Origin of the sequence: Luteolibacter algae (genome assembly GCF_042683045.1) — a bacterium.
Taxonomy (GTDB): Bacteria; Verrucomicrobiota; Verrucomicrobiia; order Verrucomicrobiales; family Akkermansiaceae; genus Luteolibacter; species Luteolibacter algae.
On the sequence record NZ_JBHUIT010000003.1, the window covers coordinates 230,686 to 346,028 of the forward strand.

Consider the following 115,343-nt stretch of genomic DNA (forward strand, 5'->3'; position numbering starts at 1 on the left):
TGCTGACTCCGAAGGAAGACCAAACTGTCATTTACCGGAATTTCATTGATGGGACCAGCGCACGTGCCATCGGTTTCGGTTTCCCGGGTGGCATCAACATCGCTTACTCCGCGGACCATCTCGCGCCGGAACTTATCTGGAAGGGCAAATTCATCAGTGCGGGCCGCCACTGGACCGCACGCGGCCAGGGCAATGAGCCACCGGCCGAGAAGCTGGTCAACCGTCTCACCAAGGAACGTTACTTGCCGAGCGAGGCGCGTTTCAAAGGATACACGCTCGATAAAAACGGTAACCCGACCTTTAATGTCGATCTCGATGGAGCCACTCTTTCAGACACCTGGAAACCGGGCGAAACCGGCACGATCATCCGCACCCTGGAGCTCAAAGGCGGCACCAGTGATCTGGTAATCCCATTGGGTAACCCTTCGCTCACCGGTATGGAGAACGTCACAGTCACCCCCGGAAAAACGGTAAGTGTCACCTACACACTCAAATAAACCGCCGCGGTAAACCTAACCTCTTACATTTCCCATTTTCATCTCAAAATTATGCGAGCAATTTCAATTTTAGCAGCCCTTTCCGTGAGCGCTTTCGCTCAGGAGGATCCCATGCAGGCGGAATACTACCACCGCCAGGAAATCCCTTTGCCAAAGGGCGAAGTCATGGAGATCTCCTCAATCGCACTCATGCCCGGAGAAAAAGTTGCCGTGGCTTCCCGCCGCGGCGATGTCTGGATCTGCAGTGGCGCTTACGGCGAGGATCTTTCAAAGGTCACTTGGCAAAAATTTGCCGAAGGCCTCCACGAGCCACTCGGGATGTTCTACAAGGACGGCTCCCTGTTTCTCACACAGCGCCCGGAATTCACCCGCCTCGAGGATACCGACGGTGATGGCAAAGCAGATGTGTTCGAGACGATCAACTCGGACTGGGGCATCAATGGCAACTATCACGAATATGCCTTCGGCAGCAAACCGGATAAAAATGGCGACGTATGGATCAATCTCTGCCTGACAGGCTCCGCCGCCGCGGAATCCGATTGGCGCGGCTGGACGGTCCGCATCACCCCGGAGGGAAAAATGATCCCCACCTGCTCCGGGATCCGTTCGCCCGGCGGCATTGGAATGAACGCCTCCGGCGACATGTTCTACACGGATAACCAAGGTCTCTGGAACGGTTCTTCCTCGCTGAAATGGCTCAAGCCCGGCTCATTCCAGGGCAATCCAACCGGGAACAAGTATCACAAGCTCGCCGGCCTACCCGCGCCGCCAGAGCCGGAAAGCGGCTCGCGCGTTCTCGCGGAGCGTTTGAAGCACCCGGAGTTCATCCCACCTGCTGTGGTTCTCCCGCACGCCATCGTTGGCAACTCCCCCACCGGTATCGCTGCCGATACTTCGGGTGGAAAATTCGGCCCCTGGAACGAGCAGCTCTACATTGGCGAGCAAACCAAATCCGAAGTGCAGCGTGTCTGCCTGGAAATGGTCAACGGTCTCTACCAGGGCGCGGTATTCCATTTTCTCAATGGTTTTGAGGCTGGCATCGTCCCCCTGCGTTTCGATGACGAAAAAGGAATCATCTTCGTAGGCGGCACGAACCGTGGCTGGGCGTCCAAAGGCTCCAAGCCATTTAGCTTCGAGCGCGTCCAATGGACTGGGAAAACTCCTTTCGAGATCCTCACCATGACCGCCAACCACGATGGCTTCACGCTCAACTTCACTGAGCCTGTGGATGAAAAATCAGCGTCGGATCCAGCCTCCTACACCATGGCGGCCTGGACATACATCCTGCAGAAAACCTACGGCTCCCCAGAGGTGGACAAGGCTACCCCGATCGTAAAATCCGCCACCGTTTCGGAGGACAAAAAATCGGTCAGACTCGAAATCGAAGGGCTCGTGCGCGGCCACGTCCACCACCTCGATGCAAAAGGCGTGAAATCCGCCAAAGGAAAGGGAATCTGGCATCCGAATGCCTATTACACGCTGAACGAAATCCCGGCCAAGTAATCACACACCGTAAGATCATCAGTTTCCGAATCTTTGTTTTCGGTTCACCAAAGGGAGAGGTTCGCGCCTCTCCCTTTTTTGTATTTCACCCAGATCGACAGCGGATTTCGAGCAGGCCTAAGGCTTTCTTACGAAAACTCCTTAAGAAAGGCATTCCCATAAATTCCATATCATGCAGAATGGTCTGTTATGAAAGCGAAACCCACTCCCGACCAGGAAATCAAAGCTTTCATGAAAGGCCTGAAAAAGAGAAACCCCGGTGAGACAGAGTTCCAACAAGCCGTTCATGAAGTCGTAGAAACGATCATCCCTTTTGTTTCCGAGAATACGAAATACCGGGATGCCTATATCCTGGAGCGGATGACGGAGCCGGACCGGATCATCACCTTCCGCGTCACCTGGGAGGATGACAATGGCCGGATCCACGCGGATCGGGCTTGGCGTGTGCAGTTCAATAATTCCATCGGCCCCTACAAAGGAGGTCTCCGCTTTCACCCATCGGTAACCCAAAGCGTCCTCAAGTTTCTCGGCTTTGAGCAGGTTTTGAAAAACAGCCTCACCGGTCTGCCAATGGGAGGTGCGAAAGGTGGATCGAATTTCAATCCCAAAGGGAAATCCGATCGCGAAGTCATGCGCTTCTGCCAGTCCATGATGATCGAGCTTCATCGCCACATCGGCGAGGACACGGATGTCCCGGCTGGCGATATTGGCGTGGGAGCCAGAGAGATCAGCTATCTTTTCGGACAATACAAGCGGTTGGAAAACCGTTTCGCCGGCATTCTCACGGGCAAGGGACTTTCTTTTGGAGGCAGTCTCGTTCGCAAAGAAGCGACGGGCTACGGCGCGGTTTATTTCATGAAGCACATGTTGGAACACGCCGGAGGTGAGATCCGTGGCAAAAGAGCAATCGTCTCCGGTTCCGGAAATGTCGCCTTGTATTGCATGGAAAAGCTCATCCAGCTCGGTGCGAAAGTCCTCACGGCCTCGGACTCCAGCGGCTTCATTCACGATCCCGATGGCATCACCCGCGAAAAACTCGATTGGCTGATTGACCTCAAAGAAGTCCGCCGCGGCCGTATCCAGGAATATGCCGAGCACTTCGGCTGCAAATTTGTCGCCGGAAAAACTCCCTGGGAAGTGCCCGCCGATCTCGCTTTTCCATGTGCTACGCAAAACGAGATCCACCTCGAAGACGCTGCCATCATGGTAAAAAATGGCGTCATGGCCATTGCCGAAGGAGCAAATATGCCCTGCACCGCAGAAGCCACCGAACATTTTCTCGAGGATGATGTTTTGTTCGGCCCGGCCAAGGCAGCGAACGCCGGGGGCGTGGCCGTCTCCGGCTTGGAACAAAGCCAGAACCAATTGCGGATCAGCTGGAGCCGCGAAGAAGTCGACCAGCGCCTCACCACCATCATGGAAGATATTCACACCAAGTGTGTGAAATACGGCACCCGCGAGGGCAGACCGGTGGACTACAAGAGCGGGGCCAATATCGCCGGGTTTGTAAAAGTGGCAGATGCCATGCTCGCATACGGCGTAGGCTGAGAATCCCTTACCATTACCTATTTATGAAAGCGTCCGACCACTTTGTGAAATGCCTCGAAGCCGAGGGGGTGGAATACATCTTCGGTATTCCGGGCGAGGAGAATCTCGATTTCCTCGATTCCCTCTCACGCTCCAGCATTCGTTTGATCCTTACCCGTCACGAGCAGGGAGCTGGATTTATGGCTGCCACCTACGGCAGGCTCACCGGAAAAACCGGGGTCTGCCTCTCCACACTTGGGCCCGGTGCGACCAATCTTGTCACAGCGGCTGCTTACGCACAGCTCGGCGGAATGCCGATGATGATGATCACTGGCCAGAAGCCCGTGAAAAAGAGCAAACAGGGCCGCTTTCAAATTCTTGATGTCGTGGAAATGATGAAACCCATTACCAAGTTCACTCACCAAATCGTCAGCGTGGATAATATTGCCTGCCGGGTCCGGGAGGCGATACGCCTCGCGGAAGAAGAGCGCCCCGGTGCGGTTCACCTGGAACTTCCCGAGGATATCGCCGGAGAAGAAATCACAGATTCCTCGCCGATTCCCGCCTCATCCGTGCGACGCCCGGTGGCCGAGGCGAAATCCATCGCCCTTGCGGTTCAGATGATTTCCGCGGCAAAACACCCGCTCCTCCTCGTTGCAGCAGGCGCCAACCGGAAGCTCACCAGCCGCATGCTTTGCGAGTTCGTGAAAAAAACCGGTATCCCTTTCATCTCCACACAGATGGGCAAAGGGGTGATCGATGAAAACTCAGAACTTTTTCTAGGTAACGCCGCCCTTTCCGATGGCGACTACCTCCACCGCGCGATCGAGCATGCGGACCTGATCGTAAACGTCGGTCACGATGTGATCGAGAAGCCTCCGTTCTTCATGCGTCCCGGCGATACACGCAAGGTGATCCATATCAATTTCTTTTCCGCAACGGTTGATCCGGTGTACTACCCGCAGGTCGAAGTCGTCGGTGATATTGCCAATAGTATCTGGCAAATCACGGAGCAGCTGCAGCCCGCCGCTCATTGGGATTTCCAGCGCTTCATGGCGATCAAACAGGCAGCTGATGCCCAGCGCATCGAAGGATTTGACGATCCCGCCTTCCCGATCAAACCGCAGCGTCTCGTCGCGGATGTCCGCCGGACTCTGGCTAAGGACGGAATGATCGCCCTCGACAATGGCGTTTATAAAATCTGGTTCGCACGCCACTACAATGCGGCCCTCCCCAATACCGTCTTGCTCGATAACGCACTTGCGACCATGGGTGCCGGACTTCCTTCCGCAATGGCGGCAAAGATTGTTCATCCGGAGCGCGATGTCATCGCCGTATGCGGCGACGGAGGCTTTATGATGAACTCCCAGGAGCTGGAAACCGCGGTCCGTCTCGGGTTGCACCTCACTGTGATTATTTTACGCGATGATTCCTACGGCATGATCCGCTGGAAACAGAAAAACATGTCACTCGCCGATTTCGGGCTGACCTTCGGCAACCCGGATTTTGTCCTCTACGCCCGGAGTTACGGAGCCCGGGGACATCGGATAGAATCTTCCGAAGCTCTCCTGCCTCTTTTACAGAAATGCAGGGACGAGCCCGGGGTCCATCTCATCGATCTGCCGGTGGATTACTCGGACAATGACCGGATTCTCAATCATGAAATTCGCGAGCGTTCGGCCGCCGTTTAGCCATTTCTCCAAAGTCTGCCCATCTTCCCCATGTCCCTGAAATCGCATTTCAAAACCCTGGTCCCCGGTGCTTCATCCAGCGCCGGCAGCCTGGAAGTCACCGCACCATTCGATGGATCCGTCATCGGCTCCGTCGAGCTCGCGGACGCGGCAGCGGTGGAACAAGCGCTGGATATAGCCGCCGCTTTGCATGCGGATGTTTCGCAACGGCTCCCCGCATGGCAACGGATCTCCATTTTGAAAAAAGCCGCCGGACTTCTGACCGAGCGAGCGGAAGATTTCGCTTTGGAATCGGCGCGCGAGGGTGGCAAACCATTGATCGATTCCCGTGCGGAGGTTTCCCGGGCGATTGATGGAATCCATTGCTGCATTGAAACAATCCGCACCCAGCATGGGGAGGAAATCCCGATGGGTCTCAACCCGGCTTCCGCTCACCGGTTGGCCTTTTCCTCGCACGAGCCGATCGGCCCGGTGCTCGCTTATTCCGCCTTCAACCACCCGATGAATTTGATCATTCATCAGGTTTTTCCGGCGATAGCCACTGGCTGCCCCGTCATCGTGAAGCCAGCATCGGACACTCCGCTTTCCTGTTTCAGATTGGTCGAGCTTTTGCATGAGGCAGGCCTGCCACCGGCATGGTGCCAGGCACTTGCCATAAAGGATCGCGGGCTGGCTACAGCTACGGTCGGAGATCGGCGCATCGCTTTCTTCACGTTTATCGGCAGCGGAAAAGTTGGCTGGATGTTGCGTTCGAAGCTGGCCCCGGGGACTCGCTGCGCACTTGAGCACGGTGGTGCCGCCCCGGTCATCATGGACGACACTGCCGATCTAAACCTTGCGGCTCCGCTATTGGCAAAGGGCGCATTCTACCACGCCGGCCAGGTCTGCGTATCCGTCCAGCGCATTTTCGCACCCTCTACCATGATCCGGGAACTGGCGGACAAACTTGCTGCGGAAGCTGCCAGGATGAAAGTGGGCGACCCCACCCTGGAGGAGGTCGCCATCGGCCCATTGATCCGGACCAAAGAACTGGAACGGGTCGAAAAATGGGTGGAGGAAGCGATCGCCGCCGGAGCTAAACTGCATTCCGGAGGAAAACGGTTTTCCTCAACCTGTTATGGCCCCACGATCCTGATCGATCCCCCGCCCGCATGCAGCGTGAGTTCGGAAGAAATTTTTGGCCCAGTCGTTTGCCTTTACAGCTACGAGGATCTGGAGGAGGCCATCGACAGGGCGAATCATGTCCCCTATTCCTTCCAAGCCTCCGTTTTCAGCCAAAACATGGATACGATTTTCCGCGCCTACCGGCGATTGAATGCGAAAACCGTGATGGTGAATGATCATACCGCTTTCCGCGTTGATTGGATGCCCTTCGCCGGCCTCCGGGAATCAGGGCTCGGCATCGGCGGTATCCCGCACACGATCAGTGACATGCAGATCGAGAAATCTCTCATCTTCCAGTCACCATCACTCTGAGACATTCCTGCGATACCGACTGTCCCCTTCATCCTCACACAGCTCCGCACAAGGAGGACAAGGCTGATATCCTGCCGATGAAACACCCGAAATTCTCGGTTTCACGCTGCAATTCCCTATCGCTTCCGGAAGGCGATAAGATGGCTCGCACCGGTTTTCCAAGGAACTGTACATGAAAGCATTTCATGCCCATAAAACACCTGCTCATTCAATGAAATCAAGCAATAGACATCACTAAATTTGTGTAAAAATTTCGTAACAATTGCGTTTTACCTTTGATTCCATGAAAATTTTGCACACTCTGTGCTCTTCGCAAGTGCATAACATCCGGTTTTCGCCACTAGATTTTTGATTTTTTTTACTCCTGATAAAAACCATGAAGCCTCACCTTTTTCCGCTCACCCTAGTTGCTGCATGTCTTTCAGCTCCTCTCGCCTATGGCCAGGCGGCCTCCACCCTTCATCCGGAAAAGGTGATCGGTAGTGAAAAGTGCGCCGATTGCCACGAAGAGGAAGTCAAAGCGTGGAAGCTTTCCGCCCACTTTCGCTCAGACAGCGTCCACCGGGATGCCAAGACCCGTGAGGAGGCCGAAAAAATCGCAAAGGCGATGGGGCTTGCCAATGCCAATGCGATGACCACCAGCCCGCTCTGCACGGAATGCCATTTCACCCGTCAGAAAACCGGCGGTGCCACGAAAACCATCGGTGGCGTGAGCTGTGAATCATGCCACGGCGGCGGACTCGATTTCTATGAAATCCACGGCGAAATCGAAAAAATCCCAAATCGCGACGAAAGGAAGCAACGCTCCAAGGCTGCCGGAATGCTCTACCCCGAGGACACCGCATTGGTCGGTGAAAATTGTTTCAACTGCCACATCATCCGTGATGAGAAGCTTGTCAATGTAGGCGGACACATCGCCCGCAGCGAAGGATTCAACCTCGTTTCCTGGTCGCAGGGAGAAGTCAGACACAATTTCTACACTCCGGATCATACACGCACGAAAGGCGAGAACCTTCCAACCACTCCCGAGCGCAAACGCAAGCTCTTCGTGGTGGGCATGCTCCTTGATCTGGAATACAGCCTGCGCGCGCTATCCAATGGAAAAACCGGCGGTGGTGCTTTCCGCAAGGCGATGGGCACCCGCGCCCACACCATCATCAACAAGGAACTCCCGGCAGTCTCCAAAATCCTTGGTGACGCAGCACCCGAGGAATTGAAGAAAGCGGCGGAGATCGCCTCCGCTGTAAAGCTCAGTGGCGATCCCAAACTTGTGGCTGCGGCTGCCGATGCACTGAAGGATCCTATCAAATCCCTTAGCGACAACCATGACGGCAGCGCCCTGGGCGCACTGGATTCGATCTTACCGAAAAAATCCAAAGGCACCGCATGGCAGCCGTAACTCTCCGGATTCCGAGTCACCTCTCCTCTCCCGCTCATGATCGCCACTCGCAGCAAACGACCGGGGATTTCCGATGAAGCAGTAAATCCCTAACTGCACTCACACCGATTATGCCTGCCGAAACCGAGCATTCCCTAGAGCGCCCTCAACGCTGGGATACTCCTTTCGATACCAAGATCTCCAGCCATACTGTGGCTCGTATTCTGGCAGGCACCACCGTGGGCGAAGAAGAGGAGATATTTTCCCGGATCCGGAATGTTCTCGCCCGTATCCGCACCGCACCGGTTTTCTCCGGCGTGGATCCGGAGCGCTTTCCACGTCATTTACCTCTTGATGGAATTCTCCTCAATGACTGCCGCCTGCTTCTCAAGGAACAGGACGAAATCATTGTCCGCGAGGGAGATTATGGAAACTCCGCATTCGTGGTGCTGCGGGGTTCCGTCCGCCTAATCGTCGATAACCTTCCCTCCAAATTATTGGGGCGGAACCAGACCGAAAAAAAAGGTCCTCTGGCGATGCTTCGCAAGGCTCTTACCCGAAGCAAAATCCCCGAAAAGCGAGTTCATCATAGCCGCCGTTTCGAGGAAAACGCTCGCAGGGAGGCAGCGCCCGGAATTTTTCTACAAGATGCGCCCCGCGTCCTGGAAGGTCGCAACACCATCGATATTCAGGCCGGTGAAATGTTCGGAGAGATCGCCGCTCTTGGCCGCAGCCCTCGGACAGCAACGGTGATCGCAGCGGAAAAGGGCACCGAGATTCTGGAAATCCGCTGGCAGGGATTGCGGGATCTGATGAACTTCGCACCGGCTTTCAAGGAACATGTCGAAGAAAGATTCCGCCGCTTCGGTCTCAGCTCGCTGCTGAAGAATCTGGATTTCATCAAACGCCTCAATCCCGCGGACGTCGCAGAGCTGGTCGCAGGCACCCGTTTCGAGCGCCACGGCCGTTTCGACTGGTATGGATCCTACCAGAAAATTCTCAGCGCCACGAGCGCCAGCGACCGCCTCCGCAATGAGCCGCTGATTATCCGGGAGTCCGAATACATCGATGGAATGGTGATCGTCCGGGGAGGATTCGTCCGCGTCAGCCGCCGCCACCACAAAGGCGAAACGACGGTTTCCTACCTCGGAAAAGGCCAGATCTACGGCCTCGGGGAGCTTTACCATAATCATCTCGAACCGGCCGATATCCTCCCCGCCCAGCACACTCTCCGGGCTATCGGATACGTCGATTTATTGGTGATTCCCACCCAGCTGGTGGAAAAGCTGATCATCCCGCACCTGACCCCGGAGGAAACCGCACTTCTGGCGCCGCCTGCGGAAAATAAAACCACGGAGAAAATCTCCACCAACTTCCTCGCGGAAAAAGCCAGCGATCGACTGGGCCCTGATATCATGGAATTTCTGATGGATAAGCGCACCATCAATGGCAGTGCGGCGATGCTTATCGATCTGGACCGGTGCACCCGCTGCGATGACTGCGTCCGCGCCTGCGCTTCGACGCACGATGGCAACCCGCGTTTCATCCGTTACGGAGACCGTGAAAACAGCATACAGGTCACGCAAGCCTGTCTGCATTGCCACGATCCCATCTGCATGATCCCCTGCCCGACGGGTGCGATCCATCGCGAGGCAAGCGGCGAAGTTGTCATCAACGATAACACCTGTATCGGCTGCTCGGCATGCGCGGATAATTGCCCTTACGACAATATTCAAATGGTCGATATCCGGGACGACGAGGGAATGCCCCAGTTCCCTGTCAGCACCGAAGCGGGCGGCAAGCGGGTCAACCTGACAGCCGCTGGTGTCATCAAACGCGCTACAAAATGCGATCTCTGCCATGATCAGCTTGCCGGCCCTGCCTGTGTCCGCGCCTGCCCGCATGATGCGCTTCAACGCTTTGATATGCAAAACATCAACTCCCTCGCTAAATGGCTATCCCGGTAAAAGCTCTGGCACGCAGACGCATGGGAAACACCGCTATCCTGCTGGCGGTGGGGTTCTGCGCTTTCGCATTGTGCTACCTTCTCGGCATTTCCCTCCGGCCCAGCGCATTTTACTCGGGCCTGGTCCTCATGGCCCTGGTGCTGGTGCTGACGTTTTTCAACGCCCGCAAGAAACTCCCCTTCCTCCCCCTGGTCAAGGCATCCCACTGGCTGCAGTTTCACATCTACGCCGGCCTGCTCTCCATCTTTCTGTATGGCATTCACACCAGCTTCCGGGTCCCTTCGGGAAAACTGGAGCTCGCTCTGGGCATCCTTTTCCTCGTTGTCTCCATCTCGGGGATTCTGGGGCTTTTCATCACCCGGATCCTTCCGAAAGTGATGGCTCGTTCCGGCGAGCCTCTCACCTTTGAAAAGATCTCCGCCTTCGAGGTCAGATTGCGCAAACAAGCGGAAGAGCTCATCCTCTCGGAAGAAACGAAAAATGGCACCTCCGCGCTGGGCGATGCTTACCTTCATCGTCTTTCCGCCTATTTCCGGCCCCGCTCGCCGTTCCGCTTTTTCTTGGGAAATCCGAATCGATTCCGCGCCAGGGCGCTCGACGAGCTGCGCGATATCGACCGTTACACCAGCGAGGAGGAGCGACCGGTCCTTGAGCGGATGAAAGAAATGATTGAGGCAAAACACAATCTGGACGTCCAGAAGTCCTGCCAGTTCTTCCTCCGCTGCTGGCTCTTCGTTCATATTCCCTTCACCTACAGCATGGTATGCGTGGCTCTCGTCCATGCCTGGGCCGCGTTCAATTACACCACTTCCCGCTGATGCCGGTTTCCTTCCAGTCCACCAAACACCGCCAATCCGTCTATAACCGGCCGGATCAACGCTGGCTGTGCGGAAACGCATGCAAGGACTGTCCCTGTTTCCTGGGGCCCGATCCCAAAGGCAAATGCCAGGCGGGGATCGGGTTCGAAGGTCGCGTCTCCGGGCAGTGCCTCCCTCGCCGCATCGGTGATAGATGGCTATGCACCCGCCAGGATACCCACGGTGGGGAGCCTTGCGAAAGCGGCCCGCTGCCCGATGGATCCTGCTGCATGAGCGTGCCGAAGTGCTTGCCCAAACGCTCGCTTCGCTCCAAGCGCGGCATTTTCACTATAGCAGTCACCCTCGCAACCATCGTCTGGTTGATCGCCATTCTCACACCGGATAACGACAAACTCTCCGATCCCATGGCGGGGCTCGATCCCGGCCAGCTTTCCACAAATCATTCGTTTCTGGAGAATCAATGCTTCCGCTGTCATAGCGATCAGGATCTTTCTCCGGCGGCCCTTACCGCCATGCATGGCGCGGCCACCCACCATCGCGCGATCAATGATGGAGAGCTATGCCTTTCCTGCCACGGAGAAATCGGCGGAGCCGGGAACAAATTCGCGTTTGCCCCACATACTTCGGATCAACTTCCCAGCCGCTCTGCCGCAAAGCCGCAAAAAAATGGCAAGTTGCTCCTCCTCGCCGCCTCCGCCCTGAGCAGCAAGCACCTTTCAGACGGCGGCCTGCATTGCGCGACCTGCCACCAGGAACACCACGGTGAAACGTCCGATATCGCCACCCTTTCCAACAAACAATGCCAGGTTTGTCACCAGGAACAGTTCGAGAGTTTTTCAGACGGCCACCCGGAGTTTTCCCAATCCAGTTACCCATACGATCGCCGCACCGGCATTCGCTTCGATCACAGGTCACACTATCAGACCCACTTCGCCGAGGAGCTGAAGGCCCATCCGGAAACGGTTCCCGAGGGGTATGATCCGGCAGCCCGCCACGCGGAAAGCACATCCTGCACCGCCTGTCACAGCAGCGGAAAATCCGGCGAGCCGATGTCTGTGAAACCCTTTGAAACTTCCTGCGCCGCTTGCCACGATGGCAATACCCGTGCCGGAGAACCGTTGGCGTTTCTCGCCTTCCCACCGCTCAACAAAAGCTTCCTTGATGAAAAACTCGCGCAGCTGGATCCTCCCAGATCGCTCGGCACCTGGATCGAGGAACCTGCGAATTCCTTCCCGTGGCCGACCTTGCAAATGCTTTCGCCCGAGGCCCGCGAGGCCTGGGAACGTCTCCGCTCCGCCGGGGTAAATCCTTTCGATCCGGCGTTGGAAGCCGAACTCGACGAGGCGGCGGTCCGCGATATCGAGACTCTTGCCTGGGCCGTGAAAGAACTCGCACGGGATCTCTCGCAGAATCAACCCCACGAGAATCCGTCCAACCTCATCGGCCAGGAAGAACTGACACACCGTCTCACGCAGGCGGGTTTCCCGGGCGCGGCGGAGCTGGTGAAGGGCATCCCCGCAAGTGCTTTCGATGCAATGCGCCAGGGCTTCAGTAAAAACGATTACATCACCTTGCTTGCCGAGGTTTCCGCAAAACGCTCCGGAAAATTCCCGGAAGCCATCCAACCTGCCGGGCCGGATATGGCGGAAAGCACCGAAACCCACCCTCCGGTTGAAAACTCCGAGGAAACTTTTGCCACCAGCGACGATGAGTTCGCGGGCGGCGAAGAAACTTTTGCCACTGGCGACGATGAGTTCGCTGGCGGTGAGGAAACTTTTGCCACCAGCGACGACGAGTTCGCGGGCGGCGAAGAAACTTTTGCCACTGGCGACGATGAGTTCGCTGGCGGCGAAGAAACTTTTGCCACCGGCGACGACGAGTTCGCGGGCGGCGAAGAAACTTTAGGCAATGACGATGAGTTCGCCAGTAGCGGGGAAGATCCAGCTGCGGCGGAACCGGAAGCGCCGAAAGAACTCGAAGCCATCGATCCGATCACGTGGGCCGCACGCGGTGGCTGGTATGAACAATACGGTGCCTTGTATTATCGGTCCACCGGCCACGCCGATCCATTGATCAGAAATTGGCTCGATAGCCTCGCCGCCAATGTGTCCTCGCCCCTCGCCTTGGCGCAGTTCAAAGAAGGTTTCGATTTCCTATCTGGCAGCGAATCCAAAGCCTCCGGAAGCTGCCTGAAATGCCATGCCGTGGATGAAATCCGTGATGAAAGCGGCAAGCTTGCAAGCGCCAGGATCAATTGGTTCAGCCAGGCGGAAGCCGAAGCGCGCCACTCCCTCACCCGCTACAATCACGCCACCCACCTTTTGCTCACCGACTGCAGAAGCTGTCACCAGACACAAACCGGCGGTGAAAGTTTCCTCACTTCCTTCCCGGAATCCGGCGATTGGGACGAAAGCGCCGATTGGTCCGCCAAAGCCGATCCGGCGGAGTATCTGAGCAATTTCAAACCGATCATCAAGCAAACCTGTGTCGAGTGCCACCAACCCGGCAAGGCCGGCGATGGCTGCATCCAATGCCACGTCTATCACAAGGACGCGACCCATTCAATTTCCCTGCCAGCTACGCAACATCCTCCAGCCGATTGAGCGATCCCACCCAGCCGCCACCAACGGCACGGCGTTCGTCATATCCCCAAGCTCCATTCTACTCATCTCCTTACCTCTCCTAATCTCATGAAACATTCCGTAAGCCCAGAACAGGGTCCTGATATTTTGAGACCAGCCACGAGTGCTTCCGCCAACCGGGCAATTTCGCTCCCACGCTTCGCGATTTTTTCACTCATTGTGGCCGCCAATCTTGCGCCGATACATGCCGAAGATGTGCCGGAGCCAACCAAACCGGAGGCTGAAGAAACCGCAGGTGAGATCGGAAAGTCTCCGGCAGCCGCGGAGCCAGCAAGCGGGGAAACGGTGGAAACGGTGGAAACGGTAGAGAAGCAAAAGGGTGCGACCGGAAATGCGATTCTTCCGCCCTCCGAAGGAGAGGCCATGAAAGAGGGTTTCGGAGACGAAGGATTTGGAGACGAGGGCTTCGGGGATGAAGGGTTTGGAGAGGAGGGGTTCGGCGCGGAAGAATTCGGAGAGGAGAGCTTTGGCGGCGGAGAGTTGCCGCCGGACACCGATATTTTCGCAGAGTTCGAGCCAGAGGAAGAAGACGAGAAGGAATCCAAAACCATCTACGCAAACGCGGCCGAAGCACACATCAGCTTCCTCGATCTTTTGGAGAGCGAAAAGCGTTTCCCTTCGGCCTCCGCCTGCGCCGCCTGCCATCCGGATCATTTCCGCGAATGGTCCGTATCCGCCCATGCCTACGCCCAGGTCAGCCCGGTTTTCAATGCGATGCAGGCCACACTTTTCAAGGCGACTTCCGGCACCAACGGGGATTTCTGCATCCGCTGTCACACCCAGGTAGGCATGCAGCGCGAGGAGCCGATCCTTACCAGTAACTTCAATCGCCATCCGGCATCCCTGGAAGGAATCACCTGCGTGGTCTGCCACCGCATCGATAAAAATTACGGCAAGGTCAGCGGCCGGACTTCCGTGGTAACCGGCGATGTTTTCGATCCCGTCTATGGCCCTAAGGGAAATGCGATCCTCAAGGAAATCCTGGAGAACGATACCACGCTCAAGACGGAAGAGGAAGGCACGGGCCAACGCAAGATCCACAATGATGCCAAAAAGTTCGATCCCATCGCGACCTCCGGCTTCTGCGGCACCTGCCATGACGTGAACCTTCTCAACGGCTTTCGTCTGGAGGAAGCTTTCACCCAGTTTAAAAACTCTCCCGCCAATGCGGACGGTGAAACCTGCCAGGACTGTCACATGGGCAAGGTGCCCGGCGCAAAAGTGGCCGATGGCGAGGCGAACTATCACACAGGTCCCGCCGCGCGAATCGGCGGGGATCTCTGGGCCACCGATCCGGAAGACGATGGCTACGGCAAGGCGACTCCCTCCCGCAAACGCACCAACCACATGTTCGCGGGGCCGGATTACTCGATCATCCACCCGGGGATTTTTCCTCACTCCAAGAATATCCGCGATCAGCTCTGGGATATGCAGAACCAGGAGCTCAAACCGAATGGCGATGTGGTCGTGAAAGAACGCGCCAGCCTCCGCCACGTGATTCATTTCAAATGGGAAGACGGTTGGGGTGATGTGAACAGCGATTTCGAGAAACGGGTCGCAAAAAATCCGAAAATCGGTGAGGCCCTGCCATGGCCGTGGAACGATCTGAAATACCGCACCGATTTCCGCTCCTCGCTCAACCAACAGTTCAGGCTGCTCAACGAGATCAATACCCAGCGCTATCAGGTGCTGCGCCGCGGCTACCAGCTCGGGGAATTCAAAGTCACCCGGAATGACCACAAAGCCCTAGAGTTCCAGGTGGAGGTCCGCAATGGAACCGATGGACACGGCGTGCCGACCGGCTTCGATGCCGAGCGCCTGGTTTTCCTAAATGTCGCAGTGAAAGATCGCTATGGCCGCAAGGTTTTTGAGTCCGGTGACCGGGATCCAAACGGAGATGTCCGCGATCTACACTCGGTCTTTGTCCATCACAACGCGGATAAAACCCATTCCTTCCTTGCCTCCTCTGACTGGAAGGCAAAGGCGCAACTCCCCCTTCTGGCGGAGGACAAAAAATGGAAAGTGGACAATCAGCTCTTCAGCCTCCAATCAAAATTTATCGTGCGCAACCGTTTCGGCGGGGAGCGGGAGCAAGTGCTCGCGGTGAATTATTCGGTCGATCCCCTACCATACATCCGCCCCGATACGTTTCCCGGTATCCTGCGCGCCCGTCCCGGCGGAGCCCGCAAGCACGCCGTGGGCCTGCCACCGAACGGGAGCCGCATCGCGGATTACAAAGTCCCTGCGAAAATGCTGACCGGCACGGGCCCCTACACAGTCGATATCCGTTTCATCACCCAGATGATTCCCGTGAATCTGATCCCGGAGATTTCCGGAGTCGGTTTCGATTACAATCTCTCCCCGATGGAAGTCGCGAAACGTGTGGTCCACGGCCATCGCATCAGCCCCTCAACGCGGGACTCGGACCGCCGTGGAGGCGCCCAGGTGCTTTGGGAAAAGACCATTCGCCTCGATGGAGAACGCACCTCGTGGAACCTTCATCCGACGGAGAAGGATATCATGGCCGTGCCGCCGGGCCCTTTCCCCTACAATCCCGAGTTCGATGCCGGGCAGCAGCAGGAAACCGCCATCATCGATATCGTGGAGCCGCCACTGCCGCTGGATGAACAAATCGATCCGAATTATAACCCGGACGATTTCAAGGAGGAGGACTTCGGCGGCGAAGACTTCAGCGAAGGCGAATTTGGTGAAGAAAACTTCGGCGAATGAAGCCACGCCCCAGAACTACGCATCCATTTTTTCCGATGAAGAATCAATATCTCAAGCAAACCACTGGCAATCTGACCGGCAGCCTTTTGCTGATGGCGGCACTTTCCCAGCCTAGCTCCGCGGAGGCCCTCCCCGGCGAGCTGCTGCTCAGTGATGAAGCCGTGCCGTGGCAGGAAATCGGCAAGGACTTCCCGAAGCGCCCCGCACCTGTTACCGAAACGATCGAAGATCTCGTCTTTGAGTCCAACCGGGAGCGCAAGGCCATCATCGCCAAGCAGAACGAAACCGGCGAGGACCTTGATCCACCGAAGCGGAAAACCATTTTCGGATCGAATCCTTTCCTCAACTCCGGTTCCATTTTTCCTGGTTTTGAAACTCCCACCGGAGCCGTGTGGCAGCCAACGGTGGTCATCTACGGCACTTATCGGACAGCGCTCCAGCACTTCGACAACGGCCTGACCAACAGCACGGAGTGGGCGAACCGCCTGGATCTTTTCACCAATATCTACCTCACTCCCACGGAGCGCATTCTCTTCAGCATTCGCCCGTTGGATAACGGCGGGAATTTTACCTCCTACCGTTTCGATGATCCCAGCGGCTACAACGACAGCCTGAACGGCCGTATCCGCAGCCTCTACTTCGAAGGGGATTTCGGCGAGCTATTCCCCAATCTTGACCCGCACGACACAAAAAATCTGGACTACGGCTTTGCCGTTGGCCGCATGCCGCTCAATTTCCAGGACGGGATCATGATCAACGATTCCGTCGATGCCTTCGGAGTCACCCGCGCCTCGATGTTCAATTTCGGTGCCTCCGCCTCCCGCCTGACAGCCCTGGTGGCGTGGAACGAGATCCACCGTGGCAACAACATCGAGGATCCGGATGCCTCGCTCTTCGGCCTTTTCTATGCCGCGGATTATTCGAAAAGCACCTACGAGGTGGACCTCGCCTACGTTAATGGCAGTAATTCCACCGGCGGTGACGGGTTGTATTTCGGAATCGGCCAGACCCGCCGCTTCGGAAAATACAATTCCACGCTCCGCGCGAACCTTTCCTACGCGATGGATGATGAAACCGCAGCCATCGATACCGGTGCGCTGCTGTTCTCACAGATTTCACGCACGATGGATTACAACTTCGATATCGCCTATATCAACTCCTTCGTCGGCATCGGGAACTACACTTCCGCAGCCCGCGATCCATCCGTCGGTGGCCCGATCGGTGGCATCAACGGGCTATTGTTCGGCGCCGTTGGGCTGGGTAGATACGGCAGCGCGATCTCAAACCGGAGCAATGATGCCGTAGGCGCTTCCATCGGCTATCAGCATTTCCTCGACGGACAGTATAGCAAGCGGCAGATCGTTGCGGAAATCGGTGGCCGCATCTCCACGGATGGCAATTCCCGCTCCGGCGGCGGCATCGGCCTGAGCTACCAGCACGCGCTCGACCAGCATTCCATTATCCGTCTCGATAGCTTCCTTGCCGCCTACGATGATGGCGAGACCGGCACCGGTCTCCGCTGTGAATACAGCTTCCAGTTTTAAGAAAATTCCATGAATCCACTAGAAATCACCGCCTGGGCAATATTGGCAGCCGGAGCTCTCGGCCTCGCCTTTATCGCATTCCGACAGCTTGCCACTTTCCGCCGGGACGGAGATATCTTCCGTGGCGAAATCGCATTGCTGGGCGAGCAGCTGGCATCGATCCGCGCCACCCGCTCCCTTTCGGAAAAAAGCTCAGCCCCGTGGAACGGCGTGCGCAAGTTCCAGGTCACCCGCAAGGTGCCGGAAAAAGGAGACATCTATTCCTACTATCTTTCCCCGCATGACGGAAAGCTCCCGCTGCCGTCCTTTCTGCCGGGCCAGTTCCTTACCTTCCAGCTGCAGATCAATGGAAAATCCGTCACCCGTTGCTACAGCCTGTCGGATTCGCCACATCCCGATTATTACCGTGTGAGCATCAAGCGCTGCCTCGCTCCGCGCGATCAGCCGGATCTTCCTCCCGGGCTCGCATCCTCCCACTTCCACGATGTCATCGCGGAAGGTGATATCCTCGATGTCCGTGCTCCAAACGGTGGTTTCTCCATCGATCCCTCCGAGGGCAGCCCGATCGTTCTGTCCGGCTCCGGAGTCGGGCTCACCCCGGTGCTCAGCATGATGAACGCCCTCGTCGCCGCCAAGTCACGCCGCAAGACATGGTTCTTCTACGGAGTGAGAAACGGGTCCGAAAACATGATCGCAGATACCGTCAAGCAATGGCGGGAGCTCAACCAACCGAATTTTCACATCCACATCTGTTACAGCAACCCCGGCCCGGACGATATCCTGGGAAAAGACTACGATCATAGGAGCAGGGTCGGGGTGGATCTGTTCAAGCAGCTCCTCCCTTCCAACAATTACGATTTTTACACCTGCGGGCCCGGGCCGATGATGCAAGCGATACGCGATGGACTCATCGACTGGGGAGTGCCGGAAAAACATGTCCACGACGAGGCATTCATCGCGGTCAAAAAATCCGTCGACGTGGCAGCCGCCAGCGTGGAATTCAAGAAATCCGGCAAGTTGCTGCAAGTCAGTGGCACCGCCACAAACCTCCTCGATCTCGCCTCGGAAGAAGGCGTCGACATCCCTTCCGGCTGCTGTGCGGGAAGCTGCGGCACCTGCCAAATCGCCCTCCTCTCGGGTAAAGTGAAATACGATTCCAAACCGGAATTCGCCATTGAGGCCGGCTGCTGCCTCCCCTGTGTTTGCCTGCCGGATGGAGATCTCGTGCTGGATGCCTGATCCCACCGAAGCCCGTTTTGCAATCGCCATCCTCCGTTTCCGCTTTCATCCCGGCTGCATCCGTCAGACCCTCCAGCGAATCAGCCCCATCTGTTATGTCGAATTTTTTCCACAAAAGCCAATATCTCGCCGTCCCCCTTACCCTATGCCTTCTGGGCTCTTGCAAGGATAAGGAAATCCGCACCTACAAGGTCGCGACGGACTCCGAAGCACCAGCCCCCGCCGATCCCATCGGGGAAGCTCCGCAAGCCAACCCATCCTCCCAATCCGAGGCTCCCCACGATCATGCCGCGCACTCCCACGCGGTGACCTGGCAGGCGGGCACGGATTGGAAAATGGAAGAGGCCGGCCAGTTTCTCACCGCAGCCTACGCCCTGCCGGGCGGAGGTCGCATCACGGTCTCCAAGCTCGGTGGCGATGGCGGCGGCCTCGCTGCAAACATCAATCGCTGGCGTGCCCAAACCGGCCAGAAACCTCTGCCGGAAGATCAGATTTCCGGCCAGCCAATGAAGGTCCCGGGCTCGGAGCGCAGTATGCAGTTGTTCAATCTCCTCGCCGAAGATGCCGCGGATGATCGCGAAGGCATCCTCGCGGCAATCCTCCCGCTGGACTCGGAGACCTGGTATTTCAAGTTCACCGGATCCACCGGCCAGCTGAAAAAATCCGGCGGCACCTTCATGGAATTTCTCCGCACCGTCCGCATTGTCGGGGAAACCGCCGCCGCAGCTCCAGCACCCCCGGCGGGCCCTACCGGCCCTACCGGCCCGCCGAAAATCGAAGTAAAAGCCCCCGATGGCTGGACCGTCAGCCAAGGCAGTGCGATGCGTGCCGCCAGCTTCAGCATTGCCGGCGGGAAAGGCGCATCCGCTGATGTTTCGGTGATCCCCTTGCCGGGAGATTCCGGAAGCGTCCTGGACAATGTCAACCGCTGGCGCTCACAGCTCCAGCTTCAGCCACTCGCTTCAGAAGAGGATCCCGCGCTCGGCTCGTGGGTTGAGGACAACGGGAAAAAATATTTCATCAGCCACATGCTCAGCACCGAGCCATTGCTGGAGGGCCGGAAGGCAGCGATCAGCACCGCGATTCTGAAGCAGGGCAGCTACACCTGGTTTTTCAAGATCACCGGCGATGCCGGGCTGGTGCAGGAGAACCGCGGCAAATTCGAGGTATTCGTCCGCTCCGCGACCTTTCCCTGATCGTTTGCACCCATGACTTCCACACTTCGCAATTCCTGCAGGTTCCTCAGCTCGCTGCGGCTCACCGTCACTCTGCTGGCGCTTTCCATGCTGCTGATTTTCATCGCCACCATCATGCAGGTGGAGCTTGGCATCCACGAGGTGCAGCTGCGCTACTTCCGCGCCTGGTATGCGTGGTGGGACATCATCCCGGGAGATAAAAAATTCTCCATTCCCCTCCCCGGCGGGATTGTTCTCGGCGGCCTGCTGGTCATCAACCTCCTCGCCGCACATACCGCGCGATTCAAGCTGCGCTGGGAAAAGGCCGGGATGATCCTGATCCATTCCGGCGTGCTGCTCCTTCTTCTCGGGGAATTTTTCACCGGCATCCTCGGCAGGGAAGCCCAGATGTCGATCAATGAGGGAGAAACGAAAAACTACTCCACGTTTCCCCGCGATGTGGAGCTGGTGGTGATCGAGCCTTCCGGTGAAAACGAAGAGACCGTGACCGCCATTCCGCAAGGCAGGCTGCACAGCGGCGCCGTCTTCCCAATGAAAGGTTTTTCCGTAAAGCTCCACACCTTCTACCGCAACAGCGAGATCCTTCCGGAAACCGCCGATGTCTCCGCCTTCGACAAAACCCGCGCCACCGATGGGCTGGGCAAGTTTTTTGCCATGCGTGGCACCCCGCGCGAAACCGCCATGGATCGCCGCGATCTCAGCTCGGCCTTTGTCGATATCGTGAAAGACGATGGAACCAGCATTGGCCGCTGGCTGCTTTCAAACGCGCTGAAAGGCGATCAGGCTTTCGAAATCGACGGCAAAACCTGGAAAATGTCCATCCGCCAGCATCGGCTCTACCACCCCTTTTCGATCAAGCTGCTGGACTTCAGCCACGATCGCTACCTCGGCACGAATGTCCCGAAAAACTTCTCCAGCAAGATCCGCATCCTCAACCCGGAAACCGGCGAGGATCGCGAAGATTTGATCTATATGAACCACCCATTGCGCTACCAGGGCCTGACGTTCTACCAGTCCGGCTTCGATAACAATGACGAGACCAGCATTTTCCAGGTCGTGCGCAATCCCGCGTGGACGCTTCCCTACATCGCCTGTGCCATGGTCGCTATCGGGCTGCTGTGGGTATTTTCCCAACACCTTTTCAAGGCGATCGCCCGCCGCAAAGCCATCCCCGCACCATGAGAGTCCCTTCCAAAAGTCTCACCGTCTGGATCATCCCTTTGCTTTGCCTGCTTTTCGTGGGCTCGGCCGTTTTCAAGGCCTTCCGGCCATCCGCGGAATTCGATTTCAAGAACTTCGGCAGCCTGCCGGTTGTCGCCAATGGCCGCGTCCAGCCGCTCGATTCGCTTGCGCGGAACGCACTGCTCAGCATCCAGGCGAAACAGCGCGTCCCGGGCGATACCGCACCTGCTTCTCCATCGACATGGCTGGCAGAGCTCGCCTTCCAGCCGGAAGTGGCGGATACGCGGAAGATTTTCCTCATCCACCACGATGAAATCCTCGGGCTGACGGACTTCACCCGGGCGGATGGCAAGAGCTTCTCCCACGCCCAGCTGGAGCCCTCCTTCCCCGCACTCGAAAAAGAGGCGAAGCGGGTCAGCCAGCTCGAACCGAAAACCTGGAGCCCGTATGAAAAAGCCCTGATGCGGCTGACGCGGAACCTACGGCTCTACAACCAGCTCAAAAACGCCCTTGCCATGCCCGACACCACCCAGATGGAGGCGGAGCTCGCACTTTTCCTTGGTGCAGTGGACACGGCCATCGCGGAAGCGGAAAAGAAAAATCAAGGCGCGGATTTCAACCAGCAGGCCATTGACCGAGCTTCCGGCCGCATGCGGGAAATCCTGCACTGGGCTCCGCTGACAGAAATTTACACCACCCCCTCTGGCAGCGGCCAGGATGGCTGGCGCAAGCTGGCGGATTCCGTGATCGACGCCATTGATGCAGGCGGTCCGCACCCGGCCACTCTCGCCTATGCCCGCCTCGGAGACGCATATCGCACGAAGGATATCGCGGCATTTAATGCGGCGGTAAATGCCTACCGCGCGTGGCTGACCGAGAACCGCCCGACCGAGATCAACAAAGGTGCGGCGGAGAGCCTGTTCAATCGCATCGCCCCGTTTTACCTCTGCATGGTTCTCTATGTGATCGCGTTTCTCACCGCCATCGTTTCCTGGCTGCGCCCGGAAGGCTGTCTCCGCCGCTCCGCATTCCGCGTGCTTGCGCTGGGTCTTCTCCTCCACACCATCGGCCTGATTACCCGCATGTGCCTGGAGGGTCGCCCTCCGGTCACGAATCTCTACTCCTCGGCCGTGTTCATCGGCTGGGGTGCCATCGTGCTCAGCGCGGTAATCGAGATTTTCCACCGCAATGCCATCGGCACCGCGGTCGCCTCTGTCATCGGCTTTGCCACGCTCCTCATCGCCCATCATCTTTCCCTTTCCGGCGATACCCTGGAGATGATGCGTGCCGTGCTTGATACCAATTTTTGGCTTGCCACACACGTCGTGGTCATCACCCTCGGCTACTCGGCGACTTTTCTTGCAGGCACGCTCGCGATCGTCTTCCTGCTCCGCAGAATCTTCGGTGGCATGCCGAAAAGCACCGTCGTTTCACTACGTGGGATGGTTTACGGAGTGATTTGCTTCGCCACCCTCGCCAGCTTCGTCGGCACAGTCCTCGGCGGCATTTGGGCAGATCAATCCTGGGGCCGCTTCTGGGGCTGGGACCCGAAGGAAAATGGAGCACTCCTCATCGTGATCTGGAACGCAATCATCCTCCACGCCCGCTGGGGCGGCATGATCCGTGAACGCGGCATGATGGTCATGGCGATCTTCGGCAATATCGTCACCAGCTGGTCATGGTTCGGCACCAATATGCTCGGCATCGGCCTCCATTCCTATGGCTTTACCGATGCGGCCTTTGTCTGGCTCAGCGCCTTCATTCTCAGCCAGCTGATCATCATGGCTGCGGGATTCATCCCGGTCAAAAGGTAGGGCCGACCGGCCCGGTCGGCCGAAACTCCCGTCTTCGTATCCATCCACGGACGCGCCTACCAATCAAAAACGGTAGGGCTGACCGGCCCGGTCGGCCGTGACTTCGATCTTCCTATCCATTCCACGGACGCGCGGGCCGCGCGTCCCTACCTCACATCATAAACGGTAGGGCCGACCGGCCCGGTCGGCCGAAACTCCCGTCTTCGTATCCATCCACGGACGCGCGGGCCGCACGTCCCTACCAATCAAAACGGTAGGACTGACCGGCCCGGTCGGCCGTGACTTCGATCTTCCTATCCATTCCACGGACGCGCGGGCCGCACGTCCTACCGCCTAGTAGGCGGTCTTCGGTGGCTTCACCATGCTCAGGCCTGTCATCATCACGATCTTCAGATCCATGGAAAGATCCCAATGGCTGACGTAGAAGTTATCCAGCCGGGCACGGTTGCGGAGATCCAGCGGACGATTCACCTCGCCCCGGTAGCCTTTCACCTGCGCCAAGCCGGTTACGCCGGGTTTCACGTAGCGGCGGACGCCGTAGCGCTCGAAAATCTCGCGGAAAACCTCATCATGTTGCTCCATGTGCGGACGTGGACCTACCACACTCATATCGCCCAGCAGCACGTTGAAAAATTGCGGCATTTCATCGATGCTGGTTTTGCGCAGCATACCGCCGCCCTTGAAGATGCGGTTGTCTGACTTCGTGACCTGTTGTGTTTCATCGCCATTCGCCACATGCAGTGTGCGGAATTTGTAAACCTTGAAGGTCTCGCCGTTTTTTCCAACACGGTCTTGTTTGAAAAACAGCGGACCCGGCGAATACTTGCGGTGAATCGCCCAAACCAGCAGGCAAAGCGGCGGAATCACCGTGCAGATCATCACCAGACTGAAAACAATATCCGCACAGCGCTTGATCACTTGGTTCGAGACGTTTTCCAACGGCTCCGCAGGCGGCGAAAGCACATCCAGACGGCCGGTCTTCTGGAGATCAAAACGGCGTCCGTAGCGACGGGTCAGCTCCAGCGGCAGCCAGCAGCGGTAACCCAGCTTGTCCCCGGCACGCAGCAGGCTGATCACCGTTTTATCCGGCAAATGGCGCGGCGGCATCACCAACATATCGATCGGCTGCTCCGCCACCAGCTTGGTGTAATCCTTGCTCTCATTTTCATCATCCGTCCAGACAACGCGTTTAAGATCCAGCATCCCCTTGTTCAAAATCAAATCCGGGATGACGGAGTCGCACCACTCCTTCGGCCCCAGCACCATCGTCCGCAGCTTCCACTTGCTGAACCACTTGGAGTCGAAATTCATCGCCCAGCGGATGATGAAACGGTTCGTCAAAAACAGCGCGGTAAACGAGAGCAGAATCAGTCCTCCGAAAAAGATCCGGGACATCGCAAGATCCTTCGAAAGCACCAGCAGGGTCATCACACTCGCAACAATCCAGATCGATTGCCTGCGCGCCACCGGAAAGGCCACCTTCCTTACCCGTCCCGGGCTCAGCCGCAGCGCTGTCGGGCGGGAGACCGCCTCAATGATCAGGGCCATCACGATCACAATCGAATATTTGACGTAGCTCTGGAAGGAAGCCGGTGATCCATGCACCCCATAGAAGAGAATGACATACCACCCCCAATATATAGTAGATATAAGACCCACTTGCAGACCTACTAGAATCTGAAAAAAACCTCTTTCTCTGGATGATATCATAATGGTTTGGGAGTTGACAAATTTAGTTAAAAGCAAGGGATATGCCGAAAACTCTCCCAGTTTGGAAATCTCTGCGGGGAAACCCGTAGAAACCTCCTAAAACCCTGAAAATCAACAACAAGGGGACCTTATGAAAGATTTTCACTTCCGTCGATCCCCGCCCCAAGCCAAGACACGAGGGAGATACATTCATCGCTGGAGAACTATCAATTAAAAAACGAGATATTTACGTAAAAAATCCTGACGATACCGTCAGGATTTTTTTCTTGCCAATTATATCAACCACACTTTTAGCAACTATTACATATATGCATGAATTTACGTAAATAAACTAATTCGACAGCCCGCAGCCAGCCATCACGACCTCCAACCCACTGTAATCAAGCGGATTACGAAAAAATCCAACAACCTACCACCCAAGCGGGACCTACCAAAGCCATACAACCCACCCTTTAATTTCCTAAGTCCGAATTACGGACAAAGCAGTAGATAAGGTAGAGAAAAGCGGCCACCACCCGGTAGGGCCGACCGGCCCGGTCAGCCGTAACTCCCGTCTTCCTATCCATCCACGGACGCGCGGGCCGCACGTCCCTACCTCATTTCGTAAAAATATTTCCAATCATCCCTCGCGTCCACCAATCCCGCCCTCACCGGATTATCCCGGATATACGCGGCTTTGCTTATTGCCCACTCCCATCCTCTTATCCGGTGATCAAAGAAACCTTTCTGCCATACCACCCCATGGCGCTTCGCGATCCAACTCTTGAACGGACGTATCACCGTCTCCATTGATTGATCCGGGAACTCGAACAACCCATGCAGATGATCAGGCATGACCAAGGCAATTCTGACCCGCAGCAAGCCAAGTGACTCCCGATGCCGCAAAGACTCATAAATCGTCTCCCACACCTCATCGGTTGCCAACTGGTTACGATTCCGTTCCTTGCAACAGATCGTCACAAAAAACACCTCTCCCTCAGGATTTGCCCGAATCGACTCCGGCACCTCATGGGAAAGCGATCGTCGCCCTATCGGTTTATCCATCGTGGAATGATAGATTTATCGATGACCTCCCGCAACAACCTCCCTCATTATTAAAACCGGTAGGGCCGACCGGCCTGGTCGGCCGTAACTTCCCGAAACCATTTCCTATCCGGAAACATCTTTTTCCCACGGACGCGCGGGCCGCACGTCCCTACCCATCAAAAACGGTAGGGCCGACCGGTTCGGTCGGCCGTAACTCCACGAAACCATCTCCCATCCGCAACATCTTTATACCACGGACGCGCGGGCCGCACGTCCCTACCCATCAAAAGCCGGTAGGGCCGACCGGCCCGGTCGGCCGTGGCTCCCTGAAACCATTTCCCATCCGAAACCATCTTCATTCTACGGACGCGCGGGCCGCATGTCCCTACCCATCCAACCGGTAGGGCCGACCGGCTCGGTCGGCCGTGACTCCACGAAACCATCTCCCATCCGCAATCATCTTCATCCCACGGACGTGCGGACCGCACGTCCCTACCAATCCAAAACGGTAGGGCCGACCGGCTCGGTCGGCCGTAACTCCCCGAAACCATCTCCCATCGGAAACATCTTTCATTCCACGGACGCGCGAGCCGCGCATCCCTACCAATCAAAAATGGTAGGGCCGACCGGCTCGGTCGGCCGTAACTCCCGGAAACCATCTCCCATCCGGAAACATCTTTTTCCCACGGACGCGCGGGCCGCACGTCCCTACCTACCGCGCTGCAGGGATATCGAACCATCGTCCTCTCTCCCGGATCAGCGCCATGGGGAAATGCCAGGCGGCTTTGACATACCGTGGGATATACGCGCTCGGTTTCTCCAGAATCCGGCAGAACCACCCGAGATACAGACGATCCGCCCAGACGGGGATTTTTGCCTGACCACCAGTGAAAAACGCGATCGCCGCTCCCGTGCACATGATCACCGGCCCTCTTTCCCGACCTTCGCTGACCTCGCCTCCTGCCACCGCCTCGCCACCGGGATTCATCCGGCGCAGATAATAGCCCAGCTTTTCCTGCCGTCCTCCCCCCAGGCACAGCACAATCCAGTCCGGCTGCCATTCCCTCACCTGCTGTTTCAGGGTCTCGTCATCAAACTCCTCATCACTCCGGTAAAAAGGGGCACGGTAAAATCCCTGCTTGTCCGGATCATAACCCATCCCGCCCATATAAAAGCGGATCCGCTCCTCCTCCTCGGGATTCGGCACCACCCACAGAATTTTCCGCTCCTTCATCGGCACCACTCCCGTCCCTCCATTCGCGATGCTTTTCTCAATCAGCTGCAGCCCGGAGATCCTGACAACCTCCTTTCCCAGCATCCGCAGAATCAACGCCACATAGCCGCCATCCACCACCGACCAATCCGCCGCCCGATACGCCGTCATCAGAAGCCCGTCGTCCGCCGCCTGTCCCAACGATGGTGCCGAAGGAACCGCCAGCAGGCCGCCCTTCTCATCCATCTCCTGCAACAGACCCTCCGTCCGGTCATTCCAGAACCTCAACCCAAGAAAATACAATGACTTACCCATAACATTCATTTGATTAAAAAATACCATCCAACCGGTAGGGCCGACCGGCCCGGTCGGCCGTAACTCCCGAAATCATTTCCCATCCGAAACCATCTTTATTCCACGGACGTGCGGGCCGCACGTCCCTACCCTACCCATCAAAAATGGTAGGGCCGACCGGCTCGGTCGGCCGTTACTCCCGGAAACCTTTCCCATCCGAAATCATCTTCATTCTACGGACGCGCGGGCCGCACGTCCCTACCTTACATCAAAAACGGTAGGGCCGACCGGCTCGGTCGGCCGTAACTCCCCGAAGCCATTTCCTATCCGCAATCACCTTTATTCTACGGACGCGCGAGCCGCGCGTCCCTACCTTACATCATAAACGGTAGGGCCGACCGGCCCGGTCGGCCGTAACTCCCTGAAACCATTTCCCATCCGCAATCATCTTTCATTCTACGGACGCGCGAGCCGCGCATCCCTACCAATCAAAAATGGTAGGGCCGACCGGCTCGGTCGGCCGTAACTTCCCGAAACCATTCCCCACCCGAAACCGTCTTTATTCTACGGACGTGCGGGCCGCGCATCCCTACCCATCCAAACGGTAGGGCCGACCGGCCCGGTCGGCCGTGGCTCCCTGAAACCATTTCCCATCCGAAACCATCTTTCATTCCGCGGACGTGCGGGCCGCACGTCCCTACCTTACCCTACCTGGTTGATGGACGTTTCCACATCGCGATCATCCCAACCGCCGATCCAACGATCCCCCACAGGATATCCTGCCAATCCAACACTCTCCTCGGCAGATTGATCTGACCCAGCTCCGCGGTGAAAACCACACAGACCAGAAACAGAAAAACCAAACCCCAGTCACCCAGCGGGCGACGCTTCCGGCGCAGAAAAAATCCCGTCACTAGCCCCAACCCCACAAACGGCACCCCGGTTCTCAACCGGCTGAACCGATCCACCACATCTCCCAAGCCCTCCGGCATCCAGCCAAGCTCTCCCAGCCGCGGGTTCGGGATCCAACTGAAGTAAAACACCGCTCCCAGAAGCACCACCACCGCCAAAACCCCAACCCACATCATCAGCCGATAAATCATTAGCCGCCCTCCCCCGTGTTTGCTCTCCACCCCTCATTCCTTCCAGCGTGTAGCCTGGCATCTCTAGGATTTCGCCTTCATCTCTAACTCCTTCTGTTTCAGCACAATGAAATACTCATAGATCAATTGAAGGGTTGCGTAAGTAATTCCCGCACTTCCGTCCAGGAACGCTCTCCGCGCAAACATCATATAACACCATTTGATGAACGGCCTGCCGGGAAGGCGATAAAACACCTCCTTTTGATTGAAACGTTTCTCTGTGAAATCTTTTGAAAAAAGTGCCTTCATCAAAGAGAACTCACCACCTTTCGCCCGATTTTCCTGAATTGTTTTTGCTTCCAGGTCAGAATACTTCACATGCCTCTCAAGCCAAAACCCAACCCCCTTACTGAATGGATAATGATCCAGGAAGCCGTCAATCTCACCGATGGGACCATCGACAATAGACACCGGATTGACCAAACGCTCATAGCGCATTTTTTCAGGACGAAACAATCTTAGATAGAAAGGCGATATCTGGGCATGCTTCAACCAAGTCCCGTCAGTAAAGAAATCCCTTCTCCTCAATCGGAATGCACTCTCAGGCGCATCGGCCTTCGCAGCTTCGATTGCCGCAATTCGCAATCCATCGGAAACCCTTTCATCCGCATCAATATATAAAACCCACGGATATTTGAATCCAATATTCGCCAAACCCCAATTCTGATGTGCCGACCAGTTATCAAATTTCCGTGACGTTACCTTCGCTCCGTATTCCTGCGATATCTCCACAGTCCTATCAGTGCTTTGAGAATCGAACACATGCACATCATCAGACCAACGGACAGAGTCTAGGCAACCCGGAAGGTCCTGCTCTTCGTTTTTTGTTAGAATCAGTATCGATATCATGATGTAGCAAATTTTCGATTTCCAATAATTTTGGCAGGATTTCCGGCGATAATTTTATATGGATCAACGGATTTTGTGACCACGCTGCATGCACCAACAACTGCACCGTCACCAATTTCTATTCCGGGTAGAATAAAAGCTCTCGCTCCAATAAAAGAATGAGTTCCGATCGTAATCTTGGCCGTAATGAGGTTCATTTCCTCCCTCTCAAAGGCATGTGATCCAGTGCAAAGATAAGCCTCTTGGGCAACTGTAGCGAACTTGTGGATCTCTATTTCGCCCAAGCTGTATGCAATCGCCCCATCCCCTAAACAGGCGTGATCATGCATCGTCAAATTCCATGGAATTTGTATCCTAGCACGCTGATGCACAAATGGCCTGCCACTTATTTTTGCGCCGAAGAATCTGAGCCAAAATATTCTCCATTTATTAAAAGGCTTTGGCGTCCAGGAACAGAGAAGCATCCAAACATACCCCCACAACAGCATCATAACTTTCTCTTTCCTGCTCCAAGGGCTCGAGAAAGCATTCTTTTGATCGAAAATTTTCATTTATTCATCGGTTTGCAAATCTTCTTAAAATCCTCAAGAAACCGTTTCGCTATTGCATTAACTGAGTGGGAAACACGAACATTCAATGCTTGCTGCGACATTATCTCGGATAGCTCAGGCGAGCTGAGCAACCTACCGATTGCATCAGCAAGTTCAATGTCGGCCCTTTCAGTTCGATGATTAAAAATCAAGCCATTTGAACCATTTTTTATAAAGTCCTTGAAGCAAGCTAAATCAGACACAATTGGGACACATCCCCAAGCCATCGCCTCAAGTGGTGCCAGGCCGAATGTTTCTCCCTTTTCCGCTAACGATGGATAAACAAACCCTGCAGCCCTCTTATACTCTAAATTCAAGTCTTCGATTGAGAATATGGGGTCGATAAATGTTACAGGAAGCCCTTCGGCTTTTCGTTTTAGCTTCTGATAAAAGACCTCTCCGCCACCTCCTTGATCAGTTCGCCATGGGCCGACAATCCGCAGTTCCGGAGGAGATTCGATCAAACGAAGCGCATCGATACAAAGCTCTATTCCCTTCTCTGGATGAATGCGTCCACAATATAATAAACCGGATTTCTCCGAATAGGGCGGACTACTTTCAGATGGAACAAAAGGGAGCGGGTTTGGAACCATGGTAACACGATCGTGATCTACTAATGGCAATTCATTTTTGATCGCTTCTGCTACAGGTGTTGAGTTCCCCCTAAGCTTAGCAGCAGTGTTGTAAAGCTTCATCTGACCTTTGGGCATTCTGGCTACATCCACGTAAACCTTTGATCTTAATCTAGTCGGCAACAAAATAGGACTAAAAAATGAATTTGTGACGACTACATCAATGTCCCTGGGTATCATCTTAACCGCCCTTCTGGAATAGAAAAAGTCCATCATTTTAAGAACTATAGAGTTAGAAGGCGTATCAAAACCTTTAACACGAACATGCCTAACTCCATTTATATGTTCTTCTGTAGGATAGCCATCGATCATTTTTGAAATATGTGTAACATTACATCCAAGATTAACTAATTCCTGAGCAAGAATGAACCAACGCTTTTCAACAGCGCCTCCAAAACAAGGAGGAACCGGTAAAAATGCACCTTGTAAAATACACAAATTAATTTTCATAAAATCAAGAGAGCCTATTAGATGATGTAGTTAGACCATAAATAAAGCTACCTACAATCAACAAGAAAAGACCGCTACTAAATATAGCTGGCATAAGTGGGTTATGCAGTGTCCACATAATAGCAACACCGAGGCAAGGACCGACAACGCGCTGAAACAGCCGACTTGGATTCTGCTTCAGCGCTAGATTAGCAACAAAACATATTATGTTAATAATAAAAATATAAATTGGGATACAAAACACACCCAAACCAGAATATAAGTGCCCCAGCATCCCTGGTTGAATTGTTGTATCCACTCCCAGAGCTAACGCAGAAAGACGTCCAGGTCCCCCGCCTGTTTCTCCGCTTATTGAGCCTAATAAAACAGGTCCAGGCATATAGGGAACATGGTTCGGGAAAACATAGGTAAAGGTAAGCAAACCATCGTTAATACATCCGAAAAGCCGAGTAAACCCATGGATCAGATGATACGAGAGACTAAGTGTCTCATTGGATCTATACTGTAAGAGATAAGCGAAGGCTACAAGAATACCTGCGAAGAGCGACAAAGCAAGAATACCTAACGCGATCAGTCTTGAATTCTCAGCATATTTGGATCTCAAAGCGAACAGCTCGTTTATAGCAATATAGGCAAACCCAATAACCCATGTGGATTTATGAAAAGCAGCGCTGAATAAAAAATAAATTATGAATGTAACAAGCCATCTAAATAACGAAGGAATTCTCCCTCTGAGAACTTCAGAAGTCGTGAGCGCTAAAACCGGTCCAATCGAAAATCTACACCACGTAAAAACCTTTTGATTGAAAAATCCATCTACAAACTGAACTCTCCTCATATAATTTAATTCGCTAGATTCTCCCATCGATAGACCTCGGATCAAGGAAACCAACATATTAAATCTAGGAGTCAAGAAAACCCATATAGCCAGAACCAAAGTTACAATTGCCAAAATTTTGAGGGATTGTGCCCATGAAAGACTTGGCATTCTCCCTCTCAAGCGAAAAAATTTTGAATTTCCCGTGAACTGCTCCAAGCAAATTGCGATCATAGCAGCTGGATAGGCACCAAAAGCCAGTAATATGGCCGTCATTCTAGGGGATTCAGAAAACAGTTCGGCCACATAAAGTCCGTTTTCCATGCTCAACAAATACACCGGCATACCAAATATTATAGTATAATATCCAAAAAATGTGCTAGGAGCCCAAACCCCTTCCACTGCACGAATCCACCATATCCGAACGAGAGATATGTAAGATATAATAACTATAATATTCAGTATATAATCCATATAGATTCTAGGTTTACTTAGCCCAAGGTGGGGTATAGTGCCCACCAGAAACCACCTCCCCTTTGAGTATTTTTTCTTTGTGTATCTCCCAATCCTTCAGATCATTGAAACGGTTTTTAATAAACTTCGCAGGAACGCCCCCGAAAATGCAATTTTCCGGGATGTCCTTAGTCACTACGGCACCCGCCGCGACTATACTGCCAATTCCAATATTAACACCGGCTAAAATCGTTACGCCTTGTCCAATCCATGCATCTGTCCCAATGTCTGTCACGACAGACATATCAGGTCTACCGCTAAATATTATCGGACATCCCGGAGTGTCGAACACGTGATCGTTACCCACGATGGAGACTTTCGGACCAACCATCGCATATTTACGTATTATCACATTCTTGGATATTAACGCCCAAGGCCCTAGATATGAGAATTCTTCCATTATTAACGACGCATGCAAACTCAACTGTGGACTAGCAATATAGGCGCTACCACTTATGGAAGTTAACCGCCAACGTATATTCCTTGAAAACATCAGCATACGTTTCAGTATATTTTTCATGTTATTTGATAAAATCAATTTCTAGAGAGTCTGAAACGTCCTCGTATTCGGCCTGACCACTGACGGCCAAATTTATCTTCTTCACCTGAAAGTATGGGTTGAAATATGAATCGATAACATTGACACAATTAGTGCGCATTTTTTCTTTCACCTCTTCCGGGAAACTTAACATCTTATAGATAGCGTCTCTCAGGGAATCCACATCTCCTTCATCATATAAGAGACCAGTTTTACCATCAATCACTGACTCCGTTTCAGGCATTTGCTTATTTCTGTCGGCATGCGTTATAACTGGCAACCCATAAACCATTGCATGCATTGCACTTAGTCCTACATTGCCTGGAGAAACCAGAACATCCGCAACTAAAAAGCATCGACTTAGTTCATTTTCATCGTAACACGCTCCAAAAAAATATGTTTTCACATTATATTTGCCAGCAGAATTCCTCAAATTTTCCATTTCTTCACCATCCCCTATAATCAATAATGCTGGGCGCAAGGACGGATCTATATTTGCGATTGCCTGTATAACTAGATCAAAACGCTTAGAAGCAGTCAGTCTCGACGAACATAAAATCAAGCCATTATTTGAGTCAAATTCTGGAAATTTACTCAGCAGAAATTGATTTGCAGCTTCTCTTGAGGTATTTTTCCTAATTTCTACTTGATTATAATAATCCAAGCTATTATATATTACGTAAATCTTTTTCGGGTCAAAGCCGTGATTTACTGCGATTTTTCTAGCTCTTCTTCCATAGAGAAGAATTTGCTGAGGTATTTTGAAGAAAAGGTTCCTAATTTTGGATTTAAGAAACTTTTCGTTGTCCTTATTCCACCCATGCGCCCAAAATAATACCCTTTTTCCGTATATCCTCCATCTTATTGCTGAAATCCACGCGTTGAGGCAATTCATATCCCCCAAAAATATAATCACACTTGGATTTATATCTTTTATAGCATTATCAATATTACTCAGCCAGTAGAGCCCTCTAAATACCTTCTTAATAATCAACTTACTATAATTATTCTCTGGTATATAGGCTTTTATCGAGGGGGCTATCACTTCGGCGGTATCTGAAGCAGCGAAAAAATACTCAGCCTCTTCGCTTTTGAGCATCTCCTCGATTACCCCTTTACGGTAATGTGGAAAAAAATGGTAAACCACTAAGACTTTCGTAGTATTCATAAATTATCTCCTCGAACTTTACCCATGATTCGATGCAGATTCATTATCACCTCAGGAAAGGCTAACAATAATGCAGCACCTACTACGGGCAACATAATCGATTTTGTGCTGATCCATATCAACAAAAACAAAATACTGCTCATGCAATATATTAATGCAATTTTATTATGTTTATTTTGGGCTGTTTTGGCAGCAGACTTAACGAACCACATCACATTCAATATCGCATGTAATCCGATCAGCGCAACAAATCCTGAAGATATATCTACAACTCCCTTACTCCATATAGATAGGATCGTCGGGCCAAATGTGACTAAGAATAAGTAGCATATCATCGATACGACGTTGGTCCAAATGCTCACTTTCGAGGACAAATCCTCGAGCTCTTCGAATTTCCCTTCGCCAGCCAAGCGGGATAGTTCGGGTTTCAATGCATTATTTGTGATAACTGCTAATTGAATGACCATTCTCGTTAATGTTCTGCACATGGTAAATGCTACAACAGTGTTTGCTCCAGCAACCAAATTGAGCACTTGTATTCCGCCTTGCAAGGTCGTCGCTTGGGCGAGAGGAAATCCTAGATATCCAATGGCAGGCTTAAATATAGCTCGAAATTCTTTTTTTGAAGCTAATGTGAACCTAAATACCTTCTCCCCTGCCAAACGTGATGCTAGTAATCTTAGAATGACGAGTAGCAAAATTTGACCACTTGCTAACGATACGGCTAGAAAAATTGGATTCCCTCCTAGTGAAAGCACTACAGCTACAACGATGAGATCGAAAACTCGACGATTCGCCAAAAGAAAGACTCCCAGGGGTGCCTTATCTATAAACTTAAAACATGCATCCGTGACACCTCCTTGTAATTGTATAGCTAAATAGACCGCCATACATACAATGACTTTGGATGCTTGTGATCGAGTAATCTCTTCTAAATTAAGGACTTCACTCCAGTTGATTATAAATACAGAAAATCCTACTAAGGCTACTATCAGAGCACCGACTATCGTGCTAAACGCTAACGACGTTTGTAGAATCGCTTTTACTTTATACTTATTTCCTGAGGCGGCTTCGATTGTTCCCCTATTTGTCGATGCTTGCGTCACACCCGCGTCCAATAGAGCCAGCATTGTCGGCAACCCGGTAAGAACTAGCCATTCACCATATAAATTACTTCCCCAAAATTTTAGGAAAAATGGCACCTGAATAAATTGTATAGCCAACGTTACGAATTGACTATACCCGTAAGCAACAGTATTCACCCCGACCCTCTTGAGTGAGGGGCTGCCTATTAATCTACTAATCTTCTCGAACACTTAGATAGCTACACTTAATATTGTTTGCTCGTTTACTCGCCTTTGCCGATGATGAAGGCATCAAAGCCATGGTCCTTCAGTGCGGAGGCCGGAAGGATGGCGCGGCCATCGAAGACGAAGGCCGGCTTGAGCATCAACTCGTAGATCTTCGGAAGATCGAGATCGCGGAACTCGTCCCACTCGGTGAGCGTTGCCAGGGCGTGCGCGTCCTTCGCCGCAGCATACGGATCCGAGACGATTTCCAGATTGGAATCAATCAGTGACTGGGAAACGCCAGCCTCAAGGAGATCCCGGTGGATGGTTGCCACTGTCACCCTAGGATCGTAGAGCGCGACATGTGCGTTTTCCGCCAGGAGGTCACGGCAGACGTTGATCGCAGCGGATTCGCGGGTGTCGTTGGTATCCTTTTTGAACGCGAAGCCGAGAATGGCAATGCGCTTGCCATTGACCGTGTTGAAGAGGGTGCGGACGATTTTTTCCACAAAGCGGGATTTCTGCCAGTCATTGATGGCGACGACCGAGCGCCAATAGGCGGCGACTTCCGGGAGGTTGAACGACTCGCAAAGGTAGACGAGATTGAGGATATCCTTCTGGAAGCAGGAGCCGCCGAATCCGACGGATGCTTTAAGGAATTTCGGCCCGATGCGGGAATCGCTGCCGATGGCGCGCGCGACTTCATCGACATCCGCTCCGGTGGCCTCGCAAAGTGCGGAGATGGAATTAATCGAGGAAATCCGCTGGGCAAGGAAAGCATTGGCGACGAGCTTGGAGAGCTCTGAAGACCAGAGATTTGTGGTGATGATGCGTTCGCGTGGGACCCAGTTCGCGTAGACGGAAACGAGAGCTTCGAGGGCTTCCTGGCCTTCCGGAGTTTGCTCGCCGCCGATGAGGATGCGGTCCGGGTTCTCCATATCGGTAACCGCGGTTCCTTCCGCGAGGAACTCCGGATTGGAAAGAACCTGGAAGGTGGCATTGGTGGTGGAGTTCGCGGCGATGATGGTCTGGATCGCGGTCGCGGTTTTCACCGGAATCGTGGATTTTTCCACAATGATTTTGTTGCCATGCGAGACCTCTGCGATCAGGCGTGCCGCGGACTCGATGTAGCGCAAATCCGCCGCGCGTCCCGCGCCGATGCCGTAGGACTTGGTGGGTGTGCCCACGCAGACAAAGATGAGATCCGCGGCAGCGATGGCAGGCTTGATATCGGTGGTGAAATGGAGGTTCGTGCCACGGGCTGACTCGACAACCTCCTGAAGACCCGGCTCGTAAACCGGCAGGGAATCCGAGTTCCATGCATCGATGCGAGCTTGGTTCATATCGCAAACAGTGACCTGGATGTCGGGGCATTTGGCTGCGATCATCGCCATGGTGGGACCGCCGACATAGCCAGCGCCTAAGCAGCAAATAGAGGATATTTTCATGATTGGAATAATTCAGACGTATCACTACTCCTTCGAAACCGCCACGTGGTGACCGTGGGCGTGGAGAAGGGCGTGGCGGCACGCGGTATCCAGATCGGAAGCGACCATTTCCGCGCACATCTCCTCGACGGTGATTTCCGGAACCCAGCCGAGTTTTTCCTTCGCCTTGGTCGGATCGCCCAAAAGTGTCTCCACTTCCGCAGGGCGGAAATAGCGTGGATCGACCCGCACGATCACATCGCCGACTTTTGCCGAAGGTGCTTTCTCCGCATCGGTCACGGAAGTGATGGTTGCGATCTCATCGACGCCTTCGCCGCTGAATTCCAGCTCGATGCCTGCTTCCTTCGCCGACATGCGGACGAACTCGCGCACGGAGATCTGCTTGCCGGTGGCGATCACAAAATCGTCCGGCACATCCTGCTGGAGCATCATCCACTGCATGCGGACGTAGTCCTTTGCGTGGCCCCAGTCACGGAGTGCGTCCATGTTGCCGAGGTAGAGGCAGTCCTCGAGTCCCTGGGCGATGTTTGCCATCGCGCGGGTGATTTTCCGGGTGACGAAGGTTTCGCCACGGCGCGGGGACTCGTGATTGAAGAGGATGCCGTTGCAGGCATACATGCCGTAGGATTCGCGGTAGTTGACCGTGATCCAGTAGGCATACATCTTCGCCACCGCATAAGGTGAGCGCGGGTGGAAGGGAGTGGTTTCCTTCTGTGGGATTTCCTGGACGAGACCGTAGAGCTCCGAAGTGGATGCCTGGTAGAAACGGGTCTTCTTCTCGAGGCCGAGGAAACGGATTGCTTCGAGCAGGCGGAGCGTGCCCATGGCATCGACATCCGCGGTGTATTCCGGAGCTTCGAAGGAAACGGCAACGTGGGATTGCGCACCGAGGTTGTAGACCTCATCCGGCTGCACCTCGCTGATGATGCGGGTGAGATTGGAGGAATCCGTGAGGTCTCCGTAATGCAGCTTGAAACGGGCGTGCTCCACCTGTGGATCCTCGTAGATGTGATCGACGCGCTGCGTGTTGAAAAGGGAAGCGCGGCGCTTGATGCCGTGGACTTCGTAACCTTTTTCCAGGAGGAACTCAGCGAGGTAGGAGCCGTCTTGCCCGGTGATGCCGGTGATAAGTGCTTTTTTCATGAAACTAAAACTGTAAATCGACGCCAGGATATTTTTTATATTTATCCTTCCCACGCTACCGCCCTTGGTCGCATCCCCTGAAGTGGGGGGAAAACCATGGTTGGTATTAAATTGGTGAGGTGGCAGTTTGCTAATAAGCAAGCTGCTGACGGGCGGCATGTTGCAATCTTCGCGCCAGTGTTCAATCTTTTTTGAACAATTCTTTCGTCACAAAGCGAAATACTTTCAAGTCACTTGTAATCAATAACTTGCAAGATTAAGAGCTCTGAAAATCAGACGGAATTCACGGACCAAGACCAGAATCGCCCATTTTATTTACGACAAATTTAGCACCTATTGGCTGAATTGGATTTCGAGTGATCCCATCGCATCGAAATGATCAAAATCGATAAGACTGCCATGCGGCTGCAGCCCGTAAAACTATAAGTCCGGTTATCCCCCTGGTCCATTTATGCCAAGGGCCGGATATTTTATCTTTATAGCAAGGATCAATCGTCGGAACCATAGGTTCCGTAGCTACCGTAGCCATAGCGGTTGTCCTTGCCGTATTGGCCGTAGCTGTAGTTCTGGCTGATCAGGCGGCGTTTTTCGACGAAGCCGTTGAAGACAATTCCCGACGGCTTGTAACCATCCTCATCAAGCACTTTGAGCACACGACGCACTGCACCCTTGGGAACGTATTCGGCACGAACCACCAGGCAGAAGTTATCAACGGCGGGGAGGATCAGGCGGGTATCCGGCACGGCAAGGATGGGCGCGGAATCGATGACAATGATGTCATACTCGGCGACCAGTTCTGCCAAAAGGTCGCGGAGTTTTTCCGTATTCAGGAGCTCGCCCGGACTGGGTGCCTTCTTACCGGAGAGAATGATATCGAGGTTTTCCTCCCCGGTGCGGGTGAAGAGCGCGTCCCGCCAGCCACAGAGACCGGCAAGAATTTCCGTGGAGCCGAATTCATGGCTGTCGCGCTTGAGACCGAACATCTTGTGAACCGATGGCTTGCGCAGATCCAGATCCAGCAAGAGGGTCTTTTTGCCCTGCTGGGCGGAAGCGAGGGCGAAATTGGTAGAGATCAGGGTCTTGCCCTCACCCGGGAGCGCACTGCTGAAGAGCGTGATCTTGCGCTTGCGCTCGTCTCCGAGCAACGAGACGGAGGCACGCAGGTTGCGGAACATCTCTGCATAAAGGGTATCGGTCAGACCCGGGCGGAAGAGGAGATGCTTGGACCATTGCTTCTGGACCTCCGGCATCTCGCTGGGGAGGATTTTCTTCTTCCGGACGATGGTATCGAGAATTTTCACCGGCATATTGCTCACGGAGGCGAGCACCGGCAGGTGCGTCACGTAGGCAGCCTGCGCCACAGTGTGAAGTTTGTTATCCAGCTGGGTAAGCACCAGAGCGATGAAGAAACCCAAACCCAGGCCGAGGATGCTCCCCCCGGCAAGAACCAGCGGCTTTTTCGGAGAGGAAGGCTGGCGCGGCACATTGGCGAGGCTGCTGATCTCCACTTCGGCTTCTGTGGACTTCTGGTTGATATCCGTCTCCTGCATCCGGGTGAGAATGCTATTGAAGACGGTGTTCTGGCTCTCGATCTCGCTTTCCAGCACGCTGGCACGGGCGGCGAGCAAACGCCGGGCAACCTGCAGGTGCTCGTTTGCGTCCTGATCCTCCGCATCCCATTCGGCGCGGTTCGCCTCCCAATAGGCGCTGTCCGCGGCGGCCTGGCGCACGGAATCAAACTCGGAAAGAAAGCGCTCCTGATAAACTTTCAGCTGCCCCTGCGCGGAGATCATCTTCGGATGTTTGGCGAGGTAGCGGCGGCCCAGCTCGATCACGGCGGTTTCGTTTTCCTCCAGGTCTTTTAGCGTTTCCAGAACCCGCTGATAGTTGGCGAGCGCGTTCTGTGCCGTCTGGAGCTTGGTGCGGGCTTGCTCGGATTGTGTCAGAAGAATCTCGTAGGAAGAGCTGCGGCCCTGGGCCCGATCCCCGGTCAGTTCCGCGATGTATTCCTCCGCGATGGCATCGGCGATGCGCTTGGCAATCTCCGGGTCCGAGTGACTCACCTTCACATCAAGGAGGCGGGTATTGCGCCGGACACTGACCTCCACCCACCCGCCGATCATACGGCCGATGGCTTCGGGATCCGATTTTGCATTGAGAAGTTCAGCAGTCTTCGCATTGGCCGTTTCTGTGCCTTCCTTGGCGCCAAGCCATTGATCGGTCCATTCCGGCAGCCAATTCACCGGCTGCGGGAAAAAGCCCTCCATGCCGATTAGCTCCTGGTTCATGGCGAGCTTTGTGAGCAGCCCGGCGCGCTTGATCCGCTGGGCGACGGTATTGATCGCTTCATCGGATTTGAGGTCCATCTCATCGACCTGATCCTTCGCCATGACCGTAGCCGTCTGTTGTTTTACCAGCAGCGTGGCGGTGGCATCGAACTTCTGCGGTGCCTTTGAGAGGAAATACAGGGCTCCGAGCACCCCGATCACCAGACCGAGGGCGATCCAATACCAGCGCCCGATGAGATCCGTGACCAGCTGGCGGATTCGTTCCTGCGCGAGTTCCGAGGATGACTCGAAATCGTCGAAGTCATCGAAGGAGTCCTGGTTATCGTCGTTTGACTGTCGGTTACGGTTGCTGGGAGGCATGGTGATGGGATGAAAAAATAAAGGGACTGGAAAAGGACTTAAAAACTGGCGCGGTATGGCCCGGGGCGGTGTTTGCCCGCTGTCGGGTGCGGAGCTCTGGAGGATGCGCTATAAATAAGCAACGGTTTTGGAAAACCCGGGTGGAACGTTCATCAGAAAAACCGCTCGGCGACTGAAACGATATCGCCGGGCTGGAGCCAGATGGAATCACCGCCCTTCTCCGAGAGCTCGCGGAAATCCACCATGGAAACGCGCCCCTTGCGGTTAACGCTGACCTTTTTCGGGTTCGCCAGCTCGGTAAGACCTCCCGCCATCGCAATGGCCGTGACGAGATCGAGCCGACCATCGATCGGGAAAGGAACCGCCCCTGGCTTTCCAACCCGGCCGAGGATAGTCACAAAACTACGGACATAGCGGCTCTCGTGAACAATGATGCGATCCCCGGAACCCAGCTTGCCACGTCCCGCACCGCCCTGGATCGCCGCGATCGTCAGGACATTGGAAGAGCCATTGGCGCGGACAATCTGGATATTATTTTCATCGGCGTTTTCGGTGATTCCACCTGTGGTGGCCAGCGCGGATCCGATATCCAGACCACCTGTCTGCGGGATAGGGATCTGCCCTGGCTCCTTCACCTGGCCGATGACCGACACAAAATCCGTGGCGTATTCATCAACCGTGAGGGTGACCTGTGGATCGACAAGATAGTCCTTCGCGTAGAGATCGCGGATTTTGGCCGTGGCCGCGGTCACACTGAGACCGGCGACTTCAACCGAGCCGATCAGCGGGAAGGATGCCTGCCCGCTTTTCAAAATTCTTACCTCTGTATCAAGCTCCGGCTCCTCGTAAACGGACAGCCGCACCAGATCGCTGGGACGCAGTGTGTAGCTGCTCTTCGCATCTTCCGCAGCAGTGGCCCGCGAAGTGAAGATCACCAGAATCGCGGAGACCAGCAGAACGGAAATGGAGCACATCGTGTGCAAAAATTGACGGAAACGGCGCCAGGAGTGATGAAAAGCTCTCATAGGAAAGGACTGAAAAGAACGAAAGAAGGAATAGGGATCTGGGACGAAGTGGTGATTTCTCACCGCGAAGAAGCCTGTCTGGGCAAGAAAGTCATTAAAAAATGCATAATTGTATCAATCTGGTCACGCAATCGCAAATTACTGCAAAATCCGCAGGACTATTTTGTTCGAAATATTCACAAAATCCATAGATAGCAGCGGGCGTGCCCAAACTATTAAAATTTCCACGAAAGCCCCAGCCCGGTCTGAACACCATCCCAGGAATTATCCGGATCGTCCGATGATTGATCGCGGTAGCGGACCGAGAGCGTGGCATCGAGATTTTCTTTGTAGATCGGCATACTGAGAGAGGCATCGTAGGTCAGGTAATCGAAGCTGTCATTGACACTGGAGGCGGTGGTAAATCCTTCCGCCGTGCGGGATTCCAGGCCAACGCCGAGGTTGAGACGGGCACGCCGGATGTTTCTGACATAACCCATGCGATACAGGGTCACTTCATCGAAGCCACCGCCGCTCCCGGGGTTTGCCTGGGTATCGCGGAGCAAGGCGAGATTGAGCGACCAAAGCGAATTTGCCTTATAATTCAAAGCAAATGACCAGTTCACCAATGTATCATTATCCACGCCTTCGGAATCAGTAAAATCCAACCCGAGTGTGGAACGTAGACTCACCTTCTCAGATAATTGGTAATTAACCTTCATATTTGGCCCGATGGTGACCAAATCATCAGTATTTTCCTGGGTCCTGAGCCCGTAGCGTATCCCCGGCCCCAGATCGATCAATGGCGTGGCGCTCCACAGCAGACCCACGCCCGCATTGAACGACGAGGTATCATTGAAGCCATCTGTCTGGTAGAAAACCGAGCTCTGGCTGATTGAGCCAACGACGGCCGTCTTGGGACTGAAATTGTAGCGGGCGATCGCACGGTTCGAGATCTGATATTGCTCAACATTCGCGTTGAGGTAACGATTGATCCCTTGATGGAAGCCAAAGCCGGAGGAGAAAGACGCGATCAATTTCCCGCCGCGATAGCCGCCGAATGCGGTGAGATCGTAGTTCGGTCCGCTCAAATCACTGGAATCGAGATAGTTGTCATAGCTTCCGGCAAAGGTCGTGCCAAGCAGCCACTCGGAGGAACCGATCAGGTAGGACGCGATCAAGCCCGGGGAGATAATGAAATCGCTGTCTACCGGATCTCCCGGGCGACCCGATGACTGGGTGACATTGGAATCGTAGGTGGACGCGAGATTCAGAGCGAGAGTCGGCCCCTTTTTAAGCTCCGGTCTTGGAGCCGCATAGATGGAGGAGGCACTGGAAAAGCCGGTGGGAATCGAGGGCAGATCAATCAATGCATCCTGGGCCCGAAGTGAAGCGGAGTGAACCAGAGCACCGGCGATGCATGCTTTATAGAGTGGCAGATGCCGGAACAAACGACCGGAAGATATTTTCAAAAGATTCATGAATGGAAATCAGCGCAAGCAACTGCGGATACCTGATGTGAAGAGGCCGCTTCCCCCGGATTGATCAATCAGAAGGAGACGGCATGATGGATGATCCACTTTTATCAGACAAAGTGGAAAGCCTGCTTAACGACGGCGGCGGATGAGTGCCAGACCACCGAGCGCCAACAACAATGCGGAGGATGGTTCCGGAACGGTTGTGGCAGCATTGATATTATCAAAGATGATCTTGTTCACACTGGTGCCCTCTGCGGCCACCGGAATGTGTGAGATATTGATCGCACCCAGATCATCTGCACTGGTAAGCGCACCTTCACCGATGAGGTTTGTGCCAACACCGGCGGTAGCTGTCCCATAGGAGATTTTTCCCGTGGTATCGCTGAAGTCAAACGCCAGGAAATAGCCGGAACCTGCGATCGCGGTGGAAGCGGTATCAACAAGCATTCCGCCGGCCAGACGATATGAGATCTTCCAGGTCGTGCTACTCGCCGGATCAGCAGTGAATAGAAGAGCCGCAAGCTCACTGGAAGTATCATCAAGGATAGCGATCTCGAACGAATCCCGTGTAAGCAGGCCGCTTGTCACGCTGTCCGCAATGGCGAAGTTCAGCGAAACCCTGCTATTGGATACCGCACCGGCTCCGGTCAGGGAACCGGTCAGCGTGGTAGTCGCGGATGGCGAGAGATTGGCAACCTCGGTTCCCAGATGACCCGCAAAAGAGGCCGTGCCTGCGAACGTCGCATTCTCGATGAATGCCATCGGTCTTACAACACTACCGATGGAAGGGTTGGCTTGATCTTGCGACCAACCACTCACCCCGCCACCTGTAAAAAAGTCGAAGTCAGTCTCGGAATTGAAATTATAGCTGACTGCAGCAGATGCGGATCCAGCGGCAACAACCGCACAGACAGCACTGAGCATGGTATGGTAAATTTTCATGGTATGGTATAGGTATTGAAATTTATTCAGCAATTACGTGTGAGCCCGGTCTCCATGGGCGCCCGTTTCCAGACGACCCATATCGATCGGGTGACGGCTTCAAGCTCCACTGACTGGTGTGGAATCGCCGAAGTCGGTATCGATTTCAACCGAAGTCGAATCCGGGAGATCAAGATCAGCCTCTGCCACGGTCTCGGTATTGTCCGTAGGTGGCATGACGACCGGTGCGCCCGGTGTTCCTGTCTCATCGACAGGAGTCGTGGTCATCCGGGTGATGGTTCTCACCATGAACATCCCTGCGTTATTGGTATCCGGAGTGGCGATGGTTTCGATCTCCTCAACAATGAGATCGAAGCCAGCACCACCGCCATCGGCAGGAACCTTCTTCTCAACAAGCTGTTTCACGGTCACTTCACCGTTTGCATCAACTTCCTTCACGGCAACTGTAGCGACAGAAACCGTCTTTCCATCTACTTCTTCCGTAGTAAAGACCACTTTGGTCTTACGGTCGATAGTGATAAAGTCATCAGCCTTGAGCGGCGTGGTGACTAGCGCAGCGGCAAGGAAAATCCCGGCCGAGGCAAATTTAGGCAATACATTCTTCATAACGTGGCTCTGTTTAGTTTCGGGCATACTGTTAGGTCAACTGAAAACAAAGAATCAGAATGACAATATCGTCACAGCTATATGAAACCAGCAGTTGCCGTGCCACGGAAAATAACCGCAAAACACCATACAGCACTTACGATAAGCAAGTTACGACATATGCATATCATTCATAGCAAAGCTAAGCCGCCCCACCTCAGCAAGATATAGGGAAATTACAACAAGCCCGCATTGATCATATATTTGATATAATCAAGAAAATTTCGTTCAGCGCGGCTTACCATCTCTCACCGCTTCCACGCGGGCTTTCCGCTCCAGCGCTTCTCTGAGTATGGATTCTGCCTCGATTTTATCATACGCCAGCAGGGCTTTTGACTGGATCTGGGGAATCCGGATGGAAAATGGCTGGAGGCTGCGGTCGATCTCGAAATCATCCAGCACTTGTTGACGCTGGCTTTCGATAGGCAGCAGGGACAGTGCACGGAGACGATAAAGCCTATTTTCCAGAGGAGCAATAGCTATGCTTTGTGATGCCTCGTCCGCGATTTCCCCCCGTTCTTCCAGGCCGGTAAACATATCCTTCGCGGTAAGCTCCGCGAGTCCATCGTAACGCTGAGCTCCGGAAGCCCTCGCGTGATCGGCATGCGTGGTGTAAGGCACCGCGAAATTCGAAAATTCCGCTCCCAGCAAACGGATCCCCACCGCAATCAATGCCAGTCCCGTTGCAAGAGTGAACAGATGGTTCGGCCGCTTTCTGGAGAGGTTCTGCGGAGGATTCAGCGATAAGGCGAAAAGGAGCACGGCCGCCCAGACCAATGGAGTCCGGTGGGCGGGAACATCGAAAAAGCAGTGTAACGGCACCACCGCCGCCGCCGCGAGGCAGCCAAAGCGGATCGCGCGGTCCCTCCCCTTCGGCTGGCGGATATTCCGCACTGCCTGCACGAAAAGCAGGATCACGAACGCCGCAAGCAGCAAGGTGGCTGGCAGGCCGAACTCCGCCGCCCACCACAGCCAGCTACTCTCCGGATGCACTGCCTCCGCATGATTCACGATCGAGGAATAGTGGCGATACTGGGGGAAAATGTGTCGATACTGGCCGCCGCCGACTCCGGTGAGCGGGGCATCGGCAATCATCTCGAAGGTATCCAGCGCCACGGGAACCCGGAAATCGACGTCTTTGTATTTGACCAACCCTGCAGAATCTTCCGCCTGCAGATCGTTTGCGTCCAGCGTCTCACCGGCGACATTGGCTTTATCGATGGTTTCCGCGATGCGGTTTTTCACTTTGGATTCCGCAATGAAATAGACGCCGATCGCCGCGAGAAGGACCAGGCCGAGCGCTTTCCGCTGACCACGCTGGAAATATTTGAATCCGAGCAGAGCGATCCAGAGAGAGAATCCCATCCCGCTGAGAATGATTCCGGAACGGCTGATGGACCATACAAAGGCGGCCCACAGGCACACTCCGACAGCTGCGAACGCAGCGAGAATACGCCAGAGTTGTTTTTGACGGATTGCCTGGAAAGCCGCGCCGCTACCGCAGACTGCTCCCATCGCCAATAGTGTGCCGGAGTGGTTCCGGTTCGGAAAAAAGCCGAAATGATCTCCGTAGGTATGGACCGGCAGGTGGCTGCGCAACAGCACGGCGAAAATCGCGTAAAGCGCGACCGCCCAGGTAAAGGCCATGGCGATATTGCGGAGCTGCGACGACGAAGCGCGTTGCCCGGCAATCCAGAGACCGGCCAGAAAAACCAGGGAAAGGATCACGTATTGCTCCGCAGCCTGGCGCCACTGGATCGCGACCAGCGTCCCGGTATCGACGCCGAGTTTCTCCAGCCCATCCCTCCATTCCGGGATGGGAAACCACGCCGCTGGCAAAAACGGAGCCAACCCGGCGAGCAGCATGCCACCGGCCAGAAAAATCCATGGCCGCGGCAGCGGGACAATTCTCGGGAAAGCGATCACCAACAGCCCGCAGCCGAGGAACAGAGCCCCGGTTCGCATCGCCCAGGGTGCGGCGGAAATAAAGGTCCCGGCAATGGTCAAGAACAGCAGCGCCCAGAAAATAAACGGGTGAGACCGATCCGGGATCAAGCTCCGGTGTGCATCCGCAATCTCCTGTTCTTTATAGGACATAAGACCTACGAATAATCCGTCCCATGTTAAAAGCCACCGGTTTTTTGCACTCCGAGCCGATAGAACTTCGCACCGGGTGACGGAGCGATGGGCTGCAAAGTCTTCATTTTCCGGGAATCCATCCCCTCGCTGAAGACTTGTGGTGTGGTTGCCACTTCCGCCCACGAGGCCGGATTATCCAGCCGGGAGGTGGAATAAAGCCGGTAGGTCAAATCCACCGCCGTGGTATTCTCCCGGTGGATCAACGCGACTCCCGCCGGATCACGGACGATCTCCAGAAGCGCGGTCGCATCAGCCAGCGAGGGATTGGTGCCCGCGGCGTATTCGAGGAAATTGCTCCGCCCGTCCAGATCGGGATCGTCATTCATCCCAAGCTTGGAAGGAGGAATGCTTCCGGTGTTCTGCCAGCCGGAAATCCAGGTGGAAAACGAATTTCCCAGCCGGAGCGTGCCCGTGGCGCGGCCACCGTAATTTGGCGCGGTTATATCCACAAACACCGGATAGGTGCCGATCGCGGAAGGCGGCGTGCTCTGGCCGGCATAACTTACCACATGGGATATGCCGGAGGGCTGGGTCGTTACCGTAATGCTTTTCTGCCCGCCGTTTGCGACCTGGGTCAGGTTCCCCAGGGTAATCGTGACAGGAGCGGGCTTGATCGTCATATCCGCCACCGCAGAGCCCTGATAGCCGGGGGAAACGACATTTGCTTCGATCCGATAAACTCCGGCATTCACCGCCGTGCCCGTGGCGGGCGTTTGAGGGAAGGAACGGATCGTGAACATCGGTGCCACCGCCCCGAAAGTCCCAGTGGTGATCAGGTTATTTTCCAGGCGCAACATCGTGCTGGAACTTGCGTCCGAGCCGATCGTAGGTGCCGTGCCATTGAGCCCCACATTCAGAGCATCATAAGGGCCGGAAACTCCTGTGGGAGCAAATCCGCTATTCCTGGTATTATAAGCGACCAGCACCGCAAGCTGGTTGCCCAGCAGATCCTGACCGGGGAAATTGAAACGTGCCTTGAACGCGATCCCGCCAAAGGGATACGGAGTCCCGTCATCCAGCACTTCCGGCCGCCACGGGATCAATACCTGTTGGCTTTTCTGTGTCAGCAGATCGAGCCCGTTGGAGCTGTTCCGCTTATAGATGATCATTGAAATCGTATGATAATACCCGGCGGAATTCTGGGCCGCGAGTGAAGGCCAATCGGAGGCTTTCGCCCAGTTCACCAGCACCACATCAATCGACTCCAGATAACGATTTCCACCACCAAGATTGATGATATCTCCGAGGGCCTTATTATTCGATCCGGCAAGCGGGACACTGGTATAGGAACCATAGAGGGGTGTGGGCACTGTCTGGTAGACCGTTTCCGAAGTCCTGGGAGTAATCGCCACTTCCACATCCACACCGGAAGGATTGCTGGAAATCACGGGAAAACGCGCCGTGCCGTCATATTCCTGGGTTAGCTGCCCGAAGTTGATGCTTACCTGTTGCTGGGCAAGGGAAAATCCGCCCAACAGGAAAAGACACATCATTGAAATGATACATTTTCCACTGTAAGCTGATTTATAAAGACTCATGAAAAAACCAATCGTTGCAACAACATCAAAATCTTAAAACTTTCCGCTCTGCGATCCGGAGCGGCACGCGCACAAAAGCATGTGCCATTCCATCGCGTCGATATTATTTTGAGACAATATCGACACTGATATTTTCTCTCGTCCGCGGATTCCATGGAAACCGCGTTCCGCGCAACTCCCCCACCACCTTGATGGAAGACCTCATGAAAAGCGGATATTCATTTTTACGGAAAACCTCTAAACTCACGCGGGATGCCTTCCCCGCCAGCCGACCAACCAATAAGATTTTACGCAAGGTAATATGGCGATTCCGCTATGTTCGACCCATCCGGAATCTGCCACAATTCACGCCTTCAACGATAGATTGCAGGAGAAACCGAGCGTTTTTCTCATCCACCTCACTCCGAGATCGAAATTTCAGAACGAACCAACCTCGAAAACCAAATGAACAAAATCAAACTACTCGCCACCAGTCTGGCGCTTGCCGGCATCTGCCAGGCACAGCAGCGTGGCATTATCAATAATTCCGAAAGCCCGCACGTCGCGATCAAGAATATCAATATCGGTGATTGCCGGTGGACCGAAGGCTTTTGGGCGGACAAATTCCAGCTTTGCGAGGATGTGATGGTTCCGCATATGGGCGAGATTCTCAAGGGAGACATCGGCCACGGCTTCAATAACTTCAAAATCGCAGCCGGACTGAAGCAAGGAAAGCATCAGGGATTTGCATGGCATGACGGGGATTTCTATAAATGGATGGAAGCCGCGACCTATGTCTATGCGATGAACAAGGATGAGAAAATCCTCAAGGAGCTCGACGAGATCATTGCTATTATCGCCCAGGCGCAGGAGGAGGACGGTTATTTACATACCGAGATCCAGATCGAAGACATCGAGCATTTCTCCAACCGCAGATATCACGAAATGTATAACTGCGGGCACCTTTACACCGCAGCATGCATTCATAACCGGGTAACGGGAAAAACCAACCTGCTGGATATCGCGCTCAAGAACGCGGATCTTCTCTACAAGGTTTTTTCCAAGCCCACGAAGGAGCACGCCCGTTTCGGTTTCAACCAGACCCAGATCATGGGCCTGGTGGAACTTTACCGCACCACCAGGGACAAGCGGTATCTGGAATTGGCGGAAATCTTCATCAACAACCGCGGCAAATCGAAAATCGAAGAAGATTCCAGCACGGTCGGCTACCCGATCGGCGATATGGTCCAGGAGCGTGTGCCACTGCGTAAGGAAACCGAAGCTGTCGGCCATGCGGTGCTCGCCCTTTATTTCTATGCAGGTGCCGCCGACGTCTATGCGGAGACCGGCGAGAAGGCGCTCATTGATGCGCTGGACAGACTTTGGGATAACGTGGTGAACAAGAAAATGTATATCACCGGCGCTCTCGGCCAGACCCACTATGGAGCCTCGTCGCGTCGCGATCCCATCCAGGAAGGCTTCATCGATGAATTCATGATGCCGAACATGACTGCCTATAATGAGACCTGCGCGAACATCTGTAACTCGATGTTCAGCTTCCGCATGCTCGATATCCACGGTGAGTCAAAGTATGCCGATGTGATGGAGCGGGTGCTTTTCAACAGCGGTCTTTCCGGCATCAGCATCGATGGCACTTGCTACTACTACGCCAATCCATTGCGTAAAATCCATGGCTCACGGGACTACTCGAAAATGAATACCGAGTCTGCGGACCGCCTGCCGTATCTGGAGTGCTTCTGCTGCCCGCCGAACCTCGTCCGCACCGTGGCGAAATCCTCCGCCTGGGCTTATGGCTTGGCGAAAAACGGCGTGTCCGTGAACCTCTACGGGGGCAACAAGCTCAGCACAAAGCTGCAGGATGGATCACCAATCGAGCTCACCCAGGTCACCAATTATCCGTGGGATGGAAAAGTCAGCATCACCTTGGACGAGTGCAAGGCGGAGCCTTTTGACATGATGATCCGCATCCCGGAATGGGCGGAAGGCAGCACGCTGAAAGTCAATGGCGAGGACTCCGGCGTGGAAGTCACGGCTGGAAAATTCGCGGTTCTCAACCGCGGCTGGAAGGCCGGCGATAAGATCGAACTGGATATGCCAATGGAAATCAAACTGGTGGAAGGCCACGCCCGCATTGAGGAAGTCCGCAACCAGGTGGCCCTTACCCGCGGTCCTATCGTCTACTGCGTTGAGTCTCCGGATCTGCCGGAAAAGGTCAGCATTCTCGATGTTTATCTGCCGTCCGACAGCAAGCTGGAAGCCGAGTATCAGCCGGATTTCCTTGGTGGCCTTACGACCATCAAGGCCAATGTCGCACTGCGCCAGGACAAGAAAGAGGGAATGTATCGCGTCACCGACAAGCCAATCTGGAAGACTGCGGAGACCCAGTTTGTTCCTTTCTATGCATGGAGCAACCGTGGCGATAGCGAGATGACCGTCTTCGTTCCGGTAATCTGGAAATAATCCGGATCGATCCATTAACGCCTGCAGCTTGCTCCAACCGGAAAAGGCTGCAGGCTTTTTTTGTGCCGGTATTCAACGGGGAGCACCCGTGCATTTTGCAAACCCCGCGCACCCAAAATGCCGGATTCCGTTACCAAAAAGCCCAGCCAATCCAGCGATTCCACGGCGGCATGCTTTATGCGATTCACTCTTGATTATGGCACGAGCTATTTGGAAAGGATCGATCGCTTTCGGGCTGGTGAATATTCCCGTCGCGCTGACGAGTGCGGAGAGCCGCCCCGATATCCAGCTGCACATGGTGGACAGCAGCAACCACGCACGCATCCGCTACGAGCGGGTCAATGCGGACACTGGCGAAGAGGTCCCCTGGGATAGAATGGTGAAGGCTTATGAGCACGATGACGGAAAATTTGTCCTGCTGACCAAGGACGAGCTCGATACCGTGCAGCCGGAACTCACCAAGACCATCGAGATCTCGGAATTTGTCGATCTGTTGGAGATTGACCCCATCCTTTTCGACAAGCCCTACTATCTGGAGCCAGAGAAGCGTGGCAGGAAGGCTTATGCACTGCTCCGGGAAGCCCTGCGCAAGACCAATAAAGCAGGCATTTCCAGAGTGGTGATCCGCACCCGCGAATACCTCAGCGCGATGTTTGTGAGAGATGATGTGCTGATCCTCATGCTGCTTCGTTTTCCCCAGGAAATCAAAAAGGTATCCACTCTTGAGCTTCCCGCTTCCGGAGACAACGCATGGAAACCCGTCAAAAAGGAAATGGATCTGGCGGTCAAGCTCATCGGCGATATGACGGAGGAGTGGAAACCTGCCGATATCCACGATGAATACCGTGAATCGCTGATGGCCTACATCGAGAAAAAGATTTCCAAAGGCGACGCGGTCTCCGATGTGCGGGATCCGGACGACGGGGATGATGATTCATCCAGCGAGAACGTGGTGGACCTGGCCTCCTATTTGGAAAAAAGCGTTCAACAGGCATCGGGCAAAAAGTCCTCCGGCACCTCTGACGGTAAAACCGCGAAGAAGCCCACCAGGAAAACCCCGGCGAAGAAGGCACCAGCCAAGAAGACGACGAGAAAAAATGCCTCGAAAAAATCCAGCAGCACCAAGTCCAAAAAATCGGCTTGAGCCCTATCGGAGAAAGCGGAATTTCGGAAAGACCCCGGAGCCTGACTCCGCGCAGGCTGCCGACGGCGGCATGAGTTTCGTGGTCCAGGAGCACCATGCGAGATCTTTGCATTACGACTTCCGGCTGGAGATGGATGGAGTCCTGGTGAGCTGGGCGGTGCCAAAAGGCATCCCGGAGGATACCACGGCCAAGCGGTTGGCGGTGCATGTGGAAGATCACCCACTGGACTACGGGAAGTTTGAAGGAGAGATCCCGAAAGGAAATTACGGAGCGGGACAAGTCCATATCTGGGACGCAGGAATTTGGGAGCCGCTATCGGCGAACTGGAAGAAATCGTTCGAGAAGGGCAAACTGAAGTTCAGGTTACGCGGCGGGCGTCTTCACGGAAGCTATCTCCTCGCACAAATGGGCGAAGAACCGAACTGGCTGCTGCGGCTGCTGGAAACTGATGCTGAAGATGCCCCGGCCACGCTACCAAGAGAAAGCCCGCAGTTCATCGAGCCCCAACTCGCCCGCGTGGTTTCATCCGTCCCGTCCGGGAAAAATTGGGGGCATGAAATCAAGTTCGATGGCTACCGTCTGATCGCGGTAAAATCAAAAAGCCGTGTCACGCTTTTCACCAGAAACGGCCATGACTGGACGGAAAAATTCGGCTCTCTCGCGGAATCAATCACGTCCCTCGCAGAGCAGGATTTTGTTTTGGACGGGGAGGCAGTCGTCTTCGATGAAAAGGGACGCAGCAGTTTCGGAGCCCTGCAAGCGGCCTTGAAGGAGGGCGGCAGGATTTCTTTTGTCGCTTTTGATCTGCTCAATCTCGGAGGGAGGAACTTGCGCGATCTCCCCCTCCGCCGACGGGCGGAACAACTCGCAGAGCTCATCGGGGACGATGGAGAACGCGTGCGGCTATCAAAGATCTGGAGTGCGGCCAGCGGCCAGAGCCTTTTCCAGCAGGCCTGTAAGCACGGACTGGAAGGCATCATCAGTAAAAAGCTCGATGGACGCTATCTTCCGGGCACGCGCAATGATTGGGTGAAATCGAAATGCCGGGCACGGCAGGAATTTATAATCTGTGGATACACAGCGCCAAAGGGCAGCCGGGAAGGCTTTGGAGCCCTACTCCTGGCCTCCCACGAGAACGGAAAGCTCGTGCCCAGAGGCAAGGTCGGAACGGGCTTTAGCGACAAGATCATCTCGGAACTGATGGAAAAATTCCAATCCATCCGGCGTTCGCAGCCCGCGTTCCACACCACCGAACGCGGGGTAACCTGGCTGGCTCCCGAGCTCGTCGCCGAGATTGAGTTTGCGGAGATCACCCGGGATGGTTCCATCCGCCAGGGAAGTTTCATCGGTCTCAGGCAGGACAAATCCGCCTCCGAGGTAAGATTGGAAACCCTATCGCCCATGAAAAAGAGCACCGTCATGAATCTGAAAATCACGCATCCTGACCGGGTGATTTACCCCGGGCTTGGCGTCACCAAACTCGAGGTGGCCGAATATTACGAAAAGACCGGAGATCTGATGATGCCGTATATCGCGGGGCGTCCGTTGGCAGTTCTCCGCGCGCCCGAGAGAATCTCCGGGGATATGTTTTTCCAAAAATCGTTTACCAGGCATATCCCGGATGGAGTGAAAGCTTCCGTTCTGGAAGATGGCTCGGAAATTTTTTCGATTCATAACACGGCCGGACTGGTGTCGCTCGCCCAATACGGGATCATTGAAATCCATCCGTGGGGATCCACCGTGGACAAACCCGATATGGCGGAATTCCTTACCTGGGATCTGGATCCGGATGCCGCAGTGGCGTGGGAGGAAGTGCTCGGAGCCGCATTTCTACTGCGCGATACCCTGCGGGAAATGGGACTGGAGCCGATGGTGAAATTCTCCGGAGGAAAGGGCCTGCATCTCATGCTGCGTATCCGCCGTGATCATGAATGGGCGGAGATGAAGGCTTTCAGCAAAAACGTCTCGGCAAAAGTCGCTGCCATGAACGGGAACCGCTTCACCATCGTCGCGTCCAAGGCAAAGCGGAAAGGTAAAATCTTCATCGATTGGATGCGGAATGGTAAAGGAGCGACCTGTGTGGCCCCTTGGAGCCTTCGTGCACGGAAAGGAGCTGCCGTCTCGATGCCGGTATCGTGGGAGGATCTGGCAAATGCGCCGCAGCAGGGCTTCAATCTACACGAGCCCCCGCAAACTCCCGCCGAGTGGCTGAAGCCGCAAGCCCAGCGTATCACCAGGGCGATGCTCGAGGAAGCTTCGCGCTTTGCACTCTGAGGTGCGTGCAAATCGCACTCCATGAACCCGTTGCGCGCCTCCGCACGAGAGGCAAAACCTTATGATTTCAATGGGTTATGACACGCCCGGCGCATGGCATAACGCGTGCGAAAGCTGGTCGTCTTCAATCAACCAACCCAGACAACATCATGTCCAAATTAACCGACCTCAAAAAACTGCTCGAACACGATATCAAAGACCTCTACAGCGCGGAAACGCAGCTGGTGAAGGCTCTTCCCAAGATGGCAAAAGCGGCGACGAATCCTGAATTGAAGGAAGCGTTCGAAGCCCACCTTGAGGAAACGAAAGGCCACGTGGAACGTCTCGAAGAAGTCGCCAAGCTTCTCGATATCACTCCACGCGGCAAGACCTGCAAGGCGATGAAAGGCCTCGTCGAAGAAGGCGAGGAAACCATCAAGGAAGAGGGTGAGGAAACCATCCTGGATCTGGCACTCATTACTGCTGCACAAAAAGTGGAGCACTACGAGATTTCCGGATATGGCTCTGCCAGATCTCTGGCGAATGCGCTGAAGCTCGCGGATGTCGTGGAGCTGCTCGACACGACGCTCACCGAGGAAGGTGGCGCCGACAAAACACTCAGCACAATTGCAAAATCGTTGCTGAAATCCGCTCCCAAACCTGAGAAGTAAACCTTAAAAACCAGCCCGCCATGTCAGAACAAATGGAAGAAGTGGATTTGGGAATCATGGCGGGCTCCGATGCGGAGTTCCGCTCCGAAACGATATACTTCGTAGTGCTCGACCGGTTCTCGGTGGGCAATGCGAAGAAGTCCCGCGAAAAGGACGAGATGTTCGATGCCTCTCACCAGGAGTGGGGAAAATATTGGGGTGGCGATCTTCAGGGACTTTACGACAAGCTCCCCTACCTGCGCTCCATGGGTATCGGCGCGATTTGGACGACCCCTCTCTTCGAGCAGGTGGAGTCCATGACGATTGGCGATAATCCCAGTGCTCCTGTGCACGGCTACTGGACAAAGGATTTCAAGAGAATCAATCCCCGCTGGGTGAATGACCCGACTCAGAAAAATTTCTTCGAGAGAAACGATACGATCCTCGATCAACTCATCGAGGAGATGCACTCGAGAGGGATGCGTTTTGTCCTGGATATCGTGTGCAACCACAGTTCGCCCGCGACGGCACAGGGAAAAGGAAAGCTCTACGATAACGGGAAGCTGGTCGCCGATTTCGATAACGACAAGGACCACTGGTATCACCACTATGGAGACACGCTGGACTGGGCGGATGAATGGCAGGTCCAGAACTGCGAGCTCTGCGGACTGGCCACATTCAATGAGAACAACATTCTCTACCGCAATTATATCAAGGATGCGATCAAGCTCTGGATTTCCAAAGGCATTGATGCGCTGAGAGTGGATACGGTAAAGCACATGCCTTTGTGGTTCTGGCAGGAGTTCAATGCGGACATGGAATCCGCCAACCCGAATTTGTTCCGCTTCGGGGAATGGATTTACAGCCACCCGGAAAATGAAAGCTCGGTGACCTTTGCCAACAAAGCCGGGATGACGATCCTGGATTTCGGCCTCTGTGAAGCGATAAGAAACTGCATGTCCGGAGCCGCCGACGATGGATTCCACACGGTGCAACACATCCTGGATCTTGATCATAAATACAGCTGCGCGACAGAGCTGGTCACTTTTTTCGAGAACCATGATATGCCGCGTCTTCAGTCGCTGGGAGTTTCCGATCGGCTTCTCGAGCTCTCCCTTGTCCTGCTGCTCACCACCCGCGGAATTCCCTGCCTCTATTATGGCTGTGAGCAATATCTCCACAATGACACGGATGGGGGGAACGATCCCTACAACCGCCCGATGATGGAAAAATGGGGCAAGACCGAGGCCATGCGCATCATCGGCATTCTATCCCATGAGCGCAAAAAGAATACCGCACTCCAGTGGGGTGCGCAGCTGCCGAAATGGGTGGATGCGGATTGCTATGTCTTTGAGCGGAAATACAAACATGCCAGATGCCTGGTGATCATTAACAAAGGTCCGCAGCGCACGCTCGATCTGGAGCATCTGGATTTTCCCGATGGATCTCGCACCTGCATTCTCACGGATACGGTGATTACGATCGAGGGCGGTAAGGCATCATTGGAAGTTCCCGAAATGGCCGCAATGGTATTCGTCAAACGCGACACCCCGGTCCGTGCAAACACGGTGATCCGTCTGCAGGTGAACGGTGCGCCCACACAGCCCGGCGATCGGCTTCTGGTCATCGGCGATTGTCCGGAGCTGGGAGAGTGGGATCTCCGGAGAGCCTTTGAGCTGGAGTGCATTAACTCGAACACGTGGTTCGGGGAAATCCCTTTCAACGAAAGCTCCGGAAAAGCCATCGGATACAAATTTGTAATTTTTCCGGGACAGGAAAATTCTCCGCCACAGAGGGAACTTATTACGGTGCGCCGCCGTCTGGTCACCCCGGAAGACTCCGCCAAATGGCGCGACCGTTGGGAAGAATGATCACCACAAAAAGGCACCCGCCATTCGACCGGCGGGTGCCTTTTTCATGCATTGATGAATTCAGAAAAATTACTCAGCCATTTATAATTTCGCCTCCGTTGGGATGCAGCACCTGGCCGGTCATATACCGTGACTCGTCACTGGCTAGGAATACGTAGCACGAAGCACATTCCCACGGCTGCCCAGCCCTTCCGAGCGGAGTGTCCGAGCCGAATTTTTCAACCTTTTCCGCAGGGAAAGTCGCCGGAATGAGCGGCGTCCAGATCGGGCCCGGCGCCACTCCGTTCACGCGGATCTTATGCTCCGCCAGGTTCCCGGAAAGCGATCTCGTAAACGCAACGATCGCTCCTTTGGTAGCGGAATAATCCAATAGCTTCGGGCTACCTCTGTAAGCCGTCACCGAGGTCGTATTTATGATGGCTGGCGAGGCGGATTTCTTGAGATGCGGAAGGGCGGCGGAGCTCAGATAGAACATCGAAAACACATTGGTGGAAAAGGTCTCAAGCAGTTGTTCCTCGCTGATCTCCTCAATCGATTCCTGCGGAAACTGCTTTGCCGCATTGTTTACGAGGATGTCGAGGTGGCCGAGTTCGGCGACTGTCCGCTCGATGGCCTCCACGCAGTTGTGCTTCCGGGAGATATCGCAGCGAATCGGCACGCATCTTCTTCCGTAGCCTTCCACCAGCCGTTTGGTTTCATCCGCATCGGCAATTTCTTCAAGGAAGGCAAAGGCCACATCTGCCCCTTCGCGCGCGAAAGCCACAGCCACCGCGCGACCGATCCCCGAGTCACCGCCGGAAATCAGCGCCACTTTTCCTTCCAATCTCCCGCTTCCCCTCAGCTCCGTGTTCTCATACTCCGGAGGCGGGTCCATTTCATTTTCGCGGCCCGGTTGTCGATCCTGTTGCTGTGCGGGGAACTGCTTTTCCGTCGAGTTTTGTTTACTACTATTTGGCATGATAATCGTTCGTGTTTCAGGAGCATTCCATAGCTTCAAGCATGCCACACATGCTTCACTCCATTCCACAATTGCAAGCGCCGGGCACAGGCCTACCAATGGAAATCCACAGCTGCATATTGCAAGGAAAACGCGGCATATTGCGCGATAAAACTTAAGGCAAGTCGTTGCTATCAGCTCATATAGCATCGGATTTCCGGCATCCCAATTGCTGGCACATCCACTGCGATAGCCGGACGGAAACGGAACCATTATGAAACACTCAAATGAACCAGTTTTGCCGGCGAATGACACAATTCCTCCAGATAGCGATTTCGAGCATATACAGTTGGCGAAGAAGCGCTTCCTCATTGTCGGCTGCCTGTTGTTTATCTTCACCATCACTACCGTTGCAGTAGCCACCGTGCCCGCACTGGATATCGGGCGGCATGGATTCGATGCCTGGGACGCGGCCCTTGGCCTCCTGATTGCCACTATAAAAGCCTCCATGGTCGCACTGGTCTTCATGCACCTCAATCATGAGAAAAAAACCGTCTATTTCATTATCGGATTAGCTACTATTCATGCCGTAGGACTGTATTTCGGGACCCACATGCACTTTGCCGATATGACTTACGATCCTCATTTCTACGATGACGGCATTGAGCGGATCGATGGAGATGGCGGCACGGATATCCACGAAACGCAGAAGGGTGCGCCATGAAAAATCACCTAAATTTATGAATCAAAACCCATTGAAAAAAAGACGCGCCGGCCTGCTGGCTCCTGTATTTGCCATGCGCCATGAGGCCGATTTCGGGACGGGCGACACCCGTGCCGTGCGTGAAGCGATCGGGTTCTGCGCGGAGAACCGCTTCGAGGTCCTGCAGCTGCTTCCCATCCACGAGACCTTCGGCGATCACAGCCCCTATAATCCGATCAGCTCGCGGGCGCTTTCACCAGCATTCGTTTATCTGGATCCCTCGGAAGTCCCCGGCCTGCAGATGGCGGATATCGAAAGCGCAGCCCCGGCGGAATGGCGCGCCGAGCTGCGGGCGAATATCGTCAAGCACGGCGCTGTCCACCCTCTGAAAATTCAGATCCTGCTTCGTGCCTGGCATCATTTTGTCAGCGAAAACGATCCTGCGCTTCAAAGCGAGTTTCAGAAATTCATCGAAGATGAAAAAAGCTGGCTGCACCATTACACACTTTTCCGCCTTCTGATCCGGGAATACGAGGGCAATACCGATTGGAAGGACTGGCGTCCCGAGCATCGTAACTATGGCTCAGCCGAGCATTGGCTCGAGAACCATCCCGACCGGGCTGACCTTGAGGACCAGCGCCAGGGCTACGCATATATCCAATGGATTGCCCAGCGGCAGTGGCTGGCCGTCAGATCCCATGCGGAACAGCACGGGATCTTTCTAATGGGGGAAATTTCTTTCGGAGTCGGTCGCGGAAGCTCCGATGTCTGGGCGAATCCGAAGCTCTTCGATACCGATTGGAATATGGGCACCCGGCCATTGGCCCACTTCGATACCAGCAAGGACGCTTCGGTCTGGGGACAGAACTGGGGCCTACCTCCCTACCGGTGGGAAAATCATCGGGCGGAAGGGTTTTCATGGTTCCGCGGACGTATCGCCCGCCAGAGAAAGTTTTTCCATCTGTGCCGTCTGGATCATCTACGGGGTTACTTCCGCGTGTATGTCTTCCCCTGGCCCGGCGGATCCCGCCACTCGGAGTATGCGAACCTGACGGCGGAGGAGGCGGCATTGAAGACCGGCGGAAAATTACCAAGGTTTTTACCCGGTCCCGATGAAGATCCTGTGTCACTGCGCATCAATGAAAAACAAGGCCGTGAACTCATCTCCATCATCCAGGAGGAGGCGGGACCAATGGGCCTGGTGGCGGAGATCATGGGCGAGATGCCGGAGTATATGAGCCGGGCACTCGAAGAGCTTCAGCTAGCCAATCTGGCCTTTCCCCAACTGGAAAGACATTCTGGAAAATCCGATGCCGCAAACCTCAAGCTCAGAGAGCTCGCTCTGGCCACCTATGCAAACCATGACAATGCACCGCTGGCAACAGGCTATGTGCATCTGGTGGAAGCGGCGGGGCAAGATCCGAAGGGGAAAGCTGCGGAGGACTTGCGCTGGCTCCTAGCGTTCGCGGGCTGGAAATCGGAGCCACCTGCTGTGTTAACCGAGGAGCTGCTCGAGGCTCTCCACCAAGCTCTTTTTCATTCGGAAAGCCGTCTCGCCGTGCTGATGTGCAGTGATCTTTTCGGCATTCCGCTGCGTTTCAATCTCCCGGGTAGCTATGGGATCGAGACCTGGTGCGAGCGTCTCCCGCTGGCCTTTCCTGATTTCAAGAATCATCCCGTGTTTGGAGAACAATTGCGGAAAATCCGGAAACTGATCCTCGACAGCGAGCGATCCAATTCAGATCAGCAGCCAGATACATAGGATCAATGCGACTCCTCCGAGCGATACGGCGATCGCCATGATGCGGAACATTTTCCGGGACATCAGTTTCACATGATTGCCCGTCCGCTCGGTAAGGAGCCCATCAGCCCTGCGCTCGGCCAGCCATATGAGCAGCATACCGAGAAGGATGAACAGCGTTGCAATCCCCTTTGGCACCCAAGTGGGCTCCACTTTCTGGAAAAACGCCTGAAATCCCAGCCCCAGACCGATCGAAGCGAAGGCAGCCTTCGCCCAACCCGCGAAGGTTCGCTCATTTGCCAGCAAAGTCCTATCCTCCGCATAGTCTGTCCGATCAGCCGCCAGCTTGCTCCGCTTTTTCGCCTTGAGCGTTCTTTCTTTCGCTAGCTCCTGGGAGGTCTTTTCCACCCGCTCGTTTTCCTCTTCCTTGTTCTCTTCTTTGTCCTCTTCCTCCGCTTGTTTTTCGCCGAGCTCATCCTCCATTTCCCGATCTTCTTTACTCATATCAAGACTCCCTCACCGGTTCCAGAAGCTCCTCATCCAGAGCCTCCCCATGCAGCACGGAGATGTCCCCTGTCGTCTCCAGCACCACCGCCCTCACTTCGGAAAAACTCAAAACATTTGCCTCGCGCAATTTTGCATAAACATCTTCTTTCTTCACCCGGGATTTTCTCAGGTTGTCCTCTTTCCACATTCCGTCACGCACCAGCACCAGTGGCTCGTTCTCAAGAAATGCCACCACCTTGGAGGACCCCAGTCTCAGCTGTGCAATGAGTGCCTGAGCGCCCAGAAGAGCGAAGACCGCACCGCTTGTTTGAAAAAACACCGGCCAGGTATCCGCTCCGGCCGCGCTGGCAAGCAACGATCCGGTGGCGATTGTGGTGATGAAATCGATGGCGGTCATTTTCGAAAACGACCTCAGCCCGATCATTCGCACGACCAAGGTAATCCAGAGTAGGGAAAGCGGTCCCAGCAGCAAAATCCTCAGCAGCTGGTCAGTGAAAAATTGATCGGTAAACATAATAAAAACGTTGTCCGGAACATCGCATGTTCCATGCCATCCCCTAATTCAACGGATGACACAAAATGCCCGCCACATAGCTGAGATAAATCTTGCAACCTGCATTCAATTTCTCCGGCTTTCCAGCTCTCTGCAATCCGCATGGATGTTTTTCCGCCGGAAATTCTCCGTAATTCCAAGGATTTCCCGCAGGCACCCGAAATGCGATAGCATGGCTATGTGATTGGAAAAATCACGAAACAGAAACGACCCACAAATCTATGAAAACAGACCCAAAACCAGATAGAAATGAAGATCCCATCACAGGCGAACCCGGAGCCCATCCGGTAGGTGTCGGAGTCGGCACCGCAGGTGGTGCCGCTGCTGGCGCGGCGATCGGTGCGGCCGGTGGTCCTGTTGGCTCGGCAGTTGGTGCGGTAGTCGGCGGTATCGCAGGTGCTTACGCCGGCAAAGGCGTCGCGGAAAGCATCGATCCCACCGAGGAGGCAGCCTACTGGCGCGATAACCACAGCTCGCAGGAATGGGCTGAAAATCACAGCTACGAGGAATACGAGCCCGCCTATCGCATGGGCTATGAGCGCCGCCTCGCTGCGGGAAATACCAGATGGGAAGACAACGAAAGCAGCCTCAAAGCCGATTGGGAACGCTTCAAAGGAAAATCCCAGCTCGAATGGGAGAAAGCAAAGCATGCCACCCGCGCCAGCTGGCATCGTGTGGAAGATCGTCTTCCCGGCGATGCTGATCACGATGGCCATTAAAGGACATCAACGTTGCTTCAAGATAGAAAACCGCGCTTCGGGCATTCTCCCAAAGCGCGGTTTTTTATATTCTCTATTTCGATAAAATCGCAGCGATCCTAGCTGGATTTCAAGAGCATCCATACCGACATGGTCATCATCATGAGATTTTCAGTAAGCGAAATAAAACCGAGCGGGACATCGCTTCCTCCGCCTACACACGCACAGTTCAGATCCCGCTTTTCCAGATAAACCGCTTTGAAAACGGAAATCGCCCCTATTGTGCTGACAATTAGTGCGGCGGGCGCCACAAGCCAGGTCAACAACCCGGCAATCATAAACACACCCGCCCCGGCTTCCACGAAAGGATACACGTAGGAATAAGGCACGTAGCGGCGCGCGATCAGATCATACTGCACGAAGCCAGTCGAAAATGAGAGCAAGTCCTGCAGTTTCAGAATCCCGAGCACGCACATGCTGAAGGCGATGAAGAGCTCGACGATGCGGATGATGTCGAGATTGCCCTGCATCGCCCAGCAAGCAGCAATGGCCATGGGCATGGTGACCGCGAAGACCGCGAGGACGGGCTGGTAGGTTTTGCCTTCCTTGGGATCGGGACCGAGGCCGAGGTGCTCGCGCAACCCATCATAGGTCATCCGCTCCTCCCCAATGAAAATCTGCGGTGTCTCATCGACGTTGTGTTCCTCCTTGTAGGCCTTGTTGGCCTCCTTGGTCTCAAGGTGGTTGTCAGTGACATCGAAACCGTTTCTCCTAAGGAGGTCGTAGGCTTTGATCCCCCATGGGCAAAGATGCGTCGGGGTGACCATGCGATAAATGGTGGCGGACTTTTTCTTCATTGAAATTGGTAGGTTAGGCATGCAAAACGCACCGTCATTGCTGCAAGAGCGCTAATTTTCCCACCGGATTGCGGAGAAAACCGCTCTCACCCGAGGTCCTCGCAACATCCATGCCAGCAGGTAACACCGGACAAAAATTCTAGCCTTGGTCGCTGGATGCTGACGGAATGATTGGTAAAATCAAATCAAAGCAGCATAGGTCCTGGGATGAGAATCCATTAATCAAATGGTGAGATTTTTTATGATTTAGCGAGTAGCGCCAAAGCGGCTTCGATTCGTTCTTTACCAGTCGCGGTAAGGCGCTTCGTTCCAAGAGCTCTAGCTATCTGGATCGCAGAGGGTTCCGATCCAGCATGCAGGGCCGCCGCCAAGATCTCTTCACACGAAATTTCCTCAATGCTCCGGATCAAATCTCCTTCACTAGGAACCCGGAAAGTGACCATTGCCTGGAAGTCATTCTCGGCTAGCCATACGAAGAACCCATTTACTGGATCCTGACGCAAATGAAAGTGATCATCTACAAGAGTCATCACTCTTTCACGAATTAGACGACCAGTCCTTTTGAAATCATGAGCACGTGCGATACGCTGGACAAGTAGATCGTCAGCAATCGGCGCCTCGGACAAAAGAGTATTCCGGATCAATCCGATGAGCACGGGATCATAACTTTCCTCATAAAAGCTCTCGGGGCTAATTTGTTGAGTGCTCTCTGAAAAATCAGTGATGACATAGATTCCTTGCACTGGGACTACCGCATCAGATCGGGTGCCCTCGGACTGAAAACCTCCGTTGTCCTTATCCGCTGGAGTGCTCGAAACCTGCGACGCTATCATCGCGAAACTTGTGTCCTCCAACTCCGTCCCGATATGCACAATATTCGAAGCTTCCATCTTCATCGTGGCCCGCTTTTGACTGAGTATGGATTCCAATTTTGAGTGGAGCCTCTCGATCTCGCGTTCTGGTTCTACGAACCAGTCGGTTGACCAGACGCGCAAGAGATCCCAGCCCAGCCCTTCCAGAATGGCGGCTCGGACCTTGTCCCGGTCGCGAGCGGTTGCACTGCGGTGGTAGGTCGCGCCATCACACTCAATGCCGACCAGGAAATCCCCAGGCCTATCCGGATTAACGATACCAAGATCAATACGGAAACGTGAAACCCCAACTTGAGTAACAACTTCCCATCCTTTTTCCTGGAGTCTATTGGCAACTGCCTCTTCGAAGGGAGAATCAAAACCGCCAACTGATCCTTGGACAGCTTCCGCCAAAGCGCTTGGACCACGATGCGCGAATTCAAGGAAATGCTTCAGGTCGCGAACGGCGCGGGCGCTTGTCCGATTGAGATCGATCAGTGAAGGATCGAAAGACGTGAAGACTACCATCTCCTGCTTGGATCGGGTGAGCGCGACATTCAGCCTGCGCTCGCCGCCATCCCGGTTGAGAGGGCCGAAATTCATCGACATGGATCCCGCGCCGAATTCGGTCGGTCCATAGCAGATACCGAGCAAAATCACATCCCGTTCGTCACCCTGAACAGTCTCCAGATTTTTGACTTTCACAGGTTCGGGCAGTTCCTCGTTGAAGTAGGGTTCTATTTCGGGATGCTTCCGTCTGGCTCCATCGAGCAGATCCTCAATGAGTTTCTGCTGCTTCGAATTCAAGGTGATGATGGCCAGCGTCTGGCCTGATTCGATGAAAACAGGATCGGTCAAACGCTTTACGGTTTCCGCTACAATGGCCTCGGCTTCCATTTGGTTGGTTTGCCCACTGCCCTTGGCATAAATGCCATCCACCTTCCGCCAAACAACGGCGCTGTCGCGAGTAACTGCCGAAGGGAAGGTAATCAGATTGCTGCCGTAGTAAGCGTGATTTGAGAAAGCAATGAGGCTTTCGTGGCGACTACGGTAATGCCAGTTGAGACTGTGCCGTGGAATTCCGACAGCCAGACATTCATCTAGAATACTTTCGAGATCTCCCTCCACGTCACTATCGAATTCGGACTCATTCGCACCACGTTGGAAGAAATTCGTCGGCGGCATTTGCCTCGGATCCCCCGCGATGACCACCTGCTTGCCACGGGCGATGGATCCCACCGCATCCCAGGGAGTGATCTGCGAGGCTTCATCGAAAATCACCAGATCGAACAACTGCTGATCCGCTGGTAAATATTGAGCGATTGATAAGGGACTCATCAACATGCAGGGAGCAAGCTGACCGAAGGCATCACCCATTTCACCTGCCAGCTTTCGCAATGGTTTGTGCGCCCGTTTTTTCTGTAATTCGTGTTTCAGAATTCCGAAGCCGTCTTTCTTCCCTACCTCTGTTTTTGCAGGAAGCCTTCCGCAGAGAACAGTTTTCGTGTATTCAGCAGTCAATTCCGCGACCCGGTCATCAACTCGCCTGAACTCTTCAATGCTGTCCATGTGCTCGGCAGTCACAAAGTCTCTCAGAATCGGTTCGTGATCGATCCGGTCCGCAGCAAACCATTTGGCATACGCAGTGACAAAATTAGGCTCCACGTCTCCTTTCGTGAGACTGCCTTCCTCAACCGCAGAGACCAGTGGAGTGAGGTTTTGTTGGATCGCGGTCTTCCGGACTCTCCTCCACATACACCAGGATCGCAGCCGCCTTTCATTCGCGGTGATGGCCACTGCGGCGGCCTTGATCTGATCTAAAGATAGGTTCTCGGGATTTGTCACCGCACATAGACTCATGAACTTATCTGAGGTTTCCTGAAATTCACGGATCGCACTTTCCAGTTGATTGACAGCTACGGAAATCGCGCCCTCTGATCCGAGAAGCTCATTCGCATCCACTACCAGGCGACGGCTCGCAGTTTTCAGTGAAACGAGTTCATCCGGACTTGAAATCAACGTCGGGAGTCGCTGGTGCAATGCTTCAGCAATTTTCACTGACTCCTCAATCACCGCAGTTTTGGTCTTGAGACCGGCATACCCGGGCATATCTACGAGGTATGGCTTGAGCCCATCCATTTCCGATAGGAGACCTTTCAGCTCACGCAGAGTCGGAGAATCCTTTTCCACTTCCGGCAGGACAGCACTTCCAGCCTGTGCAGCGAGAGTCTTGGCTACCCCTTTCATCGCCATTTTCCCCAAGAGCCAGAACTTCTTGCTGGCAACCGACCATTCGCCGTCCAGTTGATCCACATCAATTTTCCGAACGGAATCCTCGCTGTAGCTAATCGACAACCTCCGCTGTCCTTTCTGATATTTTTCGATGAACGGAAGTAGCCGACGGGCAGCCTCGATTTTATCTGCAACATCAGGCGCAAAGGCAAAGCCCATGCTCTTCTTGTGAGTCTTCAGGATCACTCTCACGAATTTCACAAGACATTCCATTTCCGAAGCCGATCCAGTCGGGAGATCAAACTGACAGACCTTCGTGAGCTGGTCGTTGGAGGAAATTAATTGGGTGATTACAGTCGGAAGTTTTTTGGCAACACCGAGGACAGCTTCCTGCCAGCTATTGGACCATTCCTCCTGTTCGATAATCGAAAAGTCTTTGGGCGATTCCAAGTAGTCATCGAAACTAAGATCCATTCTGCGGGCGGTCTCTCGCATGGAATCGAGTTCTTGGATGGTGTGCGCGGTGCCGAGATTCCAGCCCAGCTTCGGAGTGGAGCTTCCGTGATCCCTGGTGACCAGCCCTACGGCCTGATGAACCGTCATTCCATTGGGATGACGCATGTGCAGCTTTTCGCAGACCTCGTTCAATCGATCCCTCAGAGTCCGCAAACGGTCTGTCTCACGAGACCACTCGGCTTGACTTAGATCTCCGCTGGCATTCCATGCGCGGTCAAGCTGCTGGAGAATCTCCATTTTCGAGGTTTTATTCGAATGCACCTCCAGGCAGAACTCAGCGATCCCCTTTTCCGCCAAACGCCGATGCACGACATTCAACGCAGCCATTTTCTCGGCGACAAAGAGCACCCTTCTGCCAATCGAAAGATTGTGGGCAATCATATTGGCAATCGTCTGTGATTTTCCGGTTCCGGGCGGCCCATCGAGGACAAAATTACAGCCGCGGGCAGAAGCCACCACGGCCGCTATCTGCGAGGAATCCGCCGGCAATGGTGTGAACAGGTCAGCCGGAGCAATCAATCTGTCCAAATCCGTCTCATCCGGATATTCCGAATCAGCACCGAATTTTTCCTCTCCCCGTTCGATTAGATGCTTCACCACCGAGTTTGCAGTCAGTTCCTCTCTACGATCCGTGAGATCTTTCCACATCAGATATTTGGCGAATGAAAAAGTTCCCAAAGCAGTCTCCGTCGTTACCTCGAACCCGGGAATCTCTTTCACTGCCACTCTCACGCGATTCCATATTCCCGCGACATCGATCCCGCTGTGATCCTGGGGCAATTCTCCATCGAGTCCCGGAATCTTCAGATCGAAATCCTGATGGAGAAGCTCCAGCAGTGTCAGGTTAAACCGAGGCTCATCCTCGTGGATGGTCATCGTAACTCCGGACAAGGCGCTCTTACGTTGAAGCTTCACAGGCAGGAGAATCAGCGGAGCGCGGTAGCTACGCGTATCATCGGCTGTCTTCTTCCAGTTCAGAAATCCGAGTGCCAGGAAAAGCGTGTTCGCCCCACCTTCATCCATATCGGTGCGAGCCTTGCGATAGAGGTCGATCAGTTCCGCTTCCAATTTTTTCTGCAGGAGGGACGATAGCACCTCATTTGAAAGCAGAGCTTCTTGGGCGAATTGCTGGTGCAGTTCTCCCCTGTTCTGCTCCTGGTAGAGTTTCGCATCCCTACCGCCACCTTCAAGGTCCGGGAAAGGTGAAATGCGTATCGTTTTCCCGGCAGCCAGCAAGTCTTCCAAAGCGCCCGGATCTGGACAGATTAGAGGCACATGTTTGCTGCGTTCTGGAAGATGCAGCAGACGGTTCCGTGCGGTCAGATCCAACAGTTTTCTCTGCCATAGGGTGATCCTGTCATCGGCATTTGTCGGTTCATCCGTGATCTCCACATCGAAGGCCGGCAGTCTCGGGGCTTCTTCCAGTGAATCGGAAACGGATGCCACAATCTCTTCAGTGCTGACGGCCTCACGCGGAGTGGCCAGTCCCAGGGGCTTGATCTTTCGCATCCGTGCCCGGCGGATATCAATCGCCATGTGAAAAGCCTCATCGGTCATGCTTTTCTTGCCCCTTTCCACCGCAACACTGAACGATGGAGCTGGTGATTGGGTTACCAGTGTAGTCTCGAAAACGAGCATCTCCTGAAGCTCAACCCGCTTACGCACGGCTGCTGCCTCGTCGATGGTGAGCTGGGAAAATTCTTGGGGCTGAAGCCAGACACCCACGCACGCGTGTCCTTCGGACAGAATGATCAGCGGATTCAAACTCGCTTGCTCCAGCGCCGAGGCGAACAGCATCGAAGAGTCAAGACAGGTAGCCAAGCGCCCCTCCATAATCGCCCCGGGTGTTCGCACCTTCTGACCCTGCACTTCGAAGCTTGCCGGGGGATACGCGTAGCCCAAATCGAGTCCGGAAACAGCCGACCATATCGCGGAAACCAGCTCCCATGTCCGTGTGCGGGACTTCCTCTTGTAGCCGTCGATCCCGGATTCCTTACCAGCTCGTTTCAGGACATCGCTGGCAGCTTTCAGAACCTTGTCCACAGCAGGGTCATTCGGCATACAGAAGGCGGGAAGCAGCTCGGGCATTGAGCCGGTGCCGCCCCAGTGGTTCTTTGCCAGCAGTTCGACCGGGTAGCGTTCGGTGAAAAGCTTATCCTCCCCTTCCTTCTCAATCACCTCAATGATCGCCTCGCCCCTCAGGCTTTCCGTTAGATCCGCCAGATACTGCGGATCCAAATTGACGTTCCTGTCCCTGATCCGGAGCGAAGCACCTGGCTGCAACACATCGATCTTCCAGATCTTCTCTTCCAGGAAAAGCGGCGCGGAACTGAGCTTCACAGTGAGATCCGTTAGCAGCTCCTCCCCGGAGTTCTCCAGGTTCAAGTCCTGCAGAAATGCGACGGAGTTCTGGTGGGAGGCAAAGCCGATCTTCGGCGCGAGGCTGGTGGTAACTTGAAGGGACATAAGTCAAACTAACGAAAAAGGAGGTATCGGCTTTGCAATATTTTTATTGAGAGTCGAAGCGTTAAGACAGAATAAAAGAGACAAGTAACCACCCGATTAATGTCGCGTTTATACATTGCCTCCCTTATTCGTTCCGGCCGCATTCCACATTAAAAATCAATCGACAGTAAAGAAATATATAAGGCAATTTTCAATCCTTCAAAAGCAATACCATTCAAATCCCTACAGATATCGACCCCTCACAAAAAACACTAAATAGATATAATACAAAATATAGAAACAAGGAAAACCTCCCAATTATATTTACATCTCTAAATCCAATTGAGACCAACCTAATCCCATGGGAGATTATTCAAGCGAACAACTCCTTCATTTTGCCTTATGGTATAGCTATTTCGATCGCTAATTATCAGGATAAAAATTTCAGCGATAAAAAATACCCCGGCTTGGATTCGAACCAAGGACCAAAAGATTAAGAGTCTTCTGCTCTACCAACTGAGCTACCGAGGCGTTAGGTGGGGCAGGAAAGTAGTTCCATGCGTGGTGACTTGGCAATAGAAATTTTATCTTCCGGTAAATCGCCCGGCTGGTTTCTGCGGGGAGGTTTTGCGATGCGTTCAATGGCCATATCGTTCGCGGAGTTCGTGATTCCGGTAGGCGGTGATCAAATGCTCCAGATGCGAGATGGCGAATTTCAAGTCACGCCCCCGCTTGCTATCGCCAACGCACTTTGGCCGCTCCCATTCTTTCAAGACCGTGATGCTTGGAATAATATCCGCACCATCCCGGAGCGCTGATTCCACGGATTCGAAGTGGTGATGCCTAGCCAGGAAAGAGCGATGCGGCTCCAGGACCAAGGTGTAGCCGTGGTCTCCGTAGGCTTCCGAAAACGCGCCATCGATGCTGATTGCCTTTCCACTACGTTTGATCGGAGATTCACCTTTTTCTAGCTTCACTGGGACGTGCCCGTTCACGACGAGCCCGGTATCCGGATCCACGCCAAACTCTTCGAGCAATTTCTCACAGAACCACTTTTCATGCAGCAGCTCGAAATACGGATTCTTCGTCTCCCGGTGAGGAGTTTCGTCCTCAATGAGCGCACGCTCAATGGTCGCCATTTTATCTTTTCCAAATAACGGCGATTGCGGCCCGCTCCACAGATACCAAAGCATATCAAGATCCCGGCGACGCGGCCTTTCGTCGACCATACGGTAGATCGTCCTGTCGATTTCCTCGAACAAATCCCGGCCACATCGCGCCTGGCCATTGATGATCATCGGTAGGAATTCGCCCTCGCTATCCACCGGGATGCAGCCATGGAAAATCAATTGCTCCTCTCGGGAAATTGCCATCGAGCCATTGGCAACCATCCATTTCATTTGCTCCCAGAGCTTCTGACTTGCGAGAAAGGAAGATTTCAAACAATTCAGACAGGTTCGTTCCTCTTCGCTAAGCTCGTAAGGATCCGCGGGATCGATCGTGGGAAAATGCTTGTCCCTGAGCTGATATTCCTTCCCGTCAATTTCGATCGTCCCCCTCTCAAGGTTCATCTTGTGGAGTAGCATCCGGTCATTCATCCCCCACTCCGGATGGCGGGCTATGAGCGCTCCCTCCAGCTTCCACTGCATGACGGAAATCGCTTTATTCATCCTCGCGACGGAAATGATTTCGCGGATTCCCTCGCCTTTTGGCATAAAATACGTCGCCGGATCCCCCGCATAGACCACACGCGCCAGTCGCTCCAGCGGCATGAGTGGGATCCCGTAGCCTTCTTCCAGCTGAAAAAGCCGCCGGTATCGCAGGGAAATTCTCAGCACCGTGCAAACCAGCGCCTCATGCCCGAGGCATGCTCCAAGCCAGGTGACATCGTGATTCCCCCAGACGAAAGAAACATTTGGCTGCTGCATCAGGTAATCCACCACCTTGTCACCACGCGGCCCTCTATCCCAGCAATCACCGGCAATAATCAGCTCATCGATGGCAAGATTCCTGATCAACCGACACGTCAGATGCACAAAATGCAGCGCCCTACCACGGCGGACCATCGCCTCGACGATCGCTTCGATGTAGGCACTTTCCCTTTCTGTCGATGGCTCGTGCAGGATCTCGCTGAAAAGCTGTGAATATTCCTGCGGGAAAAGGCGCATCGCGTGTTTCAGGCTGTGCCTTGCGGCCAGGACGCGCACCACATCGAAAAGATTATGGAGCGTTCTCACCGCATAGAGTTTCCGCTCCGCCTTCTCGTGAAGCGTCTTCTCAAGCTTCCCAACCACCTCTGCCGGATAAAAAATCAGCTTTAAAAACTCATCGAACTCCTCCTGTGATAGCTTTTCCTTCAGCAGTTTTTCGATCAGAGGCCGCAGGGTGCCCGAGGCGTTATTGATCACATGCCGGAGCTTCTTGTCCTCTCCATGCACATCGCTGATGACGTGCACGGTGCCACGCGGCAGCGTCATCTCTGCCGAGAACCGCGCGATCTCCGCCACCGCGCTATCGATATTCGGAATGGTCCTCGCTGTCGCTCGCAGAGCCTCGATTTCATAGGCTCTGGCCACGTTGTCTTCACGCACCTGTTTCACATGGAATCAATAGCATCCTCAAAACAAGGCGCGATGGAAAAAGCTTTCCTCCGCGGATTTCACCTCCGTTCCCGCTGCATGGAATCCCGCATCTCCGTGATAAGCTCCGCATCCTCCACCAGTTTCATACGCTGGAAGGAATCGATCAAATTATTCAGAAGCCGGAGCAGGATCATTCCCAGATCCGCAGATTGCCGTAGCATTTGACGCTGCTCCCTGCTGAGATCATTGGAAGGATCTGTGAGAATTTCCTGTGAGTGCACCCGGCCATCATCAAAGCAGTCAACCACCAGGGGATGGCTTTCCTCATAGATACGGCAAAGAAAATGCCCCGGAAATGAAATCCCCTCGATCTCCACATTCAGCCTCTGCCCCAGAAGCATGTAGATTACGCCGAGACCGATCGGGTTCGACTTGCCTTCCGCGATACACCAGGCGAGATCCGTATTATGAGGATCATAGTAATGACTCTTATTCCCTTTCAGACGCCCTTCCTCGAAAAGAAAAACGCGGATATCATTCGCGGTTGGCGGGAGCGGATGCGCTTCCTGGATCTCCTCCGCCAATAAATCAAGCGCATCGGAAAGCGGCTGCCGGAGCGATACTCCATCGTGCAGAAAATCTGAGAGCAATCTCAGATGACTCTCGAAAAGCTCCCAATCATCCCCCAGCGCAGCGGAGCCGAATCTGGGAGTAAGCCATTCCTCACGCAGCACCTTCCGCCGGACCGGCCGCAAAATATCCGCGAGGATTTTTTTCTCCGTCTCTTTCAGATTCCGCGCTACGTCTGGCAGGATTTCGCTGAAATCCCCACCCACCTCCGCCAGGCGCCCGGAAACACCAGAGCGCACCTCCGGCGTCTCGTCATCGAGAAGCTTCAACAGAGCCGTCAGTTCTCTTATATCTGGAGGTGAAACGTTCATCGCCCAAAAGTAGGAGCGGAATCAGAAAAATCGATCAAGAAACGGAAGAAAATTCCGCAGATGAACATAAGCTCCCACACCCTCGGAAACCCGCCACAACGATCCAAAAAGCGACTCCCCGCAAGCCTTCCCGGAGAGATTACATTGAGCGCATTTTTCAACAAACGTTGCAGATTCCAGCTCTCACCTATCTTCGGGATAGCCATCGCTTTCCGCTCTGCTGTGATCAAGTCTGCTCTTCAAAGCTGAATAAAGGCATTTTCTGTTTCTTTTGTTGATCAATCTCCGCCGCCACCAGCTATTTCCCTACGCCGCCACCCCACGGATAAACGTCGTCACATAGTCCACCACCTTCTCCAGCACCCGCTTCCTGGTCGGGCCACGCTCCGCGATCTTTAGCGGCCTTTGGATCAGCTCCACGATATCCAGATCCGGCAAAGGCTTCTCGCCCGTGTAAACATAACGATCGATCAGCTTCTTCAGCTTGTCCGCATCGAGTTCCTCTTCCTTCACCAGTTGATCGAAAGCATCCGCCCTTTCCTTCTCCCAGAATTCCTCGAAGCAATCCGGAATCTCCGCCGCGCTTCCCGCCTCCGGCAGGCTCTTCTCAATAAATTTCTCGATCAGCTCCCGCTTGCTGCGCAGCTCGATGTCTCCCGCCACGGTATCCAGAATCAGTTTCCGCAAACGCACCTGCTCCGGCTCGTCCGCATCGTAGAGTTGTGCGAGTAGTTTGAGGATGTATCGCACATCGATCAGATCCCGGTGCAGCAGCTCCAGCGAGAAATCCACATCCTCCAGGATGGATGCATTCTCCTTCTTCTGATCCATCTTCACCTTATCGGAAAGATCCAGGTAGGCACTCGCGAAGTCGTTGAACCTCTGCTCCGTCATGGTCAGGTCATCCGCCTCGTATTCGGAAAAGGACTCCAGGATGTTCTTCAGCCGCATCAGCTCGCGGAAGATTTTGACAAATTTCAGCTCCGCATCCTCGTTCGGAAGATCTTTCACATCTCCCGGCTTCGGGGTCAGCTCGATCAGCAGTGCCACCGTCTCGTTGAACTGCTTCACATACTCATCATACGGCGGGACGAAAATCTCTTCCTTCGCTTTGGGATCGGAGAACAACGAAATTGCTTCATCCGTATTCTTCTTCAGGTTCCGGAAGACCACGATATTCCCCTGGCTCTTCACCTCGTTCAGGATGCGGTTCGTGCGCGAGTAGGCCTGCACCAGCCCGTGGTAGCGCAGGGTCTTGTCCACATAGAGCGTGTTCAGGCTCTTGCTGTCGAATCCCGTCAGGAACATGTTCACCACCAGCAGGATATCCACCTTGCGGGACTTCACCTTCTTGGCGATGTCCTTGTAATAGCCGTAGAAGGACTTGGTATCCTTCGTCGAGTAGTTCGTCTGGAACATCGCGTTGTAGTCCCTAATGAAGCCATCCAGCACCTCGCGCGTGTGCGGATCTCCCTTGTCGCCGCCCTCGATCTCCGCGTCATCGTCGAGGATGCCATCCGCGCCCTTGTCCTCCTCGTTTGCCGTGTAGCTGAAGATCGTTGCCACTTTCAGCTTATGCTTTCCCTCTGCCTTACGCTTCGCGAAAAGTTCGTAATACTTGATCAGCACATCCACCGAACTCACGCACATCATCGCCGTGAATTCCTTGTTCCTCGTCTTCACCGCATGGCGCTCGATGATGTAGTCCGTGATCCTTTCCAGCCGCTCCGGGCTCTCCATCAGCTCCTTGGTATCGATCCCCTCCACCTCGATGTCCACCTCCGTCGCCTTGCCTTCCTTCTTCTTGTAGCGCCCCACGTATTCCACCGCGAATCTCAGCACGTTCTCGTCCTTGATCGCATCCGTGATCACATAGGAATGCAGCTTCTTGTGGAAAAGGTCTTTCGTCGTGTGCTTCTTCCCGTCCTTCGCCACCGCGTTGTCCGCGAAGATCGGAGTCCCCGTGAAGCCGAACATCTGGTGATCCCGGAAGAACTCCACGATGCGCTTATGCGTATCGCCGAACTGGCTGCGGTGGCACTCATCGAAAATAAATACAATCCGCTCATCCCGCAGCGCCTCCATCTGTTTCAGATACGCCGCCTTGCTGATCGCCGTGTTCAGCTTCTGTATGGTCGTCACGATCAACTTCGTGTCATCGGTGAATTGCTTTACCAGCTTCTTTGTATTGTCCGTGCCATCCACGCTTCCTTTGGAGAAGCCGTTGAACTCATCAATCGTCTGTGCATCCAGGTCTTTCCTATCCACGCAGAAAACCACCTTCTTCACCTCCGGCAGCGCCGTGAGGATCTGCGCCGCTTTAAAGGAGGTCAGCGTCTTGCCGCTTCCCGTCGTGTGCCAGATGTATCCGTTCGCCTTTTCCGCCGGGCGGTTCTTCACCCGCTCCACGATCTTTTCCGTCGCGTAGTATTGATAGGGACGCCGCACCATCAGCACCTTGTCCGTCTCGCTCAGCACGATGTATTTCCTTATCATCGCCGCGAGGTGCGCCCGATCCAGGAATGCCGTCGCAAAGGGCTGTAGCTCCCGGATCGTCTTGTTATCCTCCTGCGCCCAGAAAAACGTCTGCTTGAAGGATTGCCGCCGCGCATTGGCATAATACTTCGTATTCACCCCATTGCTGATCACGAAGAGCTGCACAAAATTGAACAATCCCCGCGATGCCCAGTAGCTGTGCTTCTGGTAGCGCTGGATCTGGTTGAAAGCCTCCTTCATCTCCAGCCCCCGCCGCTTCAGCTCGATCTGCACCACCGGCAGTCCGTTGCAGAGGATCGTGACATCATAGCGATTCTTGTAGCTCCCCTCCATCTCGACCTGCTGCGTCACCTGCCAGCGGTTCCGCCCTGCATGCGTGGAGTCGAAGAAATCCAGGTAAACCACCTGCCCGTCCTCCCTCTCCAGCTTCATCCTGTCCCGCAACACCTTCGCCTTCGCGAAGACCCCGGACTTCTTGTCCAGATGATGCAGCACTTTAGAGAACTCCCCTCGCTCAGCGGAGATAATCCATTGAGCGCCTCCAGCTCCCCTTTCAGGTTCGCCAACATCGACGCCTCATCCGTCACCGCCACCCGCACGTAACCCATTCCTTCCAATTGGGTGACGAGGTTGTTTTCCAGCACTTGTTCGGATTGGCTCAAGATATGTGGGGATCGGTTATCTATGCATCAGTCAACTGTTAGACAACAAAGAGGTCGAGCGCTATTGTATCAGTGGCTTCACGAACCCTTCGGCACTTTCCGTCCGAAAAGCCTGCGGAACTCCGCTTTCCAATCCTTGTATGGAGTGTCGTTATCGTAAATCCATTGCCCTACTACCTGATCGATCTTCCCATCATCGATGTGCTTCTCATCGAGCATCAGCTTCATCAACCCGAGACTGGTAATTTGATGCACCCCGTAGGTTCCGGCCAGCTCCATCATATCTTGGTCATCCGTCACCAGACGAATCCCAAGAACCATCGCCGTAGCCACGATGGTGGTATCCACCCGCGAGGGGCCCTTGCCCCGCCCCGCCAGAAACTCCTCTTTCACATACTCCCACATGAAGTCAAATGTGTCCGCTATCTCCGACTTCTGTTCCCTGCTCAGACTGACCGAGCGTCCACGGTTGTTTGCAAACTTGGTTTCGGATACCCAGTGGAACTTGTTCCGTATTCTCGAGCTGCACTTGATCTCAACATTCAGATCCGCGTGCATGTAGATCGTAAAATCTTCTTTGCCGAAAGGAGTGCAGAGAAACGGGTGGATGTTTTGCGCCAGGCGAAAGTAGCTGTTGGAATCCACTATGATCTTCGTCTGTGCCATACCTCCCGTTCCTCCCTTGGTTTAGATGGAGAATGCCTCAAGATAGGCGCGGGCATCCATAGGGTTCACTCCCAGAATCGTCGCAATGGTTCCTGATCCGGGTTCCTTATCCCGGACATACCGGCTCAGCGCACTATACACCTGGGTATCGAAGCAATCCTGCACCACCCGCATGAACTGATCCGCAGTCGGCTCTTTCCCATCAAAGAGCGCGGTTCCAAGCGTCTTGAACTGCTTGTTGAAAATCGCAATATACGAATGCAGCGAAACCCCATCGATCGCAGTGAACGGCGAACCATTGGACTCCGCGAATTTTTCCGTCTCCTTGTATACGGAAAAGGGGGAAATGACATGATCCTTCGCCCATTTCCCGAGAACCTTGAGCCTCCCCTGATCTGTGCGCTCCCGCTTATAATCCTCGAAACAACGCTTCGCAAGCGGCTCCGGGAACAGCAGCGCACCTGCGAAGGCGTCCGCGAAATCCTCCGCCTCTTCGTTCTTTTTTTCCCGGAGCAAATCCACCGTCAGCACGTGGCCTAGCTCGTGTGCCATCCAGAACTTGAAGTCATGGATCTCCACATCGAGATTCAGATAGATCCAAGTCGTTTGGGATTCAGGAAGATGGATGTGCAAGGCGTTCTCGTGTTTGGTCTTGTGACCCCACAGTGTCGGGATGATTACCGCTTGGTGCTTGTGGAAGAGATCGATCAGATCCTTGAAATCAAACGGAGCCTTCTCTGCTATGTCCAGCTCGCGGCGGATGCGGGCTGCAAGATCCTGAAGATACCCATAATCACAGGAAGGGTTTTTCAGGCTGGCAGGGCCCATGAAGGGATCCACATCCAGATACTCCACAAGAGGCTTGAGGAAATGCCCCATGTTCCGGGCCCGCTCCAGATGGAGATCCGTCGTCTGGCAGGATGCCCGCTTGCGGAAAGCCACCAGAGGCTCGTCGCGGGAAGCGCTGAGGGCGACCATGTCCGCGTATTTCAAGCCGAGCAAGCGACCCAGCTTCAGCAGCTCCGCCGGGCGGGGGAAAGACTTCCCGTTCAGCCATTTGGAAACGGAAGCGCGGGTAACATCCAGCTCGGTGGCGATGGCCGTTTGGTTGAGACCCTTGGAATCCGCCGCTTCTTGAAGTTTTGGCGTGTTTAGTTTTTTCTCCATGGATGCGAGTGCTCACACAAGCTTGACGCTTGTCAACTTTTGTCAACTTTAAAAAGGGTCATGACCCCTTTTCTCCTACACAAACATCTGCTGCAGCAGACCCTTCTTCCAGGTCTGCGTTTCGGTGATCTGGGTGGAGACGGTGGCGATCTTGCGGTCGAGGGCGGTGAGGAAGTCGGCGATCTTAATTTGCTCTCCGGGCGGGTGGCATCGACACTCTAATCCCCTTTAAATCAGAGGCATTGTAGGATGGTAATGCTCCAACCTGTCCAAAGCGAGAGAGTCGAATTGTAGAGAAAAGATGTTTTGCAAAAGTAATGTCGAATGATGGCGTAAAAGTCATCATGTTATTATCTAAAAGGAAATTTACCGCGACGCGCTTTCGCTCGAGAAATATCGCGGCTCCTTTTTTCGCGAAACTCGTTCTTCGCGTTCTCCGTTTTCCCCAGCTTGGAGGAGCCCAGATCCAGATCCTCGAACAGCCCCTCGAAATCATCCTCGCTCTCATGCCCCATGGTGCTGGACTCGATGTGCTTGAGGATGCGGGTGAGGTCTTCGAGGATGAAGTTGTCCTTCGCCCGTGAGCCCTTCGTCGCCACACAATGGAAAAGCTCCGATGGCATGAGATAATATCCCAGCCGCTCCACCGCCTCCCCACGCACTGCCGTGAGAATTTCGATGCCCTCCTCGCTCTTCTCGTCGATTTCCGTGAAAGTGATTCCATCATTTTTGAGAATCTCATCCGCGAAGAGGTTCATCCGCTCCGAGAGATATTTGTAGAAGATGAAGCCCAGGATGTAATCGCGAAATTCATCCGCGCCCATCTTCCCACGCCGGGTTTCCTGGACGATTCAAGCACCACAATCTCGAACGTTTCTTTTGTATCAAAGAGAGATAGAAAAAGTCCTCTGCTTCGCCGGAAAAATCGAATCCGGAGTCTGGTTGGCAGTTCCAAATCCCAATTTGGATGGCATCGCGATATATGGCGAAACTCCGTGCAGGTTTAATAAACCAGACCTGCGATCCACAATCTCAAACTTATATCATTGGTGATTCTTTCATCGCCAATCAACACTCACCATCCAATCCCGGACGGGATTAAAGGAGTGAAACTAAAGTATCCGATCGCCAAGTCGCGTTGCCCACCGCCGCCCATAGCTAAATCGCGGCTTTCCCCAATGGCCTTTGCCTGTAAGGCGGACACATGCCTCGAAACGGATGATGGAGCCATCGTCTACACCTCGTTCTTCTGCGCCAGCTTCCCGTGCTTTGACTACCGCTTCGTTGAATACGGGAACGCATTTTGGTGCATTTTTACGCATTTCCGATGCTCGCCACCCAGACAAAGAAAAACGCTGTAACCTTTTGAGCTACAGCGTTTTGAGTGACTTTTATAAGAGAAAAATGATGGTGCGCGATACTGGGTTCGAACCAGTGACCCCCTCCGTGTCAGGGAGGTGCTCTACCACTGAGCTAACCGCGCAAATGCCGAGGGCCAGCCTCGGGCGGCGAAGCTAGGATCAAAGCCATAGGTTAGGCAATCCCTTTTTTAAGGAATTTTCCTCCGAAATGAATTTTCCACATCATGATTGCGGCTTGAGTTCCGCGGATGTCATGTCCAGCCTTTGCGCCCGCATGAAAATATTGTCCATTCTCGCTCTTCTCACTGTCGCCGTTTCCGCACAGGAGCCAAAGGTATTCGAAGGTCTCTTTGAAAAAGAAGTCCCGGTGAGGGCAAGCATCGGCATGGTGGTCCCGCCACCTGAGATCGATAAATACATCTCCAAGGTAGAGGCTGCGGCACGCAAGAATCCGGAATGGTTCAAGGAATTTTCCGCAGCTTCGAAGCCGGGCACTCCGCTTCCCTATCATGAAAATCTTGGACTCACCAAGGAGGAGTATGACGACTATCTCGTGCTGTGGGCGAAGCGCGAGTTCAAGCCGACGACGGATGTCATGCTCGTGCTCCGCGAAACCTTCGGCGATACGTGGACGCTGACTGCCTCCGGCGAGGCCGGTGCGATCGGCACCCTTCGCTACGATCCAAAGACGGATTCCTTCCGCTCCCCGAATGGCGAGCTCAAGCGGATCGACGACATTCAGGCGGATGCATCGAGCATACTCGGCGCGTGGTCTGGCAAGGAATGGCGTTTCGAAGAGGAGACAGGCCTGGGGAAAACGAAAGAAAACTTCGCTATCGGAAAATATGACAAGACCGGCTTCGGGCTGGTCGTTTACCGCGTGCAGGAGATTTCCACGGAAGGCAGCCGCCTGCTGGATAAAAGCCTGGTGCTCCGTTTCGCTCTGGGCAAGGCAGGGCACCTGGATCTGCCAAAAGCTCCTTGATCGGTGGCGGCCAATGGCAGGAAGAAGGTGATGGAACCACGATGAAAAAATGGCGAAGAGTTCGAAAGCTGGTGATCATGCTGCTGGCTCTGGGCATTTTCGCTCCCCTGGCACTTTTTGGCCTAAGCAATCTTCTTCTACAGAGCCCGCCGGCCAGAGATCTGCTAGCCCGTAAATTAACTGCAAGAACCGGCCTTGCCGCATCCATTCAGGGCGCGAGCTGGTCGCCCTGGGGCGGCATTACCATCTACGGACTGAGCATTCCCCAGCCCGGCCCGCTCCTGGAGGCCATTGATTCCCCGCTAGCTGAAATAGAGCGGATAAGCATCGACCCTGTCTGGAGCGGCCTCATCCACAAGCAACTCCTGATCAAAGGCGTGGTGCTGGAGAAACCGCAGCTCGCGCTCCCCATTGAGCTGTTATCGCAGATTCCCGCAGAGCCATTGTCGGCAAAAACCGGCGTGGCAAATCCGGGTATCTCTCCGGAACCCCCGGCCTCCGCGCCGCCGGCTGCCACCGCCCTGGCCCAGCAATCAGGAGCCATCGGGCAAGGTCCCGCACCGGGCGAAATCGCAACCACGGCAGAGCCACATCCCACCGAGATCGCGCCCAAAGCCCTGTCCGATCCTCCGGTTCCCATTTCCACGCCCACCGTCTGGCTGCAGATCAAGGGAGGGCGGCTGGCCATCGTTTCCACCATGACGGAACAGCCGTTATACCGCATTGACCGAGTCGACGGGAAAATTCCTTTCGGAGGTCAAGCGGCGAAAAGCAGGCTGGAATTGCGCGGGATCGCCTCACTGGGTGCGGAGCTAGCGGCAGAGACGGAACTGCCGATTGAGTGGCAGCCACCGATGCTGGATTTTCCACAAATTTCCGGGGAAATTCTCGATATCGGCTACAAGGCGGCGGCACGCTTCAAGCTGGGTGCGGGAATCCCTTTTCATATTGAGGGGCTGATCCCTCCGGCCGAGGAAATCACTGTGAAGGCAAGCCAAATGGTGCATACGGATATCGGCTCACTTATGGGGCGCGGACGTTTTCAGGGACTCGCTTTCCAACCATCCAGCTGGCATGGAGAGGCATTGCTCCAAGCGAAAAACCTCCGCTCGACCTACGGAGAGCAGATCGCCGAGTTTGACCGGGGACATGCAATTGTCGTCTTCCGGAACGGTGCGCTGCGCTGTATCGACGCGAGAATGATCGGTGAAAATCTAAGCGTGCTGGGCAATGCGGCGCTTCTTAGCGACGGGCGAGCCGCAGCGAATGCCAGATTCGTCGCATCTCCCGAGGCTTTGGTCCAGATTTCGCAACGCACGCGCCCGTCAGGATCGGGCCCGCCGCGATTGACACCACTGAGCACCCCGCAACGCGCGGCCTTGGATCTGGAGCTTTTCGGGAAACTCGGCGAGTTCTTCTACAAGCCTGATCCGGCAAGTGCTCCGATTCCTTTGAAATGAATGCTTCGTTTCGAAACTGATTCAATCGGGATCGATTTCCAAGCGGGGCGGTTTTCTCATCCGTATGGTCTCCTCGAAATCCCCTAGATCCAAGCTATCGAGAACATTGGTGCTACGGCGGCGGAAACTACCCTCATTGCTGTGCGCCGCATAACTTGGTAGCTCGGTGTGATAAGGATCCTCGCCGAGTAGGACAGGGCTCTTTGGCCGCACCGGCAGCGCATCCAGCGCCGGGAGATTATTGAGTGGATTTTCGATGCTTCCATTCGCAGAGACCACTCCCGAATGCAGCGTGCAGAAGGGAATATTCTCCGTGCCTTTGCGGAAATACTCGGTGTATTTCGTGGAGACGGAGCGAACCGCCCCCTGCTCGACATCCTCGATCATTTCCTGGCAGAACTGAGTCGCCCGCTGGCCGGAGACCGAGCAGATATCCATCTGGATCATGCCCGGGGGGCGCCCGATTTCCACACCGCCAAAGGCTGGAGTAGCAGCATTCATCGTAGCTGCCCAAATCGGCATCGCGATCTCGCGGCTGAAGGCGCCCGGGTAAATCGGCTCGCTATTCCCTTGTAGAAAACCCGTCCAGACCCCGCAGCTAACCCGCCCGTTGTAACCTAGAAACCAGGTATCGGCGAAGTCATGGGTGGTCCCTCCCTTGCCCGCGCCATGAAACGGCTTTGCGATGAGTCCGTCCCTCAAACCACGGGCGCTACCGTGATCCATCCCGCCTGCCATCATGCTGTGAACCTGCCAGGCGACTGCTTCATCCAGAAGCCGCCCCGGAGGATTCTGGCTCTTGGGCTGCCGAAAGACCACCAGGCCCTGCCCGTTTTCAATTCTGGAGAGATATGAAAACTTCACCGAACCCTTTTTTCCTCCCAGCGGAAAAGTAGAAATGGCAGTCACCGCCTGCTTCAGGGATGCCGGTTCCCAGCCGGTATTGATCCGTGGCAAAGGCTTCGAGTCCTTCATCGGAAAGCCAAAAGCGACCCCCGCATTGATGATACGGGGAATACCGATTTCCGTTCCCAGTCTTACAGTCGCAGCGATTTTGGATTCCTCGAAAGCTTTCCTTAGGGTGATCTGGCCTTCGTATACCGGAGAAGCGACCTCCATTCCCCATTCCCCCAGAATCCCTTCACGCCCACCGATCATCACCGCCCGATTGTCCATCGGCACGTCTTCCACGGTAGATGCCGGGCTGTGACTCCCTGCCAATCCGGCAGCGTAGAGAAACGGAAAAAACGCGGTGCCCAGGGGTCGTTTGCCGCTCTCGATGAAATCGAACGGGACCTCCGAGTAATCACGCCCGCCAACATGCGCCAGAACCTCGCCCGTGCTGTGATCCATCACAAAGACCGCCCCTTGTAAATATTCCGGCAGCTGGCCTTCTTTTCCCTTATCGTATGCGCCGTATTTCTGGTGGGAATATCCCGGGTGGTTCTCTGCTTCCTGCAAGGTGATCGCCAAGGCTTTCTCCGCCGCGTTCTGTATCTCGGAAGATATTGTGGTATGGATTTTATAGCCTCCCTCCGCCAGCGCATCCTCCCCGAGGGTCTTCGCCACAGCGTCGGCAATGCGCTCGTAAAGATGGGACGTGCCCCGCTGAAGAGGTTTCGGATCGACCTCCACCGTCGTTGCCTGCGCCTGGGCGGATTCCGATTTCGAGATCATTCCCTCATCCACCATCCGGGAAAGCACCATATTGCGTGCGTTGCGGCTGGCATTTACATTGTTCAATGGGGAATTGTTTGTCGGATTTTTGATAAGCCCGACGATCGTGGCGCATTCTTCCAGATTCAGATCCCGTGGTTCCTTGCCAAAATATCCCAGTGAAGCCGAGCGGAGCCCGTAAAAGCCGCTGCCGAAGTAAATACGGTTGAGGTAAAAACCCAGGATCTGATTTTTCGTGTAACGCTTCTCGATACGCTGGGCGAGAAATGCCTCCACCATTTTCCGCTGCACTCCGCCTTCTCCCCGTTTCAGAGCCTCTTGTTTCAACGGGTAGGCATTTCGCGCCAGCTGCTGGGTAATCGTGCTGGCCCCCTGGGTGGTCGTGCCAGCCTGCCAGTTTAGCTTCAGCGCACGGATGACACCGATGTAATCGACCCCATCATGGGTCAAAAAACGGGAATCTTCTCCGGCCCGGAGCGCGTCGATGAAAAGCTCCGGCACATCCTCTACCGGCATGATGCTCCGGTTTTGAACAAAAATCCGGCCGATTTCCTTCCCGTTCCGGTCCAGGATAATGCTGGGGATTTCCAGTTTATTGATTTCCTCCAGATCGTAGAGCAGTGCACGTTCCCGGTATTCGCGAGTGTAGTTTTCAACAAAAAGAAAACCAAAACCTCCTGCGATCAACATCAGTAGAATGCAGATCAACCAAAAGGTTTTGCGCTTGTAGAAACGGCGCTGGCCGCTCTTCCTCCGGGAGTTTTTAGATTTTTCCGCCATGCCTGATGCCGATCCACAACCACAGCCTAATGACTGCTCGGGAGCAGATGATTACCCGAATCCCATGGACTCGGCAACCCCTTCCTTCCCCACCATGCAGGAAAGATTACTCGCGGAAATCGCGGAATCCGGCCCGCTCGCTTTCCCGGATTTCCTGGATCTCGCCCTCTATCATCCAGAGCAGGGTTACTACGCGGCGGGCTCGGCACAAGTCGGCCGCGATGGCGACTTTTACACGAGCGTGAGTGTCGGGCCGCTTTTCGGGAAGCTACTTGCGCATCGTTTTCTCAAATGGTGGGAAGAAAACGGCCAGCCAGCCAAGTGGCGCGTGCTTGAAATCGGTGCCCATGATGGGAAACTCGCAGCCGATATCCTGGCTCATCTCGCGTCCCTTTCACCAGGCGCGTGGCATGCACTGGAATATGCGGTAGCCGAGCCCCTGCCAAGGCTCCGCACAGCCCAGGAGGCCCGCCTCCGGAAGCTATCTTCCCGGCTTTTCCTTGCACCCAGCCTCGGCGAGATCGCCGCGCAGCCGCTTCCCGGCATCGCCTTCGGAAACGAAATACTCGATGCGCTCCCGTTTCACCTCGTAAAAATGACCGAAGCGGGCTGGCGGGAGATCCGCGTCTCAAGCACGCCGGAGAAGGAACTGGTCCTGGCTCCATCCCTCATTCCTTCGCATTCCCCCCTATCGGAAAAGCTCGCAGCGCTGGGCGATGATTTCCCGCTCAACTATCAAACCGAGCTACGCACAAACTTCCCGGATTTCCTACAGGCCGTCTCCGCATGTCTGGAAAACGGGATGTTGCTCTTTATTGACTACGGTTTCGCCGCCCCGGAATATTATGATCGCCATCGAAGCAACGGCACGCTCCGGACATTTTTCAAGCACCGGGCAGCGGAGGATCCATTGGACCGTCCCGGCGGGATGGATATCACCGCCCATGTCGATTTTACCGATCTCGCCATCAGCGCACAAACCGTAGGTCTATCACCCACCGAGTTTTCCACTCAAAGCAGCTACCTCACACATCTGGCAAAAGATCTCATCATCGCGGGAGAATTGAACGACAAGAAGAGCATCGCCCAGTTCCAGAGTCTTACCCATCCGGCCCATCTGGGCGCGAAATTCCATGCCATCGAGCTCCGCCAATCCCCTGAAATTCCAGAGAACGTGAGGCACCGGCTGGCACTCTGAAACCTCTGCCGGAACGAACTTAACGAGAGATCAAGGTTTCACTTGCCCTGCTGGAAAAAACTCTGCACGTTTTCCCGCATCGCCGGGGTGGCGGAATTGGTAGACGCGCTTGACTTAGGATCAAGTGTCTTTTGATGTGCAGGTTCGAGTCCTGTCCCCGGTATTTTTTAACTTTCATCTCCAATAAAGTTACTGCTCTGAAAGGTGAGCGCGGGATTTCAGAGCTAGTCTCCCATTCCACCCAATTTATCGAGATCAGCACCACGAATGCGTGTGATAAGATGAAATAGAGCTCGCAGCCGTGTGGCAAAATCGCTGTGATTTTTTTTCCTTTCCGGCAGCTTTCCCGGCATAATCCTTCGACTTTCCATCATCCCGATTCACGTTATTTTTATGAGACCCCGTTTTTTACCTCTGCTCGCCGTTTTCTCGGCACTGGCGTTTGCCGCCTCTCATGCACAACGGGAGAAACCCAACGTCCTGGTCATTCTCGCGGATGACCTGGGGTATGGAATCGTAAATTCATACGGAGGTGATCCAGAACGAGTCACCACACCCCACATCGACAAGCTTGCCGCGGATGGTGCCCGCTTTACAGATGCCTATGTGAGCTGCTCCGTATGTGGGCCGTCACGCGCCGGCCTGATGACCGGCCGCTATCAACAACGTTTCGGAATCTACGCGAACTGCGATACCCAGTCAAAAGACTCGGGAGCTCCTCCCGATCAGACAATGATGCCGCGCTACTTCAAAGATGCCGGATATGCCACCGCGATGATCGGGAAATGGCACCTTGGTGTTGCAAAGGCCGGACAACATCCGCTCGACAAGGGTTTTGACGAATATTTCGGCTTCAATAGCGCGCAGACAGATTTTTTCAAATCGCCGATTCTCTTTGATGGACGGACAAAAATTGGCGAGCATGACTATCTCACCCATGCCTTTACAGATCACGCGATAAGCTTTATCGAAAAAACAGGCGAACAGCCATTTTTCGTCTACCTCGCCTACAATGCGGTCCATGGCCCCAACCAGGCACCGAAGGAAACCATCGCAAAATACGCCACCAAAATGGCCCGTAACGATGCCGTCATGGCAGCAATGGTCGAGGAACTCGATACCGGCATCGGGCGGGTGCTCGCTTCATTGGAAAAAACCGGAAAAGCGAAGAATACTTTGGTCTTTTTCCTTAGTGACAATGGCGGCTTGCCTTACTGGTGGGACGGAAGCAATGGCAAGCTCCGCGGTTTCAAGCGCTTCCAATATGACGGCGGAAACAAAGTCCCGTTCATCGTCCGCTGGCCGGCGGAAATCCCTGCGGGACAGGTCCGGAAACAACTCGCCATCTCCCTGGACATCATTCCCACAGCCCTTGATGCGGCAGGGCTGAAAGCTCCGAACAAGGAAGTTTTGGACGGCATCAGCCTACTGCCATCCCTGAAGGAGGCCAAGGACCTGCGGCCGGAACGACTCATCTACTGGGCGGGATCCCATCTCGAGGAAGAAGTGACGAAAGATTCGGTAGGCCATGACAATCCACCGCCCGCCTGGGGCATCCGCCAGGGTGATTGGAAGCTTCTCCAAATTATGGAGCAGGGCCCGCAAATGCTTTTCAACATCGCAAACGACCCCTCCGAATCCGTCGACCTGATCGAGGAAAACCCGGAAATTGCCTCCGAGCTGCGCAAAGCCTGGCTGAAATGGTTTCCCATCTGTGGCACGCCGATTGCCTGGAAGGCAGAATATTTCCAGCAGTTGAAAAATCTGCGCTGAGGCCGGAACGGTGCCAGGCCATTCGGCCATTCGGTTTCACGGCCCGGCACCGCCCGCATATATAACTCTTGCCATTACAGACCAAACTCCATAAGCCTCGGATCTCTTCCGGGGTAACTTCTTCCAGAGGTAATCTCCACAAATTCCCCTTCCTATGATCAACGAACTGAAAATCAAGCTCACCGCTCTCGGCATGAGCGAGGAACTCGCGGAAAAAGCCATTCAGACTGTCGCTGAATTTGCAAAATCCAAGCTTCCCACCCAGTTTCACGGCGCAATGGATGACGTGATGGCCGGCAAAACCCCGGACCTTGGAAAGATGGGCGGTTTGCTCGGCAGCCTCGGAGGGCTTTTCGGCGGCAAATAAGCGCTCCCTCCTGCCTGATGTAGGCATTGCATTGGACCTGTTTTTCATTTTTCAGGCATTTCGCGGGTTGGAAGACTGCCCGAAGTTTGGACTTTAGGTTTGAAGTTTCCACTCCATGCATTTACGGAGTGCCTCGTGTTAACGATCAAGAAACTTACCAAAACCCTCGGTGGCCGCACTCTTCTCCGCGAAGCCGAGATGTCCATCAACTGGGGCGAACGCGTGGCTCTCGTCGGCCCCAACGGTGCGGGCAAGTCCACACTCTTCCGCATGATTCTCGATGAAGATCAGCCGGATGAAGGAACGATCGAGCGTGATGAATACGCCATCACCGGTTACCTCCCCCAGGAAGCGGGCGAGCCGAGCGATGAGACGATTTTGGAAATCGCCATGGGCATCACCCCGGAAATGATCGGCCTGCTCCGCACTATCCGCGAAGGCGAAGCCTCGGGCGATCTCTCCTCGGAAAAATTTGGTAAGGCACAGGATCAATTCACCGCTCTCAATGGCTACCAGCTTGAGCCCAAGGCCAAAAAAATTCTCGCGGGACTAGGCTTCAAGCAAGAGGATTTCAACAAACCGGCCCGGGAATACTCGGGTGGCTGGGTCATGCGGGCCCATCTAGCGCGCCTTCTGGTAATGGAACCGGATTTGCTGATGCTTGATGAGCCGACAAACCACCTGGATCTTATTTCACTCATTTGGCTGCAGCGATACCTTCTCAACTATTCCGGCGCAATCCTGATGATTTCCCACGATCGCGACTTCATGGACACCATGATCGAGACGGTCATCGAGATCGATCCGGATGCCATGCAGCTCATTTCCTACACCGGCAATTACTCGACCTACCTCGAAGAACGCGAAAAAGTCTACGAGCGGAAAGTCCAGGCATACCGGAACCAGAATAAGGAGATCGAAGCTCACATGGAGTTTATCGAGCGTTTCCGCCAAGTCGGTTCAAAAGCCGCCCAGGTTCAATCACGGATAAAACTGGTGGAAAAAATCGAACGAATCGAGAAACCCCGCGCTCCACGCAAGCCTTTCAAATTTTCCTTCCCGCAGCCACCCCGCTCCAATCAAAAGGTCATTGAGATGGAGAAAGTCTGCCAATCCTATCCCGGAAAACGCATCTACAAGGATCTCGATCTCACCATCGAACGAGGTGATAAAATTGTCCTCGTCGGCCCCAACGGTGCCGGCAAAACCACGCTGCTCAAGCTTCTTGCCGGCGAATTGGAAATCGATGGCGGGAAGAAGGACGTCGGGTATCTGACGAAAATCGGTTACTACTCCCAGCACCGTGCCGAGGCTCTCAACGAATACAATACAGTGCTCGATGAAGTCATGGGCGCCTGCACCACCCTGCGCGAAGAAGATGCCCGCGCTATTCTTGGCACCTTCCTGTTCCGGCGGGCGGATGTGGAGAAACGCTGTGGCGTCCTTTCCGGTGGAGAAAAATCCCGTTTGAACCTTGTGAAGTTTCTCGTCGATCCTCCGAACCTCCTGCTGATGGATGAGCCTACAACGCACTTGGATATTCTCTCCATCGACTCATTGGTCAATGCGCTCAAAAGTTACGAAGGCACGCTGGTGTTCATCTCCCATGATGTGCACTTTATCCGCACACTTGCCGAAACCACGCTTCACGTCACCCGCAATGAGAAGGACCCGGAAAACGGTGCCATCGTCACCCGCTACACTGGTGGATACGATTATTTCCTGGAGAAATCCGGGCTCAGTGATGACCGCAGCGCTGTGACTTCCTGAGGATTTTTTCTCGATCCCTTCTGCTTCCTATCGTCACGCCGCGTGATGATCGGGGGGGAGGTCCCGTGCTACGGGTGAGCGTCCGGACTACCGGCGCTCCGATACTCCCGGGGAGACATTCGGAACTGCTTGCGGAAACGTGTTGCGAAATACTGGCTCGTGTTGAAACCTGTTAGCATCGCAATCTCAGTCACTCTCAGATCCGGATTAGCTTTCAGCATTCGTGCTGCATGGAATAGCCGAACTTTGTTCAGTTGATCCGAAGGAGTTGTATTGAAAATCGAGCGGGATGATGCGGTTAAGTAAGTCACGCCGACGCGACAGACGCGTGCGATATCTGCAACTGTCCAAGGCTCGGCCGCTTTTTCGAAGCTTAATTCCAGCCCACGGAAAAACTCCCGGATTGTCCGATCGAAGCCTTGAGGATCACTCATTCCATCCGGAATACCGCCTGAAAGCCTCACTCCGACTTCCACCATCACATGATTGATCAAATTGGAAATTATTGCCGTGGAAAGATCTCCTCCTGCGGCTAGACGCCCACATGCATCTGATAGCATATCATGCAACCTACCGTTTTTATCACCAATATAACAGCGTTGGTTTTTCCTGAAAATTCGCAATAACGCCCTTCGTGAATCGGCATCCGGCCCGATCCACGAAGGGAATTCCCAAGCAGCTCTACCATTGCCGCTCTCCACATCAATGATAAACCAGAATAATTTACAGGCTCCAATATGCGGGTCTCCCAGGCGGTGCCTTTGCCACGGGCGGGTGATGGTAATATCGCCGGGCCTTAAGATCCATTGTTCGGAATCTGTCGCGAAAACCGTCTCTCCATTCAGAAGACAGCAAATCTCGATTCCTTCGTTTCGATGCATGGGTAATCCCCATGCCTGCACGCCAATCGCATCCCAGTAGCCGACTGTCCGAAGCCCCGGCAGCTGATTGACAGCCAGCCTTTTACCCGGATACTGCCCGCGACCATAGGCAAAAAACTCCACGCCACCACGCTGAATCGCATTAAGCAATGGAGAACAATTATCGGCTTCGAGCGGGCCCTTCGGCATCAGCAGAATGTATAGTATTTTTCGTGAGAAAGAGTGAACGCCAAAATTAAAATTTCTTGGCACCTTGGATGCATGATCCAAATTGGCTGCTTTGCTCTTGTCATCCCGTTTACCCCCTTGGCCGATCAGTTCGCAGCCATTCGGGCGATGGGGATCGATTTTGTTGACCTCACCGATAGCCACGACGGTGCCATGCTGGGCAATGAATTCGGCTTCACTGCAGCGGCCAGTCTCGATGCCCACCCGGCCCGCATCCGCGATATGGCTACGGCAAACAAACTCACACTCACAGCTGTTTGCGCCCACGCGAACCTCCTTGATCCCACCTCTCCCGAGGCCTACGGAACCAGCCAGATCATCAAAGCCATCCGCCTCGCCCGCGATCTGGGCGTGAAGCAAGTTATCACAACCGAGGGCGAGCCAAAGACGTCTTTCGGAAGAAACCTCAGCCACGCCGAGCGGATATTCAGTATCACGGAGAAGCTCTACTGGCCTGTGAAGTGGGCAAAGGAACTGGGCATCGAGCTTCTCATCGAGCCGCACGGGATCGTCACTGATAATATCGAAGCCACAAACGAGCTCCTCCAACGTCTCGGAGAGCCGGAAACGGTCGGACTTAATCTGGACACGGGAAATCTATGGCTGGGCGGCGGAGACAACCTCGCCTACATCGAGCGCTTCGGCTCACGCATCAAACATGTTCACTGGAAAGATCTCGGTGCAGCCTGGGAAGAAAAACGCGGCAAACACTTTGGCTGCGGCATGGGCGATATCGCACTGGGCGATGGCATCATCGGCCTTCGGGAAATCGCGGCAGCGCTCAGAAGCATCGGCTTCGTCGGTCCGACAACGCTCGAAGTTTTTGGCGAAGTAAACATCAGTAAATCCGCCGGGAGTCTACGCCAGTGGTTCGCCTAAATAGCAATCAACACATTCAAATATGAAACCAATTTTTTTGTTCATCGGTCTCACTCTAATTTCACTGAGCTGCCAACTGCACGCCGTGGAACCTGCAAATGTTCAGGAAAGCGAAAACTCCATCTCCATGCTCTGGAATGGAAGAATCCTCTGGCGCTACAACCATGATGTCGGCGAGGGAAAACCATATTTTCATCCCCTCGCCAATGCGGATGGCCGCGTGTTCACCGATGTCCGACCAAAAGACCACCCATGGCACCGGGGGCTCTGGCACTCTTGGAAATTCATTAACGGCGTCAATTATTGGGAAGAAAACCGCAGGACCGGCCTTTCCGACGGAAAGACGAGCATCACATCATTTGAGCATAAAATCTCTCCGGACAATACCGTAGAGCTTTCACTGAAACTCTCCTATGCCCCCGCTGCCGATCCTAGACCGTTGCTGAGTGAATCACGCACCATCACGGTGAGCGCACCGGATGCCACGGGAGCTTACAACATCGTGTGGAGATCCGATTTCACAGCACTCGACCAAGACCTTGTTCTCGACCGCACCCCGCCTACCAAAGAAAAGGCTTACGCAGGCTACGCCGGTTACTCACTGCGGATGACGGAAGAACTCAAGGCAGGAACCTTCACAAACAGTGATGGACTCGCCGATGCCAAAGCCCACGCAATGCCTGCCCGTTGGATGAGCCACACTTCACGGCTCAGCACTACGGTCGTGTTCATGGATCACCCGGGGAACTTCACCTTCCCATCGAAATGGTATGTCGGTCTCGGCACGAACTACATGAGCCCCGCGATACTCTATGACGAACCCTACGAGCTGAAAGCGCACCAGAGACTTTCTCTCACCTATAAAGTTCATGTATCCTCCAGAGCACTCGGCCAAGAGGAGATCGAAGAGCTCTGGCAAAGCTGGACACAGCCACAATAACCGCACGCCATGAACAAGCTCTTACCATTCCCGTGCTCATCATATTTACTCGCCTTGCGTTTTCCCAGGAACCCTCCGCAACCACTCCAGACGAGCGGGGGAAGATCGATCTTGTGCCGGTAGGTAAGGAGATCTACTCGCAGAATTGCGCCATCTGCCATGAGAACCAGTCTACCTCTGATATAAAATCCGTCTTGAAAATAGGCCCTCCTCTCTATGGCCTGCTTCAGAAAAATCCTATTCGACGCACCGTTTTCTCCAACGAAACCCTGACCGAAACGCTCACTGAAATTTCTGCCGACGAGAATTATATTCGCACCTCATTGCTGGATCCCACCCTGCACATGGCAACCAGAAAGGAAAACGGAAAAATTATCGCCTACCCTCCCGGCATGCCGCGGTTTCCTCTAGATGGGATAGAGTTCAAGAGCATCATCGCCTACCTCCGCACGCTCAATGATCCGGAAAACCGTGGCCCGGATGAGCTGTGGGTCAAGGCACCCAAGGAGGATGGGAAGAATGCAAAGTTTGAGATCATAATAGGGCAACAGACCAGGATAGTGCGTGCTGAGTTCGCTAATGTGAGCACACGCGCTATAGCGGTGGGAAATCCTTAAGGAGTTCATTATATTTTCGATCTCGCTTGGCTTTCGATCCGGAAAGTCTGGCAGGGAGGGTTCCTGAATCTCCGGGCCGAGCGGACAAACCGTAACATGGGCACCAATGCCCTTGGAAAAGGCGCTGAGGTGATAGATTTCGGGTTCGCCATTCGTCCGCTTTCCGGAACGGAGCCCGTCGATCTGGGATACCAGTCCTTCCCTACTGATATGCAGGCAAGTTACAAGACTCTGCGAGCGGGGTTTAACAGCGCCAGCCCATACTTGGCAGGAGTTCCAGAGGACATACGCTACCTCGGCTACCATCTGGGAACGGAGGGAAATCCGGAGTTTCAATACACGATTGGCAAGACCGATATCCGCCAGAAAGTCGAGCTTTTGAGCAAGAAGTCCATGAAGCTCAAGTTTACCTTCGCTGGCGGAAAAGATCCGATTCGTTTCAAAGTCGATACCACAAAAGTCCAGCTCCATACCTCCGCCGGGAAGATCGAGAGAGATATTCTCACCATACCTGCTGGAACGGAAAGCGTCACTCTCACCCTGGTCAAACCATGAGCTCCAAACTTACTCTACTGACGCTCCTGCTCGCTGGCTCGTTCACCTCCCAGAGCACCGCAGAAGTTCCGAAAATTCTTCCAGAGGGATTTTCTGTAGAAACAATCCCCACTCCACTCGATGAAAACGGAAAACCGCTCTTCTTCGATATCGGGGGCATCGCCTTCACAGAAGATGGCACAGCGGTTGTCGCCTCACGGTTGCACGGCATTTGGAAATACCACGAGAAAACATGGAGCCAATTTTGCGATAGTCTTCACGATCCACTGGGTATCCACCTCGCTAAGCCGGATGGCAGCGCGATCGTGATAGCACAGAAACCAGAGCTAACCGGGATCGAAGACACGGATCGTGACGGCAAGGCCGATGCGTTCAATACGCTGGCAGACCAATGGCGCTACGCCGGGAACTATTGCGAATATGTGCACGGTCCTGTGGTCGATAAAGCGGGGAACTATTTCATCAGTATCAATTCCGCACACATTGGAAATGACCTCCATAACACCCTGCCGCCCGAATCGAAAAGAGGTATGGGCTCTTTCCTCGGCTATGATGGATGGGCGGCCAAAATCACCGAGGATGGAAAATTCATCCCGTATGCCTCTGGTTTCCGCTCTGCGGCAGGTATCGGAATATCTCCTGAAGACGAGCTTTTCATTACCGATAATCAGGGAGATTGGGTGGGCACGTCCACTCTCTATCATGTAAGGAAGGGCGGATTCTACGGCCATCCCGGATCGCTCGCGGATTTACCCGAATACCGCACCGGATCGGGAAAGAACCTCGCTGGAGACGCAGAGCACCTTAATGGAATCCGCACTCTTCCCACGTTGTTGCTTCCCCACGGTGAGCTGGTCAATTCGCCCGGAAATCCTGCATTCAACACGATCACATTCGGCCCCTTTCAAGGACAGATTTTCATGGGCTGCCAGACACGATCCAACATCGTCCGCGCGGATCTGCAATTGGTAAAAGGCGAGTATCAGGGAGTGGTTTTCAATTTCATCGATCATCTGCAATCAGGCTGCCTGCGTCTCACTTTTTCTCCACAGGGTGAACTTTGGGTAGGCCAAACGGGACGGGGCTGGAGATCACAAGGCTCCGCCGAATACGGTCTGCAAAAGGTAAAATGGGATGGATCCGTTCCCTTCGAGATCAGAACTATCAAACTCACCAGCAAAGGTTTCAGAGTGGAATTCACCCGTCCTGCGGACCTGCAATCGCTCACGGAAGAGGACATCTCTGTAAACCACTGGTTTTACAAATACTCCAAGGAATACGGCTCACCGAAGATGGATGAACGGAGCGAGACTCCAAAAATCATCGGAAGATCCGCAGACGGCCTCTCGATGGAATTCGAAGTTCCTCTTTTCCCGCAGCGGCTATATCACATTGCGGTGGATGTAAGGAGCCCTTCAGGGGAACGACCCAGTGTGTCATCCGGGTATTACACATTGAACAAACTCATGGATTAAGAGAGCCCGACCCGGGCAGATATTTCCATAGGAAAAGCCTACAGCCGTTTTAACCCAACTAGTAAATAATACTTCTAACGGGCGCTGAAATCCTACTATTATCGCTATGCCAAATGAATATCGACGATACCTCCCGGATGAATCAGCCTGATATCCCCAGATTTATCTCCAACACGCGGAGGCGAGCCATTCGCGAGTCTGCCGTGGGAGTCCTGCTTATTGGTATTTTGGCCTATGAAATGCGGACGATTGTTCCGGGGACCACGCAATTTTACGGGACAATGATTACAATTCTCTCCCTGGCAATTATCATCGGAGTTCTGTGGTCTTATGTGATCGACCGCACCACACTACACCTCCACCCGAAAACCGATGTCAGATTCTGGCGCGGTGCGTTTCTTTCCCAGGCAAAACTGCTCCGGCTAGTGCCATTCTGGTATCTAGCACCTTTGCTGGCCGGTGTGGTAATCAGGTTATTGCCCTCCGGGACCACTACCTATTGGGATTTCGTGATTTCCTTCATTGTATGCATGATGGTTTTTATATGTCTGACATGGCTCAACCGCCGAGGGGCCGCGAAGTTGGAAATGCAGGCCCAATCCCTGACCTAATATAGTTTCCGGAATTCTACTTTGCCGGGGAGCTGAATTTTTCCACCTCTTCGAAATATCTGCCGCTATCGGTCAGCCGTGGATCTCCGGTGGCCTGGAGTTCATCCATCAGCCTTCGTTTCAAGCTTTCCACGATCTCAGAAAATTCCGGAACGTCTGCCACGTTGTTTACCTGATCCGGGTCCTTCTTTAAATCGTAGAGCTCGAGCTGAGGCCGCTTGCCGAAGGCCCGATCGTAATATGCTTTCACAGCAGGATCCGAACGGTGAGTGACGAGCCACGCCTTGGTAGGGCAGGCATCCATATCCGGGAATACGGCCTTGGTATTCTTGATCAATTCGGTCTCGTCCGGTTCCTCTGCCGAATCCAGCCGCGAAGCATCTCCCATGGGAGAGCGATCCGGCTCGAAATTAATAATCAGCAGGTAATCTTTGGTGCGAATCGCCCGTTGCGGGTATGGGAGATTATTTTTCCGCGCACTGGGAACATGACGCTCGCGACCGATGTATACCTGGGTTCGCGATGCATCGACCAGCCCTTCGTCAGTGGACTCGAGAACCGGCCACAATGACTTGGCCGTCATACACTTTGGAACATCTACCCTCCCCGCGTCCAAGAATGTGGGAGCAAGATCAGGCAGCGAGACAAAATCATCTACAACCCGCCCGCCCTTCACGCCCGGCCCGACCAGGACCAATGGAACCTGCGTCCCGAAGTCGTAAAGATTGCATTTTCCGTGGGGAAACCCCGGTGCGCCATGGTCCCCGGATATCGCGATGATCGTGTTCGCGTATTCACCCGTTCGCTTCAATTCGTCTACCAGCACCCCGATGGCCATGTCGAACGCCATCGCCTGGCCGAAATAGTCATTCAAATCCTCCCGCACCTCCGCCACATCGGGCAGGAACCGGGGCATCTTACCTCTGAGCGCATCAGGATTCGTTCCCCATTGAGCCTCGCCCGAGCCCTTGACCCAGGAACGGTGGGTTGTCGTCGGCCCGAACCAGAAACAGAACGGCTGGCCTGTTTCACGGTCGGCTAGGAAATCCCGAAAATTCTGGCGCACCTGGGTCATCACCTTCTCTTTTGCTGCTTCCGGGTCCTTTCCTTGTTTGATCGCCGCAGCGACAGGATAGGAGATGTTACAGATTGAGCGACCTGCCTTGTTGTATTGGTTTCGCGCGCCACCATATGGAGCATTCATCGGAGTTCCCGGCCCCCAGACCTTGTCGGAAAACCCGATGTTATATCCGGCTTGCTCCAGCAGCAGTGGATAGACCGGAATCGACTCATCCCATACGCTTGTCAGGACAGAGGCAGTTCCTGTGCGCCAGAAATGCTGTCCGGACAATAGCTAGCTACGGCAAGGTGTGCAGGATGGAGAACTGACGTAGGCATTATTGAATAATACTCCCTCTCTCGCCAAATTATCAAAATTCGGGGTTTTTATTACATCATTCACCGTTCCGGGTCCGTCGACCTCAGCGTAAATGCTCGCATGCCGTCCCCAGTCATCGGCAAAAAGAAATAGGATATTGGGTCGCTCCGCGGAGGTCGCAGTGGCAACTCCGATGAAAAATACCGTGAGTATTTTAAAAAAGTTCGATCGGTTCATCGCTATTATTGAGTTGGTGAGGACTCCTGAATGGTGGCATCGAACTCAGACATCCGCTTCTGCAGTTCCTCCACCTTTTCAGGATGTGAGCTGTAGAGATTGATCTTCTCGGAAGGATCATTCTCCAGATTGAAGAGCATTGGCTTGGCAGCCAGCACTTTCTTACCCTTTTGATTGCGATCGCCTTTGAGCAGGAGCTTCCAGTCGCCCACGCGGATTCCATCAATCGTCGGCTGGGTAGCCTGATAGTAGGCATTCATATTTCGCGGAGATGACTCGGTTTTTCCGGAAAAGAGCCCACTCACATCGTATCCGTCATAAACGCGGTCGGACGGAAGGTCAGCCCCGATGTAGGCTGCGAAGGTCGGGAAAAGATCGAGCGCGGAAACCATTTCCCCGCAGACTTTGCCGGCCTGCACTTCGCCGGGTGACCAGATGATCGTCGGCACGCGGACACCTCCTTCGAAAGTTGTGAATTTCCTTCCCCGCAGGCTTCCTGCCGAGCCGCTAGCCGGCCCATTATCGGAGGTATAGATGACAAATGTGTCCTGATCGATTCCCGCTTCCTTCAGTGCTTTCATCACCTGGCCAACGCTCCAGTCCATTTCATGGATCGCATCGCAATAGGGATTTTCGCCGGATCCCTTGAATTCATCCGAGGAAAAGATGGGAACGTGGGGCATGGCATGCGCGAGATATAGGAAAAACCTCCGTTCCCTGTTCTCATGAATGAAGCGAACCGCCTCCTCGGTATAACGTTTCGTCAGCTGACTCTGATCCACCGGATATTCGATCACTTCGTTGTCACGCATCAGCGGAGCGAGATCCTTCCGAGATCTGGAATCCGCCTGTATTGCAGCTAGATCCTTCCGCAGGCGCTCCTCCGTCCACCCTTCCGCAAATTTGATATTCCCGGCGTAGGTCAGGTCCGGGGACGTGGACATATTATTGCTGTAGGGAATGCCAAAATAGGAATCAAAGCCCTGTTGGGTCGGCAGATATTGCTTAAGGTGCCCCAGATGCCACTTACCCACGGCAGCGGTGGCGTAGCCTTTGCTTTTCATCAATTCAGCAACGGTCAATTCGCTCGGTGGCAGTCCGGTCTCCGAATGCGGGAACAAAACCCTCGGGACTCCTACCCGTTTTGGCATGCGGCCGGTCAGCAGGCCCGCGCGTGACGGCGAGCAAACAGATGACGCCATGTAGAAGCTTGTCATTCGCATCCCTTCGCTGGCCAGGGCATCAATGTTCGGCGATTTTATCCGCTGTGAGCCGAAGCAGCTCAAGTCTCCATAGCCTTGATCGTCCGCCAGGATCACGATGAAATTTTTCGGTGCAGCCGTTAGTGCTGTGCTGAGCCCGATCATTGCGAATGTCGCCAGGCAGCCTAGTAAATGTGGTTTGTGCATAATTCAGTTTATCGATTGATTGTTGGGCCGCGGTTTATTCGGCAACGATCTGAAATTGCCCGAGCTGGCAGGAAATTTCTTCGGTCTTCGATGCATCGTGCTTGTGGGCCTGCGCGGAAAGCGGGCCCGAGCCGAGCGCCCACATGAGGCTCAGGAAAATTAGTTTTCTCATCATCATCTTTTTGTCAATTGAATAGGTATCTTGGCCACTGGCATTACCGTTTCCCGGTCGTGGTTCCCAAGTCATAGGTAAAGCTCCGGGAGGCGCTCTGATCGATATCTCCAATGACTTTTTCCAATTCGCCACGGATTTTCCGAGCGTGGGAATCGATCTTCTCTGGTGTCAGCGGACGCTTTTCGAGCTCATCGGCGGGAACGTCATAAAATGCTCCGTCCGCATAAAGTTTGTAGGTTTTGTTCCGCGCGTAGACTTTGGCGCTTCCGTTTCGCTTCCCATCGCGCTGATACCAACAATAAATCCACTCCCGCGGCGTGCCCGGCTCGCCTCTTAGGATTGGGAGAAAACTTCGCCCGTCGATCACCCGATCCGTTGGCACTTGGGCACCGCCCAATTCGGAAAAAGTCGGCAAAAGATCGGAGAAATCGATCAACTCATGGCTCACTTGTTCCGGCTTGATGGTCCCCGGCCAATGCGCGACAAACGGGACGTGCGTGCCGGCATTCGGCGTAGTGCCTTTGCCTCCCTTCAGAGACTTCCCGTTAAACGGAGACGTGATGTGTTTATCAGTCCCGTTATCGCAGGTGAAAATCAGCAAGGTATTCTCACGGACTCCCGCATCCACGAGAGATTGTTCGATCTTCCCGACCATCTTGTCCGCATACGCCACCATATCGCGGAAATAGTAGGTCTTCAGGTCGAGATCCGTCTCCTGCTTGTTCCACTTCTTCCCATCCGGCGTTTGATGAAACGGGAAATGTGGTAGCAGCATGGGATAGTAGACGAAGAATGGCTCTTTCCTGTCCTTCCCAATAAAATCCACGATGTAGTCGGTGACGACATCCGGGCCGTATTTCCCGGGAAAATCCATTTCTTCACCATTGATCTCCAAGCCTGGATCAGCATACCGCGAGGGACGCCGTGTCAGTTGCCAGAGGCAATACTCATCGAAGCCGAAATTCCGTGGACCTTCGAGCCCACCTTCCAACTGCCACTTTCCGGCGATACACGTTTTATAGCCAGCGTCCTGCAGCACATTTCCAAAGGTGATTTCGTTCGGATTCAGCGCAGCGAAGCCTGTGTAGTTCCTTGGATTATAACGGCCCGTCATAATTTGCACACGGGATGGTGTGCAGACAGGCTGCGAGTAAGCGTGCTCGAAACGCATTCCCTGTGCGGCCAGGCGATTGAGATTCGGCGTCTCGTAGAAGGTGGAGCCATTGGCTCCCAGACATTCATAGCCCATGTCATCCGCCATGATCAGCACGATGTTGGGCTTTGAGGCAGCGGTGAGTGAGATGATCCCGGCCTGTAAAACAGAAATGGAGATGGAAATATATTTTGTCATGTGGTTCCGGTGAAGTGCACCAAGTATTTTTATAGGCCTATTGAATGAATTCCGGAATCGACGCGCCCGCTTCGGGAAAATACCCGCGGTTCCCAAAGGGAAAGAACATCTTGCATTGATTCTCTTCGATGATTGCCTTTTCCGATGCATTGCATGCGAGCGCTCCCAGGCAGAGGGCTGCAAGAATGGAAGACCAAACCGGCACCGTCATACTTCTAGTTCTCGGAATCATTGTCTCTGGTATACTCTTTCTCCTCCTCCATCCATTCCAGTTTTCCCACCCTTACGCTTCTGGTCGGCCATTCTGCACTGGAGAGAGCCAGGAAAAGGCTGATGAGGTGAATGCGCTTTTTTACTTTCCCCACCTCTTGTTCCAGATTTCCGAAAGGGCTTTCACACGCTCAGGATTTTTATCGGCGATGTTTTCGGTTTCGGTCCGGTTCTCGGACAGATCGTATAGCTCCCACTCCCCGCCATTTTCCTTCACCAGCTTGTAATCTCCTTTGATTACAGCCGCGGTGCCGGCATGCCGGAAAATATATGGATGATCCCACGGCACGGTTTCGCCATTCAAAACGGGCACCAATGAAAGGCTGTCATGTGGCATGATGAGATCACCGTTGAAAATCCTCGGGTATTCCGCGCCGGTCAGCTCCAGGCAGGTAGCCATAATATCGACCAAGTGCCCCCGCTGCTCTGTGAAGGAACCAGGCCGGGGCTTCAGGCCTGCCGGCCAATGCATGATGGCCGGAGTCATCGCTCCACCATTGTGGACATTCTTTTTGTAGCGCCGCATCGGGGTATTCTGCGCATTGGCCCAATAGGGACCTACCGCGCTGAAGGTCAGCGGGCCGCCCATTTCAACGCTGAAATCATTTCCCTCGGCGATGGTCTCCCCACGCTCCCGGGCCTTGGCGACGATATGTGAGGCAGAGCCTCCTTCTTTCGGAACTTCCGCACATGCGCCGTTGTCATTTACAAATATGATCAGGGTATTCTCAAAGTTTCCTGTGCGTTTAAGCGCTTCCACGATGCGACCGATATTCTGTTCCATAATATCCACCATCGCGGCATAAATCGCCATCTGCCGCGCATACCATTTCTTTTCCTTCACATCCTCCCATTTCGGGACTCCGGGTTCCATCGGAGGAAGTGGGTAACGCTTTGCATCGATCACTCCCATCTTGAGCATTCGCTCATAGCGTTCCCGCCGCAGAACCTCCCAGCCCTCCTGATAGCGATCTATATATTTTTGGATCATTTCTTCCGGCGCATGCATTGGCCAATGGGGCGCCGTAAACGCTACATATTGAAAAAATGGTTTTCCGCTTTTGGCAAAATCCTCGATCTGGCGGACAGCCTACTCTCCAATACGATCCGTGTAGTAGAAACCTTCTTCTGCGGCGATCTCCTTGTCATCGCGGGTCAATGAATGCGGATCATAAAACGAACCGGCTCCGGACAAAGTTCCGAAGTAATGATCAAAGCCACGCTGGAATGGTGCGTATGGAGAGGCGGGTCCGTCCGCTTTGTCAGCCACGTGCCATTTCCCGACCATCCCGGTGTTGTAGCCAACGGTCTTGAGCAATTGCGGGATAATCACGTTTTTCGGACGGTCCAGCCACTCCACATGGCAGCCACTCAGCAGTGCGGAACGGGATACCCAGCAGCGGGCCGAATTGTAATACTCGCGGAATCTCAGACCATTCGCAGCCAGGGAATCCAGAGAGGGTGTCTCGATCTCACTTCCGTAGCACCCCAGGTCTGAATACCCAAGGTCATCAGAAAGGATTACGATGATATTCGGACGTTCTGCGGCGACTGCTCGCATTGGCACGCTTATCAGTGCCACGAGTGCCAGAATAGATTTCAGGGAGGCCATAGAGGAAAGTTGATTGGATTTTTTTCAGAGAGCCGTGTCCGATGAGCACCATGCTACACGCTCATCTTAGGATGGATGAAGGTGCAGTCTGCACGAAACCCACCTCTCCGCCTACCTAGACAAAATACCGTATGTGACCCGGCGCTCTAAACCTAATCCAAATGCACGATCCCTCGCTTCACGGCGGCAATCGCAGCTTGCGTTCTGTCCGCCACGCCTAGCTTATCGATCATATTGGAAACATGCATCCGGACGGTGCCGCTGGATAGCGTCAATGCCTCCATGATCTCCTTGTTGCTACATCCCCGGACAATCAATTGAAGAACCTCCATCTCCCTCGGAGTCAGAGAGCTTTGTCCTTTCCGGAGCTCCAGCTTATCTGCGATTCCCGGTGGAAAGTAGTGTTGACCAGCAGCCAAAGAACGAATTGCCGCAGCGATTTGCCCGACCGCATCATCCTTTGGCAGGTAACCTTTTGCTCCGGCATTCCATGCGTTCCAAATATCCTCTTCTCCTTCGCAAATCGAGAGCAACAACACTTTTGCTTCGGGGAATTCATCGACAATTTTCCGGCAAGCAGTCACTCCATCCTCCTTTGGCATGCGATAATCCATCGAGACCACATCCGGGCGCAATTCCCGGAAACGATCTCTAGCTTCCGATCCGTTGCTCGCCTCACCCACGATCTGGATATCCAGCTCTGCCTGGATCGTGTATCTCAGACCAGTGCGCAGCATGGCATTATCATCCACCACCAAAAGGGTAATCCGCTCACTCATCATTCCGTATCCTCCAAATTTTCGGCAATCGGGATACTCAGCTCTATACAGCTTCCCATGCCAAGCTCGCTTTTGATTAGGAGAGTGGTTTTCAAGCGGTTTGCCCGCTCCCGCATCCCAAGCAGTCCAAAGCGCCCGGAGGCGAATTCCGCAGCGGGATCGAATCCACAACCGTCATCCAAGATACTCACATCCAGAGTGGTTTCCGTATAGATCAACTCAATGCGCACAACCCGCGGATCCGCGTGCCGGAGCGCATTGGCTACCGCTTCACAAACCAAACGCAGCACCTGATGCTCCGCGGACAATGGCAACCTCGTGACCGGGCCTTCCACATCCACTTCAAGCTCAACCTCGCAGTCCGCAAACATGGAGCCGGCAATCATACGGATCGCCGCAGGCAGCTCCATCTCTTCCAAAACGCTCCCCCTCAGGTCTTGAATCGAGTTCCGCGATTCCCTGCTGCATCCTTCCAACATCGCCTGGGCCACCTTGACGGTTGGAAGCTCTTCCGGTGCATGCTTCGCGATTTTCTGGCGTATCACATTCAGCTGCAATTTCAATGCCTGCAGAGCCTGCTCCAGCGTATCGTGCAGTTCCCTGGCAATTCGCTGCCGTTCATTCAACACCGTCGCCCGTTCGATCTGATTCCGGATCATTCGGGTTTGCCGGGAAACGGTCCGCCGGAGGATGACAATCCAGATAAAAAACAAAACCGATAGCCCCGCACTAATCCCCACGATCCACAAGACGCGCCCTGTCGTCCACCACGGCGGAGCATCCATCACGGCAACATCCTCCACCCCTCTCAACTGCAACCACAAGGTATGGATGTTTCCGCGCGTGCGCCAACGGTCGGCCGGAGCAATCTCCAGATGGCAAATCCCCGACAAGCGCAGCGACGAGCCGACCAACCACTTCCTATCTGCTTCCTCCCCGGCGGGAAGCTTCGCCTTCACCAGATATTTGCCGGATCTGCACAGCAAAATTACCTCCTCCTCCGCGTGCTCTCCCTCGGAGCGAAAGGACTTCCCCACATCCACAAGCTGGGCCTCCAGCTCAACCAGCTGATAGTTAAGCCCAGCATTGATCGATCCCTTCAACTTCACCGCCACTGGATCGACCTTCTTCTGGGACGGCGCTTCAAGCCGCACATTACGCGCAAGCAAGGCCGGACCGAATGGTTCCGGAGTCACCAGGCCTACCAATTCCACCCGATCTCCCACGGAAACTTCCGCCGCCTTGAAAATCGACGCCTTAATACAAGCACGTTCGCCCCTCAGGAAAATTTCAGACTCCGTGGCGTGCGTCACAGTTCCATAAGTTTTCACCGGCTTTCGATAGTCATCCCCCACTCTCAGCAGCTCATGGATGGGAACTCTTTCCGGCTCCCCCATTTCCTCGGAAGAATAGTCCACGCTCAGACTTTCCAGGGAATTCACATAAAATATCCTCCCGGTAAACTGGCGCTCTTCGTTATAAAGTGTGCCGACCACTGCATCGAACCTTACCTGCCGATACATGATATCAAACAAACGCCCGCGTGTCTCCGGGCTGTCCGATAGCTGAACAAGCAACACGACTCCGTTCATGTTCAGCTCCAACATGATGATGCCATATTCCTCGTGGATTTTATAGGTAACAAAACACCCGCGAAGTCTCACCCAATCGCAATCGATCTTAGTGCTATGAAGCTCGTAAGGAAAAAACGGGCGAGCCTGTATCGGAGGACGATCTTCGATTTTTTCAATCCCATGGGCGAGGATCGATGGAGCAAATCCCCCGACCGCCGCTCCCCCCCGCACCCGCACCCAACTCCCCGCGCGAAAATCGGAAAACGGTAACCGCCCTTTGATATTTTGGACATAGATCCCGGCTTCACCATCATGTAAAAATAATCCGGCACCTTTGGAATGGATCCATAAGACCTGACCGACCACCTCCACCTCCACCTCCACCTCCACCTCCACCTCCACCTCCACCTCTTCCTCTTCCTGTATTTCATCAACCGCCAGCGGTAGCGAGCGAACCGCCGGAATCGTATGCTCTGCCGCCTCTACCAGAGAAATCGCACAAATGAACCCAACCAGTGCCCAGTACAACCTCGGACGTGAGCACATGAGTTTCGCAACAACCATACAACGAGAATTAAATGACGCTCGCGGACAGTGAAACAGTTTTTAAACGCTTCTAACAATGCCACCCGCCCGAATCGCACATACCTACCCCATCCATTGCCACAAACTTACGTAAACCAACAATATGGCCTGGGAAATCGCATATCCTCCGGACTTCAGTGCATCATCACGAAAAAGCCTCAAGTCCTTTATTTACAAGAACTTGGGGCGAAAATTTTGGAGGCGGAGGTGGGAATCGAACCCACGAATGACGGTTTTGCAAACCATTGCCTTACCACTTGGCGACTCCGCCGTTAAACCCGGCGCGGGAGGCGATTGATTACGCAAGAAAGGTAATCATGTCAATGCCCGGCTTAATAAAAACTAATTTTTTCCCTCACTTCCACTAGCGGAGCAGCATTTTCAAGCTATCCTTGCGCGTGCCCAAGAAGTCGGAAAAAACCACAAAAGCTCCAGTCATCGCCCTCCGTGGCTGCCATCAGCATAACTTACGCGGACTAGACCTTGATATTCCACTTGGGAAACTGACGGTTGTCACAGGACCTTCCGGCTCTGGAAAATCCTCGCTGGCATTCCACACTTTGTATGCCGAAGGACAGCGCCGCTATGTCGAGACCTTCTCCCCTTATGTCAGACAGTTTTTCGACCGGATGGACAAGCCCTTGGTCGATTCGATCGATGGCATCCCTCCCGCCATCGCCATTGAGCAGAAAAACCACGTGCGGACTACCCGATCCACCGTTGGCACATTGACAGAAATCAACGATTATCTGAAACTACTCTTTCCCCGCCTGGCGATCGGCTACGACCCGGATAGCGGCGAAGTCATCCAGCCAGATTCACCGGAATCCGCAGCTGGATGGGCTATGGAAAACCTTTTGGGCGAGGATATTCTGATCACTTTTCCGATTCCCGTTCCGGCTGATGCAAAGCCTGAGGAACTTTTCCCTTTCCTCAACTCCCAGGGCTATCTCCGGGTTCACATCAAAGGTGAAACCTATCGCACGGATGAAGCTCCGCCCTCTAAAATCCCGCCTTCACTGTCAGTCATCCAAGACCGGTTGAAAATCACTCGGGAAGGCTTCTCCCGCCTGCTGGAAGCACTGGAAGCTGCTTTCGCACTGGGAAAAGGGCATGCGGCAGTTTTTCACAAGGAGAAATCCAGAGCATTTTCCTCCACGTGGACAAATCCAAGAACCGGATTCACGTTACGCGCTCCCACCCCGGCCCTTTTTTCCTTCAATTCCCCGTTGGGAGCCTGCCCGGTATGCCGGGGCTTCGGGCGGGTGATCGGGATAGATTTGGACAAAGCGGTTCCCGATGAAACTCTCTCGATCAAAGCTGGAGCTATCAAACCTTTCCAAGGAGACCGCGGGGAAGAATGCCAGCGGGATTTGATCCGCAATTGTAAGGAACGCGGGATCGATCTCAATACCCCGTGGGAGGATCTGGATGAAGAAGTCCGTGAGTGGATCTACTACGGTGACCGTAAAACCCATTGCCCCGAGGATCTGGAAGAGCTCTGGCAATCCGGGGGATGGTATGGAGTGAAAGGGTTTTTCGACTGGCTCGAGACCAAGGTATACAAGATGCACGTCAGGGTTTTTCTCTCCCGCTACCGTTCCTACACCACCTGTGGCACCTGCCGGGGAAAACGCCTCCAGCCGGAATCGCTTTGTTTTAAAATCGATGGAAAAACACTCCCGGATCTCTGGCAGCTCCCCATCAGCGAGCTCCTTGAGTTTTCTTCCAATCTCCTGGTCACCCACGCAGAACGGGCGGAGAAGGAATCCACTCTCAAGCTCGTCCTTAAAGAGATCAATTCACGCCTTCATTACCTCGATCAAGTCGGGCTGAGTTATCTCACGCTTGATCGTGCCACCCGCACACTCTCCGGAGGAGAAGTGGAACGGGTCAATCTGACAACCTGCCTCGGAGCCTCACTGACAGGGACACTCTTCGTCCTTGATGAGCCGACCGTGGGGCTTCACCCACGAGATATCGATCGGCTGGTAGGAGTGATGCACGGCCTGCGGGACAAAGGGAATACCTTGGTCGTTGTCGAGCATGAGCAGACTGTCATGCAAGCGGCTGACCATCTAGTCGATATCGGCCCGGGAGCAGGACAATACGGAGGCACCATCATCTTCGAAGGAAATGTATCGACCCATGGCGGAGCAGGAAAAGAATGCTCTGGAAAGAGCATCGGCACCCTACCGTGGCTGTCCGGTGAACGCTCCATCGCAGTCCCGCGGGAGCGCCGCAAACCGGGCAAAGAAAAGATCCTCGTTAAAGGTGCCTCGCGGCATAATATCAAGAAGCTCGATGCGGAAATCCCGCTAGGCCTATTTGTCTGTCTTACCGGTGTTTCGGGCTCTGGCAAATCCACCTTTTCCCATGAAATTCTTTATCTCAACATTGCGCGAAAGCTCGGGATCGAGACCAATGAAGAGCCCGCTCCTGTCAAGGAGCTATTAGGGACGCAGTATATCGATGGCGTGGAGCTTGTCGATCAGACTGCCGTGGCACGCACACCGCGCTCCACTCCCGCCGTCTTTCTCGGGGCGTTTGATCCCATCCGCCAGCTTTTCGCCAACACGCCTGATGCGAAGTCACGTGAGTTGAAGACAGGATTTTTCTCCTTCAATTCCGGAGAAGGCCGCTGCGACCGGTGCGCCGGCAATGGCTTCGAGAAAGTGGAGATGCAATTTCTTTCAGACATCTACGTCACCTGCCCGGATTGCGAAGGTAAGCGCTACAAGCCATCCACATTGGAATACAAATACCTTGGAAAATCCATCCATGACATTCTCGATTCCACGGTTACCGAAGCAATCGATTTCTATCAAAACAAAGAAGGTATCCCCGCTTCTCACGCAAAACGCCACGATCAAATCATCAATATACTCACCCCTCTTGTCGAGGTGGGGCTCGGTTACCTGAAGCTCGGTCAGGCTCTCAACACACTATCCGGTGGTGAGTCACAACGGCTCAAACTCTGCCAGCTGCTTTCCTCCTCCGCCACAGGGAAGAAATTACTAATCCTCGATGAGCCCACCACCGGACTTCACTTCTCCGACATTGAAAACCTGCTTTCCGTTTTCCAGAAGCTCGTGGATTCCGGTCACTCTCTTCTCGTCATCGAGCATAATCTGGATGTGATCAAATCCGCGGATTGGATCCTGGACCTGGGACCCGAGGCCGGCAAACACGGCGGCAAACTCGTGGCCCAAGGCTCTCCAGAACAAGTCGCCGAGGCAGAAACGCCGACCGCGATTTATATCAAATCCGCGCTCGCAGGCAAGCAGTTGGAAGCCTCCGGTCCGGCGAGTGAGCTCCCACTCCCCGCAACGGACTCTACCAAAATCACCCTCCGCGGTGCCCGTCATCACAATCTAAAAAACATTTCGGTGGATATTCCCCGCGACGAGTTGGTCGTTGTATCGGGCCTGTCAGGATCCGGGAAATCCACCTTGGCCTTCGACATCCTTTTTGCAGAAGGCCAACGCCGTTTCCTTGATTCCATGTCCGCCTACGCTCGGCAATTTGCGGAACAACTGGAAAAACCGGAAATCGACCAACTCCAGGGCCTCCCACCCACCGTTGCCATCGAGCAACGCGTTTCCCAGGGCGGCGGCAAATCCACTGTGGCGACCGTCACGGAACTATGGAATTTCATCCGCTTACTTTACTCGAAACTCGGGACACTTTACTGCCCGGATTGCCAGGTCCCCGTGGAGAAGCAATCGGTTTCCGCCATTGAAAAAAAGATCCTCTCGGAGCTAAAGAAAGGTTCCATCAAGATTCTAGCACCACTAATTCGCGGTAAAAAAGGTTATCATACGGAAATCGCGGCGTGGGCCTTGAAGCAAGGTTTTACCACACTTCTCGTAGATAAGCAGTTCAAGCAAGCGGAGGATTTCACCCGGCTCGAGCGCTTCGTCGAGCATGATATAGATGTAGTCGTCACAGACACTGCGCGGATGACGGATCGCTCGGCGCTCAGCTCAGAGCTCTCCCGCGCCCTCGAAATAGGCAAAGGACTCATCAAGCTATTCACCGCGGATAAGAAGTTCATGCTGCTCTCGACAGATAACAGTTGTCCTTCCTGTAACCGATCCTTCGAGGAACTTGATCCACGGCTGTTTTCGTTCAATTCCCCGCACGGATGGTGCCAGGAATGCCGCGGCCACGGCAAGGTCCCCAAAAAGCGCAGAGCAGCGCTCGATACCGCACGCTTCGATTCTGTTCTCGAGGCTGAGATGGATGCAGATCGATCGATCGACCGGATGGATGACACAGACCTTGTGCTATGCCCGTCATGCGATGGTTCCCGCTTGAACCCCGTCGGTTCATCGGTCCGCCTGGCGGCATCCCGGGCTTCCAAGGCGAAATCATCATCCTCCACATCCATCGCAGATCTATCGTTCCTATCAATCAACGATGCCTCGGGTCATTTTCAAAAACTGAAATTCACCGCTGAGCGCGAGAAATTGATTGCCCGCGACATTCTGCCAGAGATCGGCCAGCGCCTGGCATTCCTGCAGGAAGTCGGCTTGGGTTATCTGAGTCTGAACCGCTCTGGCAATACTCTCTCCGGTGGTGAATCACAGCGTATCCGATTGGCCGCCCAGTTGGGCTCCAACCTCCGCGGGGTGCTGTATGTTCTGGACGAGCCAACGATCGGCCTCCACCCGCGCGATAATTCCGCTTTGCTCAAAACACTCATCGCACTACGTGATCAAGGCAACTCACTGATCATCGTCGAGCATGATGAAGACACCATCGCGGCAGCCGACCACTTGATCGATCTAGGTCCGGGAGCGGGAAGACTTGGCGGCGAGATCGTCTATCAAGGATTACCACCGCGGCTTGCCAGTGCTCCACCTTCCACGGAACAAAACGTGAAGAGCCGAAAATTCAGCGCTTCCGGGGAGACTGAAACCTACGATCTGTCTAACTCTCCCACTTATCGTGCGCTAGCCCACCCCATCGACCATCCGACACGTGGCGAGCGCCGTAAAATCGCCAAAAGCCACCCCTTCATCAAGATCAAGGGATGCAACGCGAACAACCTGAAAGACATCGATGTCGAGATTCCACTCGCCCGCCTGACAGTTCTGACAGGTATTTCCGGCTCAGGAAAATCAACCCTGATGCACCAGTGCGTGGCCGCTTCCTTCGACCGCAAGACGAAGCAGAAAAGCTACAAATCCGTCTCCGGCCAGAAAACGATCAAATCCGTTTATGAGGTGGACCAATCCCCCATTGGCAAGACCTCCCGCTCCTGCCCCGCGACCTATGTGAAAGTCTTCGATCATATTCGGGCACTCTTCGCCCAGCTTCCGGAGGCGAGGATGCGTGGCTTCGATCCTTCGAGGTTTTCATTCAATACGGAAGGAGGACGCTGTCCGGAATGTAAGGGCAACGGCCGCGTGAAGCTGGAAATGGATTTCCTTCCATCCACATGGGTTCATTGTGAGGAATGCAACGGCATGCGCTATAATCCGGCCACGCTGGAGGTAACCTTCCGTGGGAAAAACATCGGTCAGGTCCTTGCAATGACCATCGACGAAGCCTCGGGATTTTTCGAGTCGCAGCCGAGAATCGCGCATCCATTGAAACTGATGGCGGACACTGGCCTCGGCTATCTCCAGCTCGGCCAGGCCTCCCCCACACTCTCAGGTGGCGAGGCACAGCGTATCAAACTCGTTTCCGAGCTCATCAAGGGACGCGGGATGAAGGCAACTCTCAATAATGCCCGGCTGACCACCAGGAACCTCTATCTCATCGAGGAACCCACGGTCGGACTCCATCTGGAGGATGTGAAACGCCTTATCGACATCCTCCACCGCCTCGCCGACGAAGGCCACACGGTCGTCGTTATCGAGCACCACATGGCCGTTGCCGCAGAAGCCGATTGGATCCTGGACATCGGCCCCGAAGCAGGAGAAGACGGAGGAAAAATCGTCGCCCAGGGGACTCCCGAAAAGGTCGCAAAATCCAAAACCTCAAGAACGGCACCGTTTTTGAAAGCCGCATTGGAGACTCACTAAGCGTGGAAGCTTCACTGAAAATCCTCTGGCTTGAGGTTTGATCGCAAAGAAATAGAGTCCTTGGCCAGATGAACGAAGTGAAGATCCGCGGCGCGCGCCAGCACCACCTGAAAAACCTCGATCTCAGCATCCCGAAGGGAAAGCTCACGGTGATCACAGGGCCGTCCGGCAGCGGAAAATCCTCTCTCGCGTTCGATACGATATATGCGGAAGGCCAGCGCCGCTACGTGGAATCGCTCTCCATTTATGCACGGCAGTTTCTTTCCCAACTGGAAAAGCCGGAGGTAGATTCCATCGAAGGTCTCAACCCGGCGATCGCCATTGAACAACGCGTCGGAGGACTTTCACCACGCTCAACGGTCGCTTCCGCCACGGAGATCTACGATTATCTACGTATTCTTTGGGCGGCGGCAGGTGTCCCGCATGATCCGATCACCGGCGAGCGCATGACCCGCATGGGTCCTTCGGAAATCATCACGGAGCTCGCCGCCCAACCGGAAGGCTCAAAGCTAATCATCCTAGCCGCAGTGCCGGATGCGGAAACCGCAGAGCCGGAGCGGCTTCTCGGAGATCTCCAGCGCCAAGGTTTTATACGAATCCGGCTCAATGGAGTCATCCAGGAAATCACCGAGGTATCGATCGACGATCCCGGCCCTCATAGAATCGAAATTGTCATCGACCGACTCGTAATCAGGGAGGGAATCGAGGCCCGGCTTGCCGATTCCATCGAGCTCGCCCTGCGCTTGTGCGGAGCCGAAGCCCGAGTGCTTTTGATGTCTCCTGAAGAAAGGGATTACCGTGAGCTCACCTTTCAAACATCCTACCGGAACCCTCGAACCGGAGAAATCTTCGGAGACCTCTCTCCACGTCATTTTTCTTTCAATACCCTTGAAGGCGCATGCCCGGATTGCGAGGGACTTGGCTGCAAAACCTGCGGCCAGTTGCGCTTGAAGAAAGAAATTCAGGCGGTGAAACTCGAAGGCCCGGCGGATGACTGGCTGGGTATCATGGAATTCTGCCAGCTCGGCATCGAGGAGGCCCGCAGCTGGATTTCCTTTCTCAAACACCGCCCGGCTCCTCTCGGAGAACTCGCCAGTGAAGTCGAGAAGCGCTTGTCATTTCTGGAAGATGTCGGCCTGGATTATCTCACGCTCGATCGCTCTTCCGGCACCCTGTCCGGTGGTGAAGTTCAGCGGATCAAGCTTGCCACGCAGCTTGGAGCAGGGCTTTCCGGAGTGATTTACGTTCTCGATGAGCCATCTATCGGCCTGCATTCATCAGATACCCAGCGGCTGATCACTGCTATTCTGCGCCTGCGCGATCTGGGAAATACGCTGATCGCGGTAGAACATGATGAGGAAATCATCCGTGCAGCGGATCACCTCATCGATATGGGGCCGGGAGCCGGGCCGCAGGGAGGCGAAATTCTGGCATCCGGTTCTCCCCTGGACATCGATTCACCGACCGGAAAATGGCTGCGTGGAGAAGTCCCGAAGTTCATTCCAAATAAACTATCGGCGGACGCTCCCAGTGAAAAACTTACGATCACCGGAGCACGCGAGCACAACCTCCGGAATCTTACTGTCGGGATCCCGCTGGGTAGGCTCACCGTTGTCAGCGGCCCCTCGGGATCGGGTAAATCCACGCTGATTAATGACATTCTGGCAAAGGCTCTCGCCCGGCATTTTCACAAGTCCAAGATCGATCCAGGTGAGCACGATGCGATCACCGGCATGGAACATATCGAGAAATTTGTCCTCGCAGATCAATCATCGATAGGCCGCAGCCCGCGCTCCAACCCGGCGACCTTTATGGGAGCATTCGATCTGATCCGCGATCTATTCGCAAAACTTCCGCTCTCGAAACAGCGCGGATACACGAAAGCCCGTTTTTCATTCAACGCAAAAGGCGGACGGTGCGAGCGCTGCCAAGGCAACGGGCGCTTGAAGATCGAAATGCATTTCCTCCCGGATGCGTGGACGGAATGCCCTGCGTGTCTGGGAAAAAGATTCAACCGCGAAACCCTTGAGGTCACCTACAAAGGAAAATCGATCGCCGAAATTCTCGAAATGTCTGTCGTGGATGCGAAAGTCCATTTCCGCCCGATTCCAAAGCTTTACCGGATGTTCCATACGATGGACGAGCTAGGCCTGGGTTACCTATCTCTCGGCCAGGCTGGAAACACGCTTTCCGGCGGGGAGTCCCAACGGCTCAAGCTCGCCCTGGAGATTTCCAAACCCAGCTCTCCGCATACGCTCTACCTTTTCGATGAGCCCACAACAGGTCTCCACTTCGGCGATGTCGATAAGCTGCTCAAAGCGATCTTCCATCTACGCGATGCCGGACACACTGTGATCGTCATCGAGCACCATCCGGATGTTATCGCCACGGCAGATCACCTGATCGAGCTCGGTCCAGGAGGCGGAAAAAATGGAGGCGAGCTGGTCAGGAGCTCAGATCACCGGAGTTGATCCAATAATTTTTACGGAGCGCAGCCTCTTGCCGACATATCCCTTCCCGAAGGGCCTATGCGGAACCTACACCTCTGCAAGAACCCAGACCTCACGCCGTATTACTCCCTGTAACTCCGTCTCTCCATGATCCGATTTTCCGTTCTAGCATCCCTATCACTTTCCTCCCTCCTACTGGGCCTCCACCTATCAGCAGCGGAGAAATCCGGCAATTTCCAGATGGGTGAGGGAAATGAATTGATCGTTCAAAACGGAATCATTCTACGCGAAGTCCCGGCCCCGGAAAATGGACAACTTCCAATGATCGCCGTAGGTCAGGCCAACGGGCATCATTTTCTTTTCGATCCGAACAAGATGACTTTGGAGGGAACATGGAGCGGCCAGTTTGGCAGAGTGGACCAAGCGGGAAATTTTGTTCCGTCCAATGAGAAAATGAAGGGCTTTTCTTTGGATCGCGCTCCGTGGACTTTTGGTGAGAAGCCTCGCTACGAGGCCAAAAGCACATTCATCGGAGCGGATGTCCGCGAAGGGAAAGTCGTTTTCAGCTACAAACTGGAAGTCCCGGAAGCCGATATGTCATGGGATATTGAGGAGAGCCCTGAATTTGTTACCGAGCAACTCCAGCGCATCCACTTCAAGATAAACCCCAGCAGACAAAACGACGAGTATCTCAACTATTGGCTGCATCAGACAGACTTTCGAAGAGTCACGACCGATGGGCAACAAAACCAACGTAATCTGCTAAAAAACCTCCTCCCGAACCAACGAAGCTTCACCATCAGTTTTCTACGCAACAAAGATACCCCCACCATCCCGAATGGCTATAGCGTGGACACGATTGAGATCCCCAGCATCGTCGAGCCATTTCGATTCGAACCTACCGATTTTGACTTTGCTGAAGATGGCACTCTGTATGTCTCCACCCGCACCGGAGGAATATGGGCGCGAAAAGATGGGAAATGGAAACTCTTCGCCGACGGTCTCGATGAGGTGAACGGCATCCGCAGCGCACCGGATGGAAGTGGAGTCTACGTCATGCAGAAACCGGAGCTAACACTCCTGAAAGACACCGATGGGAATGGCGTGGCGGATGTTTACCAAACGGTGGAAGACCGGTTCCGTTTCACCGGGCAGTATCACGAATTTGCCTACGGCCCGCGGATTAATTCAGCCGGAGAAATGTTCTTCTCGCTGGGGCTCAACGCCGGAGGAGCGTTTTCCGTAGCACCCGATGGTTACCCGAATCAGATGACCTCCCCTTTGGGTTATCGTGGCTGGGTCATGAAACACAGCCCGGATGGAAGCGTGACTCCATTTGCCTCAGGGCTAAGATCTCCCGCCGGAATCGGCATGAACTCCAAAGACGAACTTTTCGTAACCGATAACCAAGGCGACTGGATCGCTTCATCCTACCTCAGCCACGTCGAAGAGGGCGATTTTCTAGGGCATCCGGCAAGTTACTGGGACATGCCGGAATACGGTCTGACACCCCGGGTGATGGACTTCAGAAGTGTGAACGAGAAAATCGAATCGGTTCCACCCCTGGATCTGGATAAATTCGCGAAAATTCGCAAACGCCCCGCAGTCTTTCTGGCTCATGGAGACCTCACGAACTCTCCCGGCCATCCTTCATTTGCGCCAAAAACAGGCTTCGGGCCTTTCGCAGATCAGGCATTCATCGCGGATATTGCCCACCGCAACATCACCCGGGTGGCGCTGGAAAAAGTGGCTGGCGCGTATCAGGGCGCGGCATTCCCTTTCATCCGCCCGCTGGGTAGCGCCGCCTATTCCACGGCATTCGATCCAGAGGGCAACCTTTGGGTAGGCTCCGTCGGGCGGGGATGGGTTGCGGGAGATCCCTTGATCGAAGTCATCCGCTTCGATGAAACGCAGACTCCATTCGAAATGCACCACATCAGCCTTACAAAGGATGGTTTCGACATCCATTTCACGGAGGCTCTAAGCGAGGAATTACCCAAGGTAGAGGACATTTCCATCAATCACTACCAGTTCGAATACTGGGATGAATATGGCTCTGAACCAATCAACGAGTCCTTGGTCGGGATCACCGGGCTGCAGGTCTCGAAAGACCGGAAGGTGCTCTCCGTGAAGCTCCCGTTGGAAAAAGAATTCATCTACCAAATCCAACTTCCCGAGCTTGAATCCAAATCCGGACAAACGCTCGAAAACAATTACGCCTACTACACCCTGAACCGCCTCCAGCCATGAAATTACAGCTACTATCCATTGCATTGGTTCTCTCCACCACGGCTCCGTCCCATGCGGCGAAGCCACGCGACATCGTAGTCGGCGAAAAAACGCTGGTGCAGCGGGCTGTCATACCCGGCGCATCCTCGCGCGCAATCGCTGTGGGACAACCGGGCGGCTTCAACTATGCATTCGATGCGGTCAACGCCTCTCCACTTTTCTCGTGGCAGGGGGATTTCCTCGATTTCCGGGGGGAAGCCGATGGACGCGGCGGACAGGGAGTGAAAACCCTCGGTTCCCGGCAGACTTTCGGCACTGCGAAGAACCCTTTACGGATCGGAGCCGCAGA

At 54.2% G+C, this 115,343-nt stretch carries 77 protein-coding genes, 4 tRNA genes and 3 pseudogenes (2 of these 84 only partly in view); 40 read left to right on the plus strand and 44 right to left on the minus strand.

All coding sequences use genetic code 11. From position 1 onward, the window contains the following. The 15 genes from ACFSSA_RS05275 to ACFSSA_RS05345 all read left to right on the plus strand — a co-directional run. Positions 1–497 carry the 3' portion of a PA14 domain-containing protein gene (locus ACFSSA_RS05275; RefSeq protein ID WP_386819005.1) on the plus strand. 913 nt of this gene lie to the left of the window's left edge, so 497 of the gene's 1,410 nt are visible here — the last part of the coding sequence; the start codon falls outside the window, past its left edge; it ends in the stop codon at positions 495–497. A gap of 51 nt (positions 498–548) precedes the next feature. Then, entirely contained in the window at positions 549–2,000 is a 1,452-nt protein-coding gene (locus ACFSSA_RS05280; protein ID WP_386819006.1) for a DUF7133 domain-containing protein, read from the plus strand. 189 nt (positions 2,001–2,189) lie between these two features. Beyond that, entirely contained in the window at positions 2,190–3,548 is a 1,359-nt protein-coding gene (gdhA, locus tag ACFSSA_RS05285) for an NADP-specific glutamate dehydrogenase (protein WP_386819008.1), read from the plus strand. 23 nt (positions 3,549–3,571) lie between these two features. After that, a complete protein-coding gene (locus tag ACFSSA_RS05290; protein ID WP_386819010.1) occupies positions 3,572–5,218 on the plus strand; it encodes an acetolactate synthase large subunit in 1,647 nt (548 codons plus the stop codon). A 30-nt stretch (positions 5,219–5,248) separates the two neighbouring features. Then, a complete protein-coding gene (locus ACFSSA_RS05295; RefSeq protein ID WP_386819012.1) occupies positions 5,249–6,694 on the plus strand; it encodes an aldehyde dehydrogenase family protein in 1,446 nt (481 codons plus the stop codon). Between the two features lie 376 nt (positions 6,695–7,070). Continuing rightward, positions 7,071–8,093 (plus strand): cytochrome c family protein, encoded by a 1,023-nt coding sequence (locus ACFSSA_RS05300; protein ID WP_386819014.1) that lies wholly within the window; start codon positions 7,071–7,073, stop codon positions 8,091–8,093. A gap of 110 nt (positions 8,094–8,203) precedes the next feature. After that, the gene (locus ACFSSA_RS05305) at positions 8,204–10,039 is read left to right on the plus strand and encodes a cyclic nucleotide-binding domain-containing protein (protein ID WP_386819016.1); all 1,836 of its coding nucleotides are present in this window, start codon (positions 8,204–8,206) and stop codon (positions 10,037–10,039) included. Continuing rightward, complete coding sequence (locus tag ACFSSA_RS05310; RefSeq protein WP_386819018.1) at positions 10,024–10,857, plus strand: hypothetical protein; 834 nt, start codon at positions 10,024–10,026, stop codon at positions 10,855–10,857. The genes ACFSSA_RS05305 and ACFSSA_RS05310 overlap by 16 nt, the downstream gene beginning before the upstream one ends. Then, a complete protein-coding gene (locus ACFSSA_RS05315; protein ID WP_386819020.1) occupies positions 10,857–13,460 on the plus strand; it encodes a hypothetical protein in 2,604 nt (867 codons plus the stop codon). Before ACFSSA_RS05310 ends, ACFSSA_RS05315 begins: the two co-directional genes overlap by 1 nt. An 87-nt stretch (positions 13,461–13,547) precedes the next feature. Beyond that, complete coding sequence (locus ACFSSA_RS05320) at positions 13,548–16,229, plus strand: multiheme c-type cytochrome (RefSeq protein WP_386819022.1); 2,682 nt, start codon at positions 13,548–13,550, stop codon at positions 16,227–16,229. A gap of 35 nt (positions 16,230–16,264) precedes the next feature. Continuing rightward, entirely contained in the window at positions 16,265–17,773 is a 1,509-nt protein-coding gene (locus tag ACFSSA_RS05325) for a hypothetical protein (protein WP_386819024.1), read from the plus strand. 9 nt (positions 17,774–17,782) lie between these two features. After that, a complete protein-coding gene (locus ACFSSA_RS05330) occupies positions 17,783–19,012 on the plus strand; it encodes a 2Fe-2S iron-sulfur cluster-binding protein (RefSeq protein ID WP_386819026.1) in 1,230 nt (409 codons plus the stop codon). Positions 19,013–19,107: 95 nt separating this feature from the next. Further along, positions 19,108–20,208, plus strand: a complete 1,101-nt coding sequence (locus ACFSSA_RS05335) for a hypothetical protein (protein ID WP_386819028.1) — start codon at positions 19,108–19,110, stop codon at positions 20,206–20,208. 12 nt (positions 20,209–20,220) lie between these two features. Next, complete coding sequence (locus ACFSSA_RS05340; RefSeq protein WP_386819030.1) at positions 20,221–21,390, plus strand: cytochrome c biogenesis ResB family protein; 1,170 nt, start codon at positions 20,221–20,223, stop codon at positions 21,388–21,390. Further along, complete coding sequence (locus tag ACFSSA_RS05345; protein WP_386819032.1) at positions 21,387–23,204, plus strand: cytochrome c biogenesis protein; 1,818 nt, start codon at positions 21,387–21,389, stop codon at positions 23,202–23,204. The genes ACFSSA_RS05340 and ACFSSA_RS05345 overlap by 4 nt, the downstream gene beginning before the upstream one ends. Positions 23,205–23,537: 333 nt before the next feature. Here the strand turns inward: ACFSSA_RS05345 and ACFSSA_RS05350 are convergent, their stop codons facing one another. From ACFSSA_RS05350 to ACFSSA_RS05445, 20 genes are all read right to left on the minus strand, one after another. Continuing rightward, positions 23,538–24,914 carry a sugar transferase gene (locus ACFSSA_RS05350; protein ID WP_386819034.1) on the minus strand — a complete coding sequence of 459 codons (1,377 nt, stop codon included), beginning with the start codon at positions 24,912–24,914 and terminating at the stop codon, positions 23,538–23,540. A gap of 591 nt (positions 24,915–25,505) precedes the next feature. Beyond that, on the minus strand, positions 25,506–25,958 hold the full coding sequence (locus ACFSSA_RS05355) for an REP-associated tyrosine transposase (protein WP_386819036.1): 453 nt from the start codon (positions 25,956–25,958) through the stop codon (positions 25,506–25,508). Between the two features lie 694 nt (positions 25,959–26,652). Further along, complete coding sequence (locus tag ACFSSA_RS05360) at positions 26,653–27,468, minus strand: WecB/TagA/CpsF family glycosyltransferase (RefSeq protein WP_386819038.1); 816 nt, start codon at positions 27,466–27,468, stop codon at positions 26,653–26,655. A 686-nt stretch (positions 27,469–28,154) separates the two neighbouring features. After that, on the minus strand, positions 28,155–28,580 hold the full coding sequence (locus ACFSSA_RS05365; protein WP_386819040.1) for a VanZ family protein: 426 nt from the start codon (positions 28,578–28,580) through the stop codon (positions 28,155–28,157). A gap of 33 nt (positions 28,581–28,613) precedes the next feature. Further along, positions 28,614–29,438: a glycosyltransferase family 2 protein gene (locus ACFSSA_RS05370; protein WP_386819041.1), complete on the minus strand. Its 825-nt coding sequence runs from the start codon at positions 29,436–29,438 to the stop codon at positions 28,614–28,616. Further along, complete coding sequence (locus tag ACFSSA_RS05375) at positions 29,435–29,989, minus strand: DapH/DapD/GlmU-related protein (RefSeq protein ID WP_386819043.1); 555 nt, start codon at positions 29,987–29,989, stop codon at positions 29,435–29,437. The genes ACFSSA_RS05370 and ACFSSA_RS05375 overlap by 4 nt, the downstream gene beginning before the upstream one ends. Beyond that, positions 29,986–31,110: a glycosyltransferase family 4 protein gene (locus ACFSSA_RS05380; protein ID WP_386819045.1), complete on the minus strand. Its 1,125-nt coding sequence runs from the start codon at positions 31,108–31,110 to the stop codon at positions 29,986–29,988. The genes ACFSSA_RS05375 and ACFSSA_RS05380 overlap by 4 nt, the downstream gene beginning before the upstream one ends. Positions 31,111–31,114: 4 nt before the next feature. Further along, positions 31,115–32,401 (minus strand): hypothetical protein, encoded by a 1,287-nt coding sequence (locus tag ACFSSA_RS05385; RefSeq protein ID WP_386819047.1) that lies wholly within the window; start codon positions 32,399–32,401, stop codon positions 31,115–31,117. A 13-nt stretch (positions 32,402–32,414) separates the two neighbouring features. After that, entirely contained in the window at positions 32,415–32,960 is a 546-nt protein-coding gene (locus ACFSSA_RS05390) for an acyltransferase (RefSeq protein WP_386819049.1), read from the minus strand. A 1-nt stretch (position 32,961) separates the two neighbouring features. Further along, positions 32,962–34,146 carry a glycosyltransferase gene (locus tag ACFSSA_RS05395; protein ID WP_386819051.1) on the minus strand — a complete coding sequence of 395 codons (1,185 nt, stop codon included), beginning with the start codon at positions 34,144–34,146 and terminating at the stop codon, positions 32,962–32,964. Further along, the gene (locus ACFSSA_RS05400; RefSeq protein WP_386819052.1) at positions 34,143–35,348 is read right to left on the minus strand and encodes a lipopolysaccharide biosynthesis protein; all 1,206 of its coding nucleotides are present in this window, start codon (positions 35,346–35,348) and stop codon (positions 34,143–34,145) included. The genes ACFSSA_RS05395 and ACFSSA_RS05400 overlap by 4 nt, the downstream gene beginning before the upstream one ends. 146 nt (positions 35,349–35,494) lie before the next feature. Further along, positions 35,495–36,883, minus strand: a complete 1,389-nt coding sequence (locus ACFSSA_RS05405; RefSeq protein WP_386818591.1) for a nucleotide sugar dehydrogenase — start codon at positions 36,881–36,883, stop codon at positions 35,495–35,497. Positions 36,884–36,907: 24 nt separating this feature from the next. After that, the gene (gene gmd, locus ACFSSA_RS05410; protein ID WP_386819054.1) at positions 36,908–38,026 is read right to left on the minus strand and encodes a GDP-mannose 4,6-dehydratase; all 1,119 of its coding nucleotides are present in this window, start codon (positions 38,024–38,026) and stop codon (positions 36,908–36,910) included. A 488-nt stretch (positions 38,027–38,514) separates the two neighbouring features. Continuing rightward, a complete protein-coding gene (locus ACFSSA_RS05415) occupies positions 38,515–40,674 on the minus strand; it encodes a polysaccharide biosynthesis tyrosine autokinase (protein WP_386819056.1) in 2,160 nt (719 codons plus the stop codon). Positions 40,675–40,826: 152 nt separating this feature from the next. Beyond that, on the minus strand, positions 40,827–41,648 hold the full coding sequence (locus ACFSSA_RS05420) for a polysaccharide biosynthesis/export family protein (protein WP_386819058.1): 822 nt from the start codon (positions 41,646–41,648) through the stop codon (positions 40,827–40,829). A 266-nt stretch (positions 41,649–41,914) separates the two neighbouring features. Then, the gene (locus ACFSSA_RS05425) at positions 41,915–43,159 is read right to left on the minus strand and encodes a hypothetical protein (protein ID WP_386819060.1); all 1,245 of its coding nucleotides are present in this window, start codon (positions 43,157–43,159) and stop codon (positions 41,915–41,917) included. A gap of 126 nt (positions 43,160–43,285) precedes the next feature. After that, positions 43,286–44,098: a PEP-CTERM sorting domain-containing protein gene (locus ACFSSA_RS05430; RefSeq protein WP_386819062.1), complete on the minus strand. Its 813-nt coding sequence runs from the start codon at positions 44,096–44,098 to the stop codon at positions 43,286–43,288. Between the two features lie 99 nt (positions 44,099–44,197). Beyond that, the gene (locus ACFSSA_RS05435) at positions 44,198–44,704 is read right to left on the minus strand and encodes a hypothetical protein (protein WP_386819064.1); all 507 of its coding nucleotides are present in this window, start codon (positions 44,702–44,704) and stop codon (positions 44,198–44,200) included. Positions 44,705–44,971: 267 nt separating this feature from the next. Continuing rightward, positions 44,972–46,840, minus strand: a complete 1,869-nt coding sequence (locus tag ACFSSA_RS05440; protein WP_386819065.1) for an O-antigen ligase family protein — start codon at positions 46,838–46,840, stop codon at positions 44,972–44,974. A 26-nt stretch (positions 46,841–46,866) separates the two neighbouring features. Continuing rightward, positions 46,867–48,420: an MBG domain-containing protein gene (locus tag ACFSSA_RS05445; protein WP_386819066.1), complete on the minus strand. Its 1,554-nt coding sequence runs from the start codon at positions 48,418–48,420 to the stop codon at positions 46,867–46,869. Between the two features lie 444 nt (positions 48,421–48,864). Here ACFSSA_RS05445 and ACFSSA_RS05450 point away from each other — a divergent pair, with 444 nt between their 5' ends. The 5 genes from ACFSSA_RS05450 (at position 48,865) to ACFSSA_RS05470 (ending at position 56,799) form a co-directional block, all read left to right on the plus strand. Continuing rightward, positions 48,865–50,880 (plus strand): glycoside hydrolase family 127 protein, encoded by a 2,016-nt coding sequence (locus ACFSSA_RS05450; RefSeq protein ID WP_386819068.1) that lies wholly within the window; start codon positions 48,865–48,867, stop codon positions 50,878–50,880. Positions 50,881–51,076: 196 nt separating this feature from the next. After that, positions 51,077–52,024 carry a non-homologous end joining protein Ku gene (ku, locus tag ACFSSA_RS05455; RefSeq protein ID WP_386819070.1) on the plus strand — a complete coding sequence of 316 codons (948 nt, stop codon included), beginning with the start codon at positions 51,077–51,079 and terminating at the stop codon, positions 52,022–52,024. Continuing rightward, positions 51,978–54,299, plus strand: a complete 2,322-nt coding sequence (gene ligD / locus ACFSSA_RS05460) for a DNA ligase D (protein WP_386819072.1) — start codon at positions 51,978–51,980, stop codon at positions 54,297–54,299. Before ku ends, ligD begins: the two co-directional genes overlap by 47 nt. Positions 54,300–54,448: 149 nt before the next feature. Beyond that, positions 54,449–54,949: a ferritin-like domain-containing protein gene (locus tag ACFSSA_RS05465; RefSeq protein WP_386819073.1), complete on the plus strand. Its 501-nt coding sequence runs from the start codon at positions 54,449–54,451 to the stop codon at positions 54,947–54,949. 20 nt (positions 54,950–54,969) lie between these two features. Then, the gene (locus ACFSSA_RS05470) at positions 54,970–56,799 is read left to right on the plus strand and encodes an alpha-amylase family glycosyl hydrolase (protein ID WP_386819075.1); all 1,830 of its coding nucleotides are present in this window, start codon (positions 54,970–54,972) and stop codon (positions 56,797–56,799) included. A gap of 73 nt (positions 56,800–56,872) precedes the next feature. Here ACFSSA_RS05470 and ACFSSA_RS05475 read toward each other — a convergent pair whose 3' ends face one another. Next, complete coding sequence (locus ACFSSA_RS05475; protein ID WP_386819076.1) at positions 56,873–57,757, minus strand: SDR family oxidoreductase; 885 nt, start codon at positions 57,755–57,757, stop codon at positions 56,873–56,875. Positions 57,758–58,010: 253 nt separating this feature from the next. Here ACFSSA_RS05475 and ACFSSA_RS05480 point away from each other — a divergent pair, with 253 nt between their 5' ends. Then, positions 58,011–58,460, plus strand: coding sequence for a cytochrome C oxidase subunit IV family protein (locus tag ACFSSA_RS05480; RefSeq protein WP_386819078.1), 450 nt, complete (start codon positions 58,011–58,013; stop codon positions 58,458–58,460). Positions 58,461–58,476: 16 nt separating this feature from the next. Further along, positions 58,477–60,201 (plus strand): 4-alpha-glucanotransferase, encoded by a 1,725-nt coding sequence (locus ACFSSA_RS05485; RefSeq protein ID WP_386819080.1) that lies wholly within the window; start codon positions 58,477–58,479, stop codon positions 60,199–60,201. Here ACFSSA_RS05485 and ACFSSA_RS05490 read toward each other — a convergent pair. After that, positions 60,178–60,684, minus strand: coding sequence for a YidH family protein (locus ACFSSA_RS05490; RefSeq protein ID WP_386819082.1), 507 nt, complete (start codon positions 60,682–60,684; stop codon positions 60,178–60,180). The two genes, ACFSSA_RS05485 and ACFSSA_RS05490, sit on opposite strands and share 24 nt — an antisense overlap. 1 nt (position 60,685) lies before the next feature. Further along, positions 60,686–61,201 (minus strand): DUF421 domain-containing protein, encoded by a 516-nt coding sequence (locus ACFSSA_RS05495; protein ID WP_386819084.1) that lies wholly within the window; start codon positions 61,199–61,201, stop codon positions 60,686–60,688. A 260-nt stretch (positions 61,202–61,461) separates the two neighbouring features. Between ACFSSA_RS05495 and ACFSSA_RS05500 the strand changes: the two genes are divergently transcribed. Beyond that, the gene (locus ACFSSA_RS05500) at positions 61,462–61,959 is read left to right on the plus strand and encodes a glycine zipper domain-containing protein (RefSeq protein WP_386819086.1); all 498 of its coding nucleotides are present in this window, start codon (positions 61,462–61,464) and stop codon (positions 61,957–61,959) included. Positions 61,960–62,057: 98 nt separating this feature from the next. On the opposite strand, the gene ACFSSA_RS05505 is transcribed toward ACFSSA_RS05500, so the two are convergent. From ACFSSA_RS05505 to ACFSSA_RS05555, 11 genes and pseudogenes are all read right to left on the minus strand, one after another. Then, a complete protein-coding gene (locus ACFSSA_RS05505) occupies positions 62,058–62,816 on the minus strand; it encodes a MauE/DoxX family redox-associated membrane protein (RefSeq protein WP_386819087.1) in 759 nt (252 codons plus the stop codon). A 218-nt stretch (positions 62,817–63,034) separates the two neighbouring features. Continuing rightward, entirely contained in the window at positions 63,035–68,860 is a 5,826-nt protein-coding gene (locus tag ACFSSA_RS05510; RefSeq protein ID WP_386819089.1) for a DUF3320 domain-containing protein, read from the minus strand. Between the two features lie 437 nt (positions 68,861–69,297). After that, positions 69,298–69,370: transfer RNA gene (locus ACFSSA_RS05515), tRNA-Lys, on the minus strand. 107 nt (positions 69,371–69,477) lie between these two features. Next, positions 69,478–71,439: a fructose-bisphosphatase class III gene (locus ACFSSA_RS05520; RefSeq protein WP_386819091.1), complete on the minus strand. Its 1,962-nt coding sequence runs from the start codon at positions 71,437–71,439 to the stop codon at positions 69,478–69,480. 59 nt (positions 71,440–71,498) lie between these two features. Continuing rightward, positions 71,499–72,362, minus strand: coding sequence for a transglutaminase family protein (locus ACFSSA_RS05525; RefSeq protein WP_386819093.1), 864 nt, complete (start codon positions 72,360–72,362; stop codon positions 71,499–71,501). A gap of 306 nt (positions 72,363–72,668) precedes the next feature. Continuing rightward, entirely contained in the window at positions 72,669–75,353 is a 2,685-nt protein-coding gene (locus tag ACFSSA_RS05530) for a type I restriction endonuclease subunit R (protein WP_386819095.1), read from the minus strand. A gap of 245 nt (positions 75,354–75,598) precedes the next feature. Continuing rightward, positions 75,599–76,186: a DNA-binding protein gene (locus ACFSSA_RS05535; RefSeq protein WP_386819096.1), complete on the minus strand. Its 588-nt coding sequence runs from the start codon at positions 76,184–76,186 to the stop codon at positions 75,599–75,601. A 21-nt stretch (positions 76,187–76,207) separates the two neighbouring features. Continuing rightward, complete coding sequence (locus ACFSSA_RS05540; RefSeq protein ID WP_386819098.1) at positions 76,208–77,353, minus strand: XRE family transcriptional regulator; 1,146 nt, start codon at positions 77,351–77,353, stop codon at positions 76,208–76,210. A gap of 75 nt (positions 77,354–77,428) precedes the next feature. Further along, positions 77,429–77,548, minus strand: a pseudogene (locus ACFSSA_RS05545) (restriction endonuclease subunit S); the annotation flags it as partial. A 155-nt stretch (positions 77,549–77,703) separates the two neighbouring features. Then, a complete protein-coding gene (locus ACFSSA_RS05550; RefSeq protein WP_386819100.1) occupies positions 77,704–78,177 on the minus strand; it encodes a type I restriction-modification system subunit M N-terminal domain-containing protein in 474 nt (157 codons plus the stop codon). A gap of 584 nt (positions 78,178–78,761) precedes the next feature. Beyond that, a tRNA-Val gene (locus ACFSSA_RS05555) sits at positions 78,762–78,836 on the minus strand. Between the two features lie 86 nt (positions 78,837–78,922). Between ACFSSA_RS05555 and ACFSSA_RS05560 the strand changes: the two genes are divergently transcribed. Continuing rightward, entirely contained in the window at positions 78,923–79,699 is a 777-nt protein-coding gene (locus tag ACFSSA_RS05560; RefSeq protein ID WP_386819102.1) for a hypothetical protein, read from the plus strand. Between the two features lie 41 nt (positions 79,700–79,740). Then, entirely contained in the window at positions 79,741–81,159 is a 1,419-nt protein-coding gene (locus tag ACFSSA_RS05565) for an AsmA family protein (RefSeq protein WP_386819104.1), read from the plus strand. Between the two features lie 21 nt (positions 81,160–81,180). Here the strand turns inward: ACFSSA_RS05565 and ACFSSA_RS05570 are convergent, their stop codons facing one another. Next, positions 81,181–83,616 (minus strand): transglycosylase domain-containing protein, encoded by a 2,436-nt coding sequence (locus ACFSSA_RS05570; protein ID WP_386819106.1) that lies wholly within the window; start codon positions 83,614–83,616, stop codon positions 81,181–81,183. Here ACFSSA_RS05570 and ACFSSA_RS05575 point away from each other — a divergent pair. The 5 genes from ACFSSA_RS05575 (at position 83,615) to abc-f (ending at position 88,724) form a co-directional block, all read left to right on the plus strand. Then, the gene (locus ACFSSA_RS05575) at positions 83,615–84,814 is read left to right on the plus strand and encodes a class I SAM-dependent methyltransferase (RefSeq protein ID WP_386819107.1); all 1,200 of its coding nucleotides are present in this window, start codon (positions 83,615–83,617) and stop codon (positions 84,812–84,814) included. The genes ACFSSA_RS05570 and ACFSSA_RS05575 overlap by 2 nt on opposite strands. An 81-nt stretch (positions 84,815–84,895) precedes the next feature. Beyond that, a tRNA-Leu gene (locus ACFSSA_RS05580) sits at positions 84,896–84,977 on the plus strand. A gap of 230 nt (positions 84,978–85,207) precedes the next feature. Further along, the gene (locus ACFSSA_RS05585; RefSeq protein ID WP_386819109.1) at positions 85,208–86,587 is read left to right on the plus strand and encodes a sulfatase; all 1,380 of its coding nucleotides are present in this window, start codon (positions 85,208–85,210) and stop codon (positions 86,585–86,587) included. Between the two features lie 154 nt (positions 86,588–86,741). Beyond that, positions 86,742–86,954 (plus strand): hypothetical protein, encoded by a 213-nt coding sequence (locus tag ACFSSA_RS05590; protein ID WP_386819111.1) that lies wholly within the window; start codon positions 86,742–86,744, stop codon positions 86,952–86,954. Positions 86,955–87,053: 99 nt separating this feature from the next. Further along, positions 87,054–88,724 carry a ribosomal protection-like ABC-F family protein gene (gene abc-f, locus ACFSSA_RS05595; RefSeq protein WP_386819113.1) on the plus strand — a complete coding sequence of 557 codons (1,671 nt, stop codon included), beginning with the start codon at positions 87,054–87,056 and terminating at the stop codon, positions 88,722–88,724. Positions 88,725–88,792: 68 nt separating this feature from the next. Here the strand turns inward: abc-f and ACFSSA_RS05600 are convergent, their stop codons facing one another. Then, the gene (locus ACFSSA_RS05600) at positions 88,793–89,794 is read right to left on the minus strand and encodes an AraC family transcriptional regulator (RefSeq protein WP_386819115.1); all 1,002 of its coding nucleotides are present in this window, start codon (positions 89,792–89,794) and stop codon (positions 88,793–88,795) included. 72 nt (positions 89,795–89,866) lie between these two features. Here ACFSSA_RS05600 and ACFSSA_RS05605 point away from each other — a divergent pair, with 72 nt between their 5' ends. From ACFSSA_RS05605 to ACFSSA_RS05630, 6 genes are all read left to right on the plus strand, one after another. Continuing rightward, a complete protein-coding gene (locus ACFSSA_RS05605; protein WP_386819116.1) occupies positions 89,867–90,712 on the plus strand; it encodes a sugar phosphate isomerase/epimerase family protein in 846 nt (281 codons plus the stop codon). A gap of 22 nt (positions 90,713–90,734) precedes the next feature. Further along, positions 90,735–91,652 carry a DUF6807 domain-containing protein gene (locus ACFSSA_RS05610; RefSeq protein WP_386819118.1) on the plus strand — a complete coding sequence of 306 codons (918 nt, stop codon included), beginning with the start codon at positions 90,735–90,737 and terminating at the stop codon, positions 91,650–91,652. Between the two features lie 32 nt (positions 91,653–91,684). Next, the gene (locus ACFSSA_RS05615; RefSeq protein ID WP_386819120.1) at positions 91,685–92,269 is read left to right on the plus strand and encodes a c-type cytochrome; all 585 of its coding nucleotides are present in this window, start codon (positions 91,685–91,687) and stop codon (positions 92,267–92,269) included. Between the two features lie 96 nt (positions 92,270–92,365). After that, positions 92,366–92,824 carry a hypothetical protein gene (locus ACFSSA_RS05620; RefSeq protein ID WP_386819122.1) on the plus strand — a complete coding sequence of 153 codons (459 nt, stop codon included), beginning with the start codon at positions 92,366–92,368 and terminating at the stop codon, positions 92,822–92,824. After that, entirely contained in the window at positions 92,821–94,299 is a 1,479-nt protein-coding gene (locus ACFSSA_RS05625; RefSeq protein WP_386819124.1) for a PQQ-dependent sugar dehydrogenase family protein, read from the plus strand. Before ACFSSA_RS05620 ends, ACFSSA_RS05625 begins: the two co-directional genes overlap by 4 nt. 113 nt (positions 94,300–94,412) lie before the next feature. Beyond that, entirely contained in the window at positions 94,413–94,910 is a 498-nt protein-coding gene (locus tag ACFSSA_RS05630) for a hypothetical protein (RefSeq protein WP_386819126.1), read from the plus strand. A gap of 16 nt (positions 94,911–94,926) precedes the next feature. Here ACFSSA_RS05630 and ACFSSA_RS05635 read toward each other — a convergent pair. From ACFSSA_RS05635 to ACFSSA_RS05670, 8 genes and pseudogenes are all read right to left on the minus strand, one after another. Beyond that, positions 94,927–96,525: pseudogene (locus tag ACFSSA_RS05635) on the minus strand (sulfatase family protein). A 5-nt stretch (positions 96,526–96,530) separates the two neighbouring features. Continuing rightward, on the minus strand, positions 96,531–97,934 hold the full coding sequence (locus tag ACFSSA_RS05640; RefSeq protein ID WP_386819128.1) for a sulfatase family protein: 1,404 nt from the start codon (positions 97,932–97,934) through the stop codon (positions 96,531–96,533). Positions 97,935–97,968: 34 nt separating this feature from the next. Next, positions 97,969–98,112, minus strand: a complete 144-nt coding sequence (locus ACFSSA_RS05645) for a hypothetical protein (protein ID WP_386819129.1) — start codon at positions 98,110–98,112, stop codon at positions 97,969–97,971. 37 nt (positions 98,113–98,149) lie between these two features. Beyond that, a complete protein-coding gene (locus tag ACFSSA_RS05650) occupies positions 98,150–99,460 on the minus strand; it encodes a sulfatase-like hydrolase/transferase (RefSeq protein ID WP_386819131.1) in 1,311 nt (436 codons plus the stop codon). A 352-nt stretch (positions 99,461–99,812) separates the two neighbouring features. After that, a pseudogene (locus tag ACFSSA_RS05655) lies at positions 99,813–101,342 on the minus strand (arylsulfatase). Positions 101,343–101,494: 152 nt separating this feature from the next. Next, a complete protein-coding gene (locus ACFSSA_RS05660) occupies positions 101,495–102,124 on the minus strand; it encodes a response regulator (RefSeq protein WP_386819133.1) in 630 nt (209 codons plus the stop codon). After that, entirely contained in the window at positions 102,121–104,241 is a 2,121-nt protein-coding gene (locus ACFSSA_RS05665; protein ID WP_386819135.1) for a sensor histidine kinase, read from the minus strand. Before ACFSSA_RS05665 ends, ACFSSA_RS05660 begins: the two co-directional genes overlap by 4 nt. Positions 104,242–104,476: 235 nt before the next feature. Continuing rightward, positions 104,477–104,551, minus strand: a tRNA-Cys gene (locus tag ACFSSA_RS05670). A gap of 127 nt (positions 104,552–104,678) precedes the next feature. On the opposite strand from ACFSSA_RS05670, the gene uvrA reads away from it, so the two are divergent. The 4 genes from uvrA to ACFSSA_RS05690 form a co-directional block, all read left to right on the plus strand. Beyond that, the gene (gene uvrA, locus ACFSSA_RS05675; protein ID WP_386819137.1) at positions 104,679–110,315 is read left to right on the plus strand and encodes an excinuclease ABC subunit UvrA; all 5,637 of its coding nucleotides are present in this window, start codon (positions 104,679–104,681) and stop codon (positions 110,313–110,315) included. Positions 110,316–110,383: 68 nt separating this feature from the next. Then, positions 110,384–112,786, plus strand: a complete 2,403-nt coding sequence (locus tag ACFSSA_RS05680; RefSeq protein ID WP_386819139.1) for an excinuclease ABC subunit UvrA — start codon at positions 110,384–110,386, stop codon at positions 112,784–112,786. Positions 112,787–112,912: 126 nt separating this feature from the next. Then, complete coding sequence (locus tag ACFSSA_RS05685) at positions 112,913–115,015, plus strand: DUF7133 domain-containing protein (protein WP_386819140.1); 2,103 nt, start codon at positions 112,913–112,915, stop codon at positions 115,013–115,015. Then, positions 115,012–115,343 carry the 5' end (the start) of a c-type cytochrome gene (locus tag ACFSSA_RS05690; protein ID WP_386819142.1) on the plus strand. The gene runs 625 nt beyond the window's last position, so the window shows 332 of its 957 coding nt (coding positions 1–332); its start codon is at positions 115,012–115,014; its stop codon lies off the right edge, out of view. Before ACFSSA_RS05685 ends, ACFSSA_RS05690 begins: the two co-directional genes overlap by 4 nt.

Excerpts from the sequence above, each read along its gene's own strand:
- ACFSSA_RS05280 (WP_386819006.1), top strand. The coding sequence starts at position 549 with ATGCGAGCAATTTCAATTTTAGCAGCCCTTTCCGTGAGCGCTTTCGCT.
- gdhA (WP_386819008.1), top strand. The coding sequence starts at position 2,190 with ATGAAAGCGAAACCCACTCCCGACCAGGAAATCAAAGCTTTCATGAAA.
- ACFSSA_RS05290 (WP_386819010.1), top strand. The coding sequence starts at position 3,572 with ATGAAAGCGTCCGACCACTTTGTGAAATGCCTCGAAGCCGAGGGGGTG.
- ACFSSA_RS05295 (WP_386819012.1), top strand. The coding sequence starts at position 5,249 with ATGTCCCTGAAATCGCATTTCAAAACCCTGGTCCCCGGTGCTTCATCC.
- ACFSSA_RS05300 (WP_386819014.1), top strand. The coding sequence starts at position 7,071 with ATGAAGCCTCACCTTTTTCCGCTCACCCTAGTTGCTGCATGTCTTTCA.
- ACFSSA_RS05305 (WP_386819016.1), top strand. The coding sequence starts at position 8,204 with ATGCCTGCCGAAACCGAGCATTCCCTAGAGCGCCCTCAACGCTGGGAT.
- ACFSSA_RS05310 (WP_386819018.1), top strand. The coding sequence starts at position 10,024 with ATGGCTATCCCGGTAAAAGCTCTGGCACGCAGACGCATGGGAAACACC.
- ACFSSA_RS05315 (WP_386819020.1), top strand. The coding sequence starts at position 10,857 with ATGCCGGTTTCCTTCCAGTCCACCAAACACCGCCAATCCGTCTATAAC.
- ACFSSA_RS05320 (WP_386819022.1), top strand. The coding sequence starts at position 13,548 with ATGAAACATTCCGTAAGCCCAGAACAGGGTCCTGATATTTTGAGACCA.
- ACFSSA_RS05325 (WP_386819024.1), top strand. The coding sequence starts at position 16,265 with ATGAAGAATCAATATCTCAAGCAAACCACTGGCAATCTGACCGGCAGC.
- ACFSSA_RS05330 (WP_386819026.1), top strand. The coding sequence starts at position 17,783 with ATGAATCCACTAGAAATCACCGCCTGGGCAATATTGGCAGCCGGAGCT.
- ACFSSA_RS05335 (WP_386819028.1), top strand. The coding sequence starts at position 19,108 with ATGTCGAATTTTTTCCACAAAAGCCAATATCTCGCCGTCCCCCTTACC.
- ACFSSA_RS05340 (WP_386819030.1), top strand. The coding sequence starts at position 20,221 with ATGACTTCCACACTTCGCAATTCCTGCAGGTTCCTCAGCTCGCTGCGG.
- ACFSSA_RS05345 (WP_386819032.1), top strand. The coding sequence starts at position 21,387 with ATGAGAGTCCCTTCCAAAAGTCTCACCGTCTGGATCATCCCTTTGCTT.
- ACFSSA_RS05350 (WP_386819034.1), bottom strand. The coding sequence starts at position 24,914 with ATGATATCATCCAGAGAAAGAGGTTTTTTTCAGATTCTAGTAGGTCTG.
- ACFSSA_RS05355 (WP_386819036.1), bottom strand. The coding sequence starts at position 25,958 with ATGGATAAACCGATAGGGCGACGATCGCTTTCCCATGAGGTGCCGGAG.
- ACFSSA_RS05360 (WP_386819038.1), bottom strand. The coding sequence starts at position 27,468 with ATGGGTAAGTCATTGTATTTTCTTGGGTTGAGGTTCTGGAATGACCGG.
- ACFSSA_RS05370 (WP_386819041.1), bottom strand. The coding sequence starts at position 29,438 with ATGATATCGATACTGATTCTAACAAAAAACGAAGAGCAGGACCTTCCG.
- ACFSSA_RS05375 (WP_386819043.1), bottom strand. The coding sequence starts at position 29,989 with ATGAAAATTTTCGATCAAAAGAATGCTTTCTCGAGCCCTTGGAGCAGG.
- ACFSSA_RS05380 (WP_386819045.1), bottom strand. The coding sequence starts at position 31,110 with ATGAAAATTAATTTGTGTATTTTACAAGGTGCATTTTTACCGGTTCCT.
- ACFSSA_RS05385 (WP_386819047.1), bottom strand. The coding sequence starts at position 32,401 with ATGGATTATATACTGAATATTATAGTTATTATATCTTACATATCTCTC.
- ACFSSA_RS05390 (WP_386819049.1), bottom strand. The coding sequence starts at position 32,960 with ATGAAAAATATACTGAAACGTATGCTGATGTTTTCAAGGAATATACGT.
- ACFSSA_RS05395 (WP_386819051.1), bottom strand. The coding sequence starts at position 34,146 with ATGAATACTACGAAAGTCTTAGTGGTTTACCATTTTTTTCCACATTAC.
- ACFSSA_RS05405 (WP_386818591.1), bottom strand. The coding sequence starts at position 36,883 with ATGAAAATATCCTCTATTTGCTGCTTAGGCGCTGGCTATGTCGGCGGT.
- gmd (WP_386819054.1), bottom strand. The coding sequence starts at position 38,026 with ATGAAAAAAGCACTTATCACCGGCATCACCGGGCAAGACGGCTCCTAC.
- ACFSSA_RS05415 (WP_386819056.1), bottom strand. The coding sequence starts at position 40,674 with ATGCCTCCCAGCAACCGTAACCGACAGTCAAACGACGATAACCAGGAC.
- ACFSSA_RS05420 (WP_386819058.1), bottom strand. The coding sequence starts at position 41,648 with ATGTGCTCCATTTCCGTTCTGCTGGTCTCCGCGATTCTGGTGATCTTC.
- ACFSSA_RS05425 (WP_386819060.1), bottom strand. The coding sequence starts at position 43,159 with ATGAATCTTTTGAAAATATCTTCCGGTCGTTTGTTCCGGCATCTGCCA.
- ACFSSA_RS05430 (WP_386819062.1), bottom strand. The coding sequence starts at position 44,098 with ATGAAAATTTACCATACCATGCTCAGTGCTGTCTGTGCGGTTGTTGCC.
- ACFSSA_RS05435 (WP_386819064.1), bottom strand. The coding sequence starts at position 44,704 with ATGAAGAATGTATTGCCTAAATTTGCCTCGGCCGGGATTTTCCTTGCC.
- ACFSSA_RS05440 (WP_386819065.1), bottom strand. The coding sequence starts at position 46,840 with ATGTCCTATAAAGAACAGGAGATTGCGGATGCACACCGGAGCTTGATC.
- ACFSSA_RS05445 (WP_386819066.1), bottom strand. The coding sequence starts at position 48,420 with ATGAGTCTTTATAAATCAGCTTACAGTGGAAAATGTATCATTTCAATG.
- ACFSSA_RS05450 (WP_386819068.1), top strand. The coding sequence starts at position 48,865 with ATGAACAAAATCAAACTACTCGCCACCAGTCTGGCGCTTGCCGGCATC.
- ku (WP_386819070.1), top strand. The coding sequence starts at position 51,077 with ATGGCACGAGCTATTTGGAAAGGATCGATCGCTTTCGGGCTGGTGAAT.
- ligD (WP_386819072.1), top strand. The coding sequence starts at position 51,978 with ATGCCTCGAAAAAATCCAGCAGCACCAAGTCCAAAAAATCGGCTTGAG.
- ACFSSA_RS05465 (WP_386819073.1), top strand. The coding sequence starts at position 54,449 with ATGTCCAAATTAACCGACCTCAAAAAACTGCTCGAACACGATATCAAA.
- ACFSSA_RS05470 (WP_386819075.1), top strand. The coding sequence starts at position 54,970 with ATGTCAGAACAAATGGAAGAAGTGGATTTGGGAATCATGGCGGGCTCC.
- ACFSSA_RS05475 (WP_386819076.1), bottom strand. The coding sequence starts at position 57,757 with ATGCCAAATAGTAGTAAACAAAACTCGACGGAAAAGCAGTTCCCCGCA.
- ACFSSA_RS05480 (WP_386819078.1), top strand. The coding sequence starts at position 58,011 with ATGAAACACTCAAATGAACCAGTTTTGCCGGCGAATGACACAATTCCT.
- ACFSSA_RS05485 (WP_386819080.1), top strand. The coding sequence starts at position 58,477 with ATGAATCAAAACCCATTGAAAAAAAGACGCGCCGGCCTGCTGGCTCCT.
- ACFSSA_RS05490 (WP_386819082.1), bottom strand. The coding sequence starts at position 60,684 with ATGAGTAAAGAAGATCGGGAAATGGAGGATGAGCTCGGCGAAAAACAA.
- ACFSSA_RS05495 (WP_386819084.1), bottom strand. The coding sequence starts at position 61,201 with ATGTTTACCGATCAATTTTTCACTGACCAGCTGCTGAGGATTTTGCTG.
- ACFSSA_RS05500 (WP_386819086.1), top strand. The coding sequence starts at position 61,462 with ATGAAAACAGACCCAAAACCAGATAGAAATGAAGATCCCATCACAGGC.
- ACFSSA_RS05505 (WP_386819087.1), bottom strand. The coding sequence starts at position 62,816 with ATGCCTAACCTACCAATTTCAATGAAGAAAAAGTCCGCCACCATTTAT.
- ACFSSA_RS05510 (WP_386819089.1), bottom strand. The coding sequence starts at position 68,860 with ATGTCCCTTCAAGTTACCACCAGCCTCGCGCCGAAGATCGGCTTTGCC.
- ACFSSA_RS05525 (WP_386819093.1), bottom strand. The coding sequence starts at position 72,362 with ATGAACGTTTCACCTCCAGATATAAGAGAACTGACGGCTCTGTTGAAG.
- ACFSSA_RS05535 (WP_386819096.1), bottom strand. The coding sequence starts at position 76,186 with ATGGCACAGACGAAGATCATAGTGGATTCCAACAGCTACTTTCGCCTG.
- ACFSSA_RS05540 (WP_386819098.1), bottom strand. The coding sequence starts at position 77,353 with ATGGAGAAAAAACTAAACACGCCAAAACTTCAAGAAGCGGCGGATTCC.
- ACFSSA_RS05550 (WP_386819100.1), bottom strand. The coding sequence starts at position 78,177 with ATGGGCGCGGATGAATTTCGCGATTACATCCTGGGCTTCATCTTCTAC.
- ACFSSA_RS05560 (WP_386819102.1), top strand. The coding sequence starts at position 78,923 with ATGAATTTTCCACATCATGATTGCGGCTTGAGTTCCGCGGATGTCATG.
- ACFSSA_RS05565 (WP_386819104.1), top strand. The coding sequence starts at position 79,741 with ATGAAAAAATGGCGAAGAGTTCGAAAGCTGGTGATCATGCTGCTGGCT.
- ACFSSA_RS05575 (WP_386819107.1), top strand. The coding sequence starts at position 83,615 with ATGCCTGATGCCGATCCACAACCACAGCCTAATGACTGCTCGGGAGCA.
- ACFSSA_RS05570 (WP_386819106.1), bottom strand. The coding sequence starts at position 83,616 with ATGGCGGAAAAATCTAAAAACTCCCGGAGGAAGAGCGGCCAGCGCCGT.
- ACFSSA_RS05585 (WP_386819109.1), top strand. The coding sequence starts at position 85,208 with ATGAGACCCCGTTTTTTACCTCTGCTCGCCGTTTTCTCGGCACTGGCG.
- ACFSSA_RS05590 (WP_386819111.1), top strand. The coding sequence starts at position 86,742 with ATGATCAACGAACTGAAAATCAAGCTCACCGCTCTCGGCATGAGCGAG.
- ACFSSA_RS05600 (WP_386819115.1), bottom strand. The coding sequence starts at position 89,794 with ATGCCGAAGGGCCCGCTCGAAGCCGATAATTGTTCTCCATTGCTTAAT.
- ACFSSA_RS05605 (WP_386819116.1), top strand. The coding sequence starts at position 89,867 with ATGATCCAAATTGGCTGCTTTGCTCTTGTCATCCCGTTTACCCCCTTG.
- ACFSSA_RS05610 (WP_386819118.1), top strand. The coding sequence starts at position 90,735 with ATGAAACCAATTTTTTTGTTCATCGGTCTCACTCTAATTTCACTGAGC.
- ACFSSA_RS05620 (WP_386819122.1), top strand. The coding sequence starts at position 92,366 with ATGGGCACCAATGCCCTTGGAAAAGGCGCTGAGGTGATAGATTTCGGG.
- ACFSSA_RS05625 (WP_386819124.1), top strand. The coding sequence starts at position 92,821 with ATGAGCTCCAAACTTACTCTACTGACGCTCCTGCTCGCTGGCTCGTTC.
- ACFSSA_RS05630 (WP_386819126.1), top strand. The coding sequence starts at position 94,413 with ATGAATATCGACGATACCTCCCGGATGAATCAGCCTGATATCCCCAGA.
- ACFSSA_RS05640 (WP_386819128.1), bottom strand. The coding sequence starts at position 97,934 with ATGCACAAACCACATTTACTAGGCTGCCTGGCGACATTCGCAATGATC.
- ACFSSA_RS05645 (WP_386819129.1), bottom strand. The coding sequence starts at position 98,112 with ATGATGATGAGAAAACTAATTTTCCTGAGCCTCATGTGGGCGCTCGGC.
- ACFSSA_RS05650 (WP_386819131.1), bottom strand. The coding sequence starts at position 99,460 with ATGACAAAATATATTTCCATCTCCATTTCTGTTTTACAGGCCGGGATC.
- ACFSSA_RS05660 (WP_386819133.1), bottom strand. The coding sequence starts at position 102,124 with ATGATGAGTGAGCGGATTACCCTTTTGGTGGTGGATGATAATGCCATG.
- ACFSSA_RS05665 (WP_386819135.1), bottom strand. The coding sequence starts at position 104,241 with ATGTGCTCACGTCCGAGGTTGTACTGGGCACTGGTTGGGTTCATTTGT.
- ACFSSA_RS05680 (WP_386819139.1), top strand. The coding sequence starts at position 110,384 with ATGAACGAAGTGAAGATCCGCGGCGCGCGCCAGCACCACCTGAAAAAC.
- ACFSSA_RS05685 (WP_386819140.1), top strand. The coding sequence starts at position 112,913 with ATGATCCGATTTTCCGTTCTAGCATCCCTATCACTTTCCTCCCTCCTA.